General features: G+C 49.7%; 105 protein-coding genes, 3 tRNA genes, 1 rRNA gene and 2 other annotated features (1 of these 111 running past the window's edge). Of the genes, 80 read left to right on the top strand and 29 right to left on the bottom strand.

The genetic code is table 11. The features are described from left to right. The 3 genes in view from KJS57_RS20295 to KJS57_RS20285 are tightly spaced (at most 52 nt apart) and all read right to left on the bottom strand, a layout consistent with a single transcriptional unit that may run on beyond the window. Positions 1 to 700, bottom strand: the 5' portion of a protein-coding gene (locus KJS57_RS20295) for a phosphotransferase (RefSeq protein WP_213656151.1). Its footprint begins 215 nt before the window's first position; 700 of the gene's 915 nt are visible here — the first part of the coding sequence; its start codon is at positions 698 to 700; the stop codon falls past the left edge of the window. Positions 701 to 707: 7 nt separating this feature from the next. After that, positions 708 to 2345, bottom strand: a complete 1638-nt coding sequence (locus KJS57_RS20290; RefSeq protein WP_213656150.1) for a glycosyltransferase — start codon at positions 2343 to 2345, stop codon at positions 708 to 710. A gap of 52 nt (positions 2346 to 2397) precedes the next feature. Then, positions 2398 to 4416 carry a glycosyltransferase gene (locus tag KJS57_RS20285; protein ID WP_213656149.1) on the bottom strand — a complete coding sequence of 673 codons (2019 nt, stop codon included), beginning with the start codon at positions 4414 to 4416 and terminating at the stop codon, positions 2398 to 2400. A 222-nt stretch (positions 4417 to 4638) separates the two neighbouring features. Between KJS57_RS20285 and KJS57_RS20280 the strand changes: the two genes are divergently transcribed. The 4 genes from KJS57_RS20280 to KJS57_RS20265 are packed head-to-tail and all read left to right on the top strand — an operon-like array spanning position 4639 to position 8427. Next, positions 4639 to 5289: an acetyltransferase gene (locus KJS57_RS20280; RefSeq protein WP_213656148.1), complete on the top strand. Its 651-nt coding sequence runs from the start codon at positions 4639 to 4641 to the stop codon at positions 5287 to 5289. Beyond that, positions 5279 to 6406, top strand: a complete 1128-nt coding sequence (locus tag KJS57_RS20275; protein ID WP_213656147.1) for a DegT/DnrJ/EryC1/StrS family aminotransferase — start codon at positions 5279 to 5281, stop codon at positions 6404 to 6406. The genes KJS57_RS20280 and KJS57_RS20275 overlap by 11 nt, the downstream gene beginning before the upstream one ends. Before the next feature lie 37 nt (positions 6407 to 6443). Beyond that, positions 6444 to 7472 (top strand): mannose-1-phosphate guanylyltransferase, encoded by a 1029-nt coding sequence (locus KJS57_RS20270; protein ID WP_213656146.1) that lies wholly within the window; start codon positions 6444 to 6446, stop codon positions 7470 to 7472. Positions 7473 to 7476: 4 nt separating this feature from the next. Continuing rightward, on the top strand, positions 7477 to 8427 hold the full coding sequence (locus KJS57_RS20265; protein WP_213656145.1) for a GDP-mannose 4,6-dehydratase: 951 nt from the start codon (positions 7477 to 7479) through the stop codon (positions 8425 to 8427). A 102-nt stretch (positions 8428 to 8529) separates the two neighbouring features. Here KJS57_RS20265 and KJS57_RS20260 read toward each other — a convergent pair whose 3' ends face one another. Beyond that, complete coding sequence (locus tag KJS57_RS20260) at positions 8530 to 11307, bottom strand: glycosyltransferase (RefSeq protein ID WP_213656144.1); 2778 nt, start codon at positions 11305 to 11307, stop codon at positions 8530 to 8532. 157 nt (positions 11308 to 11464) lie between these two features. On the opposite strand from KJS57_RS20260, the gene KJS57_RS20255 reads away from it, so the two are divergent. Next, positions 11465 to 12592 carry a glycosyltransferase family 2 protein gene (locus tag KJS57_RS20255; RefSeq protein ID WP_244861642.1) on the top strand — a complete coding sequence of 376 codons (1128 nt, stop codon included), beginning with the start codon at positions 11465 to 11467 and terminating at the stop codon, positions 12590 to 12592. Between the two features lie 2 nt (positions 12593 to 12594). Continuing rightward, positions 12595 to 12924 (top strand): alpha-helical endospore appendage domain-containing protein, encoded by a 330-nt coding sequence (locus KJS57_RS20250; protein WP_213656143.1) that lies wholly within the window; start codon positions 12595 to 12597, stop codon positions 12922 to 12924. Positions 12925 to 13011: 87 nt separating this feature from the next. On the opposite strand, the gene KJS57_RS20245 is transcribed toward KJS57_RS20250, so the two are convergent. Both KJS57_RS20245 and KJS57_RS20240 read right to left on the bottom strand, forming a co-directional pair. Continuing rightward, entirely contained in the window at positions 13012 to 14118 is a 1107-nt protein-coding gene (locus tag KJS57_RS20245; RefSeq protein ID WP_306434252.1) for a glycosyltransferase family 4 protein, read from the bottom strand. Positions 14119 to 14184: 66 nt separating this feature from the next. Beyond that, the gene (locus KJS57_RS20240; protein WP_213656141.1) at positions 14185 to 15840 is read right to left on the bottom strand and encodes a glycosyltransferase; all 1656 of its coding nucleotides are present in this window, start codon (positions 15838 to 15840) and stop codon (positions 14185 to 14187) included. Positions 15841 to 16073: 233 nt separating this feature from the next. On the opposite strand from KJS57_RS20240, the gene KJS57_RS20235 reads away from it, so the two are divergent. Then, a complete protein-coding gene (locus tag KJS57_RS20235; protein WP_213656140.1) occupies positions 16074 to 16415 on the top strand; it encodes an alpha-helical endospore appendage domain-containing protein in 342 nt (113 codons plus the stop codon). Between the two features lie 602 nt (positions 16416 to 17017). Here the strand turns inward: KJS57_RS20235 and KJS57_RS20230 are convergent. The 6 genes from KJS57_RS20230 to rfbG all read right to left on the bottom strand — a co-directional run bounded on the left by KJS57_RS20230 (position 17018) and on the right by rfbG (position 21749). Then, entirely contained in the window at positions 17018 to 17332 is a 315-nt protein-coding gene (locus KJS57_RS20230; protein WP_213656139.1) for an alpha-helical endospore appendage domain-containing protein, read from the bottom strand. A gap of 124 nt (positions 17333 to 17456) precedes the next feature. Beyond that, positions 17457 to 18584 carry a DegT/DnrJ/EryC1/StrS family aminotransferase gene (locus KJS57_RS20225; RefSeq protein ID WP_213656138.1) on the bottom strand — a complete coding sequence of 376 codons (1128 nt, stop codon included), beginning with the start codon at positions 18582 to 18584 and terminating at the stop codon, positions 17457 to 17459. Between the two features lie 14 nt (positions 18585 to 18598). Continuing rightward, positions 18599 to 19276, bottom strand: coding sequence for a GNAT family N-acetyltransferase (locus KJS57_RS20220; protein WP_213656137.1), 678 nt, complete (start codon positions 19274 to 19276; stop codon positions 18599 to 18601). Between the two features lie 25 nt (positions 19277 to 19301). After that, positions 19302 to 20069, bottom strand: coding sequence for a glycosyltransferase family 2 protein (locus KJS57_RS20215; RefSeq protein WP_213656136.1), 768 nt, complete (start codon positions 20067 to 20069; stop codon positions 19302 to 19304). A 13-nt stretch (positions 20070 to 20082) separates the two neighbouring features. Further along, positions 20083 to 20637 carry a dTDP-4-dehydrorhamnose 3,5-epimerase gene (gene rfbC, locus KJS57_RS20210; RefSeq protein WP_213656135.1) on the bottom strand — a complete coding sequence of 185 codons (555 nt, stop codon included), beginning with the start codon at positions 20635 to 20637 and terminating at the stop codon, positions 20083 to 20085. Continuing rightward, positions 20634 to 21749: a CDP-glucose 4,6-dehydratase gene (gene rfbG / locus KJS57_RS20205; protein WP_213656134.1), complete on the bottom strand. Its 1116-nt coding sequence runs from the start codon at positions 21747 to 21749 to the stop codon at positions 20634 to 20636. The genes rfbC and rfbG overlap by 4 nt, the downstream gene beginning before the upstream one ends. Before the next feature lie 191 nt (positions 21750 to 21940). Here rfbG and KJS57_RS20200 point away from each other — a divergent pair, with 191 nt between their 5' ends. The 4 genes from KJS57_RS20200 (at position 21941) to KJS57_RS20185 (ending at position 24550) form a co-directional block, all read left to right on the top strand. After that, positions 21941 to 22432, top strand: a complete 492-nt coding sequence (locus tag KJS57_RS20200) for a hypothetical protein (RefSeq protein WP_213656133.1) — start codon at positions 21941 to 21943, stop codon at positions 22430 to 22432. A 217-nt stretch (positions 22433 to 22649) separates the two neighbouring features. After that, positions 22650 to 23063: a hypothetical protein gene (locus tag KJS57_RS20195; RefSeq protein ID WP_213656132.1), complete on the top strand. Its 414-nt coding sequence runs from the start codon at positions 22650 to 22652 to the stop codon at positions 23061 to 23063. Then, positions 23060 to 23263 (top strand): hypothetical protein, encoded by a 204-nt coding sequence (locus KJS57_RS20190; protein WP_213656131.1) that lies wholly within the window; start codon positions 23060 to 23062, stop codon positions 23261 to 23263. The genes KJS57_RS20195 and KJS57_RS20190 overlap by 4 nt, the downstream gene beginning before the upstream one ends. Positions 23264 to 23452: 189 nt before the next feature. After that, entirely contained in the window at positions 23453 to 24550 is a 1098-nt protein-coding gene (locus KJS57_RS20185) for a YhcN/YlaJ family sporulation lipoprotein (RefSeq protein ID WP_213656130.1), read from the top strand. Between the two features lie 94 nt (positions 24551 to 24644). Here KJS57_RS20185 and nagA read toward each other — a convergent pair whose 3' ends face one another. Genes nagA through KJS57_RS20170 form a run of 3 tightly spaced genes read right to left on the bottom strand, consistent with a single transcriptional unit; the run spans position 24645 to position 27419 of the window. Beyond that, positions 24645 to 25826 (bottom strand): N-acetylglucosamine-6-phosphate deacetylase, encoded by a 1182-nt coding sequence (nagA, locus tag KJS57_RS20180; protein ID WP_213656129.1) that lies wholly within the window; start codon positions 25824 to 25826, stop codon positions 24645 to 24647. Continuing rightward, entirely contained in the window at positions 25826 to 26554 is a 729-nt protein-coding gene (gene nagB, locus KJS57_RS20175; protein WP_211023352.1) for a glucosamine-6-phosphate deaminase, read from the bottom strand. Before nagB ends, nagA begins: the two co-directional genes overlap by 1 nt. Next, a complete protein-coding gene (locus KJS57_RS20170; protein ID WP_211023351.1) occupies positions 26547 to 27419 on the bottom strand; it encodes a MurR/RpiR family transcriptional regulator in 873 nt (290 codons plus the stop codon). The genes nagB and KJS57_RS20170 overlap by 8 nt, the downstream gene beginning before the upstream one ends. Before the next feature lie 200 nt (positions 27420 to 27619). On the opposite strand from KJS57_RS20170, the gene KJS57_RS20165 reads away from it, so the two are divergent. Both KJS57_RS20165 and KJS57_RS20160 read left to right on the top strand, forming a co-directional pair. Then, positions 27620 to 28066: a MarR family winged helix-turn-helix transcriptional regulator gene (locus KJS57_RS20165; protein ID WP_211023349.1), complete on the top strand. Its 447-nt coding sequence runs from the start codon at positions 27620 to 27622 to the stop codon at positions 28064 to 28066. A gap of 139 nt (positions 28067 to 28205) precedes the next feature. Further along, a complete protein-coding gene (locus KJS57_RS20160) occupies positions 28206 to 28631 on the top strand; it encodes a DUF1801 domain-containing protein (protein ID WP_213656128.1) in 426 nt (141 codons plus the stop codon). A 60-nt stretch (positions 28632 to 28691) separates the two neighbouring features. Here the strand turns inward: KJS57_RS20160 and KJS57_RS20155 are convergent, their stop codons facing one another. From KJS57_RS20155 to efeO, 3 genes are read right to left on the bottom strand one after another with little or no spacing between them, the layout of a single operon-like run. Then, positions 28692 to 30527 carry an FTR1 family protein gene (locus KJS57_RS20155; RefSeq protein WP_213656127.1) on the bottom strand — a complete coding sequence of 612 codons (1836 nt, stop codon included), beginning with the start codon at positions 30525 to 30527 and terminating at the stop codon, positions 28692 to 28694. A 14-nt stretch (positions 30528 to 30541) separates the two neighbouring features. Further along, positions 30542 to 31828: an iron uptake transporter deferrochelatase/peroxidase subunit gene (efeB, locus tag KJS57_RS20150; protein WP_213656126.1), complete on the bottom strand. Its 1287-nt coding sequence runs from the start codon at positions 31826 to 31828 to the stop codon at positions 30542 to 30544. A 3-nt stretch (positions 31829 to 31831) separates the two neighbouring features. Continuing rightward, positions 31832 to 32734, bottom strand: a complete 903-nt coding sequence (gene efeO, locus KJS57_RS20145; RefSeq protein ID WP_213656125.1) for an iron uptake system protein EfeO — start codon at positions 32732 to 32734, stop codon at positions 31832 to 31834. Between the two features lie 200 nt (positions 32735 to 32934). On the opposite strand from efeO, the gene glpK reads away from it, so the two are divergent. The 8 genes from glpK to rbsB all read left to right on the top strand — a co-directional run bounded on the left by glpK (position 32935) and on the right by rbsB (position 40864). Further along, positions 32935 to 34425: a glycerol kinase GlpK gene (gene glpK / locus KJS57_RS20140; RefSeq protein ID WP_213656124.1), complete on the top strand. Its 1491-nt coding sequence runs from the start codon at positions 32935 to 32937 to the stop codon at positions 34423 to 34425. A gap of 116 nt (positions 34426 to 34541) precedes the next feature. After that, a complete protein-coding gene (locus KJS57_RS20135) occupies positions 34542 to 34766 on the top strand; it encodes a helix-turn-helix domain-containing protein (RefSeq protein WP_009225122.1) in 225 nt (74 codons plus the stop codon). Between the two features lie 438 nt (positions 34767 to 35204). Beyond that, positions 35205 to 36194, top strand: a complete 990-nt coding sequence (locus tag KJS57_RS20130; protein ID WP_213656123.1) for a LacI family DNA-binding transcriptional regulator — start codon at positions 35205 to 35207, stop codon at positions 36192 to 36194. Beyond that, positions 36187 to 37065, top strand: a complete 879-nt coding sequence (gene rbsK, locus KJS57_RS20125) for a ribokinase (protein WP_211023333.1) — start codon at positions 36187 to 36189, stop codon at positions 37063 to 37065. The genes KJS57_RS20130 and rbsK overlap by 8 nt, the downstream gene beginning before the upstream one ends. Beyond that, positions 37066 to 37464, top strand: a complete 399-nt coding sequence (gene rbsD / locus KJS57_RS20120) for a D-ribose pyranase (protein WP_213656122.1) — start codon at positions 37066 to 37068, stop codon at positions 37462 to 37464. It begins immediately after the preceding gene. Between the two features lie 14 nt (positions 37465 to 37478). Beyond that, the gene (locus tag KJS57_RS20115) at positions 37479 to 38960 is read left to right on the top strand and encodes a sugar ABC transporter ATP-binding protein (RefSeq protein ID WP_213656121.1); all 1482 of its coding nucleotides are present in this window, start codon (positions 37479 to 37481) and stop codon (positions 38958 to 38960) included. 1 nt (position 38961) lies between these two features. Next, a complete protein-coding gene (gene rbsC / locus KJS57_RS20110; protein ID WP_211023327.1) occupies positions 38962 to 39930 on the top strand; it encodes an ABC transporter permease subunit in 969 nt (322 codons plus the stop codon). Positions 39931 to 39946: 16 nt separating this feature from the next. After that, the gene (rbsB, locus tag KJS57_RS20105) at positions 39947 to 40864 is read left to right on the top strand and encodes a ribose ABC transporter substrate-binding protein RbsB (RefSeq protein ID WP_211023325.1); all 918 of its coding nucleotides are present in this window, start codon (positions 39947 to 39949) and stop codon (positions 40862 to 40864) included. A 64-nt stretch (positions 40865 to 40928) separates the two neighbouring features. Here the strand turns inward: rbsB and KJS57_RS20100 are convergent, their stop codons facing one another. Then, on the bottom strand, positions 40929 to 42284 hold the full coding sequence (locus tag KJS57_RS20100; RefSeq protein WP_211023323.1) for a dipeptidase: 1356 nt from the start codon (positions 42282 to 42284) through the stop codon (positions 40929 to 40931). A 216-nt stretch (positions 42285 to 42500) separates the two neighbouring features. Here KJS57_RS20100 and KJS57_RS20095 point away from each other — a divergent pair, with 216 nt between their 5' ends. From KJS57_RS20095 to KJS57_RS20085, 3 genes are all read left to right on the top strand, one after another. Then, a complete protein-coding gene (locus KJS57_RS20095) occupies positions 42501 to 43670 on the top strand; it encodes a peptidylprolyl isomerase (RefSeq protein WP_213656120.1) in 1170 nt (389 codons plus the stop codon). A gap of 163 nt (positions 43671 to 43833) precedes the next feature. Then, complete coding sequence (locus KJS57_RS20090) at positions 43834 to 44589, top strand: class I SAM-dependent methyltransferase (RefSeq protein WP_213656119.1); 756 nt, start codon at positions 43834 to 43836, stop codon at positions 44587 to 44589. After that, positions 44586 to 45584 carry an MBL fold metallo-hydrolase gene (locus KJS57_RS20085; RefSeq protein ID WP_213656118.1) on the top strand — a complete coding sequence of 333 codons (999 nt, stop codon included), beginning with the start codon at positions 44586 to 44588 and terminating at the stop codon, positions 45582 to 45584. The genes KJS57_RS20090 and KJS57_RS20085 overlap by 4 nt, the downstream gene beginning before the upstream one ends. Positions 45585 to 45730: 146 nt before the next feature. On the opposite strand, the gene KJS57_RS20080 is transcribed toward KJS57_RS20085, so the two are convergent. After that, positions 45731 to 46303 carry a phosphatidylglycerophosphatase A family protein gene (locus KJS57_RS20080; RefSeq protein ID WP_211023315.1) on the bottom strand — a complete coding sequence of 191 codons (573 nt, stop codon included), beginning with the start codon at positions 46301 to 46303 and terminating at the stop codon, positions 45731 to 45733. Between the two features lie 191 nt (positions 46304 to 46494). On the opposite strand from KJS57_RS20080, the gene KJS57_RS20075 reads away from it, so the two are divergent. From KJS57_RS20075 to KJS57_RS20065, 3 genes are all read left to right on the top strand, one after another. Beyond that, on the top strand, positions 46495 to 47568 hold the full coding sequence (locus KJS57_RS20075; RefSeq protein WP_211023313.1) for a GerMN domain-containing protein: 1074 nt from the start codon (positions 46495 to 46497) through the stop codon (positions 47566 to 47568). Positions 47569 to 47720: 152 nt separating this feature from the next. Continuing rightward, positions 47721 to 48482, top strand: coding sequence for a ribonuclease PH (gene rph / locus KJS57_RS20070; protein ID WP_280520397.1), 762 nt, complete (start codon positions 47721 to 47723; stop codon positions 48480 to 48482). Beyond that, positions 48482 to 49114: an XTP/dITP diphosphatase gene (locus KJS57_RS20065; RefSeq protein WP_213656117.1), complete on the top strand. Its 633-nt coding sequence runs from the start codon at positions 48482 to 48484 to the stop codon at positions 49112 to 49114. The genes rph and KJS57_RS20065 overlap by 1 nt, the downstream gene beginning before the upstream one ends. A 69-nt stretch (positions 49115 to 49183) precedes the next feature. Here KJS57_RS20065 and asnB read toward each other — a convergent pair whose 3' ends face one another. Continuing rightward, entirely contained in the window at positions 49184 to 51028 is a 1845-nt protein-coding gene (gene asnB, locus KJS57_RS20060; RefSeq protein ID WP_213656116.1) for an asparagine synthase (glutamine-hydrolyzing), read from the bottom strand. Positions 51029 to 51181: 153 nt separating this feature from the next. On the opposite strand from asnB, the gene KJS57_RS20055 reads away from it, so the two are divergent. The 3 genes from KJS57_RS20055 (at position 51182) to KJS57_RS20045 (ending at position 53382) form a co-directional block, all read left to right on the top strand. Beyond that, positions 51182 to 51496, top strand: coding sequence for a hypothetical protein (locus tag KJS57_RS20055; protein ID WP_211023305.1), 315 nt, complete (start codon positions 51182 to 51184; stop codon positions 51494 to 51496). A gap of 99 nt (positions 51497 to 51595) precedes the next feature. Next, a complete protein-coding gene (locus KJS57_RS20050; RefSeq protein ID WP_213656115.1) occupies positions 51596 to 51982 on the top strand; it encodes a hypothetical protein in 387 nt (128 codons plus the stop codon). Positions 51983 to 53308: 1326 nt separating this feature from the next. Next, positions 53309 to 53382: transfer RNA gene (locus tag KJS57_RS20045), tRNA-Arg, on the top strand. Positions 53383 to 53779: 397 nt separating this feature from the next. On the opposite strand, the gene KJS57_RS20040 is transcribed toward KJS57_RS20045, so the two are convergent. The 6 genes from KJS57_RS20040 to KJS57_RS20015 all read right to left on the bottom strand — a co-directional run bounded on the left by KJS57_RS20040 (position 53780) and on the right by KJS57_RS20015 (position 57458). After that, a complete protein-coding gene (locus tag KJS57_RS20040) occupies positions 53780 to 54208 on the bottom strand; it encodes an EamA family transporter (protein ID WP_213656114.1) in 429 nt (142 codons plus the stop codon). 75 nt (positions 54209 to 54283) lie between these two features. After that, positions 54284 to 54357 (bottom strand) — tRNA-Gly (locus tag KJS57_RS20035). Positions 54358 to 54436: 79 nt separating this feature from the next. Beyond that, on the bottom strand, positions 54437 to 54814 hold the full coding sequence (locus KJS57_RS20030) for a PilZ domain-containing protein (RefSeq protein ID WP_213656113.1): 378 nt from the start codon (positions 54812 to 54814) through the stop codon (positions 54437 to 54439). Positions 54815 to 54963: 149 nt separating this feature from the next. Next, entirely contained in the window at positions 54964 to 55632 is a 669-nt protein-coding gene (locus KJS57_RS20025) for a TetR/AcrR family transcriptional regulator (RefSeq protein ID WP_213656112.1), read from the bottom strand. Positions 55633 to 55695: 63 nt separating this feature from the next. After that, on the bottom strand, positions 55696 to 56730 hold the full coding sequence (locus KJS57_RS20020) for an ABC transporter permease (RefSeq protein ID WP_213656111.1): 1035 nt from the start codon (positions 56728 to 56730) through the stop codon (positions 55696 to 55698). Then, entirely contained in the window at positions 56727 to 57458 is a 732-nt protein-coding gene (locus tag KJS57_RS20015) for an ABC transporter ATP-binding protein (RefSeq protein ID WP_211023295.1), read from the bottom strand. Before KJS57_RS20015 ends, KJS57_RS20020 begins: the two co-directional genes overlap by 4 nt. A gap of 272 nt (positions 57459 to 57730) precedes the next feature. On the opposite strand from KJS57_RS20015, the gene KJS57_RS20010 reads away from it, so the two are divergent. From KJS57_RS20010 to pstA, 4 genes are all read left to right on the top strand, one after another. After that, a complete protein-coding gene (locus KJS57_RS20010) occupies positions 57731 to 59155 on the top strand; it encodes a stalk domain-containing protein (protein ID WP_213656110.1) in 1425 nt (474 codons plus the stop codon). Positions 59156 to 59180: 25 nt separating this feature from the next. Continuing rightward, complete coding sequence (locus KJS57_RS20005; protein ID WP_213656109.1) at positions 59181 to 60041, top strand: phosphate ABC transporter substrate-binding protein; 861 nt, start codon at positions 59181 to 59183, stop codon at positions 60039 to 60041. 119 nt (positions 60042 to 60160) lie between these two features. Continuing rightward, positions 60161 to 61060: a phosphate ABC transporter permease subunit PstC gene (pstC, locus tag KJS57_RS20000; protein ID WP_244861646.1), complete on the top strand. Its 900-nt coding sequence runs from the start codon at positions 60161 to 60163 to the stop codon at positions 61058 to 61060. Then, a complete protein-coding gene (pstA, locus tag KJS57_RS19995) occupies positions 61057 to 61938 on the top strand; it encodes a phosphate ABC transporter permease PstA (protein WP_211023289.1) in 882 nt (293 codons plus the stop codon). Before pstC ends, pstA begins: the two co-directional genes overlap by 4 nt. Before the next feature lie 126 nt (positions 61939 to 62064). On the opposite strand, the gene KJS57_RS19990 is transcribed toward pstA, so the two are convergent. Beyond that, positions 62065 to 62559 carry a glutathione peroxidase gene (locus KJS57_RS19990; RefSeq protein ID WP_213656108.1) on the bottom strand — a complete coding sequence of 165 codons (495 nt, stop codon included), beginning with the start codon at positions 62557 to 62559 and terminating at the stop codon, positions 62065 to 62067. A 199-nt stretch (positions 62560 to 62758) separates the two neighbouring features. On the opposite strand from KJS57_RS19990, the gene KJS57_RS19985 reads away from it, so the two are divergent. Beyond that, a complete protein-coding gene (locus tag KJS57_RS19985) occupies positions 62759 to 63718 on the top strand; it encodes an L-lactate dehydrogenase (protein ID WP_213656107.1) in 960 nt (319 codons plus the stop codon). Positions 63719 to 64092: 374 nt separating this feature from the next. Here the strand turns inward: KJS57_RS19985 and KJS57_RS19980 are convergent. Next, positions 64093 to 64166 (bottom strand) — tRNA-Arg (locus tag KJS57_RS19980). Positions 64167 to 64429: 263 nt separating this feature from the next. Here KJS57_RS19980 and KJS57_RS19975 point away from each other — a divergent pair. The 45 genes from KJS57_RS19975 to KJS57_RS19755 all read left to right on the top strand — a co-directional run. Then, positions 64430 to 65260 carry a hypothetical protein gene (locus KJS57_RS19975; RefSeq protein WP_244861641.1) on the top strand — a complete coding sequence of 277 codons (831 nt, stop codon included), beginning with the start codon at positions 64430 to 64432 and terminating at the stop codon, positions 65258 to 65260. Positions 65261 to 65461: 201 nt separating this feature from the next. Continuing rightward, a complete protein-coding gene (gene tig / locus KJS57_RS19970) occupies positions 65462 to 66868 on the top strand; it encodes a trigger factor (RefSeq protein WP_211023283.1) in 1407 nt (468 codons plus the stop codon). Positions 66869 to 67136: 268 nt separating this feature from the next. Beyond that, the gene (gene clpP / locus KJS57_RS19965; RefSeq protein WP_211023281.1) at positions 67137 to 67727 is read left to right on the top strand and encodes an ATP-dependent Clp endopeptidase proteolytic subunit ClpP; all 591 of its coding nucleotides are present in this window, start codon (positions 67137 to 67139) and stop codon (positions 67725 to 67727) included. A gap of 12 nt (positions 67728 to 67739) precedes the next feature. After that, entirely contained in the window at positions 67740 to 68996 is a 1257-nt protein-coding gene (clpX, locus tag KJS57_RS19960; protein ID WP_211023279.1) for an ATP-dependent protease ATP-binding subunit ClpX, read from the top strand. A gap of 118 nt (positions 68997 to 69114) precedes the next feature. Then, positions 69115 to 70233 carry a flavodoxin-dependent (E)-4-hydroxy-3-methylbut-2-enyl-diphosphate synthase gene (ispG, locus tag KJS57_RS19955; protein ID WP_213656106.1) on the top strand — a complete coding sequence of 373 codons (1119 nt, stop codon included), beginning with the start codon at positions 69115 to 69117 and terminating at the stop codon, positions 70231 to 70233. A gap of 235 nt (positions 70234 to 70468) precedes the next feature. Further along, positions 70469 to 72187, top strand: a complete 1719-nt coding sequence (gene lonB / locus KJS57_RS19950) for an ATP-dependent protease LonB (protein WP_213656105.1) — start codon at positions 70469 to 70471, stop codon at positions 72185 to 72187. A 117-nt stretch (positions 72188 to 72304) separates the two neighbouring features. Next, positions 72305 to 74641: an endopeptidase La gene (lon, locus tag KJS57_RS19945; RefSeq protein WP_213656104.1), complete on the top strand. Its 2337-nt coding sequence runs from the start codon at positions 72305 to 72307 to the stop codon at positions 74639 to 74641. 14 nt (positions 74642 to 74655) lie between these two features. Next, positions 74656 to 75267 (top strand): ribosome biogenesis GTP-binding protein YihA/YsxC, encoded by a 612-nt coding sequence (gene yihA / locus KJS57_RS19940; protein WP_211023270.1) that lies wholly within the window; start codon positions 74656 to 74658, stop codon positions 75265 to 75267. Positions 75268 to 75480: 213 nt separating this feature from the next. Next, complete coding sequence (locus KJS57_RS19935) at positions 75481 to 76068, top strand: non-ribosomal peptide synthetase module (RefSeq protein ID WP_213656103.1); 588 nt, start codon at positions 75481 to 75483, stop codon at positions 76066 to 76068. 326 nt (positions 76069 to 76394) lie between these two features. Next, positions 76395 to 76793, top strand: a complete 399-nt coding sequence (gene speD, locus KJS57_RS19930) for an adenosylmethionine decarboxylase (RefSeq protein ID WP_211023266.1) — start codon at positions 76395 to 76397, stop codon at positions 76791 to 76793. A 244-nt stretch (positions 76794 to 77037) separates the two neighbouring features. Then, complete coding sequence (gene hemA, locus KJS57_RS19925; protein WP_213656102.1) at positions 77038 to 78429, top strand: glutamyl-tRNA reductase; 1392 nt, start codon at positions 77038 to 77040, stop codon at positions 78427 to 78429. A gap of 241 nt (positions 78430 to 78670) precedes the next feature. Further along, positions 78671 to 79318 (top strand): precorrin-2 dehydrogenase/sirohydrochlorin ferrochelatase family protein, encoded by a 648-nt coding sequence (locus KJS57_RS19920; protein WP_213656101.1) that lies wholly within the window; start codon positions 78671 to 78673, stop codon positions 79316 to 79318. A gap of 3 nt (positions 79319 to 79321) precedes the next feature. Further along, entirely contained in the window at positions 79322 to 80284 is a 963-nt protein-coding gene (gene hemC / locus KJS57_RS19915) for a hydroxymethylbilane synthase (RefSeq protein ID WP_213656100.1), read from the top strand. Positions 80285 to 80289: 5 nt separating this feature from the next. Next, complete coding sequence (gene cobA, locus KJS57_RS19910) at positions 80290 to 81843, top strand: uroporphyrinogen-III C-methyltransferase (RefSeq protein ID WP_213656099.1); 1554 nt, start codon at positions 80290 to 80292, stop codon at positions 81841 to 81843. Positions 81844 to 81926: 83 nt separating this feature from the next. Next, complete coding sequence (gene hemB, locus KJS57_RS19905) at positions 81927 to 82931, top strand: porphobilinogen synthase (protein ID WP_213656098.1); 1005 nt, start codon at positions 81927 to 81929, stop codon at positions 82929 to 82931. 29 nt (positions 82932 to 82960) lie between these two features. After that, positions 82961 to 84262, top strand: coding sequence for a glutamate-1-semialdehyde 2,1-aminomutase (gene hemL, locus KJS57_RS19900; RefSeq protein ID WP_213656097.1), 1302 nt, complete (start codon positions 82961 to 82963; stop codon positions 84260 to 84262). Between the two features lie 8 nt (positions 84263 to 84270). Then, positions 84271 to 85161 carry an RluA family pseudouridine synthase gene (locus tag KJS57_RS19895; protein ID WP_244861640.1) on the top strand — a complete coding sequence of 297 codons (891 nt, stop codon included), beginning with the start codon at positions 84271 to 84273 and terminating at the stop codon, positions 85159 to 85161. A gap of 161 nt (positions 85162 to 85322) precedes the next feature. Then, on the top strand, positions 85323 to 86675 hold the full coding sequence (locus KJS57_RS19890) for a LysM peptidoglycan-binding domain-containing protein (protein ID WP_213656096.1): 1353 nt from the start codon (positions 85323 to 85325) through the stop codon (positions 86673 to 86675). A 173-nt stretch (positions 86676 to 86848) separates the two neighbouring features. Continuing rightward, positions 86849 to 87114, top strand: a binding site (T-box leader). A gap of 318 nt (positions 87115 to 87432) precedes the next feature. After that, positions 87433 to 90105, top strand: a complete 2673-nt coding sequence (locus KJS57_RS19885) for a valine--tRNA ligase (protein ID WP_213656095.1) — start codon at positions 87433 to 87435, stop codon at positions 90103 to 90105. 117 nt (positions 90106 to 90222) lie between these two features. Further along, positions 90223 to 91596 (top strand): bifunctional folylpolyglutamate synthase/dihydrofolate synthase, encoded by a 1374-nt coding sequence (locus KJS57_RS19880; protein WP_213656094.1) that lies wholly within the window; start codon positions 90223 to 90225, stop codon positions 91594 to 91596. Between the two features lie 8 nt (positions 91597 to 91604). Beyond that, the gene (gene murC, locus KJS57_RS19875; RefSeq protein WP_213656093.1) at positions 91605 to 92981 is read left to right on the top strand and encodes a UDP-N-acetylmuramate--L-alanine ligase; all 1377 of its coding nucleotides are present in this window, start codon (positions 91605 to 91607) and stop codon (positions 92979 to 92981) included. 147 nt (positions 92982 to 93128) lie between these two features. Beyond that, positions 93129 to 94373 (top strand): SPOR domain-containing protein, encoded by a 1245-nt coding sequence (locus KJS57_RS19870; RefSeq protein WP_244861638.1) that lies wholly within the window; start codon positions 93129 to 93131, stop codon positions 94371 to 94373. Positions 94374 to 94603: 230 nt separating this feature from the next. Beyond that, positions 94604 to 95206 carry a Maf family protein gene (locus KJS57_RS19865; protein WP_211023244.1) on the top strand — a complete coding sequence of 201 codons (603 nt, stop codon included), beginning with the start codon at positions 94604 to 94606 and terminating at the stop codon, positions 95204 to 95206. 87 nt (positions 95207 to 95293) lie between these two features. Next, a complete protein-coding gene (gene radC, locus KJS57_RS19860; protein WP_211023242.1) occupies positions 95294 to 95986 on the top strand; it encodes a RadC family protein in 693 nt (230 codons plus the stop codon). A gap of 38 nt (positions 95987 to 96024) precedes the next feature. Further along, on the top strand, positions 96025 to 97059 hold the full coding sequence (locus tag KJS57_RS19855) for a rod shape-determining protein (RefSeq protein WP_211023240.1): 1035 nt from the start codon (positions 96025 to 96027) through the stop codon (positions 97057 to 97059). A 138-nt stretch (positions 97060 to 97197) separates the two neighbouring features. Next, a complete protein-coding gene (mreC, locus tag KJS57_RS19850) occupies positions 97198 to 98076 on the top strand; it encodes a rod shape-determining protein MreC (protein ID WP_211023238.1) in 879 nt (292 codons plus the stop codon). Beyond that, positions 98073 to 98603, top strand: coding sequence for a rod shape-determining protein MreD (gene mreD, locus KJS57_RS19845; protein WP_213656092.1), 531 nt, complete (start codon positions 98073 to 98075; stop codon positions 98601 to 98603). Before mreC ends, mreD begins: the two co-directional genes overlap by 4 nt. A gap of 75 nt (positions 98604 to 98678) precedes the next feature. Then, a complete protein-coding gene (gene minC / locus KJS57_RS19840) occupies positions 98679 to 99341 on the top strand; it encodes a septum site-determining protein MinC (protein WP_213656091.1) in 663 nt (220 codons plus the stop codon). Positions 99342 to 99344: 3 nt separating this feature from the next. Further along, positions 99345 to 100139: a septum site-determining protein MinD gene (gene minD, locus KJS57_RS19835; RefSeq protein ID WP_211023231.1), complete on the top strand. Its 795-nt coding sequence runs from the start codon at positions 99345 to 99347 to the stop codon at positions 100137 to 100139. Positions 100140 to 100145: 6 nt separating this feature from the next. After that, positions 100146 to 101294: an FtsW/RodA/SpoVE family cell cycle protein gene (locus KJS57_RS19830; RefSeq protein ID WP_211023229.1), complete on the top strand. Its 1149-nt coding sequence runs from the start codon at positions 100146 to 100148 to the stop codon at positions 101292 to 101294. Positions 101295 to 101393: 99 nt separating this feature from the next. Next, positions 101394 to 102293, top strand: a complete 900-nt coding sequence (locus KJS57_RS19825; protein WP_211023227.1) for a M23 family metallopeptidase — start codon at positions 101394 to 101396, stop codon at positions 102291 to 102293. After that, positions 102286 to 103143, top strand: a complete 858-nt coding sequence (locus KJS57_RS19820; protein WP_213656090.1) for a M50 family metallopeptidase — start codon at positions 102286 to 102288, stop codon at positions 103141 to 103143. Before KJS57_RS19825 ends, KJS57_RS19820 begins: the two co-directional genes overlap by 8 nt. Positions 103144 to 103209: 66 nt before the next feature. Further along, the gene (locus KJS57_RS19815; RefSeq protein WP_213656089.1) at positions 103210 to 104403 is read left to right on the top strand and encodes an Rne/Rng family ribonuclease; all 1194 of its coding nucleotides are present in this window, start codon (positions 103210 to 103212) and stop codon (positions 104401 to 104403) included. A gap of 56 nt (positions 104404 to 104459) precedes the next feature. After that, positions 104460 to 104547 (top strand) — a sequence feature (ribosomal protein L21 leader region). A gap of 13 nt (positions 104548 to 104560) precedes the next feature. Beyond that, positions 104561 to 104872 (top strand): 50S ribosomal protein L21, encoded by a 312-nt coding sequence (gene rplU, locus KJS57_RS19810; RefSeq protein WP_044481735.1) that lies wholly within the window; start codon positions 104561 to 104563, stop codon positions 104870 to 104872. Between the two features lie 13 nt (positions 104873 to 104885). Beyond that, complete coding sequence (locus KJS57_RS19805) at positions 104886 to 105218, top strand: ribosomal-processing cysteine protease Prp (protein WP_211023221.1); 333 nt, start codon at positions 104886 to 104888, stop codon at positions 105216 to 105218. 19 nt (positions 105219 to 105237) lie between these two features. Continuing rightward, positions 105238 to 105549: a 50S ribosomal protein L27 gene (gene rpmA / locus KJS57_RS19800; protein WP_044481732.1), complete on the top strand. Its 312-nt coding sequence runs from the start codon at positions 105238 to 105240 to the stop codon at positions 105547 to 105549. A gap of 215 nt (positions 105550 to 105764) precedes the next feature. Beyond that, entirely contained in the window at positions 105765 to 106508 is a 744-nt protein-coding gene (locus tag KJS57_RS19795) for a Spo0B domain-containing protein (protein ID WP_211023219.1), read from the top strand. A 14-nt stretch (positions 106509 to 106522) separates the two neighbouring features. Continuing rightward, entirely contained in the window at positions 106523 to 107836 is a 1314-nt protein-coding gene (gene obgE, locus KJS57_RS19790) for a GTPase ObgE (RefSeq protein WP_213656088.1), read from the top strand. 172 nt (positions 107837 to 108008) lie between these two features. Then, positions 108009 to 108446, top strand: coding sequence for an ACT domain-containing protein (locus tag KJS57_RS19785; RefSeq protein WP_211023215.1), 438 nt, complete (start codon positions 108009 to 108011; stop codon positions 108444 to 108446). 43 nt (positions 108447 to 108489) lie between these two features. Continuing rightward, entirely contained in the window at positions 108490 to 109776 is a 1287-nt protein-coding gene (locus KJS57_RS19780; protein ID WP_211023213.1) for a homoserine dehydrogenase, read from the top strand. Between the two features lie 111 nt (positions 109777 to 109887). Beyond that, complete coding sequence (gene thrB, locus KJS57_RS19775) at positions 109888 to 110856, top strand: homoserine kinase (RefSeq protein ID WP_213656087.1); 969 nt, start codon at positions 109888 to 109890, stop codon at positions 110854 to 110856. Beyond that, positions 110853 to 111746 carry a prephenate dehydratase gene (pheA, locus tag KJS57_RS19770; protein WP_213656086.1) on the top strand — a complete coding sequence of 298 codons (894 nt, stop codon included), beginning with the start codon at positions 110853 to 110855 and terminating at the stop codon, positions 111744 to 111746. The genes thrB and pheA overlap by 4 nt, the downstream gene beginning before the upstream one ends. After that, entirely contained in the window at positions 111746 to 112624 is an 879-nt protein-coding gene (gene ilvE / locus KJS57_RS19765; RefSeq protein ID WP_213656085.1) for a branched-chain-amino-acid transaminase, read from the top strand. The genes pheA and ilvE overlap by 1 nt, the downstream gene beginning before the upstream one ends. 184 nt (positions 112625 to 112808) lie before the next feature. Next, positions 112809 to 114674 carry a LysM peptidoglycan-binding domain-containing protein gene (locus KJS57_RS26540; protein WP_244861637.1) on the top strand — a complete coding sequence of 622 codons (1866 nt, stop codon included), beginning with the start codon at positions 112809 to 112811 and terminating at the stop codon, positions 114672 to 114674. A 350-nt stretch (positions 114675 to 115024) separates the two neighbouring features. After that, a 16S ribosomal RNA gene (locus KJS57_RS19755) occupies positions 115025 to 115343 on the top strand; the annotation flags it as partial.

The following is a 115343-nucleotide window of genomic DNA, read 5'->3' as shown; positions in this document are numbered from 1 at the left end:
CAACTGCAGGATCTCCAATTTGCAGACGAAAATCAATGATACCCGACAGCCCACCATGAGCTTCATTGCATAGAATATGGTCTCCTTTCAGATCCCCATGAGTTAAACAAGATGGGAACAACCAGTATTTATCATCGGATAAATACTGGTGAAAAAATTGAGATGCCCAATTACGTTCGTTCAAGGTCAGGTAAGGAAAAGCATGCTGTTCAACGAGTTCGAATTTTTCCGTCCACGCTGCTCGAATCATGGACTTCTCTATTTGTTCTGCTGGATAATGCGGTATGAAATCAAATTGGTGGAGTATCTGTAAAGTTATTCCTAATTCTTTGGCAATCTGATCTTTTTGGTTATCGTCAAGCATTATAAAATTCTCAATGGTTAATGGTTTTCCCGGAATATACTGATATACAACATACTGTATTTCATCGCAAGGATCGGACTTGAAGACATAATTGGGAATTGGAATAGGGAGAATGTCTTTAATCAGTTTTAAAATTCGCGATTCTAGTTCCATCTGTTGAATAGCATAAACATTTTCTTTTCTGGGAAAACGAAATACCCACTGTTCATCAGGGTCCTCACCGACCATAACAATGAGATTTGCGGATCCCGATGTATTTATCTTGAGGGGTTTATCAATTACAAGATCGGGGTGTTTTGCCTTTATGAATTCAACTAATTTTGAGGTTTCATCCATGTGCCCCTCACATCCTGTCTGATTTATAGATTACCCGTAAGTTCACGAAATCTGTGTTGACATGACCTGAGAATGTAACGCGCAGCTTTTTCCATGCGGTTATTAGTGATTCGTTAATTTCAACAATTCCTTTATAAATATTGAGACCAGGCAGAGCAGGAAGAAGCCTAATATTCAGAAGTTCCACGTAATCGGGATTCCATGAGCCTATAATGATTTCACCTGCGGGTTCGCTGTATGGTTGTTCAAAATGAAACGAAAAAGTAAACTCATATACTCCCTGGGGCATGAGGTAGATATTCTCATCAATAAGCAAACCCGGAGCATCGATCCCTGTTCTTGCTTGTCGTACATCGGTTTGAAGGCGGGGGTTATAAATCTTTGAACCTGTTGAGCCGTGAAAATTACTGCCGCTCCAAATCCGATATTCTCCCATAAGAGCAGGCATTTCCAGAGAGCTCGTCATACTCTGCTTCTTTATTGGAGAGCCGGGCTCCAGCGAATATACCTCATTGTAAGGAAGTATGCTGCGCCGCGAACCAAGACGATCCCTTAGACCCTTTATGAACTCCTCTGCAGAGGAAAGCGCACGATCTCGACTGAAGACGGGAAGCAAATGCTGCTGCTGTGCTTCCTGCAATTGAACTAGAACAGAGAAATCATCCAGGTATTCGGCTGCTTTCTCTGCCATATTGTAATAATCCTTGCACATGCCCAGTTCTTTAAGTTGATTCGCATGGAGACCGTTCTCCAGTAACTCGCGAGCGAATCCGCTTGTTTCCGCAAATAAGACCGGTACATTAACGGCCAGTGCTTCAATAGGGGTAAAATGTAGATGCGTAGGAATTAGGGCTCCCCCATAACAGAATATTCTTGTATTGCACAGAGTTTGCATCAAGGTTGTGAAATCGACGTTCCCTAGAATCTTATTGTCATGGCATAATGGAGACTTTTTATCATTTCTTCCCAGTACGATATAATCCAAATGATGAAAGGCTTTTTTGAAAATCTCATACTTCTCTTCGTAAAAAGGCGATTTATGAATATAAGAGATTTGTGTAGATATTGTTCTTTCGGAGCCTTCACCCGCCCACTCAAATGGAAGCCTGCTTTTTGAAACAAAAGCCGGCAAATAGAAGGTGCGTTTTGCAATTCTGTCATCCTCATGTTCATTTAAACATTTTAGAATTGGAGACCAGACATAATTGTCTGCGTCTCCAAATGTATTAAGATCAACACCGTTCGTGATGGAAATATTCGTATATGTTTCCGTATCGCCGAATACCCGATAAATAACTACACCTTGGAACCATTGAAGGACGCCTTCCGCTAGCCTGGGAAAGCTGGCAATATAGATGGCGTCGATCCATGAATTCATAAAGTCGGCTTCCTCCGGTGTCGGATGTTCCAAATCGATGGTTCGAATTTTATCAACGATGTTGGCAGGCAATGAACAATGAGATCGCCAATCCGGATACATCCCGTCCGTTTCATTGTCGTATTGAGAGTCAAACTCGATATGATATCGCTCTTTCCCCAAGGAAGGTATAACCTCAGCCCCCGCTTCAATCAACAAGGGAATTTCTTCATATCTAAGAACCAGATGTGAACAGACCCATAGGAGTCTTGGTTTACTTTTATCCATCCTATCAACCCATTTCATATAGTTCAGGTTTATTAAGATCAAATCCCGCTTCTTAATTAAGTTCTCTGAGGGAGAAATTGTTTAGACGAAATACTAATACCCGGCCATCAGGCGGAACATCAACCCTTTGAGCATCGCAGGTGAATTTAATGGTATGAGTTCCCGGTGGAATGGTAAAGGATCTTGCAATTGCTTCACTGAAGCAATTAATTATGAATTGTTCCGACCAAACATCACTTGAAACAAATAATGAAGCATTTTCCGGATAACCTGTTTTAATTCCTGTATTGATCAAAACAGTCTTGGGTCTGGATGAATGATTGGTGAGTTCCAGTTCTCCAGACTCCGAACACCAGCGCCAATTTTCATCGTTAAATGTTTCTAAAGTGGAGAAGCCTCCGGACCAATTTGTGGTTACCGAGCTTTCAGGTAAGTGATTGGAAATTTTCTCGATACGGAAACTTTCAAAATGGATGGAAGATGTCCCTGGCCAGTAAATATTTAATTGTTTGGTTGCTTTAGCGAACGACTTGTCAATGCTAACCTTACCTTTGATTGTAATTAGTCCGGTTTCCTGCAAAACAAGCGGTAGTAACATCAAGTATTGATGATCCGGATTCCATGCACTAAAGTCCAGAAGACCAATTTCTTGAGCTGATGCTTCTTTGGCGTATAGGGTCAGAGTTATTTCGTATTCACCGACCGGCATGTGAACGATCGTCTCGTTTACCAGCAATCCGGGTGCATGAACCCCAGGAATCGCCTGTCGAAGGAAATAATTACTCGATTTGTCTTGTACAACTTCTCCGGTTATTCCATGGGCTTTTTTGCTGTTGATGACCCGATATTCACCGGGTTCGGCAGGCATATCTTTGGATTGGGTAATATTTCTTCTGACCATTGGCGTGCTGGAAGCTGCAATAGTGTAAACATGGTCGTAGGGATTCTTGATACGATGGCGGGCAACTTTTTCGGAAAGACTCTCGATGAATTGCTTTGTAGACTTTAAAGCACGTTCTCTGCTAAAAGCAGGCAGAAGGACTTCGTGTTGTATGCCGCGCAAATGATCCAGATAGTCAAAGTCATCTATAATTTGTTTTACTTTGCCTGCCATCTCATTGTAATCATCACACATTCCGAGTTCCCGCAACTGATTCTTTGTGAGTCCATTCTCTGAGGCTTCTCTAGCAAGTCCGCAAGTTTCCGTGAAAAATATAGGGACATTCATTGTCATTGCCTCAAGAGGAGTGAAATGCATGTGATAGTGGGTTAGAGCACCACCGTAGCAAAAAATGCGACTGTTGCACAGAATACTCATTGATTTCTTGAAATCGACATTACCAACAATGGAAGGATGCTGGCAACGCGGTGATGATTTGTCGTTTCTCCCCAAAACGATAAAATCAAAATCTCGAAATGCTCTCTCAAAAGGAAGGAAAATATTATCGACCCATTTGGATTTGTCAATGTAAGAAATCAAAGTGGAGATTTTCCTTACGGAATTTTTTCTTGCCCATTCAAACGGCAATCGTTCTTTCGAAACAAAATAGTTCATGTAAAGTGTATTCTTTATAAGTCTTGGATCCTCGATTTCATCAAGTGCTTTAAGAATTGGGGACCAGACATAATTATTTGCGTTGGCAAATTTGTTCAGGTCAACGCCTTCTTCAAGACTATAATTCGTGTAGTTCGTCAACTGTGGGATACCAAAACTCCGGAATATTACAGTACCCTGGAACCAATCAAGAACCTTCTCCGCAAGTTTGGGAAAGGTCGCTATGCTGATGATGTCGATCCATTGATTAATAAGAGCGGCTTCTTCATCAGTCGGAGATTCTAATGAAATCCTCCGAATCTTTTCAACAACATTCGTTGGGATTGTACAATAAGCGCGCCATTGCGGGTACATATCGTCCAATTCGTTGTCATAATGCGGATCGTATGGAAGCCAAGGCCCTTCACCAAGAGAAGGGATCACCTCTGCTCCGGCATCAACGAAAAGGGGGATTTCCTCATACCTGAGTACAATATGCGGACACACCCATAGAAGTCTTGGCTTATAAGTTTGCATCAAATGATCTCTCCTCTTCCTGGTATAGATGATAAGGGATTTAGATAATATCTATCCTACATAAGTATGAATAGAATCTTTGAAGGTGTGGACCCTTTCGGTAATTTTAAAAGTAAGGCACTTGCCGTTTCGTTTATCCCCATGCCGTATATGATGTATTGTGTTAGTTTTGGATCTTGCTCTAGCGGTAATAGAGGTCTGGAAGGAGTGTTTGTTGCCGGAATGAAAAAAGTAGTTATTATTGGAGCGGGGGGACACGCCAAAGTTATCATAAATATTTTGCGTAAGGATCCGAACTATGAATTAGTAGGGTGTACGGATCATCAACTTGTCAGCCCTGTATTAAATCTCCCTGTTTTAGGAGACGATTCAATTTTGCCGTATTTATATGAGCAAGGTATTCATCATGCTTTCGTTGCTATCGGTAGTAATCGAATTCGTCAGAAGTTGCACCAAAAGGCTGAATGGATTGGTTTTCAATTTGTAAATGCGATTGCTCCTTTCACTTGTATTTCCGATTCGGTACAGCTTGGAACAGGGGTTGCCATTATGCCGGGCGCAGTAATCAATGTTGAGGCTGTAATAGGGAACCAATCCATAATCAACACCGGTGCTTCCGTCGACCATGATTGCCGGATTGGTGAGTATGCCCACATTGCACCGGGATGCAACTTGGCGGGCAACGTTACGGTAGGAAAAGGGACATTTGTCGGGATTGGTTCCAAAGTGATTGACGGCACGAGGATCGGCGAATTTTCCATGATAGGTGGAGGATCGGCCGTTATTCGCGATATTCCCGATTACTGTACGGCCGTCGGAGTGCCTGCAAAGGTGATTAAGCATCATGAAGAGGAGGGGCACCATGAACGATAAGTTTTACCCCATCGCCGCTCCAATCCTGAATGGTAACGAAAAGAAATATGTGATGGATTGCCTTGATACAACCTGGATTTCCTCCAACGGAAAATATATTCAATTATTCGAAGAGCAGTTTGCCCGCTATTGCCAAACAAAGCACGCCATTGCTATTAGTAACGGAACTACCGCCCTTCATGCCGCCTTATTGGCCCATGGGGTTACCCAAGACTGTGAAGTGATTATCCCATCACTTACGTTCATTGCAACTGCAAACGCAGTAAGCTATTGCGGGGCGAAACCTGTGTTTATCGACTGTGAGGCGGATACCTGGAATATCAACCCTGCCTTGATCGAACAGAAGATTACCCCGCGTACAAAAGGAATCATCGTCGTTCATCTGTATGGTCATCCTGTTGATATGCAGCCAGTTATGGAGCTCGCTGAGAAATACGGGTTATTTGTCATTGAGGATGCTGCCGAGGCGATGGGAGCGCATTACCGGGGGAGCAAGGTTGGGTCGCTTGGTCACAGTGCTACCTTCAGCCTGTTCGGAAATAAAATCATAACGACAGGTGAGGGCGGGATGGTGACCACGAACGACGATTCACTTGCCGAAAAGGTACGGCTGTTGAGGGGACAAGGAATTGATCCAAACCGCAAGTATTGGCACACGATTGTCGGTTATAACTACCGGATGACCAATATTCAGGCGGCCATCGGGCTGGCCCAGCTTGAAAATATTGATTGGCATGTGGATCGGAGACGGTCCGTGGCGGCCCAGTACCACCAGCACCTGAAAGATGAAGAAAGACTTGTTTTACCAATCGAAAAGGAATGGGCGTTCAATGTGTTTTGGATGTACAGCATCGTTTTGAAAAACGGTGGTGAACAGAAACGGGATGAACTTATGTTGACGCTTCGTAAGAAAGGAATCGAGACGCGCCCCTTCTTTTATCCGATGCATGTTTTACCACCCTATGATGACTTGCAGCCCCCTTCGGAATTTCCAGTCTCCAATGAAATAGCGGCTCAGGGGATAAATCTTCCAACACATGGGGGATTGAGTCAAGAAGATATTGCATATATCAGTTCCAGCATATCGGAGGCGATGGACGCGATTCACCAAGTTTAGTATTCTCCGATTGTTCAGAAATGGAGTTGACTATGAATTGAAAATCGTAATCATGGCAGGAGGGAAAGGTACGCGGTTTTGGCCGCGAAGTATAGAAGAAAAACCGAAACAATTTCTATCTTTGACTTCTGAATATACAATGATCCAACAGACGTATTGGCAATTTCGCGAATGGCTTCCGAAAGAGGATATATTTATTTTAACTACCCGATTGTATTCCCCGCTTATTCTTGAACAACTTCCTGAACTAAAGCAAGAACAACTTATTATCGAGCCGGATCAAAGAGATACGGGTCCTTGCATCGCTCTGTCGGCTCTCCACTTTCTGAGTAAGGGGATGGATGACGTCTTGGTGACTACCCCATCCGATCACTATATCCCGGATGGGAAAGCGTTGAAAAGGGCTTTAATCGAAGCGGCTGAAACAGCTGCAACATCCTCGTCCATCCTTACGCTTGGAGTAGTCCCGACTCGACCTGAAACGGGATACGGATATATCGAGACGTCCTCAGAGGCATTGTGCGGTAATGTTTATCCGGTTAAAAGATTTATTGAAAAGCCCTCTCATGACCGAGCCCAGCAATTGTTTAATCAAAAAAACTATTATTGGAACACCGGCATATTTATTTGGAAACCCTCGACCATTGCCGACAATATGAAACAATTTCAGCCCTATATGTGGAATAAATTGTCCGACAATATGGATGATCTGGAGAATGTGTACCCCAAATTAGAAAGGATTTCCGTAGATTACGCCATCTTGGAAAAGGCCGAGCACATCTACAATATCCCGGTTGATTTTGCGTGGGATGATATAGGTTCCTGGACATCCATGGAGCGTGTTCATCCTGCGGATCGGAACGGGAACATTATTCTCGGGAATGTAAGTTCCATTTCCTCCCACAACAACATTATATATTCAGAACAACAAAAAGCAGTTGTGATAGGTCTGGAGGAAATCATCGTCGTATCCACAAAAGATGGACTGCTCGTTTGCCGCAAAGCCGATGAGCAAAAAATCAAGGATGCGCTTAGAACTTTTTCAAAAGATGAAGGAGGAAATTGACCTGATGAAAGCTCTGGTAACAGGTATATCTGGTTTCGTAGGTAGTCATATGGCTGAATATTTACTAAGCAATAATATAGAGGTCTTGGGTACAATACGTCAAAGAAGCCGGATGGACCATATTCAGCATATTTTGAATGATATACATTTGGTGGAGTGTGAGTTAAGGGACCCGTTTTCCGTTGAAACCTTAATTGATCGAGAGAGACCTGATCTTATATTTCATCTTGCGGCTCAAAGCTTTGTCCCAACTTCGTGGAATTCGCCGACAGATACCATTTATAATAATGTCGCCGGACAAATTAATATTTTCGAATCGGTTCGGCGTTTTCAATTGGATTGCAAAATTCAAATTGCATGCTCCAGTGAAGAGTACGGACATGTTGAACAAGATGAGGTGCCGATCAGGGAGACAAATCCCCTTAGACCGCTCAGCCCTTATGCTGTAAGTAAAACAGCACAGGAATACTTGGGGTACCAGTACTTTAAGAGCTACGGTTTGAATGTCGTGCAAACCCGGACATTTAATCATACAGGCCCAAGAAGAGGAGAAAACTTTGTTACTTCCAACTTCTCCAAACAAATCGCAGAGATTGAAGCGGGGAAAAAGCCGCCGGTTATTTATGTGGGCAATTTATTGGCCAAGAGAGATTTTACCGATGTTCGTGACGTAGTTCGAGCTTATTGGCTGGCCTTGGAAAAGGGAGAACCCGGAGAAACATACAATATCGCCTCCAATAAGTGCTATACCATTGGTGAAGTACTTCAATTGCTATTGACGTTAAGCAAAGTTCAAATCGAAATCCAACAGGATCCGGCACGGATGAGACCATCGGATGTTGAAATACTGCTTGGAGATTACTCGAAATTCAATGCAAAGACAGGTTGGAAGCCGGAAATACCATTCCATAAAACAATGGAGGATTTATTGAATTACTGGCGTGCAAGAGTTTAATATCTCTTGATTCTCAGGACTGCCCAAGCCGTAACACCGGCACAACGGGCAGTCTTTTTTTGCATAAAAGAGAAAACCCGTCATTTTCAGACGGATTCTAAGTTATAAACCATAATGATATTTTACCAAATAGTCTAAGCGCTCATATATTTGTTTTGCGGTATATTGGATTGAGAATTTCGGGAATAAGTCGGCTCTGGCTTTTTGCCCTTTCCTTCTTGCTTCATCTCTACGCTCGAACACGCTGCGCATCAAAATTTTGAGATGATCAACGCTAGGTTCCGCCCATCTTTGTCCGTGGTAATAAAACGGAGCAAGATCCGGATTCACAGGGACGACACCTTCAATATCGATTAGATAGCTGTTGTTATCATTCATATATGTTAGTTGTCCGCTCCATCTTGTTCCGATTGTCGGCAATTTCATGGCCATCGCTTCCATATACGGCCTTCCCCAGCCTTCTCCGCGAGAAGGAAGAACAAAGCAGTCGGCAGCCGCATAGGTGGAGATCAACTCTTCCTCGGTCATGGTGGATTCCAACAAGCGAACTGGCGGGGGATTCTTTACGCCGAGCTTTTTACACAAGGCTGCAATTTGGTCTTGAATCTTAGTTCCGGGTTCAAGGAATTTATTCACTTTTAACTCCAGGACAACATCTTCATCCGGACGGAACTCCTCGAAGTAGGCACGCAAAAGTATGTCCCATCCTTTTCTTATACTCCAGTCGAAGACAGATAGAAATCGGAAGGGGCCTCCATTCCGGAGAAGTGATCGTTGGATATTATCAGGGTTATATTTGTTTTCGTCCAGGGAGGCGGGAAGAACGTATATTCGTTCAGGATTCAATCCTGCGGCAGTAAACGACTCGCGATTGAATTCGGAAGGAACCCATACCTCGGTTATTTTCTTTAAATTCTCCACCCAATTTCGGGGTAAAGAATCCGTTTCAAACATCGTTCTGCCGATCGATAAAGGTGCCCGCGGCAGTGATAATGAATGTGCAGGAATCGACTGGTAATGGATAAGGGGAGTAGTAAGCTGCTGCTTCTCTAACTTTAACAAGGAGCTGTACATGTCCGTACCGGGTGTCTCCCGGGTTAAAGGCTCGTCACTGGCCAGTAATTTAATCTTCAATGGGTAAGATTGAAGCCCCATTATAAAGGATCGTGATTCTTCAGCATATCCTGACAAGTTATATACGGGACTTTGCCAGAGAACCTCATAAGTAGTTTGTTGTTCGATATTCTCTTTGGTCCGTTGAATTTGTTCCCGGACCTTCTGTAATCCCTGTTGTAGTTCCGGTTGCCTGGAAGCGTATTGAAGCCCTTCCGTGTACATTTCCTCAGCCCGAAATTCATTGCGCATCTCCAAATAACGGCTACCTAGCACTTCGTACAGTTCCGCCAGCTGTAACTTCGCCGTTTCGATACTTCGATCAAGATACAAAATTTCCCTTGGCCGTACAGAGGGATCTAACAAATTGGCTCTCTTGAATGCTTCGAGAGCCAGTTGATAGGTTTGCATCTGTGAATAACAGACCCCCATCAGGCTCCAAATTTCGGCTTGAAAGGTGTTCGATTCTTTGTCCATGGCTTGCGAAATAAAGCGGAGGTGAGGGAGTGCTTCAAGATACTGATTCTGGTTAATGTAAGTGTTTGCCGTATTGTATCGCGCTTCAAGCGAATCCGGGTATACGGCGAGAACACATAGAAATTTTTCAAGCGCCGCTTCGTATAGGTTTTGATGAATAAGTTGAATTCCCAACCCCAATTCGGTTTGAATAATCTCCCGATCTGTCGGTTTGGGACTGAACTTCCTCTGGGAAAAATCATGTATTCGGTGTGCAATGCGATCAGCACTTTGTTTCCAAGTAAATGACGATAGGACAGTTTGGCTAGCATTCTGTCCCTTTTCAAGAGCCAGCTTCTGATTTGTATAAACGTATCTCATGACTTTCCGCAAATCATGAAGATCAATTTTTAACCACCAGGGATAGTCGACGGTATCTAATCCATCCAATTTTTTTTCCTGTAATGCTTCTTCTGAACTGGATACAAAAAAAGCCGTATTTTCGTTACAAAAGTCTGTGCTCGGCCCCCGGTCAGGAACAATGACAGGAACACCGCAGGCCATCGCCTCAACTATGGGAAGTCCAAACCCTTCTCCGCGGTAGGGATGTACCAGACAATTACATGCTGTATATAAACCGGCTAGTTCTTCTTCCGTAAATTCGTCGTTTATATATACAATTTTGGGATACTCCGTATTTGACTGCATGTTTTTGATCGTGTTTTCGAACGTGGCTCCCTTATAGAATGAATTGGACCCAAAATCTTTGATCACCAAGCAGACATCCTCATCCGCTGAAAACTCAGTAAGGTAAGCTCCTAATAACGTATCTATTCCTTTGCGGCCGATGGTTCCTCCAACAAATAAGAAACGAAAGAAGGAAGCATCATCTAAATCAAGCGTTTTGGAACCTGTGTTAAATACGTTTCCATCAACTCCTAACGGGATGACGTGAATTTTGTTATCCGGGATGCCCGAACGGATATAGCATTCTTTGTTGTATGAACTGTATACCCAGACTTCATCAATCCAATATTTCATCGGAATATACCATTGTTTTGGGATGGCTCCGTATTCCCAAGGTTGCATAACAACCCAATATTTGCTCTCGGGGTCATTCCAATTCGGCGGCCACTGGTGACTAATGGTTAAATCAGCTTGTTCCATGGAGGAGTTATTGTTTTCTGCCTTCACGATCTTTAGGTTCAGTTTAGGGTTTGCTGCGAGCTCCGAACACAATTTTCGGTTTACGTTAGCGATACTGTGGTTCTCAAACTGAGGTCCTTCCCAATGGACTGTTATCGTCAACATTCTACACCTCGTTCTATCTTTGTTGTTTCATTTTACGGTTCATTCGTGAAATTGGTTCTTGGATGATATGCAAATGCTCCTGTCACTTTTAACGGGGAATCAACATAATCTGTTCATGAGCGAAGGGCGGTTGTCATTGGTTAAGGAGGTCAGTTTCTTGATAGAGTTGTCTCGATTGTCGCTTTGTATGATCGTAAAAAACGAAGAGGATTGCATTGGCCGATGTCTGGATAGCGTTAAGGATGTAGTGGATGAAATCATTATCGTGGATACAGGTTCAACGGATCGTACGATTGAGATCTGCAACTCTTATGGCGCTGATGTACTTCAATTTTCCTGGAACGAAAACTTTTCGGATGCAAGAAATTACGGGATTGAACGTGCAACAGGGGATTGGATCCTATGGCTGGATGCGGATGAAGAGGTGGATAAAGCGGAGCGTTACAAGCTTCGGGATTCTTTGTATCAGGACGATTACGATCTTCTGTTTATTCATTTAGTGAATTATTACGGGAACGAAGTTGATCCGGATAAAGTAATAAATGTTGAACATTCCAGGCTATTCCGAAGAGAGAAAGGGTTTCGTTTCGTGAATAAAATTCATGAAACCATAAACGCAAATGAGATATTAAAGACGAAAGAGGAATTAGAGAGAATCGGAAGAATTCCCTTGAAGGTTTATCATTACGGGTACTTAAATAGAGCGGTGGATGAAAAGAAAAAATACGAACGAAACATCACCATGCTAAAAAAAGAATTGGACGAAGACAACCATAGCCCTTGGATTCATTACCACATCGGATCGGAATATTATCGGATCAATGAGTTCGAGATAGCATTCGAGCATGTCAACAAATCGATCGTAGAGTTTATTTTAGCAGGATATACTCCTCCTTCGATGTTGTATAAATTGAAATATTCGATATTGATCAGTCTAGGCAGCTTTGAAGGGGCATGGCCGGGGATCGAGAAGGCGGTGGCCTTGTATCCCGATTATGTTGACTTGCAATTTTACAAGGGTGTCATTCTGTATTATAAGGATATGGTGCAGGAAGCCTTGAAGGTCTTTGATCATTGCATCGAGCTGGGGGAAGAAAATTTAAAGTATCTTATTCTGAGAGGATTAGGCAGTTTCCAAGCATGGTATTATAAAGGTCTTTGCCTCGAGAAAATGGGGGAAATTGAAGAAGCTATTCATGCTTATCAAGAATCCCTCAGCCAGTGTGACACGCTAGATGCTGCAAGGGAAGCGTTAAATAAACTTCTCGACAAAGAGGTGAGATAAGGGTGACTCAGGCTAATATCCCCAATATTATACCAACCATCTCGATTACAATGGGCCAAACGATTCCGCTGCTTCTTTCTTCTATTGCTCTTGAAGAGCTTGCATTAGCGCATATTATGAATGCTGAAGCGGAGAAGATTCAGCTTGTTCTGGGCACATTAAAACAATCCAAGAGCAAATTAAGTACCGAAACAATAAGTTTATCCAATCTATTGCTTATCAATCAAAGTGTGAGAAAAACATTGCAAGAGGTCATAAAAAAAGAAATGCTTCTACAGTTCAAATTTGACAATGTGTTGGATTTGATTCAGATAACCCATGTAAAGAAATAAACTGCAACCTGACTCACAAAGAAAAATGCCGGCTATATTGTCCTTTTCAGGGTTAAAGGGCAACTAAAAGCCGGATTTTTCACGTTTTTAAGTCCAATAATCCAAATATGCAGAGCGAAATGTGGAGATGTACTGTTTTGCGATATCATCCCAGGTTCCTGTCGGATCGTTAATCCCGTCGATGGCAGATTGTTTATATTCTTTGAAATTCGCAACTAAATGTTCAAGAGCATGTGCGATGGAGTCCGGAGATTCCGGGCGAAACCAGGCCACTTTTGCGCTTCTACGGGAGAGATGCTCTCGCATGACTGGAATATCCGAACAAAGTACGGGGACTCCCATACTCAGCGCTTCTTCTATCGGATAGCTTCCCCCTCCTTCAGCAAGGCTAGGCATAATGAGCGCATAGGCATTATTAATTAGCGGAGAAACTTCCTGATCTTTAACCAGGCCGAGTGGAAATAGATCTTTATCGATTCGCAGTCCAATCCGCTTTATCAATGAGACGAGGGTCGGTAAAGATGGATGATCCGGCCAATAGGGAGGTTCACTTCTCAACAACTCGGTTAGATATCCAAACAGTACGAGTGGGATCTGTTCCTTTCTCGAAAACCTTGCATAAGCCAGGAATAGATTATAGTGATTTTTATGAGGAGAAGTATTTGCGGGATAAATGATGTATTTTTCAGGAAGTTTTGCAGCAAGTTCTGGAGTTACGGCTGTAGCTCCAAAGTATTTTGCCGGAGAAATAGCGTGAGGGATGACTGTGGCAGAATTACATATGTTGCCGAAGTGGCTGATTAGCCTCGCTTTTACGTATTGAGATGAGACGATGACTTTTGTGGAGTTTTCGAGCCAACTTTTTGTCTTTATCCAATAATCTCTAATATATTCTCCGGTTACAAACTGAGGAACGTAATCCAGAATGATTGCATCATGAAATGTAATAACAGAGGGCTTATTCACGTCGACAAATTCCGGTCCATGGGGCCAAAAATAATAGACGACATGGCAACTTTCCACAATAGGGTGGTAAATAAAGTGCCGAATATCTCCCTCCAAATACACAATTTCAATATTGGGGTAAAGGGAGGAGTCGATTTTATTTGCAAATTCCGTTTGCGGCGGGACAACAATCCGGACCAATTCGATATCATTTTGCCTTGAAATCGCCGTTGCCAAATTAGCCAGCAATCTCGATCCTCCGCCTATCGAAAATATAGAACTCCATATCAAGATACGCATGAGCTAGGACTCCCTTCAGTTTTTGTAGGCTAACATGGATTTGATGACTTCACAGTATTCTTCGGCTACATTCGACCAAGTTCTCTGGAGAGCAGTGCTGATGGCATGTTTTTGCTTTCCTACCCAAGTCTGATTGTGTTTCCAAAGCTCATGAATCGAAGTAACCATTTCATCCACAGAATAGGGATCAAATGTAATAAACGCATCCATATCCTGAATAACCTCTTTTGCCACCTCGATCCGACTCAGCGCGACCGGGGTGTCCATCAGGAGTGACTCGAAGACGGGGAAGGGACTGCTACCTTCGAACAGGGTCGGCACAATGGTACCTATAGCATATTTATAGAGTGAAGGCACGTCTGACGATGGGATTTTCCCTAAAAATACAATGGAGTTTCGTATGGATTCCTCTCCACAATGATTGAGAAGAGTCTCGATCTCTGACTTGATAGGGCTAAGAGCATAATCGTCGGTCAGTACCAGGCAAAGCTCGGATGATCGGCCTTCCGGAGTTTGCCTGAACTTTAAAAAGGCTTCGATTAGTCGTAAATGGTTCTTATGGAGCCTAATTGCCGAAGGAAAAACAATATAGTTGCCCGGTAGTTTGTAATTGTTCCGGAACGGTTCTTCTTCCCGAACCTCATATAAACTGTACTCCTCCGCAGGGGAAGCCAACCGGATTACATACGTTTTTGCTACGGGCAGCTTTAGAAAAAGCAGCCCCTCGTGATCCCGTGTGAAATTGGAATGAAACACGAATGCGGATGCTTTATTGGCGAATTTATAAATGATGCTATCTATTCGATAGCAATGGTGAGGTTGAAAGTTGTAATACATATCCCGAAAGTGCAGATGAACCAGGTCATGTAAACATACAATGAGCGGTTTGTGTAAATATAACGCTAGTTCAAGGCCTACGAAAGGAATAATCCAGGCTTCTACCGGAATGTTTTGATTGATCCAATCGATATCATTGGATTTATGAATGAAGAAGCGATTAGGATACATCGACATTTGCTCGTTAAACAGATTATTGATGTCTGGGGCGTTATCTTCGGTTGTGGCGACATGAATCATAATCTCTTCATTCTTTGCTAGAATTCCCTCTGCAAGCCTGACACTAAAGCGCCCGATGCCTTCTCCGTCTAGCTTCTCTACGTTGCCGAAACCAAGAAATATCCCTATATGCTGTATTTCCGCTCCTTTAGTATTTTGAAAATGTGCAATTTGTCGTTCAACAGGAGGCTTAGTGGCGGCCAGAAGACTCTGGCATTCTTCGGTCAGGAGAACGCTCATGATGAAAAATATCCGTGGGATCCCTTTGTTGAGGGAATCATAACAGTCATCGACTTCCGAGGCATTTGGATTTCGCAAGAGAAATTCATTGTATAAGGCGTGGATGAATTCCAGATGGTTAAGGAAGGAAAATTGAGTGATGATCCATTGAATGTTGGGGACTGGATTTGATATCGGATCGGAAGGGAGAATTCGATATTTCACTCTGGCCTCTCTGCTTTGAATGAGCTCCGCAATTATTGAAATCTTCGGAGTTCCCCTGGAAAGTTGTTCAACATAGAAGTTATTTCCCGTTTCATCCGGTTCTCTTCCTAACAATTGCATGAATGCCCCTCTGACAAATTCATCGCTTTCTTTATGAATAAGATCATACAATATATGAATTATTCTGAGATCCTTTCTCTGTGACAGCAATTTTCCCGGTGACCTCCTTATAGACTTATATGCTTATGATATAGAAATCAACTGGAAAGGAAACGGCATATATCATGGCTGTCTGATCATTCTGATTGTTTTTATTTTCGAATATTAAAAGGCGAATGCCGTTCCTGATTTAGCCTCTCCCCATATAATGCTGATATCAAGAAAAGAAAGGAAAGTGATATAATTTGTCACAAGCAAATATCCCAAATATTGTCCCTACAATCTCCGTTACCGTTGGGCAAACAGTCCCGCTGTTGTTAGCTTCGATAGCTCTTGAAGAGTTGGCTTTGGCTCATATTTTGAATGCGGAAGCGGAGAAACTTCAACTGGTTGTTGGGACGTTGACGCCAACGAACATAACGTTGACTCCAAACATAATCACAATTTCAAACTTATTGCTTGTAAATCAAAGTGTGAGAAGAACGGTCCAAGATGTGATCAAAAAAGAAATGCTCCTGCAGTTCAAATTTGAAAATGTATTGGACCTTATTCAATTAACCCCCGGAAATCCTGTTATTGGAACCTAAAGAAGAAACCAAAAAAAACAGCAGATTTATTCTGCTGTTTTTTGCTGATTCATTAAGTATTCCAAACTTTGCAGTGCGGGCACATTCGTAACCGTCTGATCAGCAAAGTAAGGCGGTGCCGGGGAATGGGATTGGATGCTTGATATGGAAGTGAGTAATGATATTTTCCTGGCTTGGTAGTTTGTGGCTCTCCGAAGTAAAATATAAAGTCTGTGCCAATGTTCTTGTCTGCAAGGAGGAGTTATCAGCGCTTTGGCAAATATGTCTCGAGACAAGGATTCAGAAATCGCTTGGTGATTCATTATTACTTTCTCTTTAACGTCTCTATCTATCAATTCCCTGTAATATACATATGATTTCCTCACAAGAATATTCTGGACTCTTAAGATGGATTTAACGATCCTTGCCAGATAACATTTGGTATAGTCTTTCAATTTTTCATCCGAACAAATATTCACATGAGTATTGTTGAAAGCCATGTATTGTAAACATAAGGACCTCAATAACCGATCGATTGCAATTTCCGTTTGAGAAATGGCTTCTAACCCTCTTAAGCAAATATCTTGGATTTGGTGAGGACTGTCCATAGTTCTAGACATGACTTATTCCTCGAATTCGTGTTCAATTTCTTCAGATAATTCCATCACGTTTTCAAGTTTTTTTAATAAGAGCCATTCTTTCATTACAATGGTATCCATTAATTTGGTAACCGACTGATTCAATTTTACAATTTGTCCATTTGTGGGTCTTGTGGGAAAATCCAATCTTTTTCCGACAAAAGCCTGTACTTTTTCGGCTTCCGCATTTATCAAATGCGATAACGCTATTTCTTCCAATGCAATGGATTCGAATAAATCAATGACCGCTTCGCTAAACGTCGGTCTGAAATTCTCCTCCGGTATGGTTGGCATGCTCATCAAGGTTGACCTCCAGTTCCTGATTTATATAATCATATGTAGTTTGATATTTGTATGTGACAGTTGCCTATATTTTATTTAAGTCCAGAAAAGGGATTGGTCAGCCCTTTTCTGGACTTTTTCATCATTGATAAGAAGTAATGATTGTCTGAACATACTCCATTTCTTTATCCGTTAAATCGGGGTATAACGGCAGGGTGACTAATTCTCCCCATATAGAGGAAGCATTTGGAGTCGCTGAAGCGTATTGTAGGAACAACGGCTGCATAGGAAGCGGCATATAATGAACACCGATGGCTACGCTGTGTTCCTGCATATGAGCGATGAATTTTTCTCTGTTTTGCACCCTCACGATAAATGCCCAATAAGAAGAAGACTGCAAATGATAAGGCATCGCAGGTTGAATATAGTCCAGTTTTTCAAGGCATTCCAGGTATCTCCCTATAATTTGTTCCCTGCGGAGATTCATACCGTCAAGCTTTTGCAATTGAACGAGACCGATCGAAGCCATCAGGTCGTTCATATTATACTTATAACCGATATTGGAAATTTCGTAATACCAGCTGTTTGTGTCCGGATTACCCGAGACGATTTCCTCATACCTTGCCCAAGTGTCTTTATTGATGCCGATCCACCGGGACTGCCGAAGCGGCTTCAGCAGTTCAACATCGTCGGAGGAGATCATGCCCCCGTCTCCGGTAGTCATGCATTTTTTTTCTTCAAAACTAAAGCATCCGATGTCCCCCCATGTTCCCAGTGCCTTGCCTTTATACTTGCCGCCGGCCGTATGGGCGCAATCTTCAATGACTTTAAGGTTACGTGATTTAGCCCATGCGACCAGATCGTCCATCGGCACCGGATGACCTCCGAAGTGAACGGGCATCACGGCGACACAGTCCTTGTCAACCTTTCGTTCCAGATCCTCGAGACTGATTCCTAAGGTCCTTTCATCGATATCGACGAAGACCGGGATCAGCCGATTGTACAGCACAGCCATAGCCGTCGCGGCAAACGTCAAGGCCGGAACCAGCACTTTTTTACCTTCCGGGAACCGGTAGGCGGATAATGCTAGATGGAGCGCTGCCGTGCAGGAATTGACCCCAACCGATTCTTTCGAACCGATGTAGCCGCTCCATTGCCGTTCGAATTCCGTAACCTTCGGCCCCAACCCAAGCCATGCACTGTTGAACGAGTCCTGAATGCTCTCAAGCTCATCTTTGCCGACGGAAGGTTTAAAGAGTCTGACTTTCATGTCCGTCCCGCCTTTCATTTCGCATGATTGGACCTCAATATTTCCAAAAACGATTCCCGCCGGATTCTCATCGTGACCAGCTCGCGCTCAGGCTCAGCGTTCCCCTCCGCAGGAGCGGGAAGCCAGCGCGTCACGCCGTTCTCTTCCAATTTCACCAGAGGGCTTCGTTCTACTTCTTCAGCTCCTAGGCTTTGATAGATGCGGATCGCCCGGTAGTTGTCCGCAACGACACGGATATAGCCGACCTGGACGTCCAGCACTTCGATCGACCAAATGCCGAGCGTAATCAGGGCGTAACTCATAATATTTCCGAATTTCCCCTTACGTCCGCGAAGAAGATTATCGTATTCGCATTGCTTAGTAATCTCATCGTAATGGAGTAGGCCTACCTGTCCCACAGGTGCACCTTCCTCATCTTCCACAAAAAATAAAATCCGGTCGTCCGCACCCAGTACCTGCTGTTCGATCCATTGCCGGGTCCCTTCTTCAGAGGCGGGGAACTGGGTCGTGAACCAGGCGGAGGAGGCTTCCCTCCATTCGGCAATCAGCTTGATCTCGGCTTCATTGCGGACGGTATCCATCGTTATCGGCCGTAACCTGCCGCGAACGACGCCTCTTGCAATAATCGGGATACAGTGGGAAGAAAGGTCGCCTGCGGGGGGGTGTTTGAAGGTTCGCAATATTTCACTCATGTTGAACGATCCTTTCTATCCTTAATTATTTATAGCCGTGCATCTGGGCGAATCTTTCAAAAACTTTATAATCCATCTTGGCGACTTTTAGGGCGTATTCATTTTGGGATAGTTGATCGGAATGGAAGCGCAGGTAGCTTAGAGGCTGCACCATATAAACGGCATTGCCATGGGTCATCAGATTGAACCAGGACGCCATATCCACGGCAAAGAATACCTGTTTGCCACCCAAAACGCCGAAGGGTTCGGTAAGAGCCCGTCTCCGGAACAGGGCTGTCGTAGGCTCTCCAATATAATTGGTCTGAGTGGACAGCATAAGCCTTGTCAACTTTCTGCCGCCCACGATCGTATCCCGGGGGTAGAGCTGTTTGAATGTCCCGAGAGGCGGTACATAGACGCGGTTGCCTTTCGCATCGATAACTCTTCTTTGGGAGGTAACGAGTACAACGTCCGGACGCGTCAAGAAATAGTACATCATTTTTTCAATCTTTCGGGGATGGAACAAGTCATCGTCGTTCAGATAGTTGATAAATTCCCCTTTGGCGAGATTGAGGCATCTTTGCTGGTTAGCGATAGGACCGATATTGTCCGGATTATGGTAATAGCGGATGACGGATCCCCGCGGTGTGGCCTGGTAGCGTGAGACGACTTGTTCCGTGAGCTTATTGGTGCTATTGTCGCTGACAATGACTTCAATGTTCGGGTAGGTTTGGACCATGGCGCTCCTCAGAGCCTGTTCGAAAAAATCCGGACGGTTATAGGTCGGAATTAAAATACTTACTAATGGCTTCATTAGAATCTCTCCTTTACTTTTGCGCCTGCCGGCGTCTAAACTCTTCGAGCGTAGGAAGACGTGAATCTTTGTCCGAAATGACCGGTTTTAGAATGGGCCAGGTAATACGCAGGCTTTCGTCATTCCAGATAACACCGCCTTCATGCTGCGGGGCGTAAGGACGATCCACCTTGTATATGATCTCGCAATCTTCTTCCAGCGTGCAGAAGCCATGTGCAAAACCTTTTCCGATATAAATCATTTTGTTGTTTTCTTCCGTCAGCAGAATGGAGTCCCAGTGGCCATAGGTGGGGGATCCCGGTCTTAGGTCGACGAATACATCGTAGATCGCCCCTCTGCATACCCGAATGAGCTTCGTTTCTGCGTAAGGCCCGTGCTGCAAATGCATCCCCCGTAACGTCCCTTTTTTTGGGGAAAAAGACCGGTTCTCCTGTACCCAGTCCCAGTCTAGTCCATGATCTTTGAATATCTGTTGATCATAGATACGCGTAAAATGGCCGCGGTGATCGTTATTAGGAAGGAGAGTTATTTCATAAGCCCCCTGCAGTCTGCACGGAGTGATGATCATCCCGTCTGCCCTCCTCCCATATAAGCGTTGATCTGCCGTAAGCTAAACTCTCTCATATCCTGTTTCTGCAGGTAGGCTTTGTACCATTCGATGGTTCGGGACAAGGTCACATCGAGGTTCCATTGAGGTTTCCAGCCCAAAGTTTGTCTGGCCAGGGAGCTATCCAAGCTCAGGTAATGAGCCTCATGGGGATGGTCGGTAATTGGATCCGCAATAAAGGAAGCTCCATCTCCCCATTCTTTGCACAACAGATTCACCAACCGCTGCACGGAGACTGCATTTTCATAATCGGGTCCGAAATTCCACCCCCGGGACAAGGCCGCGCCGGAGTCTGTCATTTTTTGAGCCAGCAACAGGTAACCGTACAAAGGCTCCAGCACATGCTGCCAAGGCCGGATGGCTTCAGGATATCTGATCACAATCGGTTTCTTGTTTCGGATTGCGCGGATACTGTCGGGGACCAGGCGGTCTTTGCTCCAGTCTCCTCCACCGATGACATTGCCGGCTCTGGCCGTTGCTATGGGTACCTTTAAGGCGCCGGAATCAAGAGGATTAAAGAAGGCTCTCCGGTAACTGTTCGTGATGATCTCCGATCCGGCTTTGCTGCCGGAGTAGGGGTCGCTTCCTCCGAGGGGGTCGATTTCCCGGTATCCCCAAGTCCACTCCTGATTGTCGTAACACTTATCGGAGGTGACATTGACAACCGCCGAGATCGAAGAGCCGTTTTGAACGGCTTGCCTGACCGCTTCCAATAAATGAACCGTGCCCATCATGTTGATCTCAAACGTTGCGGCCGGTTCGGCATAGGATTCCCGGACAAGGGGCTGGGCGGCCATATGGATCACGATATCGGGTTCTGTCTTTAGCAAAGCGTCCGCTAATGAGTTGTAATCGCGAATATCGTGAATATAGGAAGAAACAATTTCATTCATACGGCAAATCTCATAAATGCTAGGCTGAGTGGCTGGACGCAGGGAATAACCCGTGACCGAGGCGCCCATCGCATGGAGCCAAAGGCTAATCCAGGTACCTTTAAATCCCGTATGCCCCGTGAGAAACACCTTTTTCCCTCTCCAGAAGTCCGGGTCCAGTCCCAGATTGTCGAGCCTCATTTCATCATCCCCCTCTCCTTTTTGTTCGAATCAATGAAGTTAGTTATTTGTTCATAGGCATCATATGGCTCGGGGGATAGACTTGAAACTGGCAAAAAACTATAGAATTAGTAATTTCAAAAAATATGTATTCATCCAATCACGGCCGAGTTTTCTGCATAATATATCAGCGAGAAGGGAGGGAATACCCAATGAGTGATTTAGAAGTCAGATTGCAGCAAATTATGACATTGCTTCAAGGACAGGTAATGGATGAAAATCATCCGCTGGGCATAATTTTCCGCAAATTGGGCGAGATGCAATCCAACACGGAATCACTTCGAGAAGGCGGTGCCGATCAGGAAACCCTCGATCAGTACAAACAACAAATCGCAGCTCTTGATTTAGATGAAGAAACTCAATCCGAATTGCGTTCCGTCTTTGCCGAGACGGCCAACGGAGGAGGGACTGCTCCTTCTTCCGGCTTGAATGAACAAATCTTGAGTGACTTGATGAAACAATTGAGTCATATTCAATCCCTGATCAGGGATCCGAATGTCGATCCTGCTGCGGCCCTTTCCATGATCCGTCCGTTTTATGAAGAAGCTAGCGCAGTTGTTCAGAACCTTGCAGGTTCTTTTAACTTGAACGGAAGTTCATTTCTAGCTTCCTTGCAAGCCATGCTGAAAAATCAGTCGCGCTGATTTTAGGATTTGGAAGAAGAGGCTTTCCCGAAAGGTGTGAAGCATGGCCTTCGGGGATAGCCTTTTTTTTTGAAAATAAGTGGCCGATGATAGACTCCGGCACAGTTTTCACTTATTCCGCACCTGCTAGTTTCCGTATTCGAATTCTCTGTATATATATGAAAGTGTAAAAGCTCTTAATAGAGCTACACGAATCTGAAATGGAGGTTTTGAGAAGATGGCTACCCAATCAAACTTGGAAGAATTGGTAAATCTGATTGAAAAAGCTTTGCGGCCAGGTCCGCTGGCTCGTTTGCTAGGGGAAGGCTCCGATTCAAAAGAGTTAGTGGATTTGCTTACCGAATTATTCAAATCGGATGCAACTATCCCGTCTGCTTCCATCAGCGGCAAGATCAATACGGTTCTTGAAATTTTAGGAGGGATAGACTCTTCGCCATTTGCGGCAATCGCTCGCAGCAATCTTAATAACCAGGTACTGATAACGACGACGGTGGGGACGATTAAAGGCGTAATTACGGAAGTTGGCAACTGGTATGCGGTATTGACAGAAGACGAGAACATTACCGTTATTGTTAATTTCGCCAATACGCTGGCCATCGAATCTGAAGGACCGGAGGGAGAAGCGAAATGAATAACACCTATGCCAGCAGAGTTGCTACATTAATTGGGCAGAATGTACAGGTAACGACTTCGGTTGATACGATCACCGGCACCCTTGTTTCATCTGACAAGACCTTTATTAAAGTAAACACGGGCGGTGTTGATGGTTCCGAAGGCAGCAAAACCGTATCTATTCTAACCTCCGTCGTCGCTTACATTCGAGTAGTGTGAGGAAACAAGCCGTAAATGGAAAGCGCATGGATGCCTTCTATTTTGCGGCGGGTTTGCGAAAAATTTACGTATAGTTGGAGAGCGAGCGGAAGAATGGCGGGTTGTCAAAACTTTTCAGGATACCGAATCTGCGCAAGGGCCATTCTATAGCTGCAGTCATTATAGCTATGGAAGGGGAATGTTCATTCGATGCGTATGAAAAAGATGATCCAATTATCATTGTCCGCCGCTCTTATCACCGGGATGGTCGGAATTACGGCCTGCGGAACCCGTACGGACAACAACAAAGTTCGGACGCAAAGCTTACGGAACCATGATGGACGGAATTACGACGTGAATTCGCTTCCCGAAGGAAATCGTCTGTTCTCGCGCAGTGCCGGCAACGGACGAACGGAGCGGATTACATCGCTGAAGTACAGCCCTGCCTTGAGCAATAAAGTGGCTGGATTGCGCGATGTTCAAACCGCCCATGTCGTCGTGACTGACAAGGATGCATATGTAGCCTTGACGCTTCACGGAAAGAATAACGGGGCCGGCTCCCGAATATCTGGGAAGTCGACAGGGATGGGAACAGCGATCGACGGTAACCGGGGAACCACCAATTACGGAGGCCCCTATGGCGCGGATTATGGAACCCGCGGCGCAGGAGACAACGGATTGGCCCGCGGTTTAACGGGGCGTTCCGGAACAGCCGGCAGCTTGTTTGACGTAACTCGCGGCGGCAACGGCAGCGGCCTTATGACGGGCCGGGGAACACGTATCGGATTGGATAATAATGGTCTTGGTTTTAATGGGATGAGTGGGATGAACGGGACGAACAACACCTACGGCACGAACGGAAACCGCAATGTGACAGGAATGGGGACAGGTACAGGATACATGGGAACCGGTACGGGGACCATGGGAACAAGAGGAACGGGAACCTTCCATGGCCTCGGGAACGGTACTGAAGCGGGAAGAGTGACTGACAATGTTCCGCAAAAAGTGAAGGATGAGGTCTCTAATATCGTTAAAAAGACGGCCCCTCATATCCGCAACGTGTATGTTTCCGGAAACTCTGACTTCGTGACCCAGGTCGGCAATTATGCGACACAGTCCCGCGGCGGAGCCACCCTTCACGGCTTCATCGCCGATTTCGAGAACACGATTCAACGAGTGTTTCCATCGCGTGCCGGCACGATGACCGGACCGAACGGCTATGCTCCGACAACACCTAATGGAATTAACGGTGGTACGCATGGTTCCGGGATCAACAGAAACGGTTATTCCGGCGGCGTAACGCGCTAAGCGAACCCCGTTGCGGTAAGAACTAATGCAGCTTGGCCCAAAAAAGAAACCGGAGGCTAGGGCCTCCGGTTTCTTATATTTCGTAATATCTGGTTTACCCTTCAAATATACGGCCTTCAACCCAAACCTTTTGCAGATCCAGATTGCCTTTGCCCACCAACAGCAAATCGGCTTGCTTGCCGGTCTCGACCGACCCGGTCAAATGATCGATGCGGATCAGCTTGGCTGGATTGAGGCTCGCCGCTTCCGAAGCTTGTTGTACGCTCAGACCGATTTCCTGAACGAGATGACGGAATCCCCGAATCATGGTCAGCGTGCTTCCTGCCAATGTTCCTTCGCTTTCCTTCAGGGTACATACATTATCCTTTACGACGACAGGGAGATCGCCGAGTTTGTATTCGCCGTTGCCGAGACCGGCAGCGGACATCGCGTCCGTGATCAAAATAAGATTGTGATCCGTCTTCACGCTGGCAAGCAGTTGAATTCCCGCTTTGTGCACGTGAATACCGTCGGCGATGATTTCGCCGCTGATTGCCGGAGAACTTAGGATCGCGCCTGCTGTACCCGGCTTACGGTGATGCAGCGGAGTCATGGCGTTAAAGGTGTGCACGGCATGGTGCAAGCCTACTTCGACGGCAGCCATGATTTCTTCATAAGTCGCATCCGTATGGCCTGCTGCGGCTACGATGCCTTTCTCACGCAGGAACCGGATCAGATCGTGTGCGCCCTCGCGTTCCGGAGCAAAGGTTACTTGTTTGATAAGACCTGGATACTGCTCTTCCCAGGCCTCTACCCAGCTGCGGTTAGGCGGCACAATATGAGCCGGATTTTGAGCGCCGGGCCATTTTGGACTGATGAACGGTCCTTCGAGATGGACGCCCGCCAGCTTTGCATATGGCATTTCACTGTGAATGTACTGATGAACCTCTTCCAGCACTTGTTCAATGACCGCTTTGGGAAGCGTCATCGTGGTGGCCAGCATTGAGGTCGTTCCTTGGCTGCAGTGCAGCTTGGTTATGTCATCGAACGCTTCTTTGCTCGGTTCGGAGAAGTCCTGCATCATCCCGCCGTGCACATGAACATCGATAAATCCCGGAAGCACATAGCTGCCTCCAGCATCGATCGTTTCTTGGGAATCCTTCGGATCGGAAGGAAGACCTGCGGTCGAGCCTACATAAGTAATGACGCCGTCCCGCACCGCAACGGCTCCATCATGAAAAATCCCCCGCGGGGTAACGACTTCCGCATGAATGATTCGGAATGTACCCTTGTTCATTAGACAAGACCTCCTGCGGCTTGATCCAGGACGACTACTACATTCGGATGAGTCTGCAGGAACGAAGCCGGACATTGCGTCGTGATCGGACCTTTAAGGGCCCGGGCGACGATCTCCGCCTTGTCTTCTCCTTTGGCCATCAGCAGAATTTGCTTGGCTTGCAGAATAGAGCCGATTCCCATCGTAATCGCATGGGTAGGCACTTCATCGATGGAAGCAAAGAAACGCGCATTGGCCTGCCGTGTCCGCGCATCCAGCTCCACAATGTGAGTCGGGCCTTGTAACTCCCCGCTTGGTTCGTTAAAGCCGATATGCCCGTTATGACCGAGACCGAGCAGTTGAAGATCGATCTGACCGGCATTCTCCAGCAGGCGATTGTAATCGGCCGCCGCTTTGGCAGGATCCTCGGCAGTTCCGGAAGGAACATGGGTATTCTCCGGTAAAATATCGATATGGTTAAACAGCTTCTCGTTCATGAATCTGCGGTAGCTCTCCGGATGATCTTCAGCCAGGCCGATGTATTCATCCAGATTGTAGCTGCTGGCCTGTTTAAAGCTGACGACGCCTTCACGGTGCAGTTCGATCAGTTTTTGGTACACCCCGACAGGGGTGCTTCCGGTGGCCAGCCCCAAAATAGCACGGGGATTGGATTGAAGAAGACTGGCGATGATGCCGGCTCCTGTTTCGTTAAACAATTGCTCGTCCTTGACCTTGATAATGTTAAGCATTTTTGTTGCCCTCCCTATGTTTTCTGTATATTTGAACATTTTGATATGAGCTTTCCAGCTTCGGAATGTAATCCTCGAATTCCATACTTACCATGCCCGTAAATAAAATATCGATCACATGCAGCTGCGCGATTCGCGAAGCCATATCCCCGCGCCGCATACCTTCCTCCAGAGATGAAGAGAATAAAGATATGTCGGCCAGAGTTGCGAGTCCATTGCTGCCGTATTGGGTCAACGAGATTGTGACGGCTCCGCTGTCCTTGGCGCATCTTAAGGCATCAATGGTTTCCGGAGTTTCTCCGCTGTAGGAGATAGCCAGGGCGGCGTCCCCTTTCCCGAGGGAAGAGGCCGAGGTGATCTGCATGTGAGAATCAGCGAAGGCGGTGCAGTTTTTACCGATTCGGACCAGCTTTTGATAAAAGTCTTGGGCAATGATCGAGGAGGTCGCCACCCCGTACAGATCGATCCGCTTTGCCTGGCACAGCGTGTCGACGGCCCGGCGGAGCTCATCCATGTCGAGCAGTCGCGTGGTATCCGTAATGGATGCCAGGTGATTCGCCTCCATGGCCTGTACGATTTTATGAAGATCGTTGCCCGCGATCACATCCTGGTATTGCGATTCCGAAGGGCTATGGGCGAGTTCGCCGGCCAGCTTCATTTTGAAGTCGGGAAATCCTCTGAAATGAAAGGTTTTGCAAAATCGGGTCACCGTGGACGGACTAATACCGCAAGTGTATGCAAGCTCGGTTATTCCCTGATGAATTACGGATGCAGGAGCTTTTAAAATATATTCCCCCAGCCGTCTCTCTTGTGGCGGAAGTGATTCTAGGTTGTTCGAGAGCGCGTGCAGGATTGGGTTTTGCATAGATTCACCCTCTTTATATTGTACGAAAATAATTTTTAAATTATTGATAAAAATCATGAAAATAATTTTGATTTCATCATAAGACATTCTATCTTTTAAAGCAAGCGGATTTGCCGCGAAACGTAGAGAATCCTTGTCTTTTCGGTAGGTACATACTACACTTAGGGTGAGCATCTATGTTCCGTAGAGGTGGGTTATCGTTGGATTATAATCTGGATGAGTACATCGACCGAATTCTGAACGCTTGGTCCAAGACGTTTCGCAAGATGCAGAGCGAAATCATGCAGCACCGCGAGCTTGGCCTAACCGGCCCTCAATTTCATATGCTTGCGTTAATCGCCAGAAATAACTCCTGTAATGTCAGTTATTTGTCCGACAAACTGGAGGTAAAACCGAGTGCGATTACGGTGATGGCCGATCGCCTGGTTCAAAGCGGTTACATCGAGCGGCGACATGATGAACAGGACCGGCGGGCGGTGCTTTTATCGGTCACCGAGCTTGGGGCGGAAGTTTATAAGGAAGCGGGGAATCGTTCGCGCAAGGTTCTGAGAACTTATTTCTCCGATTTGACGTCGCATGAATTAGAAGTCTTGATCGGGGTCATCGAAAAGTTTGCGCAGAATGATACTCCGAAATCGGAAGAATGACAATGATTCGAGGGAGATGAAAAGAAGCTTGCCTTGCGGCAGGCTTCTTTTCAAATCGAAACACGTTAAATAATAGAAGGTTTAGATTCGAGGTTAAACTCGATCAGTCTGCAGTGTGGAGAAAAGAGGCGGGTCTGTGATGTATCAGTTGAAAACAAAGGAAACCGAAAACAGCGTCATCGAATTTATCGAAAATGTAGAACAACCGAAAAAACGCGAAGATGCCTATCGGCTGTTGGATATTTTCAGCGAAACGACGGGTTATCCGGCTAAAATGTGGGGCCCCAGCATCATCGGGTTCGGCTCCTACCATTATAAGTACGCCACTGGGCATGAAGGCGATGCGCCGCTCGTGGGCTTTTCCCCGAGAAAGGCAAAGATTAGCTTGTATTTTGCAACAGGCGATACGGCGCGGGAAGCGCTGCTGGAGCAACTGGGCAAGCATACGGCCGGAAAAGGCTGCGTCTATATTAATAAAGTGGCGGATATTAATGAAGATATTTTGAAGGAACTAATTCAACAGTCCGTGCAGTTTCTAAAAGAAACCTATCCTGCGGAAGAATAATTGTTTGACGAGAATGCGGAACGCCCCTTGCAACGGTTATGCAGGGGGCGTTTTTTTACTCTAAAGGCTCATATTATCTTGTCGAGGCGATTTCCGCAGATTTGAGGCGAACAGTCGCCAAAGTATGAATGTTAGCACAATGACTTGCGGAATAAAGGTTTCCCATGTAGGGTAAGCGCCGATCCAGCCGACCGAAGGCAGAAGGCGATAGTTGTGGCCGGGAATTACCCCGGCAATCTGCAGGGCATGAATGCCTTCCCCCAGGAAACGGATTACGAGATAGTAAATCAGTACGGTTGCGGTGAGCATGAACATGCGAACCGGCAGTTTCACAGTGAAGCGGATGATACAAAAGCCAAGAAGCGTCAAGGCGGCCAAAGCTCCCAGGATACCGGTAACCAGTTGTTTCGGTTCGATGGAAGGAGCCATTCCTATATAAAAGACGGCGGTCTCGGCCCCTTCCCGAAGAATGGCAAGCCCAGCCAGCGCAAACAGGGACCAGCGGTTTCCACGGGCTAGCGCTCCTCCAACCTGTTCATTCAGGTATTTGTTCCAAGCTTGGGCGTTTGATTTACTGTGAAGCCACTGGCCCACTGTCAACATCATAACGACAGCCAACAAGCCGACGACGCCTTCGATAAGCTCGCGGGTTCCGCCGGAGATGGCCTCGGAAACTACCAGAGTAAGGACAACGGCCAAAATTCCTGACAATACCAGTCCTGTGCCGGCGCCAGCCCAGATGGAGACACGTCCTGACCGATCTCCGGAACGTTTAAGGAAAGCGAGCAGCGCCGCCAGCACCAGTATTGCTTCCAGGCCTTCACGTAGAAGGATTAGTGCCGCATCCCATGCCGAATAAGACCCTCTGTCCGAAATGGGTTCAAGATCGTTGATCATGCCGCTGATGATTTCCACGGCTTTCACGGTATCGGGAGGAGAGGATACAAGGTAACCCTGCGCCTCGGACATCTCATTTTCGGTGGCGGTGTATAAAGTCGCTGAAGAGATTGAAACTTCCCCTTCCACGGACGGCCATAGAACGATAAATTCCTGCATTCGGGATGACGCCGTATCGGCATCCTTAGCCTCGGCTGCCTGCAGGGCTTGCCGGAGCAAAGGCAGGGCATCGCGCAATGTTTTCCTTTCCCGTTCGCCGGCGCTACTATCCTGAACGTCTAATTTTCCGTCGGAATAATCCTGCAGCAATGCTTTTAGCGATTGAAGTTCTGCTATCGCCTGTTCGCTTTTGACCGGCTCGGCTTGCAAAGCGATTCGGATCAGGCTGAGGTGGGTCTCGAGGTCGCTGTATACGGCGAAATTCCCACTGCGGATCGGCCCTTCGAACTTGCTCCATCCTTGAACAATCGTTTTAAAACGCGACTGTGCTTGCTCGATGTCCCCGGATTGTAAGGGGGTCAGTGTCTTTTCGACCATAGACAGCAGTTCCCCGGCGGACTCCTTGCCGACCGACAAATTATTGTCTTCGGTATGGGTATCTACATATTCGTTTACTTTTTTAGCAAGGGCCGAAAGTGCGGCATTGGCGTCTTCTTTGTTTTTATTATCCAGCGCCGTTCGGGCTGCGGCCAAGCGGGTTTGGATCTGCTTGTCAAAATCATCCGCACGGCCGGCACCCATGATTTCGTTCCATAACTTTTCGAATTGCTCCAGCTCCCGGGAAGCTTGTTCCCACTCCTGTGATCCGGCGTCGACAAGCGCGCCGCCAACGAGAGGAAGAAGCGACTCCATGGACTCGGATTCTTCAGCGCCGGCATGCCCGATTTGAGATGCCAGCAGCATAACCGAAATAATTAAGCATCCCAGCAGGCGCGATAACCGCATGGGGAAGTGCCGGAGACGCAAGCCATGTATGATGCGGTTGATTTTGGAACTCATTTTTCTTCCTCTCCTTAAAAAAGCGTCTCACCGATATACCCGCCTGGACGGGTTCCTGGAAAGCAGGCAAATGCCGCGCTGCCGACATGGACAATGTATTCATTAAGCTTGTCACTGGCGGCCAGAATTTGCTGCATGGGGATAAATTGCTTCTGGATATCCCTCTGATAACTAATGAAGAAGAGACCGGCATCCAGTTGCCCCGTTTTGGCATCCATGCCTCCCGTATAGGAATAGGCCCGACGCAATATTTTGGTCGCCCCATCCATGTGCGCAAGCCGGGAGTGGGAATTCATCGGAAGCGCCGGTTCACCCGCGGTATTCTTCGCGTTCAGATCGAGGGGAGCGAACTCGTCCCTCATACCGAGCGGCGCCCCTGTATCGCGGTGGCGACCGAAGGTTCGCTCCTGATCATCCAAGGTGGAGCGGTCCCAGATCTCAATGCGCATCCGGATGCGCCGCGCAACGAGATAGCTCCCGCCCTTCATCCAGGCCGCCCCGTCACCGGAGCCGGCCCAGACGATCTCCTTCATCGCCTGAGCGTCGGCGATGTCCGGATTCCCGGTCCCGTCTTTGAATCCCATTAGATTACGAGGCGTTCCGTTGGATGGGTCAGCCGGTCCTGTACGTTGGAAGCCGTCCTGCATCCAGCGCAGAACGGCCGTGCCGCGGGCGATACGAGCCAGGTTACGGACCGCGTGGAATGCCACTTGCAGGTCGTCGGCGCAGACCTGCACCCCGATGTCGCCGCCGCACCATTCCGTTTGAAGCGCGTCGCCCCGGAATTTTGGAAGTTCTCCAAAAGTAGTCGGCCGCTTCCCGGCCAAACCGAACCGATTGTCAAAGAAGGAGGGGCCGACCCCGAACGTAATGGTCAGCTTGGAGGGGGAAAGACCCGCGGTCTCCCCGGTGTCGGAAGGCGGCAGGTTAAGATTGTTATTGCTGTTTCCGATTAGATCGCCGGAGGTCATGGCAGCTGCCGCCTCCGTCCAGGACTGGAACAGTTGCCGCACATCCGCCAGTGAGCTTGTCGTTAAATCGAAGGAAGCAAAGCTTAAAAAATGCTGGGCAGGCGTAATGATACCTGCCTGATGTTCTCCATAAAATCCGACTCGACTGCCGGATGCATCGCCCTTCGACGGGGCGGAGTTTTTCGCTAGCGTTTCCTTGACGGCAAGAGCACCGTAGGCGCCCCCGCCGCCCAGCAGCAGGCCGATTCCGCCGACTCCGGCGATTTTAAGCATCTCTCTGCGGCTCAGGCGTTTATTCAGCAGGCTGTCTGCCGTGTTTAAATCTTCCATAAGTTACACTCCCAACAATTTGCCCATTTGGGACAATGGCTCGGCCAAAGCGTCAAGGTTCTGGCTTAAATTCCGGACATCGCTGTCCTGGAGTTTATCGTAGGAGACATATCCTTCGCCTTCTTTGAAGGGGGCAAGCTCTGCTTCAAGCGCCGTGAAACGATCGGCGATTTGCTTGTCGAGGTTCTCATCCTTTTCCGCCAAGTTTGGCTGCAAGAGCTCATATATTTTCTTGGCGCCTTCCAAATTTGCGGCAAAATCATATAAATCTGTCCGGGAATAGCGTTCTTCCTCTCCGGTCACTTTGGAAGTGGAGACCTCGTTAAGCAGCTCCACCGCCCCGGTCACCAGAAGAGAAGCATCGATTTCTACCGTCTCAACTTTGGCCCGAAGCAGCTTGGCGTCGCTTAGCAGCCGATCGGCAAACTCCTGCTGCCCTTCGGTTGTTTTATCTTCCCATAGGGCTTTTTCCAGGCGGTGGAATCCGCGCCATTCCGAAGCTTCTACGTCACCGTCGCGGGCGTCGATATTCGGGTCAAGATCCCCTAATGCCTCCGCGATCGGTTCGATTCTTTCATAGTGCATACGAGACGGGGCATAGAGTGATTTAGCCGTTTCAATATCGCCGCCGTTTACCGCATTCACGAATTTTTCGGTTTCCGTTACAAAGGCATCGCATTCTTGAATTACATAAGCCCGGTACTGTTCTACAGCAGCGGTGAACTCAGAATCGTTGGCAGCGGCTGCGTTTCCTTCATTTGCGGCTGCTTCGGTTGTTGTTCCGGCTTCGGCACCGGAGCTATTGTATGTATTGGCCGTTTTATCGCCTGAATTGCAGCCAGATAGCAGAAGAGCGGCGGTTAATACCGCAGCGGCAACAGGCACGTAGTAATGTTGTTTTTTCATCGAATACATCCCCTTAAATGATAATGATTATCAGTATCGTTTAACATCATAATCAGAATCGGTTGCTCCGTCAATAAAAATTATTTCGGCTAACGCACCTGGGAGTGGCGAATTGTTATGGCGGCGAGTTATTATTAAAAAAGCTGCATTGTAAGCGTTATTAAAAAATATCAACTATTTACGGACTGGAGGAATGGTGGTTGGAAAGATATATCCTTGCTTTGGACCAAGGGACAACGAGCTCGCGGGCGATTTTATTCAATCGGGAGGGCGTTATCGTTCATTCCGCACAGCGTGAGTTTCCGCAGTATTTTCCCAAGCCGGGATGGGTGGAACAGCAGCCAAATGAGATTTGGGGCTCCATCCTTGCCGTTATCGCTTCCTGTCTGTCCGAATCCGGTATCAAGCCAAGGCAAATCGCGGGAATCGGCATTACGAACCAGCGCGAGACGACGGTAGTCTGGGAAAAAGAGACCGGTAACCCGATTTATCCGGCAATTGTTTGGCAATCGCGCCAGACGGCGGATATTTGCGAACAATTAAAATCAGCGGGCCTGAACGATACGTTTAGGAAGAAAACGGGATTACTGATTGATCCGTATTTTTCCGGCACCAAAGTGAAGTGGATCCTTGATCATGTGCCGGGTTCCCGGGCGCGGGCGGAGAAGGGAGAGCTACTCTTCGGAACGATCGATACTTGGCTGATCTGGAAGCTCTCGGGCGGTAAGCTCCATGTAACCGATTATTCCAATGCGTCGCGGACGCTCATGTTCAACATTCATGATTTGTGCTGGGACGATGAATTGCTCAAGCTGCTCGACGTACCGAAGGCCATGCTTCCGGAAGTCCGCTCTTCCTCGGAAATTTACGGGACGACAATCCCTTATCATTTCTTCGGGGAACAAGTGCCGATCGCCGGTGCGGCCGGCGACCAACAGGCGGCCTTGTTCGGCCAGACCTGCTTCGAGCAGGGGATGATCAAGACAACCTACGGCACCGGCTGCTTCATGCTGATGAACACAGGCGAGAAGCCCGTGGCCTCGGAACATGGCTTGATTACTTCCATTGCATGGGGGATTGGCGGCAAGGTGGAATATGCGCTGGAAGGCAGTATCTTTGTCTCCGGTTCGGCCATTCAATGGCTCAGAGACGGCCTGCGCATGTTCAGGGATGCGAAGGACAGCGAAGCTTACGCTGCCCGCGTCGATTCGACGGAAGGCGTATACGTGGTACCCGCTTTTGTCGGACTGGGCAGCCCCTATTGGGACAGCGATGTCCGGGGAGCGGTGTTCGGTTTGACGAGAGGAACAACCAAGGAGCATTTTATCCGGGCGACCCTGGAATCGTTGGCTTATCAGACCAAGGACATCCTTGGAGCGATGGAGCAGGATTCCGGATTTACGGTCCGCAAGCTGAGAGTGGATGGAGGCGCCGTCTCGAACGGCTTCTTGATGGAGTTTCAGAGCGACATCGTGAATTTGCCGGTGGAGCGTCCAGTGGTGAGAGAAACGACGGCTCTGGGAGCTGCCTTTTTAGCGGGGCTGGCGGTAGGTTATTGGAGCGACCGGGACGAAATCTGCCGGACCTGGAGTCTTGATCGGCGGTTTGAGCCAACGATGGAGACGGAGGTTCGGGAATCGTTATACGGAGGATGGAAGAAAGCGGTGCATGCCGCGATGGCTTTTAAATAGACCCGCCCATTTTAGACTCTTACGGCACCATTGCCCCTGTTTCTTCATAATATGTGTTGACTGTATCCCTTAACCTTGTTAAACCATAAAACCCGAGCAAGGAGGGGTGACGCATTTTGAAGAGCAGCGATCGTAACAGCAAATTTCTGTTGACACATCGTGAACGGGAAGTTTTCGAACTCCTCGTGCAGGATAAAACGACGCGCGACATTGCGGGCCAGCTGTTTATCAGCGAGAAAACCGTACGCAACCATATCTCCAACGTGATGCAAAAGTTGAATGTCAAAGGTCGTGCGCAGGCGGTTGTCGAGCTGATCAAGCTTGGGGAATTGAAAATCTGACGGTTTCTGAAGGTCAGAAAACCGTGAACCTTCTTTCTTACCCGCTGCGGCGGGAAGGAAAGAAGGTTTTTTGTGCTAGAATAAGCATAAACTTGATGATTGATTATTAGCTATTCATAAAGCCTTTTTAGACTGCAATAATTCCCGAGTAAGTTAAGAAGGAGGAAATAGGTTACTATGGATAATCGCAAATTATTAATGTTAATCGCCTCGCTTCTTGTTGTTATAGTCATACTCTTGGTTATGATTTACGCAGAGATATTAGAAACCAATAGGTTACAGGGCATTATCATTCAAGGTGTGTATTAATATCTTTGTAACATAGAACGGCTGTGCCCACATGGTAACAATCCCCTGCGAATCAAATCTTGCTAAGTCAAATTCAATGTGTTATTTTAAATGTGTAACCGGTTCCACAATGAGGAGAGATAAGTTGAGATGGCTACAATAAGAGATGTGGCAAAACATGCAGGCGTTTCGGTAGCGACCGTTTCGCGGGTCATCAATGAGACAGGCTATGTACATGAGGACACCCGCAAGAAGGTTGAAACCGCTATCAAGGAGCTGCATTATACGCCGAATGAAGTTGCGAGATCCCTTTACAAACGAAAGTCGAGGCTGATCGGCCTGCTGCTGCCCGACATCGCCAACCCGTTCTTTCCCGAGCTTGCTCGCGGGGTGGAGGATGAGATGCAGGAGAATGACTTTCGGATCATATTTGGCAATAGCGATGAGAAATCAAGTAAAGAACAAGAATATATTCAAACTTTTGTGCAAAATAATGTAGTCGGCATGATTGCTTCCACCAACGATCCGGACACCCATGCTTATCGCAAGCTGAACATTCCGGTCGTGTTTTTGGACCGTACGATGGACAATCGTCCCTCCGTTTACTCGGACGGCTATGAGGGCGGGAGATTGGCTGCCCAGGAGATCGCTGCTCGCGGAAGCCGAAATATTGCGGTGATTCAGGGGCCTGAGCGAGTCCGGCCGGCGATGGACCGATTTCGGGGAGCGGCGGAAACACTGAAGGATCTGGATATCGCTTTTCAAGTGATCCAGAGTTCTTCGTTCGGCATCGCGGAAGCGGGCGTTTGGGCGAAGGAAGTGTTTCGCAAGGTTCCCGACACCGACGGAGTCATTGCCAGTAACGATATCGTGGCTGCGGCGGTGCTCCATGAAGCTTTGCGGCTCGGCAAAAAGGTTCCGGAGGACGTGCAGATTATCGGGTTTGACGATATCCCGCTCAGCAGCCTGCTGACACCGCCGCTAACGACGATTCGGCAGCCGGCCTACGAAATGGGAAGAGCAGCGGCTCGTTTGCTCATCCAATTAATTGAGAAAGAAGCATTGGATAACCATACCATTCAGATGCCTGTTACGTTTACGGAGCGGGATACGACCAGAAAGGCGGAGAAAAATGACTAAAATTGTTGTGATAGGGAGTTCATCCATAGATCTTGTAGTAACCTCATCTAAGCGTCCCGGAGCCGGTGAAACGGTACTAGGGGAAAGCTTCAAAACGGTTCCCGGCGGTAAGGGAGCTAACCAGGCGGTAGCTGCGGCACGGCTTGGTGCCGATGTAACGATGATCGGCCGCGTGGGAGACGATCATTTCGCCCAAGACATTTTAAACAACTTTAAACGGAATGCGGTTTCTATCGATTATGTGGAACCGGTTACACACATGGAAAGCGGAACGGCCCACATCATTCTGGCTGAAGGGGACAACAGCATTGTTGTTGTGAAAGCAGCGAATAATGAGGTTACACCGGCTTATGTCGACAAATCGATCCAAGCATTCGAAGATGCCGCTATGGTCATGATTCAACAGGAAATTCCGGTGGAAACCGTAACCCATGTCAGCCGGATTTGCCGAAAGCTCGGCATTCCGCTTTTGCTGAATCCCGCACCGGCCCGGCCGTTAGAGGAGGAAGTCATCGAGAATGCGGCATATATCACGCCGAATGAACATGAAGCCGCTATTTTGTTCCCGGATCTTAGCGTTTCCGAAGCGCTGCGCAAGTATCCGAACAAGCTGTTCATTACCGAGGGCAGCCGGGGTGTTCGTTATTTTGACGGCAGTGAAGAAAAGCTCGTTCCATCCTATAAGGTGGAGGTTGTGGATACGACGGGCGCGGGCGACACCTTTAACGCGGCCTTTGCCGTTGCTTTGGCCGAAGGGCAGCCGCTATATGAGAGCGTTCGCTTTGCCAATCGTGCCGCTTCATTGTCGGTCACGAAATTCGGGGCGCAGGGCGGCATGCCGACCCGCCGGGAAGTGGAGGCGCAATTGTAAATGAAGAAGCAGGGAATCATAAACAGTCATATATCCAAAGTTCTTGCCGACCTAGGCCATACGGATACAATCGTCATCGGGGATGTCGGACTTCCCGTACCGGAGGGCGTGCCAAAGATCGACCTGGCGCTAACACTCGGATCTCCGAGCTTTGAAGACACGGTCAACGCGATTGCAGCCGATATGGAGATCGAAACGGTCGTCATCGCGGAAGAAATGCAGACGGACAATCCGGAAGCTTTCCGTTATATAGATCAGAAGTTTGGGGGCAAACCCATAGAGCAATGTCCTCATGAAAGATTCAAGGAACTGACGCGGAAGTCGAAAGTCGTTATCCGCACGGGAGAAGCCAAACCGTATGCCAACATTATTTTACAATCAGGAGTTTATTTCGGTTAAAAGGAGGACCCGTTATGCAGATTCAAATGAAAGGGATTCACAAGGCGTTCGGTTCCAACCAGGTGTTATCCGGGGTTGATTTTGACCTCCGCGAAGGTGAGGTTCACGCCCTGATGGGGGAGAACGGCGCTGGCAAGTCGACGCTAATGAATATACTGACCGGGCTGCATGCCCGGGATGAGGGCACCATTCTCATCGACGGCGAGGAAACGTATTTTGCAAACCCGAAAGAAGCGGAACGCCGGGGGATAGCTTTTATTCACCAAGAGCTGAACGTTTGGCCGGATATGACCGTGCTGGAGAACATGTTTATCGGCAGGGAAATTTCCTCGCGATGGGGTTTACTGAAGAGCAATGAAATGAAGACGCTTGCAAACGAGCAATTCAAGAAATTGTCCGTCGATATTCCGCTTGGTGTAGAAGCCGGGGAATGCTCGGTTGGCCAGCAGCAAATGATCGAGATTGCGAAAGCGCTACTGACGGATACAAAGGTAATCATCATGGATGAACCGACCTCGGCACTGACGGAAAGGGAGATCCAGAAGCTGTTTGAAGTCATTGCATCGCTGAAAAAGGACGGCGTTTCCATCGTTTATATATCGCATCGGATGGAGGAGATTTTTACGATCTGCGATCGGATCACCGTCATGCGTGACGGCCGGACCGTGGATACGAAGGACATTCCGGAAACCAGCTTTGATGAAGTGGTCAAGAAAATGGTCGGCAGGGAGCTCACCGAGCGGTATCCTGCACGGACGCCATCGCTTGGCAAAACGGTTCTCGAAGTGAAGAACGCCTCACGTAAAGGCATGTTCGAGAATGTGAGCTTCCAGGTGCGGGCTGGCGAGATTGTAGGCTTTTCCGGCTTAATGGGCTCGGGACGCACGGAAATGATGAGAGCCCTCTTTGGCCTCGATCGTCTGGACAGCGGCGAGATTTCCGTCTTCGGCAAGAAAGCCGTTATTCGCAAGCCGGCCGACGCGGTGAAGCTCGGAATCGGATTTATTACAGAGGACCGCAAGGATGAAGGATTGGTTCTGGACTTCTCGGTCCGTGAAAATATGGTGCTGCCAAGCTTGAAAAGCTTTACTTCCAAGGGTCTGCTCTCGGCACAAAGCGAAAAGGCCTTCGTAGACGCGTTAATCAAACGTCTGCAAATCAAAACCCACACTTCCGAAACGTCGGCAGGCAATTTGTCCGGGGGGAACCAGCAGAAGGTGGTTATCGCAAAGTGGGTAGGAATCGGTCCCAAGCTGCTGATTTTGGACGAGCCGACCCGGGGTGTCGACGTAGGGGCCAAACGGGAAATTTATCAGTTAATGAACGAACTGACGGGGCACGGGGTCGCCATCATCATGGTTTCCTCTGAATTGCCGGAGGTGCTCGGCATGAGTGATCGTATCGTCGTGGTTCACGAAGGGCGCATTACAGGGGAATTGAGCAAAGAAGAAGCGACGCAAGAAAAAATAATGACTTTGGCTACAGGGGGACAGTAATATGACAACAAAGAATGAAGCAAGCGCAGCCAAAGGATTCCAGCTTTCGCAAATCACGCAGAAGTTAGGTCCGCTGCTCGGTCTGGCGATATTGATCATCATCGTCTCGATCCTTAATCCAAGCTTTTTGGAACCGCTTAATATATTGAACTTGCTCCGTCAGGTGTCGATCAACGCCTTGATCGCGTTCGGCATGACCTTTGTCATCCTGACCGGAGGCATCGACTTGTCCGTCGGCTCCATCCTGGCGTTATCCAGTGCTTTTGTGGCGAACATGATGGTTTCCGGATTTGATCCGATCTTCGCGATCATTGTCGGCTGTCTGCTCGGCGGTGTGATGGGGATGGTGAACGGTCTCCTGATTACCCAGGGGAAAATGGCGCCGTTTATCGCAACGCTGGCCACGATGACGATTTTTAGAGGCTTGACGCTAGTTTACACAAACGGGAATCCGATTACCGGACTCGGCGACAGCATGACATTCCAATTGTTTGGCCGCGGCTACCAATTCGGTATTCCAGTGCCGGCGATTACGATGATCATTACGTTTGCGATCCTATGGGTCGTGCTGCACAAAACTTCCTTCGGACGCAAAACCTATGCGATCGGCGGCAATGAAAAAGCGGCAATCGTGTCCGGGATTAAAGTATCCCGCGTAAAAATTATGATTTATACCCTGGCGGGTCTGATGTCCGCATTGGCGGGCGCGATTCTGACCTCCCGTCTGAATTCGGCGCAGCCAACCGCCGGTACTTCCTATGAACTCGACGCGATTGCGGCGGTTGTCCTTGGCGGAACAAGCCTTTCCGGCGGCCGCGGCCGTATCGTCGGCACGCTCATCGGCGCACTGATTATCGGTACGCTGAACAACGGTTTGAACATGCTGGGCGTATCATCCTTCTACCAGATGGTAGTCAAAGGGATCGTCATTCTGATCGCCGTCCTCATCGACCGCAAGAAATCCGCATAAGGGGGAAGAATTGACTATGAAAAAGCTAACGATCCTGCTGGCAGCCTTTCTGCTGATCCTGACCACCGGCTGTTCTCTGGAACCGCCGGGCTGGGCCAAGCCCAAAACGGGCGGGGACATTAAAAATATGAAAATCGGTTTGTCCGTCTCCACTTTGAACAATCCGTTCTTTGTTTCCTTAAAAGACGGCGTAGTAAACGAAGCGAATAAGCTCGGCATTGAAACGATCGTTGTCGACGCGCAAAATGATTCGGCTAAACAAAGCAACGATGTGGACGATCTGATGCAAAAAGGCGTCAACGTCTTGCTGATCAATCCGACCGATTCGGCCGCGATCTCGACGGTAGTGCAATCGGCGAATAACTTGGGCATCCCGGTCATCACCTTGGACCGTTCCGCAGATCAAGGGGAAGTTGAAGCGCTGGTCGCTTCGGACAATGCCAAAGGCGGTAAGATGGCTGCGGAATACATCGTGCAACTGCTCGGTAAAGGAGCCAAAGTGGTTGAACTCGAAGGCGTCGCAGGCGCATCGGCCACCCGCGAACGCGGCAAAGGCTTCCATGAAGTGGCGGATCAGGATCTCAAAGTCATCGCCAAGCAAACCGCGGACTTTGACCGCGTTAAAGGTTTGAACGTAATGGAAAACCTGCTGCAAGCAAACCCAGATGTGCAGGCCGTATTTGCTCACAACGATGAAATGGCGCTCGGCGCAATCGAAGCTATCCGAAGCTCCGGCAAGGATATTCCGGTTATCGGCTTTGACGGTAATGAGGATGCGCTGAAGTCGATCCAGGCGGGCCAATTGACCGCCACTGTGGCACAGCAGCCTGAGCTGATCGGACAACTCGCGGTACAGGCCGCCCATGATGTACTTCAAGGCAAAACGGTAGAGAAGTCTATCCCGGCGCCATTGAAGCTGGTAACAAAGGAATAGGCAAAGATAAAAAAAGGCCGCTCCCGGTCATAACGAACTGACGCGGGAACGGCCTTTTTGTGTTTTACAGCGATTTCAGATATTCCACGATGGTGAGCAGGCCCTTATCGAAGTTTTCCAGATTGAAATGTTCATTCGGGGCGTGCAGGTTTTCGTCCGGCAGACCGAAGCCCATCATAACGGCCGGAGCCGACAATACGCGGGACAAGGTTTCCACGATCGGAATGGAGCCGCCGTCCTTCGTAAACAGCGCGCGGGTTCCGTACACCTTTTCGTACGCGTCAGCCGCTTTTTGCAGCATCGGATCTGAAGGGTCGCACGTGAAAGCGCGGGCTTTCTCGGTGGCCTTCACTTGAAGAGTTGCACCTTTCTGAAGGTTCTCATGCAGATGCTTCTCGATTTTGTCGATGATGTCCTGCGGATCTTGGTCGCCTACGAGACGGCAGGTAATTTTGGCATGCGCTTCTTTCGGCAGGACCGTTTTGGTACCTTCTCCTTGGAAACCGCCGTAGACGCCGTTTAGTTCAAGAGTCGGACGCGCGCCGGTTCTTTCAACGAAGGAGTAGCCTTCTTCCCCGTAAAGTTCGGTCAAGGCCAGCGTTTGCTTAAGCTGTTCCTCGTCAAACTGCTGCTTCGCGAATTCTTCACGGATTTCCGGCGTCAGTTCGTGAACTCCCTTGTAGAATCCCTCAACTGCAACACGCCCTTGTTCATCATGCAGGGTTGCAAGCAGGGCAACGAGAGCATGCAGCGCGTTTGGTACGCCTCCGCCAAAGGTACCAGAGTGCAAATCGGTATTGGCGGTGTGTATGGATACCTCAAGCGCACAAAGTCCGCGAAGCCCGATGCAGATCGCCGGTTTTCCCGGTGCCAGCAGCGCCGTATCCGAGATCAGGATGACGTCGGCCGCCAATTGCTCCTGGTGGGATTCCAGGAAGGACGGAAGATTCGGGCTGGTCACCTCTTCTTCGCCTTCGATACAGAATTTGATATTAACGGGCAGCTCTTTTTCCTGGGCCAGAATCGCCTCGACGGCTTTGACATGCAGGAACATTTGGCCTTTATCGTCGGTCGCACCGCGAGCGTACAGCTTGTTGTCGCGGATGGACGGCTCGAACGGAGGCGTTTCCCACAAGTTCAGGGGATCGACCGGCTGAACGTCATAGTGGCCGTATACAAGGACGGTTGGTTTACCCGGAGCATGCAGGTGCTCTGCGGTTACGACGGGATGTCCCGCTGTGGGATGCACCTCTACATTATCCATGCCGGCGCGTCGCAGGGATTCGGCGACCCATTCCGCCGCCTTCAATACGTCGGCTTTATGCTCAGACAGGGCGGAAATGCTCGGAATCGTAAGCAGTTCGCCGAGTTCTTTTAAATGCGCATCTTTTTTACTTTGAAAATAGGCTTGATAATCCATGGTTGTCAGTTCCTCCCGAACATATTCTCCCCATCATTTTACACCTTTTCCCCGCATAACACGAATGACAGGTTTGGATTTAGTATGGATACATTAAAATAAAATTAAAAATAGTCCCGGTTTTTTTATAATTCCTTAAGGTAACGGGGGCATAATTCTGGTAAAGTCATAAGAGAAGAGAAAGCTGTCTTATTAATGAAGGGAGTCAATCGATCAATGGATGAGAAAGAGAATAAGGATTTAGAATCAATAAAAGAACCGGAGGATCAGCCGGAAGTCTCCGAGAGCGTGGCTGAAGAAGGACAAGCCCCTGTTCAGGATCCGGAGGCATCGGTCCAGGAGGATAGCTTTATTCCTCAAGTCCATGAAGGAGAAGCGATGGCTCTGATATCGGAACAGGATTCCGAGGCAGAGGCGGAGTCGGAAGGGGAGGCGGAAGCGCCACAATCCGGCGGCGGAGGCAATGGCAATAAAGTATGGCAAATCGTCTCTCTGGTGCTTGCGGTCTTGTTGATCGCAGCCGTAATCATCCCGCTCGTTTCCGGGAAGAAGGTCGAGGCTGTCGCTACCGTCAACGGTGAAGAAATTACCAAGGATCAGCTTTATGACGAAATGTCTGTAGGCGGTGCCAATGAGCAGGCATTGGATAAACTGATCACTATGAAGCTCATCGACCAAGAAGCGAAAAAGCAAAACATTGTGTATCCTGATACCGAGATCGACAAGGAAATCGAAAAATACGTAGAGAATTTCGGCTCCCAAGAGAACCTGGAACAAGCGTTGGCGTCCAGCGCAATGACCATGGAAGATCTGCGCGAAAATATCAGAATGAATGAGCTTTTGACCCAACTGCTTGAGCCGCAGGTGAAGGTCACCGATGAGCAAATCAAGCAAACTTTTGAAGATAACAAAGCTTCTTTCGATACGCCGGAGCAAGTACGGACATCCGTGATTCTTGTACAGACGGAAGACGAAGCGAAAGAAATTATTAAAGAGCTGAAGGACGGCAAGGATTTTGCCGAACTGGCGAAGAGCAAGTCGCTGGATGAAGCCACGAAGGCTAACGGCGGGGATACCGATTTCTTTGCCCGCGGGCAAGTGGAAGAAGCTGTTGAGAATGCGGCCTTCAAACTGGCAAAAGATGAAATCAGCAGCCCTGTGAAAACGGAAGCCGGTTATCAGGTCATCAAACTGACCGACCGTAAAGAAGCCCATACGGCAACGCTGGAAGAGAAGAAGGAAGAGATCCGCAAGGGGCTTGTTTCTCAACAGGTAGGCCAGTTGACTGGAACTTGGATTGAAGAGATCCGCAGCAAGGCTGACATCAAGAATACGCTGACCGACAAAGCGGAAGCTTCGACAACGGATACAAATACAGCAGAATAATGACTGTTATCTGAACTGCAGGACAAGGGGAGCCATTCGGCTCCCTTCTGTTTTATATACGGGGGAGTATGTTTTTTCGTTTGTCTCGTTATGGTTCAGGAGGTACAATTAAGGCTATGAAAAGATAGACAGAGGAAAGCGTATGAGTCGGGAGGAGACCAGAATGGCGGAATGGTTCGAGGAAAGCTTCGGCGAAGATTACTTGCTCGTCTATAAACACCGCGACGTGCAGGGCGCTAAGCGGGAAGTACATAAGATGATGGAATGGCTGGATCTGCCATCGGGAGCTAAAGTATTGGATTTATGCTGCGGCATGGGCCGCCATTCCATGGCTTTGGATGAATCGGGGTATGAGGTAACCGGCGTGGATTTGTCAGAGGTCCTGCTCAGGGAAGCCCGGAAGAACGATCCCGATGGACGGGTAACCTGGCTTCGGGCGGATATGCGGAATTTGCCGCTTGCGGGAGGCTTTGACGCCGTTGTAAATCTGTTCAGCTCCTTCGGATATTTCGAGAAGGATGAAGAGCATCTCAAAGTGTTAAAAGAAATATACCGGGTCCTGAAGCCGGAAGGAAGGTTCATTATCGACTTTCTCAATCCGGATTATACGGCCGCTCATTTGGTTCCCGCGTCGGAGCGGGTGGATGACGGACAGCTTATTAAGGAGACGCGCGCTATCGAAAACGGATTTGTAAAAAAAAGAATTACCATTACGGACATCCGTGACAATGGTACTGAAATGCATAAAGAACCAAGGAATTACCTGGAACGGATCAAGCTGTATAAGAGCGAGGCATTTGCCTCCATGCTCTCCCAGGCTGGTTTGGTTCTGGATTACATTCATGGGGGCTATGACGAGGAGGTTTATAACGCCGCTACGTCGCCCCGGATGATTATGGTTGGGCGGCGATGCGCATGAGCAGGTCCGAAATTGAAGTGTTCGAGCAGGAAGAACTGGTTCGGGTCCGGATTTCTATGGCCCCGCCGCTGCGCTGGGTCAACAGCTATATCCTCCGTGGCGAAGAAGGCGTCACCATCGTGGATCCCGGTCCAAGGACCGATCTTGCCGAATCGGAATGGGTAACCGCTCTGCGTGAATTGGACATTTCTCCCCGAGAGATCGCCTCGATCGTGGTGACCCACCATCATCCGGACCATTACGGGATGGCTGGTTATTTGCAGTTGTTGACCGGAGCCGAGGTGTTCATGTCAAGGAGGGCTCATGAGGAGACGCAGCGGATGTGGGGAACGGATAGCAACGTGAACGAAGCGCTATTGCAGCTCTACCGTAAGCACGGGATGCCGAGCTCCTGGTATGAGCAGCTGCCGGAACATCTGGAGGGCTTCCTGGCACAGGTTACGCCATCCCCGGAGGTGACTTACTGGGCTGAAGGGGATGCGCTGGTAATGGGCGGCCGGGATTGGGTCGCGGTCGAGAGCGCAGGGCATGCTCCGGGCCATCTGTCGTTTTACGATCCGGAGCGGCGCCTTATACTCTGCGGAGATGCGGTTCTGCCGCAGATATCTCCGAATATCAGCTTGCTTCCGGGCAGTGATCCGCAGCCGCTGCAATCGTTCATGAATTCGCTCTCCAAGCTGGGAGCCTACAAGGTGGTTAAGGCATTTCCCGGCCACCGCAACCCGTTCTCGCATTTTACGGAGCGAACGCAGGACCTCTTAATTCATCACGAGGAGCGATTGGATCTGATTCATTCGCTGCTGACCGAACGGGATCAGACCGGCTTTGAGATTTGTACCGCCCTGTTCGGAATGGAGCTGGGTATTCACCAAATGCGCTTTGCTATGTCGGAGGCGCTGGCCCATCTGGTCGAACTGGTGCGTCAGGGGCGGGCGATTGAAATCCCGGGTTCGGATGGAAGCTGCTTTTATAGGAGATCAGGCCCGGTAGGATGATCGGTCAAAATAAATAGCGCCCTTTTTGTAAAGGGCGCCATCTTTCAGGCTGTCCGAGATTACTCGGCGGCCTTTTGTGCTTATCAAGTTCGCGGTTAATGGCAAATTACAGTTGAATTCGTAGCTGTGCTCTTGCCCTTGGCGGATTAACGAACAATATCTTTGCCGAGCGTCTCTTCGCCGTGCTCCAGCTCCCGTTCCGTTTGCTTGCGATGGGCGATCCGGCTGCTTGCGGAGGCGGCTACAGCTCCTACGATGTCATCCAGGAACGTGTTGCATGGGCCGAGCGTTTTATCGTTCAGCCGTTCCAGAATTCCCGGTTTGAGCTTGTCTACGTATCCATAATTCGTGAAGCCGATGCTGCCGTACACATTGACGATGGAAAAAGCGAGTATTTCGTCGACACCGTATAATCCTTCGTCATTGGAGATCATATCTTGAAGCTCGGGGATCAGCAGTTCCTGTTCGGCGAGAATATCCAATTGAATGCCGGTCAACACGGCGTTTTGCACTTCCCGTTTGCTTAGTACCTGCTCGACATTATGGATGCATTCCTCCATCGTCAGGTTCGGGTAGTATTTTTTCTGAAGCAGCATGACCAGTTCCGCGATCTCTTCGATTTTAACGCCCCGCTTCTGAAGCCAGACTTTCGTAGCATCGGCTACTTTTTTACTGTTCAGGCTGTAAGGCGCTTTCGCTTTTCTTTCTTCTTGTTCCATCTCGTCACCTACTCCTCCCGCTGTTTGAGGTAAACTCGCGTATTTTTAGAAAACATAGCTAAGATGCAGTTTGTCCACCTTGGTGAAAAATATAGTTATTTTTCCAAAAAGGGGCTCGTATACATAGTAATAGAGGTTGTTCAAAAAGTCATCTTTTGGACAATCCCGAGAACATGTTAGGAGGATGTCCGATGATTAGATGGAACCGCCAGTTACGCAATACGGCCGCCGCCGGGATGTTGGCGATCCCGCTTTTGTTGTCAGGCTGCAGTCTGTTCGGAATGGGCTCTTCGGCGCAAATCGATCCGCCTCCGGGCGATGTCGAGGCCCAAATGCTGCAATCGTTGGAGTCCGCGAACGGGACAGGCCGGACAAGCATCGCAACGGAGGAAGCGTTGTCGACCGTCTATCTCAAGAACGAGCAGGGCTGGCTCGCGCCGGTTTCTTTGCACCTGCCGAAGGGCGACGCCACGGATAAGCAGATCCGGATGCTGGAGATGCTCGTTGACGGAGGACCTTATCAAGGTACGGTTCCTACCGGATTCAGCGGGGTGCTGCCGGCAGGCACGGAGGTTCAGGCCGTTACGCTGAAAAAGGACGAGAAGCTGGCGATCGTCGAATTCAACAAGTCGTTCGGTACTTACGCCGCTACGGACGAACGCAAGATTCTGGAGGCCGTTACATGGACATTGCTTGGCGATCCGGATATCGAAAACGTCCAGTTGTGGATGGATGGCGCCAAACTGAATGAAATGCCGGTGAACGGAACTCCCCTGGATCGGCCGCTCAACCGTACGCTGGGCATCAATCTGGAGCTGGGTGACGGCATCAGCTTGTCTCAGACCCGGCCGGTGACGGTCTTCTTCTCGGCATCGACGCCGGATGGGGTCCAGTACTTCGTACCGGTAACCCGGTTCGTATCCTCGGAGAAAAACACCGTCACGGGCGCATTGACCGAGTTGATCAAAGGGCCATCCCGCGGAGACGGCCTGGAACGGGTGCTCACGGACAATACGGTGCTTAAAGCGGTGGAGTTATCGGAGGATGGTGTAATTACTGTCTCCATTGAAGACGATATGTTTGAGGCTGGAGAAAAGCCGCCGGCACAAATGCTGCAGTCGCTGGTGTTGACCGTAACCGAGAATGCCCCGGACAAAAAGGTCCGGATTTGGTTGAACGGACAAAAAGACGTGATCGGCATGGACAACCAGAAGTATGGGGAACCGGTGCTTCGCCCGGAAAGCATCAACGAAATTCCGCTGTAAGAAGTCATTTACAGACCAAGACCTGCTGTAGCGGGTCTTCTTTTTTTGTTCCGGAAGCCCTTGATTGGGGGAGGAATGGAATGATGCTTTTATGCCTACACTTTGGTAGAATAGGGAAAGCATAAAGACAGCATGAAACGTAGGAGGCAGTAATGATGAGAATAAACGGGCGTGAGGCGAACGAACGGCGGCCGATGAAATTGACCGTGGACATAAATAAATATGCGGAAGGCTCCGTATACATCGAGGTCGGCGATACCAAAGTTATGTGTACGGCCACGGTGGAAGAGAAAGTTCCGATGTTCATGAAGGGGCAGGGAAAAGGTTGGGTAACCGCAGAGTATTCCATGCTCCCCCGGGCGACCCAAACCCGTAATCAGAGGGAGTCGGCTCGCGGCAAACTCACCGGCAGAACTATGGAGATTCAGCGTCTTATCGGGCGCGCGCTGCGTTCGGTAGTTGATCTGCAGGCGCTTGGCGAGCGTTCCATTACGATCGATTGCGATGTGCTTCAGGCGGATGGAGGCACCCGGACGACGTCGATTACCGGAGCGTTCGTTGCGCTGGCCATTGCCGTGAACAAGCTTGCCCTGAAGCATTCGCTGCCCGTGTTTCCGATCACGGATTATCTTGCCTCAGTCAGTGTTGGCGTGGTGGGTCAACAGATGCTGCTCGATCTGAACTATGAGGAGGATTCCAAGGCTAAGGTCGATATGAATGTCGTGATGACCGGCCAAAGCCAATTCGTCGAGGTTCAAGGAACCGGAGAAGAAAAACCTTTTTCGAGACAGGAGCTGGACGGATTGCTTGCTCTTGCGGAAAAAGGAATTCAGGAAATGATACAGCAGCAGCGTGAAGTCTTGGGACCGATTGCGCTTAAGATCCGGGGCGGCGAAACGGGGGCTAACGTTTAATGGCTGAGGATTCAGTGATCATTGTCGCTACCCGTAATCAAGGAAAAGTGCGCGAGTTTGCCCATGCGCTTGAATTTCTCGGCAAACCCGTCAAAAGTATGTACGATTACCCGGAGATTCCGGAGATCGTGGAGGATGGCAAGACTTTTGAAGAGAACGCCCGTAAAAAGGCCAAAACCGCCGGCGATCTGCTGGGCCAGCCCGTGCTTGCAGATGATTCCGGTCTGTGCGTTGATAAACTGAACGGAGATCCAGGCGTTTACTCCGCCCGTTATGCGGGAGAGGGAGCCTCGGACGAGGACAACAACCTGAAGCTGCTGAGGGAGCTTGAGAAGCTGCAGCAGGGAGAAGATACGGAACAGCCGCTGCTGAGCACGGCCCGGTTCGTATGCCATCTCGCCCTGTACGATCCTGCGACGGGAGAATTTACCGATGCCACCGGTACGGTTGAAGGCTGGATTACCTCGGAGCCGGCTGGAGGCGGGGGCTTTGGGTACGACCCATTGTTCTATATGCCGGCCTACGAGAAAACGCTCGCCGAGCTGACACTGGAAGAAAAACAGGCGGTCAGCCACCGCGGCGCGGCGCTCCGGGAACTGGCCGACAAGCTGAATGCATCGGCGCGTGAATAAATTTAAAGAACCTTGGCTTTCCTCTCTTTTTGAGGCTAGCCAAGGTTTTTTTGTGTATTTCAGGTCCGGTTATCGGATCGCCACGCGGTAGGTCTTTAGCCAATGATTGACTTGAGCCAGATATGCGAAAAGCTGCGGACCGGACATCAGCTGGCCGAACCAGGGCAGATGTGTCGATGATTCGGGGGATGCCGCAATCTCGCGGACCCGGGCTGCATCGACAAGCGGAAGAATCGGCGAGGAAGGATCGTCGAGAATGGCGAGCACTTGCCCCCTGACCGCATCAAGATAAGCCGGATTGTGGGTTTTGGGGTAGGGGCTCTTTTTGCGGTACAGAACATCGTCCGGCAGGATACCTTCCAATGCTTTACGAAGAATGCCTTTCTCACGGTCTCCGGTCGATTTGATCTCCCAAGGCACATTCCAGACGTATTGGACCAGACGATGGTCGCAGAACGGGACACGGACTTCAAGCCCGGCGGCCATGCTCATCCGGTCCTTCCGGTCAAGCAGGGTCGGCATGAATCTGGTGATATTCAAATACGACATCGTTCTCATCCGGGCCTGCTCCGGCGTTTCTCCTTCCAGATGAGGGACCTCGGCCACCGCTTGGCTGTACCTGTCCGCAACATACCGTTCTGGAGCAATCCAGTCACGGATTTCCGGAGACAGCAAACCGGCCCGGAGGTCGGTAGCCACGGACCAGGGGAACGTGCCGGAGCTCAGCAGCTCTTCGCGGTGAAACCAGGGATAGCCGCCAAATACTTCGTCCGCGGCTTCCCCGGAGATGGCCACGGTCGCGCCCTTTTTGATCTCCCGGCAAAAGAGCAGCAGCGAAGCGTCCACATCCGCCATGCCGGGGAGGTCGCGGGCTAGAGTCGAATCCGGCAATGCGCCGATCAGCTCGGGCGTATCGAAGGAGATCCAGTGATGCTCCGTGCCGAGCTCCTCCACCATGCGCTTGATCCAGGGCGCATCGGCTCCCGGCTGATAGCTGTGAGCCTGAAAATATTTATCGTTATCCACGTAATCCACCGAATACGTATGCACCTGCCCCTGACCGGTCCGCCGGTAATAGTCGACGGCCAATGCAGTCAGTGCGCTGGAATCAAGACCTCCGGACAGCAGCGTGCATACCGGAACATCCGATAACAGCTGACGTTCCATAGTGTCCTGCAGCAAGGTTCGGATATTGGCGGCGGTCTCGTCGACGGAATCCGCGTGGGGTTCCGCCTCAAGCTTCCAATAAGCATAGGATCGGAGTCCGGCGCGGCTGAAGATCATAACATGCCCTGGACGCAGCTCGTGCATGTTTCGATAAATCCCATGCCCGGGTGTCCGCGCAGGACCGACAACGAAAATTTCCGCCAATCCTTCTGGTCCGATCACCGCCTCCATCTTGGGATGCTGAAGGATGGACTTCGGCTCCGAGGCAAAGATCAAGGTTTCGTTGATTTCACTGTAAAAGAGCGGCTTGACTCCCAGCCGGTCCCTCGCAAAAAACACATGCTCCCTCGTGCTGTCCCAAACCGCGAATGCAAATATGCCATTCAACCGATAGACGCAATCCGGTCCCCATTCGATATAAGCCTGAAGCAGTACCTCCGTATCGCAATGGGTCCGGAATGTACGACCCCTTCTGCGAAGTTCATCTTTCAATTCGGGGGCGTTGTAGATCTCTCCGTTATATACAATCGTATATGTCGCCCCCTCCTCCTGAATGATCATGGGCTGGGCCCCGTTTTCGGGATCCATGACGCTCAGGCGGCGGTGTCCGAACGCGCAGGGCCCGGAAATCCAGGTTCCCTGGGCGTCCGGGCCTCTCTTTTCAAGACAGGATGTCATTGACTGCACCAGGTTCGATTCTGTCGTCAAATCTCGATTCCATTCGATAAATCCGGTAATTCCGCACATGCTGGTTTCTCCTCTCTAAGACGGCTTCCATTCTCTTCGTCGTTCCGGTGAAAAGTAATATCAAATTATGCCTGGCAGAGGCATAAAATGTCTGTCCTTTACGGAAAACTATGAGTAAAAAGGGGATTATTCCCCGGGTTAGGAGGGATGGACGTGGAAAAAAACACTTACTATGTATCGCTTCAGGGGCGTTCATTACTGGAGGAACAAGGGGCGGCACCCTATGAATGGGTGATCCGCGCGACACCGGAAGAAGCTGACATGATAAGTCATATGTTGGAGCAAATTGATGAAAAAGAAACGAGCGGCTTTATCGCGTACACCTTTCCTTGGCCCGATACACCGGAGGAAGATGTCAACGCCAACTACCAAAGCAATATTAATGAACTATATCGGCAAATTTACCGGCTTGGAACGGAAGAGACACGCGAGCAATTGCGCAGCTCACTTGGTTTTGATTCGGATTAACACATACAGATAATGATGGTTCCGGAAAAGGAGTAGGAGCAGGAGTAGGGTAGGAGCACGAGCACGAAAAGGAATAGGAGAAGGGAGCCGCCACTGCAAATGTATTACATTAAAGATGCTACATTCAGAAGAACTACGGAGTATGACGGGGTCTCCTGCGCGGAAATCCAGGTGAGGGCGGGGGCCGTCGGAGATCCCGATTTGTTTGTGTACATCGCGCGGTCTTCCGGGGGAGGGGGCGAGGACCGGAGCGGTGGCGGAAAAAACGAATACGAGATCATTCGCATGATCCGGAGCGATGCCGATCTCGAAACCGACTGGTTTGACAACAGCATGCATCAAGCCACCGCTGTGGTTGCCGAAGAGGATTTCTGCGAATCCGGCTGGCCCTCTCCCGAGATCCAGCGGGAGCAATTCCTGAAGCGACTCCTTGCGCACGACGGCATCGCCTCCCGTTTGCAAGAGGAGCTGGATCGCAAGGCGTAATAACCTAACCAATACGTGGAGTGGAGTGGCTTGGGTGGCTCGGAAAGCATGGTACGGTGTGGTATTACATGGCGTGCGTGGCGTGCGTCGCATGGAGGAGTAATCGGCCAGCATCTGTGACCATATCAGAAATCTTAGTTACTTGGCCAGGCAGAACGGGCCGGAAATGTCTAACGGACACCAGAGACCTTAAACTCGGGAAAAAGGCTGGTTTTGCAATCTAACGGACATCAGAGACCTTAATTGGCTCAAAAAGTAACTTGGCATGGAAAATTCTCGGTAATAGCGTCTCCTGTGTCCGTTAGAAATCAAAATGGACCAAATCAGCCGACTTAAGGTCCACCATGTCCGTTAAATCTTCTACTATACGATCGCATCCGAGAGCCGATCTATCTAGCTGCGTGTTACCTCGCATTAACTAACTTAAACTATTACGGGCTGGGTTGGTACACCGTGGTTTTGAGTACTGTGGCATAGTGGGGTGTGTAAGAGTAATCGGCCAGCATGTGTGACCATTTCAGCAATCTTAGTTACTTGGCAGGCAGAACGGGCCGGAAATGTCTAACGGACACCAGAGACCTTAAACTCGGGAAAATGGGCAGTTTAGCAACCTAACGGACATCAGAGACCTTAATTGGCTCAAAAAGTAACTTGGAATGGAGAATTCTCGGTAATAGCGTCTCCTGTGTCCGTTAGAAATCCAAATGCACCAAATCAGCCGATTTAAGGTCTCCCATGTCCGTTAAATCTTCTACTATACGATCGCATCCGAGAGCCGATCTATCTAGCTGCGTGTTACCTCGCATTAACTAACTTAAACTATTACGTGGCTGGGTTGGTACACCGTGGTTTAGAGTACTGTGGCATGGTGCGGCATATAAGAGTAATCGGTCAGCATGTATGACCATATCAGCAAAGTTAGTTACTTGGCAGACAGAACGGACCGGGAATGTCTAACGGACACCAGAGACCTTAAACTCGGGAAAAAGGTTGGTTTTGCAATCTAACGGACATCAGAGGCCTTAATTGGCTTAAAAAGTAACTTGGCATGGAAAATTCCCGATAATAGCGTCTCCTGTGTCCGTTAGAAATCAAAATGGACCAAATCAGCCGATTTAAGGTCCACCATGTCCGTTAAATCTCCTACCATTGATCGCATCTGAATTCCAAACGCCATTTAGCCATATATGCCAGGACACAGTGTTAAACACCAACCTGTTCGTCGCTTTCTTCCAGACGATGTTAAAAATCGTCAAAATAATCCTCTTTGAAAAAACCAAAGGATGCGTTATAATAATTAACGCATCCTTTTTTTACATACTGTATGTCCCAGTAGCTCAGCTGGATAGAGCAACGGCCTTCTAAGCCGTCGGTCGGGGGTTCGAATCCCTCCTGGGACGTAGTCAAGAGCCGGTTCATTGCGAACCGGCTTTTTTCGTCCCTGGGGATAAGAACCCCTACAAGGGGTTCGTCGGAGCGAGGCCAACCGTGCACCACGGAAACGGCTGAGCGGAGTCTCGCGCCGAAGCGCGAGTACACCTCCTGGGACGTAGTCAAGAGCCGGTTCATTGCGAACCGGCTTTTTTCGTCTCTGGGGGTGAGGACCCCTCCAAGGGGTTCGTCGTAGCAAGGCCAACCGTGCACCACGGAAAAGGCTGAGCGGAGTCTCGCGCCGAAGCGCGAGTACACCTCCTGGGACGTAGTCAAGAGCCGGTTCATTGCGAACCGGCTTTTTTCGTCCCTGGGGGTGAGAACCCCTACAAGGGGTTCGCCCAGGCAAGGCCTCCGCCGTACCCGCTATTTAATCGCGACGAGCAGCGCTCCGGCCGCGATCAGGACGACGCCGGCTGCGGCGGTCCAGGAAATCTTCTCGCCGAGGAACACGAAGGCCAGGATCACGGCGATGACTACGCTCAGTTTGTCGATCGGGCCGACCTGGGATACTTTTCCGTACTTCAGCGCGAGAAAATAAAACAACCAGGATAATGCGCCGGCAATACCGCTCAAGAAGATAAACGAGAGCGCCTTTTTCTGCGCCATGATGTCCGCCAGCTGCGTAAACTTGCCCTGCACGGCAACTACGCCAAGCAGGAATAGCGCCATGATGACGGCCCGGATGGCCGTGGCGGCGTTGGCATCGATGTGCTGCAATCCGATTTTACCGAAAATCGCTACCAGTGCGGCGGACACGGCGGATAATAACGCATAAATTAGCCAAAGCGGCATTTGGTTAAACAACTCCTTTCGAGATATAAATATAGAAAAACCCTTTGGAATCCAAAGGGTTGATGTTATGTAATATGGAGCGGGTGAAGGGAATCGAACCCTCGCCTCAAGCTTGGGAAGCTGGCGTTCTACCATTGAACTACACCCGCATAAGCGACTTAAATATTATATCATACGGAGTAAAAAGATCAAGTATTCCGTTCTCCGTCCGAATTCGTCAATCGCCCACTACATGACTACGATTCGCCTTGCGGCAGCTAATGCCCGCAATTCGACATTAATTTTTTCCTTCTCCTCTACCGTCAGCTGCAAGGATAAGCCATAGTGAAACGACTCGGGCCCATGAGGGTTCTGCCAGCGAATTTCTCCGGGAAAAGTGTAGCTCTCTTCACTCAGTTGAAAATGGACCGCGGCACCGATCGAATGCTCGGCGGCATGAAGATTAAGGCCGGTCTGTATCCGGCAGCCGGACTTGCTGATATCAATCAGTTCAGCCTCAGCCAGTTTGCTGTTGACCGGTTTGAGATCGATGGATTTAATCTCGATCCAACAAGTCATAGGCGGGTTGATCGTATAACGAAACGGTTCGTTTCTGCGGGAATTCATGACTGGTTATTGAACCTCCAAAAGGCAAGATATTCCGATTATACGCGAAAAGAGGGGATTTGGACATGAATCTATCGCCCCATTTAATGAACAAAAAGTCAAAAGGCGTGACTGAAGGATAATTTCTTCTCAGGTCACGCCTTTATATATTATTTCGCGGCCATGCCGTTCATGATCAGAGTGATCGTATGACGGATTTCCTGTTCCTCATCCCAAGGAGCTCCCGGCATCACCAGGAAATGGGTAATAAACAAACCGATCATGGCCGTCGAGGCAAAACGAAGCAAGGCAGGGGTAGGCAGGTCGACGACCTCTCCCTTAGCTTTGAAATGTTCAATAATTTCCGTGAAGCGCTTGAATACCCTGGTTCCGATATGCTGCTTGAATTCTTTCTGGAGCATGGGCTGGAACGGAATTTCCTGCAGCATAATTTTGATGATTTTGAGGTGCTTACGGGCAAAATTCATGCGATTGACAGCAACAGCGTACAGGAAGTCCTCCAGCGTAGGGTAGTCGGTCTCCAGCACCTCTTTAAATTCGTTCAAGACAAAGGGGGCAAGCAGCTTGCTCATCATGGGGGAAACGATGGAGATCAGAAGCTCCTTTTTCGTCTTGTAATGCCGGAAAATCGTTCCCTCAGCCACTCCCGCTTTCTGGGCGATTTCACTGGTGGAGGAAGAGGCGTATCCCTTCTCGGCAAATACCTCCACGGCGGCTTGCACGATTCTGAGCTGCTTTTCGGTCATTTTTTCGTCGCTCATTTTAACGATTTCCTGAATCCACTGATCGACGGGCTCCACGGGTTCCTGCTGCGGCATAACTTGATTCCTCCTGCAAATGACTATTGTTACCTCATATTAACATAAGGGGGAGGGATCTATTCAAATCTTGCGGTGTTTGCGCAAGGCGAGCACATTCAGCAGCATGAACACAAGCGAGAAACCGATCAGAACGAATATGTTCCCTGCAATCGTATCCCATCCCTTGCCCCGAATCATTACCTCACTGAGCGCCTCGGTCCCGTAGGTTAGTGGCATAACAATTTTTAGCTGCTGCAGCCATTCCGGAAGAGTTTCCAACGGAAAAAGACCCGATAAGAAGAGCTGAGGAACAATAATGAGCGGAATAAACTGAATCATCTGAAGCTCGTTGTTGGCAAACGCAGACAGCAATGTCCCGAGGGTTAAAGCGGTCATCGACAAAAGCAGTGTCAGCAGCAAGACGAAGGCAAAGGAACCGGCCATGAGGATCCCGAGCACTTGGATACAGAACCATGAGATCAGGAGTGCCTGAAATACCGTGAAGATGCCGAAACCGCCGACATATCCGACCACCAGCTCCCAGCGTTTGATCGGGGTGGAGAGAAGTCTCTCTAGTGTTCCGGTTGTACGTTCGCGCAGGAAGGACACCCCGGCGATAAGAAAGACGAAGAAGAATACGAAAAATCCGATCAAGATCGGTCCGAACTGGTCGATGCTCGTCATATCTTCCGATCCATGAAGATAGGAAACATTCATCTTATCTGCGGCTCCGTTCACATCCGGCTGAAGCTCTCTTGACACCTTTTGCAAAAGCATTAGTACGGATTTGTTTACAGTCGGTTCGCTTCCTTCCAGCTTAACGTCCAGCCCGTTTCCTGACTGGGTGATTATCGCATCTATCTTTCGTTCGTCGAGTGCCTGATCTGCTCTCTCCTTGTCCTCATAAGTAAAAATCGTGGCTCCCTGTTTTTCCAGGCTTGTGACTAAAGGGGCGGGGATCTGGACGATACCCAGGTTCGGTTCATAATCTTTCCCGTTAAATACCAGGTGCATTAAGGTTAATACTACGAGTGGAGCAATGAAAATGAGGGCCAGCGTCCGTTTATCACGGCGAAATTGACGAAGAATGCGTAACATGATTGCCCAAATTTTCATGACTCTCCACCTCCGTAGTAAATAAATGCTTCTTCGATTGTTTGTTTGCCGGCCTGCGAGATGAGGGCGGACGGTGTATCGGCAGCGAGAAGAGCGCCGTTTCGGATCATGCCGAGGCGGTCGCATTTCTCCGCTTCGTCCATTACATGCGTAGTCATGAGAATCGTGGTGCCTTTGGCATTCAAGGCCTTTAACTCGCTCCAGATCGACTGCCGCAGCAGAGGATCGATGCCGACGGTCGGCTCGTCGAGGACGAGCAGCGGAGGCTCATGCAGCAAAGCGATCGCCAGCGACAATCTTCGTTTCATACCTCCTGAATATTGATCCACTCTTTTGTGCAAATCATCGCCAAGGGCGACGATCTCCATGACTTCTCTGATCCTGATTTTGCGCCGAGGACCTTTCATTCCGTAAAGAGCCGCAAAAAACTCGAGATTCTCGAGAGCGCTTAGCTCGGTGTAAAGCGCATCGGATTGCGCCATATATCCGATTTGACGAAGCATGCTCAGCTTGGGCATGACCGTCCCGAATATGCGGACCTCGCCTGAACTGACGGTATCAATCCCTGTCAGCAGCTTGACTAGCGTGGTTTTACCGGACCCCGAAGGGCCAAGCAAACCGAACGTCTCTGCCGGCCGGACTTCGAGCGAAATATCGTTCAAAACCATTTTCTTTCCGAAACGTTTACCGACATGGGTCGCTTGAATAACTGATTCATTATGAGACATTTAGCAGCCTCCTAAGTTGTGTTCATAAAAATGAGTGAGTACTCACTGTTAATATATGCTTAAGCACGCTAAATGTAAATGAAAGAGATGATTTTTTTAAATATTTTACAAAGTATTACAATCCCGGAGAATTGAATTAACAATTCTGTACGACAATCAAGGCATAGCACAATATACCTATTCATCACCCCACAAAGTAACATAAATTCTCGACTGCAGATCTCGTACTTTGCGGGACCCGGACACAAAATCATAAAAAAAGGGTGAACCGAATGAAAAACAGTAAAATGCTCGGTATGGTTCTAACAATGGCTCTATTGGCCTCAGCCACGGCAGTCGGTACCGCGGGAGCCGCCGTCAGTACAAAAGCCGGGAATGCGGGGACCAAAGCAACAGTTGCCCAAAGCAAAACGGTAACCGTTAAACTTACCGTCGATGGTACTCAAGTCTCCGTTAAAGCAGTGACATCCGGGAAAACAACGCTTTACTCGCTACGGGATCTGGCAAACGCTTTGGGCGCCGATATCAAGCTTAGCGGAGGCAGTTTGGTTATCAAGGATGCATCCCAACAGTACGAATTAAGCCTTAAAATCGGCTCCAAGGATTACAGTGTAAACGGAGAAACCGGGCAATTCGGAACGGCCCCGCAACAAATTGGCGGAACGGTTTACGTCGAACTGTCGTCTGTAGTTGAAGCGTTGGGCGGAGAACTGCTGCCTTCAAAGGGACTTCTTAGTGTAGGCCGCTTGTCCGGACAATTTGATCTGCCGTTTTTTGATGCCGCAGGGAACGTGATTGCCGCGAAAGAGGATGGAGAAGTGCCGCAATTGATCAAGCTGGATTCGGGTGGCCGATATGAAGTCTTTTCTTCAAATGAAAATGCGGTCGGAGCGGTAGTATCCCCGGATGGATCCCAGGCTGCCTTTACGAGTGAGAGCGGCGGACTTTATTTGCTGAATACGGTTAGCGGGCTGGTGAAGCAGCTCGGTAAAGATACTTCGGTGAAGACGGACCTGTTCTGGTCCAAGGACGGGAAGAGCATTTATTTTATCCAAGGGGACAAACAGGAGAAGATTGCATACATAAGCGTGGATACAGGCAAAGTGACCGAGGTGCTGGCGGATAAAGTGGAGAACAAATCCGGCGTACAGGTTAGTGAAGATGGAAAAAAAGTGATCTATTTCGTACAAGTGACGGGAAAAGCTGAAACGGATAAAGAAGGCACGGAGGAGTCGCTTAAAATCGACTATTCCAACGCCGGTACTCAAGTGTTCTCGCTGGACCTTGCCACCAAAGATTCCAAGCCTCGTCAGTTGACCAAGGATAGTTACAATAAGCTGTACCTTTCCCTGCTGGCGGACGGCAGAGCCATTTACGTAAGCGCCGATCCGGATGGCGTGATTCAGAACAGCGTGCTGAAGGTCGTTTCTGCGGACGGAAATAACGTAACGGATTTGGCGGCTGATTTGGATGTCGTCTCGGCTGTGGTGTCGGGAGGCAAACTATTCGTGCTGGCAGCGTCGGACAACGGCAGTAAGGTATATGAAGTGGCTTCATCGGGCGCTAAAACCGAACTGTACAGTACGGATAAAGATGTCACCGAATTAACGGTTTCCAAAACTGGGGCCATCGCGTTGATTTCCGAAGGCAAAGTTGTGCTGGTACAGGACGGCAAAGGAATGGAATTAACCAAATAGACCGAAATCGGGAGGAGAATCATCCATGAAATTATTTAAAAAATTATCATTGCTCACAGTAGCGTCTGCTTTATTACTATCATCGGCGATCGCGGGTACGGCCGGAGCCAAAGACACTTTGAAAGGTAAAATCACCATCAATGGTTCGACAGCATTACTGCCGCTCACTTTGCAGGCGGGAAAGGAATTCCAAAAACTCCATCCGAAGGTTAAAATCTCTGCCAGCGGGAAAGGTTCCGTTACCGGCCCGCAGGCCGTAAAGAAAGGAATCGCCGATATCGGAGCATGCGACTGGGATGCCAGCGTTGATGTGCCCGGATTTAAAGCGTTCGACGGTCAAGTGGCCAACAAGGTCGCCGTCATTCCGTTTGCCACGATCGTAAACAAAAGCGTAAAAGTCGACAACTTGACCACCGAGCAGCTTAAGGGCATCTATTCCGGCAAAATTACGAACTGGAAGGACGTTGGCGGAGAAGATGAGGACATTGTGGTAATCACCCGTTCCTTCGGTTCCGGCACGCGCGTCAATTACCAGGCTAAAGCGCTGGGCGGCGGCGACATCGTGAAAAAAGAAAAGAACTACAAAGAAGTCGGATCCAGCGGCGACATGAAGACAGCTGTGGCAACGACTCCGAATTCGATCGGTTACATCGACCTTACGTACATCAGCGGCAGCGACATTAAAGCTGTGAAACATGACGGCGTTGCGGCGACTACCGAAAACGTCATTAACGGCAAATACAAAATCTGGTCCTACGGTTACTACATGACCAAGGGTGAGCCAACCGGGGCGACCAAAGCGTTTATCGAATACGTGCAAAGCAAAAAATTCCAAGAAAGCTCTCTGAAAAAGCTCAAATTCATTCCGATCTCCGCCATGAAATAATCTTGTTATCGTAACCCGGCCAGCCCTGAACTTCGGGGCTGGCCGCTGTATGGGAGGAAACTATCGTGAGCATGCCAGTTCATCAAGCCGGCAACCTGGAGGGCGCAGACTCGGCTCCTATGCCCAATCGCCGTAGGACCAGACGGTTTAACAAGGCGTTTTTTTTAAACAAGCTTTTTAAAAATTACTTTTTGTTCAGCATTTTGACTCTTTGTGCCGTTCTGGCACTGGTTATCTTCTTTATAGGAAGAACAGCGATTCTTGTGTTCGGGGACGTTTCTCCGGCCGAGTTCTTCTTCTCGCTGGACTGGACGCCGGAAGAGGGGCGATTCGGAGCCGCTCTGTTTATTTTAAATACGCTGTCTTTAACTTTGCTGACTTTGATTATGGCTGTTCCCATTTCCGTTGGGCTTGCAATTCTTATGGCGGAGATTGCGCCGAAATGGATGAAAAAGGCCATCCGGCCCGTTCTGGATCTGCTCGTGGGCATACCCTCGATCGTCTACGGTTATCTCGGATTAACCGTCCTGCTTCCATTCCTGCGTGAACTGAGCGGCGAAGGATTAGGGGACGGCTTGTTGGCGGCCGCCATCGTGCTGACGATCATGATTTTGCCGACGATCAGCCGAATTAGCGACGATGCGATCGGAGCCGTCCCGAAAAAATACCGCGAGGCCGCCTATGCGCTTGGGTCAACCCGTCTTCAGGTCATTTTCAGGGTTGTCTTGCCGGCGGCCGGCCGGGGGATCGTGGCCGCGGTGATTCTCGGGATGACTCGGGCCATCGGGGAAACCATGGCCGTAGTTATGGTGATCGGAAATACGCCTCAGTTGGCTAAAACATTATTTACGCCCTCATCAGTGCTGACGAGCAATATCGTGATGCAAATCTCGAACGTCGAGTTTGATTCGGCATGGAATTACGCTCTGCATATGATGGCTTTCCTGCTGCTCCTCATTTCCTTCGCGCTCATTCTGGTTATCCGATACCTTGGAAGAAAGGGAGGGGCTGAATCATGAACCGGTTTAGCGCATCAAGAAAACAGATTCGCGCTCTGCGATTGGACCGGATCGCAACGGCTTGTTTTTACGGGCTCGGCGCGCTGGTACTGCTCCTGATTTTTTGGCTCTTGTTCACGATTTTGGGGAAGGGATTACCGGGAATTACTCTGTCTTTCCTGACCAAGCTCCCCGAAGAAATCGATCCTGGCGGCGGTATCGGCCCCATGCTGTTCAATTCCTTCTACGTGCTGATCTTGTCGTTAATCATTTCTATCCCGATCGGGGTAGGGGCCGGCATTTATATGGCCGAATATGCACCGAAGAATCGGTTTACGGAAGTGCTTCGCATCTGCGTCGAGTCGCTGTCCTCCGTTCCGTCCATCGTCTTCGGCCTATTGGGCTTAGCGATCTTCGCCGAGCTGCTCGGCATCGGTCTGACGATTCTGGGCGGCGCGGTAAGCCTTGCTTTTCTTAATCTGCCGATGCTGGCACGGGTAACGGAGGAAGCCGTCCGGGCGGTTCCGGACGATCTTCGTAACGCTTCGTATGCGCTCGGCGCGACGAAGTTCGAGGTGATCCGGTCCGTCGTTCTGCCTGTGGCGATGGATGGTATTGTCACCGGCATCTGTCTTGTGGCCGGGCGGGCTTTTGGGGAATCGGCTGTCATTATTTTGACAGCAGGCCTTAGTACATCCGGTGAGATGTGGGACTTCAATTTATTCTCGCCGGGCGAGACGTTGGCGGTCCATCTTTGGTATGTCAACTCCGAGGCAATCGTGGAGGATGCCCGTCAGATTGCGGATAAGTCCGCAGCGGTGCTGGTTTTCGTGGTGCTGCTGATCAATCTGTTATTCCGCGTGCCGCTTTGGTTTAACAACCGGAAGTTAAAACGCTAAAAAAAATCGCTGTATTCGCAAGTGGCGGGGGATGGTTACCCTCTCTTGCAATACAGCGGTTTTTTATTTGTTCAGGGTTGTGAGACTTATGGGATCTGTGGGACCACAATGATACTTTCCGGCATGTTATTCTGCTTTTTGCAACTGCTGGCGGATGTCTTTTTCCAATGCTTCCGGCTCGGTGCGGGCACTGTACTGTTTGATGATATTGCCTTGACGGTCGATGAGGAATTTGACGAAGTTCCACTCGATATCGCCTGTACGGTAAGGCTCAGGGGTGTTTTCTACCAAATAGTTGTATAACGGATGAGCGTTTTCGCCCTTCACGTCGATTTTACTGAACATCGGGAAGGTTACCTGATAGTTCAAGTCGCAGAAGTTTTTAATCTCTTCCTCAGTCCCGGGCTCCTGCCCGGCGAACTGGTTGCAGGGAAAACCGAGCACGGTGAAGCCCTGATCCTTATAAGTGCTGTATAGGTGCTGCAGCCCTTTGTAATGCGGGGTCAGTCCGCAGGCGCTGGCCGTGTTGACAATCAGCAGAACCTGACCTTTGTACGGCTCGAGCGTGGTTTCTTTTCCGTCGATGGTATTTACTTGGAAATTATGTATCGATTGACTCATTCTATCGCCTCCATTTTTATGTAATATCTTCAATTTTAACTGATTAGTAGGACGAAACTCAATTTGGCGTGAAATAGACTTAAAAGTGTAAAAAATATGAAAGTAAATCATTGGAGTACGTATGTCGATTCCGGTTATAATTTAGGAAGATATTCTTTTGAAATAGAAATCGGAACCGGTTGAAAATGGAGGCGGGAAGATGGCCAGGAAATCAAGAAAAGTGACTATCGTGGGGTCAGGTCTCGTCGGGGCGGCCTGTGCATATTCGATGATCAATCAGTCCATCTGCGATGAGATCATGATGGTGGATCGGACCTATGACCGCGCGGTGGCCCAGGCGCTGGATTTATCGCATTGCATGGATTTCACTTCCACCCGGACAAAAGTCCATGCCGGTAATCTGGAGGATTGCAGGGATGTCGACGTAGTCGTACTGACCGCCGGCTCCAATCCAAAGCCGGGGCAAACGAGACTGGATGTACTGGAGGACGCGAAAAAAATCACCTCGGACATCGTATCCCGGATCATGAGCAGCGGTTTTGACGGCGTGTTTGTCGTGGCCGCGAATCCGGTGGATATCGTGACTTATATTGTACGTGAGGCTTCCGGACTTCCTCGTCACAAAGTGATCGGCACAGGAACCTCTCTGGACTCGGCGCGATTGAAAACCCTGTTGTCCGACGTTTTCTCCATCGACCCCCGCAGCGTAAACGGGTATGCGCTAGGAGAGCATGGCGAGTCGCAATTTGTGGCCTGGTCCCACGTTACGATCGGCGGGAAGCCGATATTGCAAATCCTTGACCAGCATAAGGAACGTTTCAAAGATGTGGATCTTAACGAGATCGCGCGCAAAACGAAGGATGCGGGATGGGAGATTTTCACGCGGAAGGGCAACACTCAGTTTGGAATAGGGAATGCGCTCGCCTACATCGTACGTTCCATTCTGAATGATGAACATAAGATTATCGCCATTTCCGCCATTCTCGAAGGCGAGTACGGACAAAGCGGCGTTTGCGCCGGCGTCCCGGCTATCATCGGAGAAGGCGGCATCCAGGAAGTGGTGGAGCTCAATTTGACAGATGAGGAGCAACAGAAATTCGACGATTCCTGTTCCATATTGCGAAGCGCCATTCAGGATCTTCCCCGGAAGGGTGAATAACTGCCGGTTGTGCTGATAAATACAGTTAGTAGCTGGTGGCGGTTAGAAGCTGTCAATTGGATATTTCCAATGGGGCAGCTTCTTTTTTAGACTTGTAAGGACCTTCATTGGATATTTCCAATGAATTCTGCGGAGAATCACAGTTTATATATTTAATCTGAGCTTGTCATTGGATAATTCCAATTAACGGTGAAAAATAGGCTGAAAGTACCCATCTTCATTGGAAATATCCAATAGGGCGATTTCGCCCCAGCGCGAGCCTCCGCTCGGCCCATCCTGCTAAACGCGGATAGCCTCGCTCCGACGAACCCCTGAGGGGTTCTCACCCCCAGGGACGAAAAAAAGCCGGTTCGCAATGAACCGGCTCTTATTTACGTCCCAGGAGGGATTCGAACCCCCGACCGACGGCTTAGAAGGCCGTTGCTCTATCCAGCTGAGCTACTGGGACATGACATATAAAACAAAAAACAGAAGCAAAAAATATATTATCACAGTCAGATAGTATATGCAATAGGTTAATTGCTATCTTGGACGGAGAAGTACAATTGAAGACTGATTTTTGTCTTCTATATTCTCTATGCTATAATCTCAAATGAATTAGACCGGACGAAGGGAGGCCCCATTATTAGCGGTAATCATCAGAGCGAGAATGACAACAACGTTGTTTTATTTCCAAAAACTTTGGATTTTTATCAAATAGAGCTAACTAGGATGCTGGAGACGGAGCGTTATTCTGAAGCTTCGGAGCTCCTTCAATTTTTGCTGCAATGCCAGGGACAGGACCCGAGGCTTTACGAAGAATGGCAGGCTTTGCTGGACTGGCTGACCGATGCTTTTCCCATGCTGCAGGGGAGTGAATCCGGCGGTTACGAGGACGATGAAGAAGGCGAGGAATCCATGGCCAGGCAGCATGTTGAAGCAAAGCTTGCGGAAGATGTAAATTACGCCGACAAGCTTCTTCATACGGTTATGGAGAAACCGATGTCCGAGCACACGTTTCTGGCCTTGGAGCAATTGTCCTATCTGGACAAGCCGGAAGTTGACGAGGCGCTCATCGGCTGGCTGCAAAGCACAGAATTGCATCCTCTGCTGCAATACCGGGTTTTGCAAACGCTGCGACGCAGGGGGACTCAAGGCTTGATACGGTTTTTTCGTTCCGGCGAGCATGTAGAGATCGAGATTGAAACGGTGCCGATCAGGCCGGAAGAATTTCCGCAGCCGGTTCAGACTGTTTTGGAGCGGGTTGGGGACCAGACGCAGGTGCATGATCCGACTCTGTTTTATTTTGCACAGGAGCTGTGGACTCAATTTGTAATGGCAATCTATGGAACGATGGATTACAAATCGCTGCTGGTCGAAGAGGAAGCCATGATCGACATCTGGGCGGCGGCGCTGCATCAAACGGTGGCCGACAGCCTGCCCGGCGGAATCGGTGACGAGGAGCTGCGCAATCTATATGGAATTACGGACAGCCTGCGTCTTCGTTACGAGCAGGCGTACCGCTCCATGCGCCAATTCGTGGCGGCCGGCGCCAACGGTTAAACTATTTTTTTGAAAAATATCCTATAATGCGGCTGCGATGCCATGGAACGGGCCTTGTAAAAAGCTGTATTGTTGTTTATAATGTAGTGGTTATTCTGAACGTGGACTAAGACAGCTATACTGAAACCAAGGTAGCTGCTTTATCGCGCGATTCGGTTTCAGTATTTTAAGTATAGTGAAATTTGGAGGGGAAGGCATAAAATGAAAGCAACTTGGGAAAAAATAGAGAAGAACCTCGGCGTACTCGAGGTCGAAGTGGAAGCGGAACGTGTTACCGCTGCACTGGATAAAGCTTTTCAAAAAGTAGTAAAGAAAGTAAACGTACCTGGATTCCGTAAGGGTAAAGTACCTCGGGCTATTTTTGAGTCCCGCTTCGGCGTGGAAAGCTTGTACCAAGACGCCATCGATATTTTGCTTCCTGAAGTTTATACTGAAGCGGTTGATCAAACTGATATTTTCCCGGTAGACCGCCCGGAAGTGGACGTAGAACAATTCGCAAAAGGACAAGCTTTCAAATTTAAAGCCAAAGTAACTGTTAAACCTGAAGTGAAGCTTGGCGATTACAAAGGAATCGAAGTTCCTGCAACTGACGTTGAAGTCAGCGAAGAAGAACTGAGCGAAGAGCTTACTCGTATGCAAGAGCGTCATGCTGAACTCGTTGTCATCGACGAAGAAGCTGCACAAAACGGAGATACTGTCGTAATTGACTTCGACGGTTCCGTAGACGGCGTTCCATTTGAAGGCGGCAAAGCTGAGCGTTACTCGCTCGAACTTGGCAGCAACACTTTCATTCCTGGGTTTGAAGAGCAAGTTGTGGGTCTTGCAACAGGCGACTTCAAGGACGTAACCGTTACTTTCCCGGAAACTTACCATGCTGAAGAATTGGCAGGTAAAGAAGCGGTATTTAAAGTAAAAGTTCACGAAATCAAGCGCAAACAGCTTCCTGAACTGGACGATGAGTTTGCTAAAGATGTTAGTGAATTCGACACTTTGGACGAGTATAAAGAAGACCTGAAGAAACAATTGCAATCCCGTAAGGAAAAAGAAGGCGAAGCAGAACGCGAGCGCGTACTCGTCGACAAAATCGGCGAAAACGCAGAAGTTGAAATTCCGCAAGCTATGATCGATAGCGAAGTTCAAAACATGGTTCGCGATTTCGACAACCGTCTTCGTGCTCAAGGCATGAACCTGGATATGTTCCTTGGTTTCTCCGGCCAAACGATTGAAGACCTGCAAGGTCAGATGACGAACGATGCCGAGAAACGCGTACGCAACAACCTGGTTCTGGAGCAAATCGCCAAAGCCGAGAAGATCGAAGCTACGGAAGAAGAAATCAACAAAGAGCTTCAGGATATGGCCGATGCTTACAAACGCAGCCCTGAAGAAATCCGTAACATTCTTGCCGCTAACGGTTCCCTGGGCAGCTTGAATGAGGATGTGCTTCTTCGCAAAACGATTCAATTCCTGATCGAGAACGCGAAAGAAGTTCCAGCAGAAAAAGCTGAGAAATCGGAAGAATCCGAAAAACCAGCCAAGAAAACAACAAAAAAAGCAGCAGCTAAAGCCGAGCCAAAAGCAGAGGAAGAAACTGCAGCTGAAGATAAGTAAGACGTAGAAAAATTGTCATTCCGTGCTCGAGCAACTCGCGGAGTAATAACACAAGCAAATGTTAAGGCACGTATATATAAAATGCGTGCCTTAATTTTTCACTTTTCGACATACAATTATTTCCAAGTGGTTATCCGGACAAACCTCCGGTTACATATTGTATTCCCAAGGACATAAACTGTAATGTGTGAAAAATGACATGCGCCTTTGAACGTGATAAAATATGTTTGGGCATAAGAAATTTCAAAAAAGAAAAGAGGTTGGTCACATGAGTCTGGTACCTATGGTCGTAGAACAAACTAACCGGGGAGAACGGTCTTACGATATATATTCGAGACTGCTCAAGGATCGCATTATTTTTCTCAGCAACGCGATTGACGATGACGTAGCCAATCTCGTGATTGCCCAATTGTTGTTTTTGGCCGCGGAAGATCCGGAAAAAGACATTCATCTGTACATTAACTCTCCAGGTGGTTCTGTTACTGCCGGGATGGGTATATATGATACGATGCAATATATCAAACCTGATGTGTCGACCATCTGCATGGGTATGGCTGCCAGCATGGGTTCGCTTTTGCTTACGGCAGGCGCTCCCGGCAAGCGTTACGCGCTTCCAAACAGCGAAGTGATGATTCATCAGCCGCTCGGAGGAATTCAAGGTCAAGCGGCGGATATCAAAATTCATGCCGATTGGATTATCAAGACACGTGAGAAGCTGAATCAGATCTATGTGGACCGGACGGGTCAACCCCTTGAAAAAATTCAGCGCGATACGGATCGCGATTTCTTTATGAGCGCGGAAGAGGCTAAGGCCTACGGGATCATCGACCAGGTCATCAACAAGCCCATTAAATCTTAAAGGGGTGTTTACATGTTTAAGTTCAACGACGAAAAAGGACAGTTGAAATGCTCGTTCTGCGGCAAATCGCAGGAACAAGTCCGGAAACTCGTTGCCGGACCGGGCGTTTATATATGCGACGAATGTATCGAATTGTGCACGGAAATCGTGGAAGAGGAACTCGGCCATGAAGAGGAGCTCGATCTGAAAGAGATTCCGAAGCCGAAGGAAATCCGCGACATTCTGGATCAATACGTAATCGGGCAGGAACAGGCGAAAAAGTCTCTTTCCGTTGCCGTTTACAACCATTACAAGCGCGTAAATACACAAAGCAAAATCGAAGACGTCGAGCTGCAAAAGAGTAACATTCTCTTGCTTGGACCTACGGGTTCCGGTAAGACGCTGTTAGCGCAGACGATGGCTAAAATTTTGAATGTGCCGTTTGCGATTGCCGATGCGACTTCCCTTACGGAAGCCGGTTATGTCGGTGAAGACGTAGAGAACATCCTGCTGAAGCTGATTCAAGCTGCCGATTATGATGTGGAGAAGGCGGAACGCGGCATTATTTATATCGATGAAATCGATAAAGTGGCGCGCAAGTCGGAAAATCCATCCATCACCCGCGACGTTTCCGGGGAAGGCGTACAACAGGCTCTCCTGAAGATTCTGGAAGGTACAGTTGCTTCCGTTCCTCCGCAAGGCGGACGCAAGCACCCTCACCAGGAATTTATTCAAATCGATACGACGAACATTTTGTTTATTTGTGGCGGTGCCTTTGACGGCCTGGAGCAGATGATCAAACGCCGGATCGGTAAAAAGGTCATCGGCTTCAACGCCGTCAGCGATGGACAAAAGGATTTGAAACCAGGCGAATACTTGTCGATGGTATTGCCGGAAGACTTGCTGAAATTCGGTTTGATTCCCGAATTCGTCGGTCGTTTGCCGGTTATCTCGACATTGGAGCCATTGGACGAGAAGACTTTGGTCCGCATTCTGGCCGAGCCGAAGAATGCTTTGGTGAAGCAGTATCAAAAGCTTCTTGAGCTGGACAACGTGAATCTCCAGTTCGAACCGAAAGCGCTGGAAGCGATCGCCCGCGAAGCGATCAAACGTAACACCGGCGCCCGCGGACTTCGGGCCATCATCGAAGGCATTATGCTGGATGTGATGTATGAGGTGCCTTCCCGCGACGACATTACGGATTGCGTTATTACCGAAAAGGTCGTTCAAGAGAAAACGGTGCCTGAGCTAGAGGACAAAAAAGACAAGAAACAAGAAGAGAGCGCGTAAGGCTTAGCCGAATCCGCGACAAAATAAATGCCGAAATCTCCATCTTTGCAACAAAGAGGTTCTTTTTTCGACCTCTTTATGCAGGGGTGGAGCTTTGGCGTTATGGGGGAGACCTGAAATGTTCCTGAGACAAGATACGCGGCCGGTCAAGGTCGGGAATCTGACGATCGGCGGAAGTAATGAAGTGATCATCCAGAGTATGTGTACGACCAAAACGGCGGATGTTGCCGCTACGGTGGCGGAAATTCACCGTTTAGAGGAAGCCGGCTGCCAGGTGGTACGTGTGACGGTAAATAATGAGGAAGCGGCGGCAGCAATCAAAGAGATCAAGAAGCAGATCCATATTCCACTCGTCGCTGATATTCATTTTAACTATAAATTGGCCTTAATGGCCATTGAGAACGGAATCGACAAGGTCCGGATCAATCCGGGTAACATCGGTCGCCGTGAAAAGGTTGAAGCTGTAGTAAAAGCTTGCAAGGAGCGCGGGATTCCGATCCGAATCGGCGTTAATGCAGGTTCTCTGGAGAATCACCTGTTGGAGAAATACGGTTATCCGACTCCTGAAGCGATGGTGGAGAGCGCTCTTTTCCATATCGGTATTTTGGAGGAATTGGATTTCCATGACATCATCGTCTCGCTGAAGGCTTCGGATGTGCCGATGGCCATCGCCGCTTACAGCAAGGCTGCTGAGGTCATTCCATATCCGCTGCACCTTGGGATTACGGAAGCCGGAACGCTGTTCTCCGGTACTGTTAAGAGCGCAGCAGGAATCGGAGCGCTGCTGTCCATGGGGATCGGTTCTACGCTGCGCATTTCGCTCAGTGCGGATCCGGTGGAGGAAGTGAAGGTAGCTCGCGAGCTGTTAAAGACATTCGGATTGATTACGAATGCGGCTACCCTGGTTTCCTGTCCTACTTGCGGGCGTCTTGATATCGATTTGTTCTCTATCGCCAACGAGGTGGAAGATTATATCTCGAATCTGAAGGTGCCGATTAAAGTGTCGGTGCTGGGCTGCGCCGTAAATGGTCCCGGCGAGGCTCGCGAAGCCGACATCGGTATCGCGGGTGCACGGGGAGAAGGCCTTCTGTTCCGTTACGGAGAGATGATCCGTAAAGTACCGGAAGCGGATTTGCTCTCCGAGCTGAAAAAGGAAATCGATCATATCGTCGAGGTTTACGAAGCGACGGGAGAGATTCCCGGCCGCAAAGAGCATCGGGCGGTACCGAGTAACTAATATGGATGGATTCGCATATTAATATGCGTGAAATGGAACTGCAGGCTGTATTCTATATACGGCCTGCAGTTTTTTTGTATTTATGGCAAGGGCGATGGTTTCTTAGGGTAGGCGACGGACTCAACGAAGCAGAAAATTTGTGACATACCCCGTTCACTTTCAAACTCCCCGTTTTATGATGGAGCGAAAAGGCTATACTACCAAGTATCAGTTAAAGTGGGGAGGCTCTGTGACAATGGAATTGAGTGTTATTCTGATGTCCGTTCAATTATTTTTTGGCGTAGTGATCGGGATGTATTTCTGGAATCAACTGCGCAGCCAAAAAGGGAACCGTACGGCGGTAGACCGAGAATCGCGCAAGGAAATGGAGAAACTGCGCAAGCTGAGGGCGATATCGCTTACCAAGCCGCTTGCGGAGCGAACGCGTCCCGCTTCATTGACCGATATCGTTGGTCAAAAGGACGGGCTTCGCGCGTTAAAGGCCGCACTCTGCAGTGCCAATCCGCAGCATGTCATCATTTACGGCCCCCCTGGGGTCGGTAAAACCGCCGCGGCCAGGGTAGTCATGGAAGAAGCCAAGAAGAACCCGGCTTCTCCGTTCAAAGCCGAGGCGAAGTTCATGGAGATCGATGCTACGATCGCCAGGTTTGATGAGCGCGGCATTGCGGATCCGCTTATCGGGTCCGTGCATGACCCGATTTATCAGGGAGCCGGGGCCATGGGCGTGGCGGGGATCCCGCAGCCGAAGCCAGGGGCCGTTACAAAGGCTCATGGCGGGATTTTGTTCATCGATGAAATCGGTGAACTGCATTCCATTCAGATGAATAAGCTGCTGAAGGTGCTGGAAGACCGTAAAGTGTACCTGGAAAGCGCCTATTACAATTCGGAAGATACCGGCACACCGGCGTATATTCATGATATTTTCCAGAACGGGCTGCCTGCGGATTTCAGATTAGTCGGTGCGACAACCCGGTCGCCGCAGGAAATTCCGCCCGCGCTTCGTTCGCGCTGCATGGAGATCTACTTTAGGCCGTTGCTGCCAGAGGAAATCTCGCAAATTGCTGAAGACGCCGTGAAGCGAATCGGATTTCAGCCTTGTCCGGAAGCCGTTGACGTTATTAAGAAATATGCGACGAATGGCCGCGAAGCGGTCAATATGGTTCAATTGGCTGCCGGTCTTGCACTGACGGAAAAACGGGATCATCTGCTTGCAGCCGATCTCGAATGGGTAGCGACCAGCAGTCAGCTGACTCCGCGTCCGGACCGTAAAATTCCGACACAGCCTGAAATCGGGGTAGTGAACGGGCTGGCGGTGTACGGCGCCAATATGGGGACGCTGCTTGAGATCGAGGCTACGGCGGTCCCAGTAGAGAAAGGAAAAGGAATCTACAACATCACCGGCGTGGTCGATGAGGAAGAAATCGGCGGCGGCAGCCGCACGCTGCGGCGCAAGAGCATGGCCAAAGGCTCTGTTGAAAATGTGCTGACCGTTTTGAAGCGAATCGGACTCGACCCGTCAGGGTATGACATCCATATCAACTTTCCCGGAGGGACGCCGATCGACGGACCGTCCGCCGGGCTGGCCATTGCGACGGCAATCGCCTCGGCGATCAAACGGATTCCGGTCGATCACCGCGTCGCAATGACCGGAGAAATCGGAATCCACGGCAAAGTGAAGCCGGTCGGCGGGGTTGTCGCCAAAGTGGAAGCTGCCTTTCAGGCTGGAGCCACGACGGTGCTGATTCCGAAGGATAATTGGCAAAGCCTATTCGAAGGGCTGGAAGGACTGCGGGTCATTCCGGTCGAATCCGTGGGAGAAGTGTTCCTGCACGTATTTGGAGAAGAAGCGGAGAAGGACTTTGGATTAATCGCAGGCGGAGAGCTGTTTGCGCCCGCTCCGGCCCCGGCTTCCTTCCTCCATGCGGAATCTCCCCCATCGGGCGGAGTGATGTAACGTCGTGTTTTACTTGGGCGGCTGCCACTTGAGCAGCCGCTCTTCATTGGTGTTTTCATGTAACATTTGCTAAAATAGGAATGATATCTAACGAGAACGTTTGGAGGTGCGAAAGCGATGGGAGCCCATAAATCCAAAGGCCGTCGTTTTCCTTTGCTGCCCTTGCGCGGCCTTCTCGTCTACCCTAGTATGGTGCTGCATTTAGACGTAGGCCGGGAAAAGTCTGTGAAGGCGCTGGAAAAGGCGATGGTCGATGACAATCTGATTCTCCTCTGTTCTCAATCCGAAGTGAACATTGAAGAGCCGACCCAGGAAGATATTTTTCGTATCGGTACCGTAGCGAAGGTCCGGCAGATGCTAAAGCTTCCGAACGGCACGATTCGAGTGCTGGTGGAAGGCATGGAGCGCGCCGAAATCGTGGAATATTTGGTCAATGAAGAATATTACGAGGTAATCGCGGAGGAGCGGCCGGAGGAAGATTCTCTCGATCCGGAAGTGGATGCTCTGATGCGCACGGTGCTTACCCAATTCGAACATTATATCAATTTATCCAAGAAAGTGACTCCGGAGACGCTTGCTGCGGTATCGGACATCGAAGAGGCAGGCCGGCTGGCGGATGTGATCACCAGTCATTTATCTCTCAAGATCAAGGATAAGCAGGAGATTCTGGAGACGATTGATGTCAGAATGCGGCTTGAGAAGCTGCTTGATATTTTGAATAATGAGCGTGAAGTGCTTGAGCTTGAGCGGAAAATCAGCCAGCGCGTCAAGAAGCAGATGGAGAAGACGCAGAAGGAATATTACCTTCGCGAACAGATGAAGGCGATCCAGAAGGAACTTGGCGAGAAGGAAGGGCGCGCCGGCGAGGTAGAGGAACTTCGGGCCCAGCTCGAAGAAAAAAATCTGCCTGAGAAAGTGCGCGAGAAGACGCAAAAGGAAATTGACCGGCTGGAGAAAATGCCGGCAAGTTCCGCCGAGGGCGGAGTCATCCGGAACTATGTGGATTGGTTGCTCAGCTTGCCTTGGGACAATAAGACCGAGGATGACCTCGATCTGGCTAAAGCCGAGCAGGTGTTGAATGAAGACCACTACGGACTTGATAAGCCTAAGGAACGCGTTCTTGAGTATTTGGCCGTTCAGAAGCTGGTCAAGAAGCTGAAGGGTCCGATTCTTTGCCTGGTTGGTCCTCCGGGGGTAGGTAAAACCTCGCTGGCTCGTTCCATCGCCCGTTCGCTGGGCCGGGAATTCGTCCGGATTTCCCTGGGCGGCGTAAGGGATGAGGCCGAAATTCGCGGACACCGCCGCACCTATGTCGGTGCGATGCCGGGCCGCATTATTCAGGGAATGAAGACGGCGGGCACCTTGAATCCGGTCTTCCTGCTGGATGAGATCGACAAGATGGCCTCCGATTTCCGCGGCGACCCTTCGTCGGCCTTGCTTGAAGTGCTCGATCCCGAACAGAACAACACGTTCAGCGATCACTTTATTGAAGTGCCGTTTGATTTGTCGAACGTCATGTTCGTTACGACCGCCAATGCGGTGCATAACATTCCGCGTCCATTGCTCGACCGGATGGAGATGCTTTATATCCCGGGTTACACGGAGCTGGAGAAGCTGCAAATCGCAACCCGTTATCTGCTTCCGAAGCAAAAACGGGAGCATGGGTTGGAGTCGGAACAGCTAGTAATCGGCGAGGATGCCCTTCTGCGAACGATCCGGGAATACACCCGTGAATCCGGGGTGCGGAATCTGGAGCAGCAGGTCGCCGCGCTTTGCCGTAAGGCTGCGAAGAAGGTTGTCTCCGAAGGTTTGGAGCGGATAGAGATCGGTCCCGAAGATATCAAGGATTATTTGGGAGTACCGAAATTCCGCTACGGCATAGCCGAACTGGAAGATCAGATCGGTACGGTAACCGGGCTGGCCTGGACCGAGGTCGGCGGAGAAACGCTGGTGATCGAGGTCACCGTCGTTCCGGGCAGCGGCAAGCTGATTTTGACCGGGAAGCTCGGAGATGTCATGAAGGAATCCGCGCAGGCGGCGTTCAGCTATACACGCTCCAAGGCGTCGGAGCTTGGCATATCTACGGACTTTTACGAAAAAAATGACATCCATATTCATATCCCCGAAGGCGCAATTCCGAAGGACGGCCCATCGGCCGGCATTACGATTGCGACGGCCCTCATCTCGGCATTGACGGGCCGGCATGTATCGAAGGACATTGCGATGACCGGCGAAATTACGTTACGCGGCCGGGTGCTGCCAATCGGCGGATTGAAGGAGAAATCGCTCGCCGCTCACCGGGCGGGCTACAAAAAAATACTGCTGCCGAAAGACAATGAGCGCGATTTGCGCGACATTCCGGACAGTGTGAAGGAAGACGTGGTTTTTGTACCGGTATCCCATATGGATCAGGTGCTGGAGCATGCGCTTGTGGAACAATCCGGACTGCAATAGAGAGGATCGTAACGATGAAAATAACCAACGCAGAGTTTGTGATCAGTGCGGTTGGACCCAGTCAATATCCTGAGGACGCCTTGCCGGAAGTTGCTCTGGCAGGGCGTTCCAACGTGGGGAAATCCTCACTGATCAACCGCATGATCAACCGCAAAAATTTGGCCCGGACAAGCTCGACCCCCGGGAAAACCCAGCATTTGAACTATTACCGCATTAATGATGAGGTCTACTTTGTCGATTTTCCGGGGTACGGCTATGCCAAGGTATCCAAAACACAGCGCGAGGTATGGGGCAAGATGATCGAGAAGTACTTGCTGGAGCGCGAGACGCTTCGGCTTGTCCTGCTCGTGATCGATTTACGGCATCCGCCTTCAAAGGACGACGAATTGATGTACGATTGGCTAAAGCACTATGATCTTCCTGTATGCGTAGTCGCTACAAAAGCCGATAAAATTCCGAAATCCCGGTGGCAAAAGCATTTGAAAGTCATCAGGGAGGCGCTAGTCCTGCGCGCAGGTGATCAAATCATTATGTTTTCGTCCGAGGAAGGCATGGGTCGGGATGAACTTTGGTCCGCGATTTCCTCGTTTGCTTTCCCGGATAGTCTGGACGAGACATTGGAATAAACAGGAGGAAATAGCCTGAATCGATGGATCGAGAAGGGATTTGAAGAATGATCGGCAGGAAAGTGAGCATGCAAGGGGATTTTTACAGCTAAAAACGGATTAATCCGGTTTATTCTGAAAAATGGCAGGATTTCACGTTTTAACCGCTGAGCAAATGATTTAATGAGTAGTGTATAATTATTTAAAAGGATTAAAAGAATTGAGGAGATTTTTATGGCTCAGCGGTTAGCCACAGAGTATGTTAATGCCAGTTTGCGTTTGTCGGAAGTCCAGATGTCGCAGTTTATTCACAAAGTGTATGATCCTCATGTCCGCCAGCGAGTGAAGGTGCTGGAGAACGGCAGTCAAGAGGTGGTGCTGGAGGATGACGGCGGGGAAGAAGTCCATCTGCCTTTTGACCGCAGGGACGGTTATTATGTCTGTGAATTGTCTTTCCGCTTGGAAAAACCCCATTTAACAAATGTCATGAGACTTTTGTTCGCCGCTTTCAAGGGCTCCGGAATGGTTACGAGAATTTATAACGGATTCATGATGATGTATTATTATCAGGATGGCCGGGTCCGCAAAATCGTGGAGTACTCCAAGGATTCGTACAAATTGGTGTTTGAGTTAAAGGATAGTTTAGGGGAATTGCAAAGGATCTATCGGAATAATGATGTGGAACGGGAGATTGAATACATTCACGGCAGCATCAATACCCTGCTCGACAAACGCATTATCGCTAATGACCCCGATGCCGTGAACCGGATTGACGACGAGCTTCGCGGACATACCCGCCGATTATTCGCCTTGGAAGCATAACGCCAATCACACAATTGAATAACAATTCAGGCCCGTCGAACAGAGTCCACTTTTCGGCGGGTTTTTTCATGCCGAAAGTCTGAAAAACAGCGTGTTTACGCACAATCCGGCAGGAAGAAGAATAATATTTACCTGGGGCCAAAAAAGTGTTGCATTTGTCCCCGATAGATGTTATTTTTAATCTCGTTGAAAAGAATATAGGAACCAGGATTCACTCAGGACATGGAGATGTTGCGAGAGATATTTCCCTCGGGAAGTGAATGACGTAGGTCCTAGCGGATGAAATTTTTTCAAACATTTTATTCCTAGGAAGGGGGAACCGGAAGATGGAATATTCAACTTTCGGAAGACACGTTGCTGTTGATACTTGGGGAGTCGATTTTGAGGTTCTGAACAACGCGGATCTGCTGCAAGCTCATATGGTGGAAGCAGCCGAAGCTTGCGGAGCCACGGTGATGTCGGTGCAAGCCAGACAGTTTGAACCACAAGGTGCCACGGTGCTTGTTTTGCTGTCGGAGAGCCATCTCTCGATTCATACGTATCCTGAGAGAGGTTTTGCTGCGATTGATTGTTACACTTGCGGAGAAACCGTAGACCCGCAATTGGCGATCGATTACCTGGTGACCGTCTTGCAACCGGAGAAGTATTTTGCTAAGAAATTAATTCGCGGTTTGGGTGAACTCGAAGTGGTCACGCCTGTAGTGAATCAAGTAGAGCTTGTTTAAAGAGCGATTTTATAACATAAGAAAAATGGGTAAACTAAGATATAACCATGGAAAATTTCCATGGTTATTTATTTTACTTGCTAAGCATTGCTTATTAATTTAAGTCTGTTTGGAACATAGTTCATAAATAATTCATAAAAAAATCATAGAAACAGCGGGGTAACGGACTACCCCCTGTGATATAATTAACATAGTTTGTTTACACATGATGCTTTGACATCTCTTAGAGGCAGGTGAACTTGCAATGCACATTGTCGTAGTCGGGTTGAATTATCGGACGGCGCCTGTGGAAGTCAGAGAACGTTTTTCGTTTGCAGAAAAAGATATGCCACAAGCGCTGCAGGAGCTCTTACGCACCAAAAGTGTATTGGAAGGCGTCATTATTGCTACCTGTAACCGGACGGAAATATATGTAGTCGTGGATCGGCTGCACATGTGCGGGTATTTTATTCGTAGTTTTATGGAAAAATGGTTTGGGATTTCACGTGAGGAATTCACCAAACATTTATATATGTATGAGGACGAGCAGGCAATACGTCATCTTTTCCGGGTTGCTTGCGGCCTGGATTCCATGGTGCTCGGCGAAACGCAAATCCTGGGTCAGGTCCGCAGCGCCTTTCTTTTATCTCAGAGTGAGAAGGCGACAGGAACATGGTTTAATATGCTGTTCAAACAGGCGGTTACACTCAGTAAACGCGCGCACTCGGAAACGGCGATCGGAGAAAGCGCGGTTTCCGTCAGCTATGCAGCGGTAGAGCTGGGAAAACGCGTTTTTGGAAGCTTCAGCGGCAAGCGAGTTCTGATCCTGGGTGCCGGAAAGATGAGTGAGCTAACGGCCAAGCATTTAAGCGGCGCGGGGGCCGAAGAGGTGATCGTCGCCAATCGAACCTTTGCGCGGGCTCAGGAGCTGGCCTCTAAATTCAGCGGTACTCCTTGTTCCATGCAGGAGGCGATGCAGCGGTTGGAAGAAGTGGATATTCTGATCAGCTCTACAGGAGCTGAAGGCTATGTCATTACTTCCGCTCAAGTCGCTCAAAGCATGAAACAGCGGCCGGACCGTCCGTTGTTTATGATCGACATCGCGGTTCCGAGAGATATCGATCCGGCGATCAGTGAATTGCAGAATGTATTTTTGTACGATATTGACGATCTTGAAGGCATTGTGGAGAGCAATATGGAGATGCGCAGGGGCGAAGCCCTGAAAATTGAGAACATGATCGAGGAAGAGATCTCCTCCTTTGCAAATTGGCTTCAGACGTTGGGCGTAAAACCTGTTATACGCGCTTTGCAGGAGAAGTCCTCGTCCATCCATGAAAGCACGCTCGAGAGTTTGTTCAATAAGCTTCCGGAGCTTGACGAACGCCAACGGAAGGTTATCCGGAGATTAACCAAAAGTATTATTAATCAAATGATGCATGATCCGATTAACCGCATCAAGGAATTGGCGGGCGAAGAGAACGGTGCCGAGGCGCTGAACATGTTCACCCAGATCTTCTCTTTGGAAGAGCAGATGGAAAGACTGGCGGAATCGGAGATGGCAAGCGGTGCTTCGCAAGAAGTATTCGAAGCTGCCAAGGAAGAGAAGGTATCGCAGCAGGAAAAACCGGCGCTGTCCTTGGTACAGGCATCGGTATAATTTACACGCCCTGGGCTTACGTTATATTCCCGGTTATGCAGAGGATGCAGCCGGGGGAGAACGACTGGCACGGGGCTTATTTCTATTCGAAGAGCAGTTTGGGAATCCGCCTTCCGGTCGAAATAAGACCTGCTGGAAAAAAGGTGCAGCGTACAGTATGCTATACACATTGCACAATGATTGGCTCGTCCTGAACTTGGCCGTAGCCTGATTCTGATTAGCCGTCCCGGGAGGTAAACCGATGACACATTATGTTCCTGTTATGTTGAAGCTGGAAGGGCGCAGGTGCGTCATAATTGGAGGCGGTCCGGTAGCGGAGCGCAAAGCGGCTTCCTTAATAGAAGCGGGGGCGGTGGTGGTTGTAGTTGCTCCTGATGCAACAAATCGGCTGCAAAGCGATCAGTCCGCCGGACGGTTGATTTGGGAGATGCGGAACTACAGGAAGGGCGATCTTGACGGAGCTTTTTTGGCATATGCCGCGACGGATCAACCGGATATTAACGATGCGGTCGTACGGGAAGCCGAACGGCTCGGCATTCCGGTGAACCATACGGGTGACGGAAGCAAAGGATCTTTTATTACGCCAAGCATCGTGCGCCGCGGAGGATTGATTCTGGCTGTTTCTACATCCGGGGCTGGACCGGGTGCTTCGAGGATGCTGAGCCGGGAGATTGACGAACGATACGGAAGTGAGTATGAAATTTACGTGGATTTTCTGAGTTTTGCCAGATCTGTGGTCAAAGGCCGGGTACAAGATGCAGGTTTGCGGGCCAAACTATATAAATCGCTGACAGAAATGGACATATTGGCATCCATTCGGGAAGGCCGTTTCCATCCTTGGAGCAAGGAAGAACTGGATGCATGGATAGATCAACAACGGGAGGAATGAAGGATGAGACGCACCATTATAGTAGGAACCAGACAGAGTCAATTGGCTTTGACGCAAACGGGCCACGTGATCGATGCTCTGAAGGCGATTTGCGAAGAACACCGGCTGCCGTATGATTTTGAGATCAAGAAGATCGTAACCAAAGGGGACCGGATTCTGGACGTTACTTTGTCCAAAGTCGGAGGAAAGGGGTTATTCGTCAAGGAAATCGAGCAGGCGATGCTGGACGGGGAAATCGATCTGGCGGTACATAGCATGAAAGATATGCCTTCCAAACTGCCGGAAGGATTAGTAAATGGGGCCGTGCCGAAACGGGTTGATCCCCGCGATGCATTTATCTCCAGGGAGGGGATAAGTTTGGACGAACTCCCTCAAGGAGCCAAGGTAGGCACAAGCAGCTTGAGACGTTCCAGTCAGCTTAGCGCCTATCGTCCCGATCTCGTCATCGAGCCGATCCGGGGAAATATTGATTCCCGTCTTCGCAAACTGGAGACGGAGGGTTTTGATGCCATTATTTTGGCTACTGCCGGATTGTTCCGAATGGGATGGGAGGACAAAATCACCTCCTATTTGCCTGTAGATATTTGTTTGCCAGCGGTAGGCCAAGGGGCGCTCGGTATCGAATGCCGGGAAAACGATGAGGAAGTCCGTCACCTGCTTTCACTTTACAATGATCCGGAAACCGCATTGACGGTTGCGGCCGAACGCACCTTCCTTAGTGTGCTGGGAGGAAGCTGTCAGGTTCCGATCGGAGCCTATGCGGTTTTGGGTAAAAATAAACAAGAGGATAGCGAAGACGGCCTCTCCGGTGAAATGGTACTGACCGGGATGGTTGGAACGCCGGATGGGCGCCTGGTTTTAAAGGAGAGCATGGCCGGGAATGATCCGGTACTGCTGGGGCAAAGCGTTGCGGATAAATTGGTATCCAGAGGAGCGGGCGAAATTTTGGCGGCAGCTGAGGAGTGATGGTAATGGGGAAGACGGGGAGAGTTTACTTGGTCGGGGCAGGTCCCGGCGATGCAAGGCTGATTACTTTAAAAGGGCTTGATTGTTTGATGAAAGGGGACGTGGTCGTTTATGACCGCCTCGCCAATCCGAGCCTGCTCGGGAAAATGAAGCGGGGAGCCGAGAAAATCTACGTCGGCAAACGAACCGATCGTCACACGATGAAGCAGGAGGATATCAATCAGCTGCTGGTTGATCTGGCCTTGACCGGCAAAACGGTAGTTCGCCTGAAAGGCGGAGATCCGACGATTTTTGGTCGCGTGGGAGAAGAGGCGGAGTTGCTTCGCAAACATGGAATTCCCTATGAAATCGTCCCGGGAATTACCGCAGCAATTTCGGTCCCGGCTTATGCCGGAATTCCCGTAACGCACCGGGATATGGCGTCTTCGCTTTCGATTATTACAGGGCATGAGAGCCCCGATAAATTGGATTTGTCGATCAATTGGGAAAAGGTAACTAACGCAACGGGCACGCTAGTCTTTATGATGGGCGTATCAAAAATCGGGTACATCAGCAAGCAGCTTATCTCTTACGGCCGATCGCCGGAGACACCGGTTGCTCTTGTGCGCTGGGGAACCCGGGCGGAACAGGAAACACTGACGGGTACGCTTGCCGACATTGAGCAGAAAGTACTCGAGGCCGACTTCAAGCCCCCTGCCGTTATCGTTGTAGGGGAAGTCGTTCTTCAGCGCGAGCAGTTGAAATGGGCGGAATTCATGCCGTTGTTCGGCAAACGGATTCTGGTCACTCGTTCCCGTGCCCAGGCTAGCGAATTGGTCCGGCAAATCGAGGATCTCGGGGGAGAATCTTATGAATTCCCAGTTATTGACTTTGAGATGCCGACAGGGACAGCTATGAAAGAAACCGACGAGGCTCTGAGTTCTCTGGAAGAGTATGACTGGACTTTTTTCACCAGCGTCAACGGGGTTGAATTTTTCTTCAAACACCTGGAGAGGCTGGGAAAAGACATTCGTTCGCTGCATAAGTCCCGTATTGCCGCCGTTGGTCCCGCAACGAAGGAAGCGCTGCGGAGATACGGAATAGCTGCGGAGGAGCTGCCGGGCCGGTATCAGGCCGAGGGATTGATGGAAGCCTTCGCTGGAGCGCTGCAAGCAGGCCAAAAGGTTCTGCTGCCTCGCGGCGACTTGGCGCGCACTTGGCTGCCGGAGACGCTCCGCGAGCAAGGACTCGCTGTGACTGAAGCCGTTATGTACGCCACGGTTCCTACCGGGGAAGAAGATGATGAACTGGTCAAGCTGCTCCGGGAAGGCCGGATTCATGCCGTCACTTTTACGAGTTCATCTACCGTTACCAACTTTCTCGGTGCCATGAAACGAATGGGATTCGAAAACCCGGCAGAGACTTTGCAGGGAACGGAAATCGCCTGCATTGGCCCCGTTACCGCCAAGACGGCCGAGGAGGCTGGCTTGCACATTGGCACACTTGCGGAAGAGGCGACGATCGATAGTTTGGTGACCGCCCTCTGCGAATGGAAAAGGAAAGAAGAAAACATAGATTAGGCCGACAGGCTTAAAATGTGTGTTCAAAAAGTCGACTTGAACAACCTTGTAAAATTATAAGTAAATCCGGGAGGGATTCCATCATGAGTTTTCCTATAGTAAGACATCGCCGTTTACGGCAATCCGCCGGAATCCGGGGAATGGTGCGCGAAACGGTATTGACGGTGGATGATTTCATCCAGCCGATCTTTGTTACTTACGGTAGCGGCGTTAAGAATGAAATTTCATCCATGCCGGGGGTCTATCATTTTTCGCTGGACACGCTGGAGGAAGAAGTAAAAGAGATCGTGGACCTCGGCATTCCGGCCGTGCTGCTCTTTGGGATTCCGGAGAGCAAAGACGACGTTGGATCCTCGGCCTTTGCCGAAGACGGCATTGTCCAGCAAGCGACTCGTAAGATCAAATCTCTTTATCCCGACCTGCTCGTAGTAGCCGACACCTGCTTATGCGAATTTACCGATCACGGCCACTGCGGGATGGTGCATACTTTCGAACGGGACGGGCACGTCTGCGGAGATGTCCTGAATGACGAATCGCTCGACCTGCTCGTTCGAACCGCAGTTTCCCAGGCCCAGGCGGGAGCGGACATCATCGCTCCTTCCAACATGATGGACGGGTTCGTACAGGCCATCCGCGCGGGACTGGATGAAGCCGGGTTCAGCAACGTGCCGATCATGTCTTATTCGGTAAAATACGCATCCGCATTCTATGGTCCGTTTCGCGAAGCGGCGGATTCCGCTCCTCAATTCGGCGACCGCAAAACCTATCAAATGGACCCGGCCAATGCCCGGGAAGCGCTCAGAGAAGCGGAAACCGATGTTCTGGAAGGCGCGGACATGTTGATGGTGAAACCTGCGCTGGCCTTTATGGACGTGCTGCGGATGCTGCGCGACCAGTTTGATCTCCCGCTCGTCGCTTATAATGTCAGCGGAGAGTACTCGATGGTCAAGGCCGCGGCCGAGAAAGGCTGGATCAATGAGCGGGCTATCGTAACGGAAATGCTGCTGGGCATGAAACGCGCCGGAGCGGATATCATCATTACGTATTTCGCCAAAGATGCGGCCCGCTGGCTGCGTGAAGGCAAATAATAAAATGACCGTGACAAGGAGAGGGAACCATGAGTGAAAAGATCGGGCGCCGCAGTGAAGAACTATCGCGGCAGGCTTTTGAGGAAGCGAAGCAGGTATTGCCAGGCGGGGTCAACAGCCCGGTTAGAGCTTTTAAATCCGTCGGCTTAACGCCGGTCTACATGGACCGGGGCGCAGGTGCGCGAATTTATGATATCGACGGTAATGAATATATCGACTACGTAGGATCCTGGGGACCGCTCATCATGGGGCATGCCCATCCTAAGGTAGTATCGGCATTGCAGGAGACGACAGTCAAAGGTACCAGCTTTGGCGCTCCTACGCTGCTTGAGACGGAGATGGCCAAGCTGGTTGCCGAGCGTGTACCGTCGATTGATATTGTCCGGATGGTTAATTCCGGGACGGAAGCGACCATGAGTGCGATCCGATTGGCGCGCGGCTATACAGGCCGCAACAAGATTCTGAAATTCGAAGGGTCTTATCACGGCCATGCGGACAGCCTTCTGATCAAAGCCGGCTCCGGCGTGGCTACCCTCGGTCTACCCGATAGCCCGGGCGTACCGGAAGGCGTGGCCGCCAATACGATCACGGTGCCTTATAACGACCTGGAATCGGCGGAGCTAGCATTCCAGCGCTTCGGATCGGAAATCGCAGGCGTTATTGTGGAGCCGGTGGCCGGAAATATGGGAGTCGTACCGCCGCAGCCTGGATTTTTGGAAGGCTTGCGCCGCTTGACGACGGAACATGGAAGCTTGTTGATTTTTGATGAGGTGATGACCGGATTCCGCGTACATATCCATTGTGCTCAAGGCCGCTTCGGAGTCACCCCTGACTTGACCTGTCTAGGTAAAGTGATCGGCGGCGGGCTTCCGGTTGGGGCTTACGGCGGCAAACGTGAAATTATGGAACAGATCGCGCCGAGCGGGCCGATTTATCAAGCTGGTACGCTGAGCGGGAACCCGCTGGCCATGACGGCAGGATTCTCCACCTTGTCGCTTTTGACACCGGAAGTATACGATCGTCTTGAGTTTCTTTCGGCGAGACTGGAAGCCGGATTTACGGCGAACGCGAAAGAGCGGGGCATCCCTTGTACCATTAATCGCGTGGGCTCGATGGTTTGCCCGTTCTTTACGGACGGGGAGGTTATCAATTTCGATACGGCCAAGAGCAGCGACCTGGATCTCTTCCGCCGCTATTTTGCCGCGATGATTGAGGAAGGCATCAACATTGCGCCTTCCCAGTTTGAAGGCATGTTCGTCTCCGGCGTTCATACCGAGGCCGATATCGATCTCACGATCGAAGCGCACCGCCGTGCGCTGCAAAAGCTGTGAGCAAGGGGATGGCCGGGCAGAGACGCGGCGAATGGCTGGAACTGATGCCGGGCAAATTGAATCCGCCGGAACACGGGGGCCGCTATGAAGCGGCCCTCGTTTGGCTTGAGCGGGAACTCGGATGCCCGGCCAAACTGCTCCGGTCGCTGGATGCCGAAGGCGGGATTAAGCTGGCTGGGGACCGGCTCCGCGTGAGGTTGTTCCCGCCGAAGATTTCACAGTACGAACCCGTGGAGCAGCCGGTCCGGATTTTATATGAGGATGATTTCTGCCTCGTCGTGCATAAATCGGCCGGCATTAAGGTGCATCCAGACGGGGAGAGCCGTGAGCCGTCGCTAGCGAATTTCGTCTCCGGAATCTATTCGCTGCGGGACGAACCGGTCGCCCCTGCGCATATTCATCGGCTGGATGAGTATACGACCGGTCCCGTTCTGTATGCCAAGAACATCTTCGCCCAGCTTAAACTGGATGCCGCCATGGCGCGGAAAGAGATCGAGAGGGTTTATGTGGCGTTGGTGGAAGGCGTCGTCAATCCGGCTCTTATCCGGATTAATGAGCCTATAGGCCGGGATCGTCACCACCCTTCCCGGCGCCGCGTGTCCAAGGCCGGCAAAGAGGCCGTGACCCGGGTAGAGGTTTTGGAGACATTCCCGAAGGCTAGCCTTGTCCGCTTGAGGCTCGAAACGGGGCGGACGCATCAAATTCGCGTGCATATGAGTCATGCGGGACATCCGCTGATCGGCGACGCGCTATATGGAGGGAGCACGAAACTTCTGCCCCATCAAGCGCTTCATGGGGAGAGTCTGGCGTTTCCGCATCCTTTAACCGGAGAAACTGTTGAAGTCCCGGACTCTTGGCCGGAGGAGTGGGATAAGGTTCGCGCTTGGCTGCATAGCTGAATTAAGCTTGGCGGCCGGAGCGAATCTCTAGCCGCAGAACCGCGAAAAAGCAGGCATGCACTCTTTTTTTAAGCATATAGATAAAAACGAGCGATGATTTGGACCATGCAGTTTACTGGATACAAAATCATGTTTGGATATGCTGAAAGGAGGCAATATTTTTGGCGGATCAATCCTACGGTCTGAGGTTCGATATTTATGAACGCGTGCATCTATCGGAAAATGTAGTAGGCATCGACGAACTGGAAGAAATTGAACTCTATCCGAAAATTCAGGTCATTCCCGGGGAAGAGTATGCTTCGCTGCGCGGCCATTTACTGCTGTCGGGACTTTATCGCGGCGAGGGAAACACTCAGGAACTGGAGCATTGGATTCCGGTGGAGATCACGATTCCGCTTAGCCGGGTCGGTAAGCTGGAGGAAATCGCGGTCGAAATTGAAAATTTCGACGTAGACCTGCTCAGTGCCCGCAGTCTTAATATTACGGGCGTGTTATCCTTGCAGGGCATCGAAACTTCATCGTTGGCTGTGGAACCGGAGGAGTGGAAGGACCGGGAACTCGTGGTTGCTCATGAGCCGGCTTCCGACTTGCGCGGGGACGTGCAAAGAGATCCTGACCACATTTCGGGGCGTGAAGCGGGATTGGATTCAGCTACGCGCAGCTATACCGAGAATTTCCGGATGTGGGAGCAGGAATCTCTGCCTGAATTGAACGATACGGACGAGCAGCAAAACATACTTACATGGAATGACCACGCTTCGCCGCTCTATGCCCAGTCCGTTGTGGAGGACAAGGAGGCGGAAGCGGAGGCTCCGGAAGAATTGACTTCGCGTGATCCTCAATTAGAGGAAGAGTACGCAGCAGAGAGCCCGGATCAAGAGCGTTCTTTCCAATCCGAGCAGCAGGAAGTTTGGTTTAAGGAGGCGGCTCGTCCGTCCGTGACGGTAACCGAGATCGATTTGGATGAACCTCCCGGCGAATATGCTTCCGCTGAAAGGGAAGAGGGAGCCTTACCTGTTTCGCAAGAGGAAGAGCTTTCGTTTGAAGAGGCTGTCCCGGTTACCGCCGATTTCGAAACGGAGGACGATGCCTTTTCCGCGGAATCCGCGCAGGATGCCGAAATTCGGCCGGAACCGGAGGAAAAGAAAGAGCTGAAAATTGCCCTCGGGAGCAAAAAGAACGGCGATGTTGCTCAGGAGAGCAGTTACGGAATCAGCAAGCTGCTATCCTCGTATCGGCCGGACTCCGAATCCGGTCAGAGTTTGCAAGAGACGGAAGAAGCATTGCCGGCGGTAGAACAAAACGACGCAGAGGAAGTACGCTGGAAGAGCTTGTTCATACGCAATGCCGAAGAGCAGACTCCTTTCCGTAAAGTCAGGCTTGTAATTGTCCAACGTGAAGAGACATTGGACGCAATCGCGGAGCGTTATCAGCTTAGTTCGCGAGAACTGCAGCTTTACAACAGACTGTCCGAACAACATTTGTCTGAGGGACAGGTGCTGTACATCCCTTGATGAAAAGCCCTCCATCTTAAAAGCTGCACACTATGTGCGGCTTTTTTCATGTATTCATGTATGCTTAAGTTTGTCCTCTCTTGGTGGACTGTTGTCCATTTTTGCCCCTTTTGTTGACTCGTGAAGGTATTCAAGCTATGATGATAAAGATAAACTCTAAGCAAAATCTAATTGTAAAGACTTGGAATGGGAATAGTAGGCAGTAAACCCTTCAGAGAGCGGAATTGGAAGTGCTGGGAAGTTCCGCAGGATGCAGCTGACCGAAGTCGCCCGGGAGTCGCCCGTTTGATCCGTAAACTGTTTATGCTAGAACGGGCCGGCAGCAGCCGTTATCTGTATGAGTGTCGCAAGCTGGATTCCGGTTTTATTTGAATTCCGGGGTTGGTGTAGCCTGCGAAACAAAGGTGGTACCGCGAAAGTAAAGCCTTTCGTCCTTTGAGGCGAGGGGCTTTTTGTGTTTTCTAGCTTTAAAAGGTAGTTCAAAAAATCATCTTTCCATGACGAAGCAGATCATGAAGCGGATTCGATGTCGAATCTTGAATTCAGCCGGGCCTTCCGTTGCTCACGTACCTTATGAGCAAATGCTTACGAAGTCGTTTTCTACGAAAACGTTTAGCTCCGCTACTCAGTCCCTAGCTTCATCCGACCTAAAGCGTTTTGTAAAAACGCACTTCGGAAGCATACGCTTTGGTCCTGAAAACCTGACTTTTTGAACTAATATTTTAAGTCAATTATTTGTAATGGAGGTTTGGTACAAATGACAGAAAACCATGGACAATCCCTGTCGGCGGAAATGCCGACTACGTACGATCCGAAAGCGGCGGAGCAAAAATGGTACCGCTATTGGATGGAAGGCGGCTTTTTCAAAGCTGGACAAAGACCGGAAGCCGAGCCCTTCACAATCGTAATCCCGCCGCCTAACGTAACCGGTATGCTGCATATCGGACACGCGCTGGACTGCACCCTTCAGGATATACTGATCCGCACCAAGCGGATGCAAGGTTATGATGCGCTCTGGCTGCCGGGGTCCGACCATGCCGGGATCGCGACTCAAACCAAAGTCGAGCAAAATCTTCGCGCAGAAGGGCAAACACGCTACGACCTTGGACGTGAGAAGTTTCTGGAGAAGGTATGGGAATGGAAAGATAAATATGCTGCCTCCATTCATGAGCAATGGGCAAAAATGGGCTTCTCTCTCGATTATTCACGGGAGCGTTTTACGTTGGACGAAGGTCTGTCGTTGGCCGTTCGTGAAGTATTCGTTAAGCTCTTTGAAAAGGGCTTGATTTACCGCGGCAAATACATTATCAACTGGGACCCGGTTGCCCGCACGGCCCTATCCGACATTGAGGTTGAATACAAAGAAGTTAATGGTCATTTGTATCATTTGCAATATCCGCTTAAAGACGGCAGCGGGTTTATTACTGTCGCAACGACGCGGCCTGAGACGATGCTTGGAGATACCGCCGTGGCGGTGCATCCGAAGGATGAGCGCTACAAGAATCTGATCGGAAAAATGCTTGTTCTGCCGATTACCGGCCGTGAAATTCCGATCATTGCGGACGATTATGTGGATAAGGAATTCGGCAGCGGCGCGGTTAAGATTACGCCGGCTCACGATCCGAATGACTTTGAAGTGGGTCTTCGCCATAATCTGCCGCAAATTACCGTCATGGACGAAAGCGGAACGATGAATAACGAAGCGGGCCAATACCAAGGATTGGACCGCAGCGAATGCCGCAAACAAATCGTTAAGGATTTGCAGGACCAGGGTGTTCTGATCAAAATCGAAGATCATGTTCACCAAGTTGGACACAGCGAACGGACGGGAGCGGTCATTGAGCCGTATCTGTCGACGCAATGGTTTGTAAAAATGAAGCCGTTGGCGGAAGCTGCGATCGCCGCCCAGAAATCCGGAGAAGGCGTCCAGTTCGTACCGGACCGGTTCGAAAAGACGTATCTTCACTGGATCGAAAATGTCCGCGATTGGTGCATTTCCCGCCAATTATGGTGGGGACACCGTATTCCGGCCTGGTATTGTGAAGCGACCGGTGAAATGGTCGTCGCACGGGATGAAGCGGAAGCCCGGGCCAAGCTCGGACGGGATGATCTGGTGCAGGACGAAGATGTCCTCGATACCTGGTTCAGCTCGGCTTTGTGGCCTTTCTCGACTTTAGGCTGGCCTAATGAGAACAGCGAGGACTACAAACGCTTCTTCCCTACGAGCGTGCTCGTTACCGGATACGATATTATTCCGTTCTGGGTATCGCGCATGATCTTTACCGGTTTGGAATTTACGAAGTCCGTTCCGTTCAAAAACGCGCTGATCCATGGATTGGTTCGTGACAGCGAAGGGCGTAAAATGTCCAAATCGCTTGGCAACGGGGTTGACCCGCTGGAAGTCATCGAGAAGTACGGGGCCGATGCGATGCGCTATATGCTCTCGACAAGCAGCACGCCTGGTCAGGATCTTCGTTTCCATTGGGAACGGGTAGAGCAGGCTCGTAACTTTGCCAATAAAATCTGGAACGCATCCCGGTTCGCCTTGATGAACCTGGAAGGCGTAACGATCGAAGATATAGATATCAGCGGAGACCTGTCTACCGCGGATCGGTGGATCCTTCACCGTTACAATGAAACGGCCCGTGAAATTACCCGTTTGATCGATGCCTATGAATTTGGGGAAACAGGTCGTCAGTTATACAACTTTATTTGGGATGATCTCTGCGATTGGTACATCGAGTTTGCCAAATTGTCCCTGTACGGGGAAGATGCTGCGGCGAAGCGCAAAACGCAGTCCGTACTCGCCTACGTGCTTGATCGTACGCTGCGCTTGATTCATCCGTTCATGCCGTTTATTTCCGAGGAAATATGGCAGCATTTGCCGCATCATGGCGAATCGATTACATTGGCCGAATGGCCTAAATATGATCCTTCGCTTGAAGCGCCGGATGCCTTGGAGGAAATGAATCTGCTCGTTGACGTGATTCGTTCGGTTCGTAATATTCGTTCGGAAGTGAATGTTCCGATGAGCAAAAAAGTCGAGTTGCTTGTAAAACCGGCTTCGGCAGAATTGCTGGATATTCTGAATCGGAACGGTCACTATATCAGCCGGTTCTGCAATACGTCCCAGTATGAAGCTTCCTTGCAGGCGGCGGTCCCGGATAAGGCGATGACAGCGGTCGTTACCGGAGCGGAGTTATATTTGCCGCTTGCTGGACTGATCGATATCAGCCAGGAAATCGCGCGCCTTGAAAAAGAGGTTGAACATTTGAACAAAGAAGTGGAGCGAGTTGAGAAAAAACTGGCTAACGAAGGTTTCGTCGCTAAGGCTCCGGCTAAGGTGATTGAGGAAGAACGCGCCAAGATGGCGGACTATTCCGATAAACGCGATAAAGTTCTGGCCCGGATCGGCGAATTGAAGGGCTAGTCAATTTCGTCAACATCTGCGGCTGCGTCATTTGTCCGTTTTACGGGAAATGTACGCAGCCAAAGCTGTTATTTCTTCGAGCTTTTATATACCAACAATTAAATGAAGGTGAACGTGATGGGGGCTCATCAAGGACAGAGTGAAGAAGCACTGCAAAGCTATAGCGAAGCTGTGGATTGGATCAACGGGCTGATTCCTTTCGGAATCCGTCCGGGGTTGGAACGGATCTATCTCTTGATGGAACGGCTCGGCAACCCGCAGCGCAGACTGAAGTTTATACATGTAGCCGGTACGAACGGCAAAGGATCGTCCTGCGCCTTTTTAACCCGTACATTGATGGAATGCGGTTATAATGTAGGGACGTTTACCTCACCGTACATTACCAAATTCACGAACCGGTTTCAGTGCAATGGGCAAGACATTCCCGAGGAGACGCTGGTGTCCCTGGCCAATCGGGTGATGCCACTAGTACGCGAAATTGCGGAGACCGAGCTCGGATCGCCTACCATGTTCGAGGTCAGCACGGCGATCGCGATTCTTTATTTTGCCGAGGAATGCTACCCTGATGTCGTGGTATGGGAGACGGGCCTTGGGGGAAGGATGGATGTTACTAACATAGTAACTCCGATCGTTTCTTTGATTACGAATATCGGATATGATCATACCGATGTTCTTGGAGATACGATCGAACAGATCGCCCGCGAAAAAGCCGGGATTATAAAACCCGGTGTTCCGATAGTGAGTTGCGTCGAACAGCCGGAGGCTATTAACGTCATGAAAGAGACGGCGTCGAAGCAGCGGAGCAGTCTATATTTATTGGGTGAAGAGTTCTCGTTCGACCGCCTCAAGGTCAGCGAGAAAGGACAGGCAATGCTGTTTCGCGGACCTTTCCGCGAATTCGAGCTGGAAATGTCCATGCTGGGCGAGCATCAGTGCAAAAATGCAGCAGGTGTCATGATGGTACTCGAAATACTGCGGCAATATATGGCTTTTGTTCTTGAAGATGAACCGGTACAACGCGGTTTTGAGGCTACCTTCTGGGCAGGTCGGCTGGAACGGATATCGACTGAACCGCGCATTGTATTGGATGGGGCGCACAATCCAGAGGGAGCGGAAACGCTTGCCAAGAGCATCCGTGAAACATTCAGCTACCGTAAGCTTAATTTGATGATGGGGATGCTGGCTAATAAGCATCATCACGCCTACTTGGAGCATATATTACCTATAGTGGATACGCTTATTCTGACCGAGCCCGATTTTCGCCGTAAGCTGGATGCGGAGGCGTTGTATGAACTTGTCCAAGAGCTGAAAGCTGCGAAGGCAAAACCGGAATTGGAAATCATTGTGGAACGTGACTGGAGAAAGGCACTTTCTCTTTTGGAGTCACGGACGGAACGGGAAGATCTTGGGGTGGTCACCGGCACACTGTATATGATTTCGGATGTGCGGGCAGCTCTTTTGCATCAAACCGATTCTGAAAAAGGCTGGTGAACTATAAATTGTTAAATACGACTGAACAACATGTGCATTTTATCGGTATCGGGGGATATGGCATGAGCGCCATCGCCCGTGTAATGCTTGAAATGGGTTATACCGTAACTGGATCGGATGTGGCGGCCCAGGAACTGACTGAAAAACTGGCGGCTAAGGGAGCCAAAATTTATATCGGCCACACCGCGGAGCAAGTACATGGAGCGGACTTGGTGGTATATTCCACCGCGCTTCCGAAAGATAACGTAGAACGGGTAGAAGCTGAGGAGCGGGGGATTCCGATTTTGCACCGTTCCCAGATGCTCGCACGCCTGCTTAATGAACGACAGGGAGTTGCGGTTGCGGGAGCCCACGGCAAGACGACGACCTCTTCGATGATCGCACTCGTCATGGAACAATGCGGAACCGATCCGACCTATATTATCGGCGGAGAGATCATGGACATCGGAACGAACGCTAAAGCCGGACAAGGGAAATTTGTGGTGGCCGAAGCGGACGAAAGTGACGGATCCTTCTTGCAGTATCATCCCTCACTGGGAGTCGTTACGAATATAGAAGCGGATCATCTTGAAAATTACGGCGGCGACTTCGGTCGCTTGAAAGAAGCTTATGTCCAGTTTTTGAATCAGATCAAAGCGGACGGCAAGGCCGTGATCTGCGGGGATGATTCCAATATCATAGAGCTGCTGCCAAGTTTAAAATGCCAAACGATAACTTATGGCATCGATTCGGCCTGCGATTATACAGCCGAGCAAATTAAGCTTGGCGATCGTCAAGTCTCGTTTATAATGAAGCACGGCGAGCGGGAACTCGGAAAGGTCGAGCTCTCGGTTCCGGGGAAACATAACGTATACAATGCGATGGCAACGATCATTGTTTGTCTGGAGGCCGGCATTCCTTTTGCCGAAATCACCGCTGCCATCATCAGGTTCCACGGAGCAAAACGGCGGTTTCAGGTGCTTGGAGAAAGTGGCGGGATTCTGGTAATCGACGACTATGCGCACCATCCGACGGAGATTGAAGCAACGATTGCCGCCGCGAAGGCAACGGGCAAGCGGATCATCGCCGTATTCCAACCGCAGCGTTATACGCGCACTTTCTTTTTGCTTGATGCATTCAGCCGTGCGTTCAGCGGAGCGGATGAAGTAATCATCACAGACATTTACTCGCCTGCAGGCGAGAAACAAATTGAAGGGGTGAGCTCTTCCAAACTGGTGGAACTCATTAAGCAAAACAGCAATGCGGGAGCCAGATACCTGTCGACCAAGCAGGATGTGATCGCGGATCTTGAGGGTCGGCTTCAACCGGGAGATTTGGTATTGACGATGGGGGCCGGCGATATTTGGAAAGTTGGATATGAACTCGCCCAAAAATTGTCCGACTGAACGGTGGAAACATAGCCGGTAATAATCAGAAACGAAACTTAAGCAACCCCGATACTATCGGGGTTGCTCTTTTATTTTTGGCTGGTATATAAGCTCCTCTCCATTCATATTGTATTTTTAGAAGAATGGACAAGGAGCGTGCGGAACGTGAATAACGCTAAAATGACTTTCCGATTTGACGATCAAGGGCGGGAAACCTCGCAGAATCGCCAAATCTCACAGGATCGCCAATCCCCGGAGGAACAACAAATCCCGCAGGAACGGCATGTTTCAGTGGAACGGCAATCTCAGCAAAAGCGCACTTTAGAAGTCGTACCCACAACGCCACCGTCACCGTCATCGTCACATACACTGGAAGCCGAGCCTGAATACTCAAGGAAACCTGTCTCCGAGGATGATACCGGTTTTGTTTATAACGAGCGGAGTGATCGGGACCCAACCACCTATCGCGCCGTTGAACTGGCGGAGGATTGGGGAGACCCGTTTACGGATTATACCGGGACTCACGGAATGGTCGTTCCGTCTTACGGTAATCACGCCCCGCGCCGTACGTCATGGTGGAAGGTTGCCGGGTCACTGACAGGCGCCATCGTTACCGGGGCGTTGTTCGGATTTGTAGTCCTCTCCATGTTCAATGGCGAAGTGACCGTTCCCATCCCGGGGATTTCCGTCCCTAATCAAACGGCGGCAGGAGAAGCCGTTACGGATATCCCTGTCTTCGGTCAGATTATTGAAGAGGATAACGCAGGCTCGGTAAACTCCGTACCGGTAAACATTGCTTTGCCGGAGCAAACTTACCATTTTCTTCAGTATGGGGTATTTAGCACGGCTGAAGGAGTGGTGCTCGCGCAGAAGGAATTGCAGGAATCCGGGATTGCCGCGGCCAGGGACACCGTTGACGAAAAGCGGGTTTACGCCGGTGTTTCCCCTGATCGTGAACAAGCCAAATTACTCAGCAGCCAGCTCAAGACGGCCGGAGTCAATCTCATCCTGCATGAAATCGCGCTGCCTACTTCGGCCGAGGTGGTATTCAACGGGGACGTGGTATCGCTGGAACGGTATTTTGCCCAAAGTGCCGAATTGATAGAATTGCTTAGTTCCTTATCGGCATCGCGTCTGGTCGAAGTTTCCCCTCAAATGCTAACGGCCGAGGAGCTGGGGGAGCTTGGGCAGAGTCATCAATTGTGGACAGAAAGCGCAGCCGCAATCCGCGGCCAGCAGCCGGAGACCTTTGCGGCGGAGGTCAGTGAGATGGAAAAGGCGATGAACAGTGCTGTAGAAGCTATGGCTGAATATAACAAAAAAGGGGCCAAAACATTGCTTTGGGAAGTCCAGGACGAGATTATGAGCTTTATTCTGGCTGAGCAAAAACTAGTGGGTTCCGGAAGCTGACCGCTGAAATTCGGTAAAAAACGGTAAGGGATTGGTAATACTTCCCCTTACCGTTTTTGTGTTTGTATTGCCGCTGAATAAACCTTATAATAATGGGGTGTCAAAAAATGGCGAGGATGACAGTGAAATCGTTGTCGAATCTTTCCGCCATCTAAGCCCTGTGAGAGACGGAACCGAAGGAAGAGAGGCTTTCTTTGGAAATCCGAACCGTTAAAGGAGAGTAGTGCCCCTTGGAATCCTCAGCAGCACGCCGCATCATTCTTGCATCTACATCCCCGCGCCGACGCGAACTGTTATCTTCTTTACATATTCCGTTTGAAGTTGTGCCGAGTCATGCCGATGAAACGACACCGGAGGACTGGTCGCCGGAAATCATCGTGACAGAGCTTGCCAAACGGAAGGCGGACGCCGTATACCTGAGCTTGAATCCTCAGGATCGTCAAGGCGTCATCGTCGGTAGCGATACGGTTGTTGTCAGGGATCATGTTGTGCTGGGCAAGCCGAAGGACAAGCAGGAGGCCGCCTCTATGATTTCTTCGTTGCAGGGGAGGAGCCACCAGGTTTATACCGGCGTTGCCTGTATAGACAGCCTTACCGGCGAGACCCGGGTGGATTACAGAATGACAGTAGTGACGATGAAGGCGCTGACCGAGGAGCAGATCGAAGCATACGCTGCCAGCGGAGAAGGACTGGACAAAGCCGGAGCTTACGGCATTCAAGGACTTGGGTCGACGATCGTGACCGGGATCGAAGGCTGTTATTTTAATGTCGTCGGATTACCGTTGTCATTGCTGGCCGAGATGCTGGCTTCATTCGGAATTGCCGTGTTTTAGAATCAGGAAGAGATAAAGCATATCCTTCCGGAATGTATTTTGCCCGCAAAGCGTTGCTTTGCCAAAACCATTCGGAAGCGAGGGATCATGTTGGAAATTGCAACTTATATGCTGCGTGATATTCCTAATGAAGAACGGCCCAGAGAACGGATGCTGCAATATGGGGCAGGCGCGCTAAGTCAGGCGGAACTGCTTGCTATTTTGCTGCGGACGGGGACGCGTCAGGAGTCCGCGATTCACATGGCTCAGCGGATACTGGCGGAAAATGGAGGGATCCGGGGCATCTTGGATCTCAGTCTAGATGAATTGACGAAAATGAAAGGAATCGGACCGGCTAAAGCGGTGCAGATCAAGGCTGGTATAGAGCTTGGTCAACGGTTAGCCAGAACGCGCCTGCCGGAAGCGCAGACGATTCGCAGCCCGCATGATGCGGCGGATTTATTGATGGAACAACTCCGGTATTTGCATAAGGAACATTTTGTTTGTCTGTTTTTAAATACGAAAAATCATATCATTGCTCAGGAGACCCTGTCGATCGGAAGTTTAAATGCTTCTATCGTTCATCCGCGGGAAGTGTTTCGCGCCGCAATCAAGTGCAGCAGCGCATCCGTCGTCTGCGCCCATAATCATCCCAGCGGGGACCCGACGCCTAGTCCGGAGGATATCCGGATGACGGAACGGCTGTGCCGGGCGGGAGATATTGTTGGGATCGACGTGTTGGACCACATTGTCATCGGGGACGGAAAATTCGTCAGTTTGAAGGAGCAAGGCTTGATGTAATATAATAGATAAGATACAGAAGGAAAGGGAGATACAGCATGTTAGGTGGCTTTACGAAAGATTTGGGAATCGATTTGGGGACGGCAAATACCCTGGTTTATATCCGTGGAAAAGGAATTATCGTGAGAGAACCTTCGGTAGTCGCCATTCATACCGATACTAAAAATATTGTGGCGGTCGGCGAGTCGGCCAAAAAAATGATCGGGAGAACTCCGGGCAATATCCGGGCCATTCGTCCAATGAAGGACGGGGTTATCGCCGATTTTGATACGACGGCAACAATGATCAAATATTTCATTCGCCAGGCACAGAAGCAGCGTTCGCTGTTCCAGCGCCATCCTAACGTGATGGTTTGCGTTCCGTCCGGCATCACGGCCGTTGAACAACGCGCGGTAGAAGATGCGACCAAACAAGCCGGAGCTCGTGAAGCTTATACGATCGAGGAGCCTTTCGCAGCGGCAATCGGCGCTGACTTGCCGGTCTGGGAACCGACAGGAAGCATGGTTGTTGATATCGGCGGCGGTACGACAGAGGTTGCGGTTATCTCTCTGGGAGGCATCGTAACGAGTAAATCGGTACGGGTTGCCGGCGACGAAATGGATGAATCGATCATCCAGTACATTAAACGGCAGTATAATTTAATGGTGGGCGAAAGAACGTCCGAACAATTGAAAATGGATATCGGTTCCGCGCTTGCTTTGGAAAAGGTCGAAACGATGGAAATTCGGGGCCGCGATCTTGTTTCGGGACTGCCGAAAACGATCACCATCACTTCTGACGAAATTTCCGAAGCGCTTAGCGATACGGTTAATGCTATTGTGGATGCCGTTAAAGTCACCTTGGAGAAATGTCCTCCGGAGCTGGCCGCGGATATTATGGACCGCGGAATCGTATTGACCGGCGGCGGAGCCCTGCTTCGCAATCTGGACAAATTGCTTGCAGGCGAGACGGGAATGCCCGTTATCGTTGCGGAGAACCCGCTGGATTGCGTAGCGATCGGCACGGGCAGAGCCTTGGATAACATTCACTTGTTTAAGTCAAAGAGCAGCTCCGCGCTTCGTTCCAAGCGTTAAGATTGAAGAATGCTTCACACATTGGATAACGGCCCCGTCCGGCAGCGGACGGACAGCCGTTTTTCTCGGTTTTTAACATTCTGATCATTCGGGAGAATCCCCGCTAAGGGGATAGGGAGAAATATGTAAGGTTGGAGGGTGCTTAAACTGTTTAAGCTGCTTGGCAATAAAAGACTGTTTATTTTGCTGATGGGACTCATCCTTTTCATTGCGGTCATGGGTTTCACCCTCGGATCGAGAACCAAATTGTCCTGGCCGGAAAAGTTTGTCAAGGACACGGTTGGCTTTGTGCAATACGTGTTTTACAAGCCCGCTGGCTACGTAGCGGGCTTGTTTGAAGATATCTCGGAACTGCATGCGCTCCAGGAGGAGAATGAGCAGCTTAAAATCGCCCTGTCCCACTATACGCGGGATAAGGCTTACTATAACTGGATTGAGCAGGAGAACGAGCGCCTGAAGAACGACCTGAAATTTACGAATGCTCAAAAGGAAATGTACGATTACACCTGGAAGATCGCACATGTCATTAGCGTGAATGATGATCCTGTCAATCGGACGATCGTGCTCAACATCGGTGGACGGGAAGGCGTCAAAGAAGGCATGGCCGTCTCTTCCGCTGAAGGTTTGGTTGGGATCGTCAGCCATGTCAGCAATTTTACCGCCACGGTGAAACTGGTAACGACCATGGATGCTAGAGATCCGAATTCAAACGGGATTGCCGTAACGGCCCAAGGTAAGGAGAATCAGATTTTCGGGGTGATCGAGTCCTTTGACAAAACCAGCGGTAATTTCCTGATGAGCCGAATTGATGACAAGAAGACTCTTGCCGAGGGTGACCTTATCGTATCCTCGGGAATCGGCGGGGTATTTCCGCGCGGGATGATTATCGGCAAGGTCACGGATATCCAGGTAGGCGAATTTGGATTGACCTATACGGCTACGGTTAAACCGGCGGCGAGCTTTACGGATTGGAAAGAGCTGTTCGTAGTCTTTGCACCGGAGGCTGAAAAAGAGTGAGGAAACGCAAATATATTCTGATTCTGCTGCTGTTTCTTCTGTTCATTGTGGAGGGGACCATCGTCCCCTGGCTGATTCCGCCTTCCTGGGAGACCCGCATCGTCCCGCATCTGGTTTATATCGCTATTTTATTTTTCTCCGTATATGAGAATCGCCATACCGGACTGGTGCTCGGACTGTGCTTCGGCTTGCTGCAGGATATTGTATACTATGGTTCCATGATCGGCGCTTATTCGTTCGCGATGGGATTCTCCTGCTACCTACTGGGGCTTCTGTCCAAGACGCGTCAAGCTCCGCTTCCATTAATGATGATTATCGTTTTGACCGGAAGTATACTGCTTGATTCGATATTGTTCGGTACTTATTCCTTGTTCGGACTTGTTCACGAGCCGTATGCCTGGGCTTTGATGAATCATATTATTCCGAATGTGTTCGTGCAGTTTGTGTTCGCGTTGATCATTTATGTACCGCTTCGCCGACAGCTAGAAATCATTACCAGGCGTCGTTCAGTCGAAGACAAGGCTTGATTTCCGACTTTTGCCCGGGAGAAGCAGGAACTTTCCGCCTTCTGCTCGAATTGATTAGGGAGGAGGGACAGGCTTATGACAGTAAAACCCAATCACGTTACAATCAAAGGCATCAAGGATGGCCTGGTTTTCCTGCTGGACGACAAGTGTGAACTCGGAACTTTGCTGGAAGAGTTGCGTTATAAATTGGAACATAGCCATCAAAATATTTTAACCGGTCCGATCATACATGTTGACGTAAAGCTGGGGACGCGGATCGTAAGCGACGACCAGAAAGAGTCGATCCTGGATATCCTGAGGCAAAAGGGAAACCTGCTGATTCGCTCCGTGGAAATGCCGGATTCGGAGCCTGCTGCCGATCCTCTCAAATCATTGACTACGATGTGCGGAATCGTCCGCTCCGGGCAAGTGCTCCATCATGAAGGGAACCTGATGTTCCTGGGAGACGTGAATCCGGGCGGAACGATCGCCTGTACGGGAGATATTTTTATTCTCGGATCATTGAGAGGAATGGCGCATGCCGGCTTGGAGGGCAATGAAGAGGCGGTAATTGCGGCCTCTTATTTGGCGCCTACCCAGCTTAGAATTGCCGAGGTTATCAGCCGGCCTCCGGATGAATGGGAGAACCGGGAGACTAGTATGGAATTTGCTTTTTTAAGTGACGGGAAGATGCAGATAGACAAAATTAGCAATATCCTCCGGATGAGACCGGATTTTATCGCGTTTAAAGGGGTGTAATCTATGGGAGAAGCTATCGTTGTCACATCCGGTAAGGGCGGTGTGGGCAAAACGACCACTTCGGCCAATATCGGTACAGCGCTTGCGCTGCTTGGCAAAAAGGTGTGTCTGGTGGATACGGATATCGGACTGCGCAATCTGGACGTAGTTATGGGACTGGAGAACCGGATCATTTATGATTTGATCGATGTGGCTGAAGGACGCTGTCGTTTAAACCAGGCTCTGGTGAAGGACAAGCGATTCGATGAGCTTTACATGCTGCCCGCTGCGCAAACTAAGGACAAACACGCGGTGACCGCTGAACAGGTCAAGGACATCATTCTTGAATTGAAAAAAGATCATGAATACGTGATTATCGACTGCCCTGCCGGGATTGAACAGGGCTTCAAAAACGCTATTGCCGGTGCCGATCAGGCTATCGTCGTGACTACGCCGGAGCATGCGGCCGTGCGGGACGCGGACCGGATTATCGGGCTGCTTGAGAGCTCCCATATCTCTTCGCCAAAATTGATCGTAAACCGGATCAGGGCAAATATGGTCAAATCCGGCGACATGCTCGAAATTGAGGATATCCTTCAGGTGCTGAATATCGACTTGATCGGTATCGTGCCGGATGACGAGTCTGTAATCAAAGCGGCCAATTCCGGTGAGCCGACGGTAATGAACCCCGATTCGAGAGCGGCAATCGCTTACCGCAACATTGCCCGCCGGATTTTGGGCGATACGGTTCCCCTGATGCTGCTGGATCAGAAAAAGGGCATGTTTACGCGCTTCAAAAAGTTTTTCGGAATGGGTTGATATTACTTGTTTTTCAAACTGAAAAAAGTGGACTGGCCAATGGTGGGCATCCTCCTTGTATTTATGGTGTTCAGCACGCTGCTGGTCCGAAGCGCCATTGCTCCGTATGAAACCCAATTCAGGGCTTACGATTTGAAAACGCTGGGATTCTATATCGTGGGATTTATCGTGGTATTCGCTATGGCCTTGGTTGATTACAGGACACTTTTGAAATATAGCTGGTATATTTACGGGGGAGGCTGCTTCCTGCTTGTCCTGGTGTTCTTGTTTGCCCCGGAAATTAATGGAGCGCGCAGTTGGTTCATGATTCCGGGTGGACTGCAGTTTCAACCTGCCGAACTCGTCAAGATCATACTGATTCTGACTACGGCTTACTTGCTGGGTCAGCGAAACGGACAGCAACTGCGCTTTCGCCGGGACATTATCCCCATCTCGGCAGTGACGTTGCTTCCGTTTATTTTGGTGCTTATTCAACCCGATTTGGGCAACGCCATTATTTATCTGGTCGTCCTGGTTGCGATGCTGTGGATCGGCAATACAAAGTATAGTCATGTGCTCATCGGACTAACCGTAGTAATAGCTGCCTTAATTGCTTTTGTTACTATTTTCAACACTTACAATGTGCAGATTCACGATTATTTGGAACAGCATAAGAAGCTGCACTGGTACCAGCGAATAAATACGTTCATTAATCCGGACCAGGCTTCAAGCGATGATAAGCATCAGTCCAGTTACGCCAAAATTGCAATCGGCTCCGGGGGGCTGACGGGAGACGGCTATTTGCAAGGTGAACTGAAAAATAAAAAGTTCGTCCCGTATCCTTATTCGGATTCCATCTTTGTGGTGGTCGGTGAAGAATTCGGCTTTCTCGGCTCCGCCTTGCTGCTGCTCATCTACTTCTTGTTTATTTACAGGATGATTCTCATTGCCTTGCATTGCATCGACAAGCGAGGCGCCTATATGATCGTCGGGATTGCCGCGATGTTTTTGTTCCAGATTTTCGAGAACGTCGGAATGATGATCGGATTAATGCCAATCACGGGGATTACGCTGCCGTTTATTAGTTATGGCGGGACCTCGCTGCTGATCAATATGCTTTGTATTGGATTGGTATTCAGCATTAAGCTGCATCAGGAAAAGTATAAAGTGGATTAAAGAACCGGTGCCGAAGGGCATCGGTTTTTTTGCGGTTCATATTTCGGTCAAGCCCCTCATACATATAAATCACGAGATGTGACCGGGAGGGTGCGAGAAATGGATGTGAAATCGAATGTGCGAAAGCGCCGCGAAGAACGCATCAGACAGTTGACTGCCGGAGATTTGGCGGGAGCGGGAGCGGGACATGCCCCCGCGGCGGACGGAATGCCCGGAAATACGGAAGTGGTCAGAGGAGACAAGCAAGCGCCGAAGCCTCTATTTTCAAGAGAAGTGGATGAGCCAGATCCCGAGCTCCTGTGGAAACGGGGGCAAGGCCGATGGAATGATAGCGATGTGCCTGGTTCGGGAGACGGCGGTTATTCCGGAGGCAACAAGACCTCATTTTGGAGTATGTTGTTCCTGAGAATGATCATCAGCGCTCTTTTGTTTGCTGCATTATGGGGAATTGAACGGTATGAGCCCGCCTGGTCTCTTCCGGTCCGTGCCTTCGTGGCCCAATCGCTTACGCAGGAAATGGATTTTGGCGCCGCAGAGGCTTGGTATGAGCGTACTTTTGGGGGGCCGCCTTCCTTTATTCCAATCTTTAAACACAATGAAGAGAAAGGTTTAAAGGTAGGGACGGTCACCGGATTTGTGACTCCGATCGAAGGGACATTGGCATCTCCTTTTGCCCTTAACCTGAAAGGGGTGGAGATTATCCCGACGGGAGATTCGGGCGGCGGAGATCAGGTTAAAAGCGTAGAAACGGGACGTATTCTCAGCGTAGCCCGTGACGCCATAACCGGAATGACGGTAACGGTTCAACATGCGAACGGGTATGTATCGGTCTATGGACATCTGGAACAGCCCTCGGTAGCCAAAGGCGATTGGGTGGAGGGGGGCGACGTCCTTGGAAAAATCGTAGCCCCGAGCGAGAACGAATTTCCAACCCTGTATTTTGCGATGAAAAAAAATGATCGGTATATTGATCCGGCGGATGTGATTCCTTTTGATTAAGTGGGGCGGCATCAATATCTCTTTTCATCCCTTTTTTATACTAATTATGCTGGCTTCCATTTTTACCGGTCATTTTTTGGAGCTTCTCGCCTTGTTTGCCATCGTGTTCGTTCACGAGCTCGGCCATGTGGCTTGCGCCCGGCTATTCGGCATTCACGTATCGTCCATACAAATGCTCCCTTTTGGCGGCGTTGCGGTCATGGAGGATACCGGACATTTGACTGCCGGACGTGAGGTGGCCATTGCGCTGGCCGGACCGGCGCAAAACCTGCTGATGATTGGAATCTCCTGGCTTCTTCATGCCACCGGCATTTGGGAGGGGCCGTTTTTTTCTTATTTTGTAGAAAGCAACTTGTTAATCGCCTTGTTTAATTTGCTCCCGATTTTGCCGCTGGACGGAGGAAAGGTTTGCCAGGCCTTATGCAGTAAGGGGCTTCCGTTTCATTCCACGCTGGTTTGGTCGCTTCGCATCAGCATCCTGTTCAGTTTGTTTGTGACGGTGTATTCTGTTGCTCCGCTGGTGCTGGGTTATGGGGCGCTGCAAATGAACCTGTTATTGGTAGGCGTGTTTTTGCTTTATTCCAATATAACGGATTATCGAAATATCCCGTACCGGTTCTTGCGGTTTCTCGTTAACCGTGAGAATGAATTTGCCCGCCATCTATTGGCCGGGAGTCTGGCACAGCCGATTGTTGCCGACAAAGCGAAACCTTTGGACGGACTTTTGCGTCTCTTTAAAAGGGAAAAGTATCATTTCATATATATTATGAATGCTCAAGGGAATATTGTAGCTGTGGTGCCGGAGCAACGGGTAATTTCCTCTTATTTGCGGGGAGATCCCGGCGCTTGATTATGGGAGGCCATGTTATAATGAAGAAGACGGCTTGGATAGAACGTAAGAGTGAGGGTGAGGTCAATGAAACAGTTGATTGTTCACTGCGGCCCTGATTCCACCCAGATGGCGCTGCTTGAAGAAGGAAAATTGGTGGAATATGCAGCGGAGCGTTCTCAAAAAAGAGGACTGGTAGGCAGTTTTTTTAAAGGAAAAGTCATGAATGTGATACCCGGTATGCAGGCTGCTTTCGTTGATATCGGCCAGAAGAAGAATGCATTCCTATATATCGATGATTTATTGCATCCTCATTTGGAGAAACAGCCTAAGCAAAAGCCTCCGATTTCGGACTTGCTTAAGCCGGGACAGGAATTAATTCTGCAGGTAGTTAAAGAAGCAATCGGAAACAAAGGGGCGCGCGTAACGACGCACTATTCGCTACCCGGTCGTTGGCTTGTTTATATGCCGTCAGCCGGGTATGTTGCCGTATCCAAGAAAATCGGGCAAGAGGAAGAACGTTCCCGTCTCAGAGAGATCGGGGAGGAGCTGCGTACGCCTGAAGAAGGGCTTATCCTGCGGACGGTTGCCGAATATGCGGAGAAAGAAGCGGTCGCGGAGGATCTTGCCCAGTTAAGAGAGCAATGGGGAACGATTTTGCTTAAAGGTGAACAAGCTTCCGCCCCTGCCGCTTTACATCATGATCTTAGCATGGTTCAACGGCTGATGCGGGATGTGTATAGCCCGGCAACGGATGAGCTGATCATGGATTGCCCGGAACAAGCCGGAGAGGCGACTGCTTTTTTGGCGGCAATGCTGCAAGGTAAACAACCGAATGTCCGAATTTACAAGGCCGATATTCCTCTATTTGATTACTACGGAATCAAGCAGCAACTGGATAAGGATTTTCAGCGCAAAGTGTGGCTGCCCGGAGGCGGGTATCTGGTTTGGGACACGACGGAAGCTTTGACGGTGATCGATGTGAATACCGGGAAATTTACCGGCGGAGACAATTTGGAAGATACCGTATTTCGGACGAATGTGGAGGCGGCCCGGGAAATTGCGAGGCTGGTCCGGCTCCGGGATACCGGCGGAATTATCATTGTCGATTTCATTGATATGAGCAGCGAGCATCATCGTACGGCCGTGTGCGATACGTTGGAAGCTTCGCTGAACGGGGATCGGACACAGCATCATATATTAGGCTGGACCAAGCTTGGATTGCTGGAAATGACCCGGAAAAGAATGAGGGAGCAACCTATTTTTTTAGGTGATGATTGATTTCTTAATGAACCCATGGTAGTATATTAAGGTATGTGTTATGAGTTAGCCTTGTACACATGCTGTAACCGCTCCGATCGGGTTAGAAAGTCCGTTTGTTCTTAAGGACAACGGCACCTAAATCAGGCGAGTCTGAGACATGAGGAGGTGCAAGCAAATGTACGCAATTATCGAAACTGGCGGTAAACAATACCGTGTTCAAGAAGGCGATGTTCTTTACATCGAGAAATTGAACGCTGAAGATGGCGCAAGCGTGACGTTCGATCGCGTGTTGGCAGTATCTAAAGGTGAAGGTTTGGTAACGGGAGCTCCATTGGTATCCGGCGCAAGTGTAACGGCGAAAGTCGAAAAACACGGCAAAGGCCAAAAAGTTGTCGTTTACAAATACAAGCCTAAGAAGAACTACCACAAAAAACAAGGTCATCGTCAACCTTACACGAAAGTGACCATCGAGAAAATCCAAGCGTAAGTAGGTGCGGTAGATGATTATCGTCTCCATTCTGCGCGGCAGGGATAACGACATAACAGGGTTTGAAGTGTCAGGTCATGCTGGCTACGCCGAATCAGGACAGGATATCGTATGTGCCGGTGTATCCGCCGTTACTGTTGGTACGGTGAATTCTATCGAGGCACTGACGGGAACCGTGATGGATGCCGAAATGAAAAACGGCTTTCTAAACGCAAAACTTCCCGGAGATGTTGCTCCGAAAGCGGCTGAACAGGTGCAATTGCTGCTCTTATCCATGGTCGTTATGCTTCAGAGTATCGAAGGCTCATACGGATCGTATATTAAAATAAAAGACGTTATTATTTGAAAAAGGAGGTAGATGGACAATGTTGAAATTGGATCTTCAGTTGTTCGCTTCGAAGAAGGGCGTAGGCTCCACGAAGAACGGACGTGACAGTATTGCGAAACGCCTTGGCGTTAAACGTGCAGACGGTCAAACCGTTACCGGCGGAAGCATTCTTGTTCGCCAACGCGGCACGAAAATTCATCCGGGTACCAACGTGGGAATCGGTAAAGACGACACGCTGTTTGCAAAAGTGGATGGCGTCGTGAAATTCGAACGTTGGGGTCGCGACCGTAAAAAAGTGAGCGTCTACCCAGTGGAAACCGCTCCTGTAGCGGCTGCAGTAGAAGCTTAAGAGCTTCGCTTCGGTTATAACTTTCGAAAGCCCTCGGCATGTGAATGCCGGGGGCTTTCTTTTTGACATGATGGAATGATAAGCCGAAATTGTTTCGCAGGGTGAAGCAGAAAGTATATATTTTGGAACGTTATTCGGACAAGGTTTGTGATATACTGGGTAATGATGTCAGGGTGGAAGGTTCGCCCAATCTGTTTAGAGGAACGGGGTAACTCATGAAACATCGGTTCACGGCGTCGGCGATCGTGGCTGCGCTATCCATTGCTTGTCTGGTTCTTATGTATTATTTTCATTCACCGGCTGGCTATACTCTTATCGGCTTATGCCTGTTGTTCCTATTTTTCGGGTATGTAAAGTATGTAAACAGACAGGCGGAAAACGAGCGAAAGCAACTGCTCGAATCCGTTCAACGGACGGCTGCAGCGACCCTTGGCCATCATCGCCATGACTGGATGAACGATCTGCAAATTTTATACGGATATATCCAGCTGGGCAAGTATGATAAACTGGCGGGCTGTGTGGAAAGAATAAAGGAACGGATGGCAGCGGACAGTAAAATTTCCAGGTTAGGTATTCCTTCGCTTGTTTTTTACCTCCACTCGTTTCGGGAAATGAACGGTTCGGTCCAGCTTGAAGTTTGCATACAGGACGACCTCCAACTCGGTGACCTGTTGACTGCAGAGGATGCGGAACAATTCACGGAAGCGATTATTTCGACGATCCGGGCATATCAGTTTACGGGACGTTCCTCCTGGGGAGAGGTCTTGCAGCTTAAATTGTCCATTTGCCGGGAAGGCGGCGAAGTGCTGGCCATGTTTGAACGGCAAGATCATACGTTGGACAATATAGAGATATTAAAACGCCACCTGAATGAATGGAATACCGGCAAAAGAGTGCTGGCGGAGCAGATCGATTCGAGACCCGAATCCTTAAGACTCCGCGTAGCTTGCGCAAACTAGAATGAGGTGAATGCATGTTTGTAGATAAAGCAAAGATATATGTTAAAGGCGGAGATGGCGGAGACGGAATCGTTGCTTTCCGCAGAGAGAAGTATGTGCCTGATGGCGGACCGGCCGGCGGCGACGGGGGCAAAGGCGGCGACGTCATATTCCGGGTCGACGAGGGCCTCAGAACGTTGATGGATTTCCGGTACCAACGTCACTTCAAGGCGGAACGCGGGGAAAAGGGACGCAACAAGAGCCAGCACGGCGCTAATGCGGAAAGTATGGTAGTACGCATTCCTCCGGGTACGGTCCTTATTGATGACGACACGCAGGAAGTGTTGGCGGATATGACGCATCACGGCCAGCAAATCGTCGTGGCAAGAGGAGGACGCGGAGGACGCGGAAACATTCGCTTCGCTACGCCGAACAATCCGGCCCCTGAATTGGCCGAGCATGGCGAGGAAGGTCAGGAACGCTGGATTGTGCTTGAGCTGAAGGTGATGGCGGATGTCGGGCTGGTCGGTTTCCCGAGCGTCGGCAAATCGACGCTGCTGTCCGTCGTATCGGCAGCCAAACCGAAAATCGGAGCCTATCATTTTACAACAATTACGCCGAATCTCGGTGTCGTAGATGTCAGTGAAGGCCGCAGTTTCGTCATGGCCGACCTCCCGGGGCTTATTGAAGGAGCTCATGAAGGTGTTGGGCTTGGACATGAATTTTTGCGTCATGTGGAGCGCACCCGGATCATTATTCATGTCGTTGATATGGCCGGTTCCGAAGGGCGGGATCCTTTTGACGACTGGATGAAGATCAATGATGAGCTTAAGCTCTATAATGCCGATTTAGAGAGCCGTCCACAAATCGTGGCCGCCAATAAAATGGATATGCCCGAAGCGGAGGAGAATCTGGAGAAGTTCCGCGAACAAGTGAAGGAAATCCGTCCGGACCTGGAGATTCTCCCTATTTCTTCGTTGACCCGCCAAGGCGTGCAAGAACTGCTTTACCGGGCTGCCGATATGTTGGATGAAATTCCGGAAGCACCAGCTATCGAAGAGGTTACGGAGCTCAGCGAACGGAAAATTTACAAACTGGATAAAACGGAAGACAACAGCTTCACGATCCGGAGAGAGAACGAGATGTTTATCGTCGAGAGTCCTAAGATCGAGCGGATGATGAAGCGTATGCAGCTTCATACCCATGACGCGATCTTAAAATTGGCCCGGACTATGCGCCATATGGGTGTGGACGAGGAGCTGCGGAACCGGGGCGCTAAAGACGGAACCTTGGTCCGCATCGGCGATTTTGAATTTGAATTTGTTGAAGGCAGCAGCTACTATTATTAAGATGCAATGCAGGTCCATGTACACCATGAAACGGATACTATCCTAGAGCAGGATATAGTATCCGTTTTTCTTATAAATAGCGCCTATTACACAAATGTGGATTGCCTCATGGGAAGCTTTCCGTTATAATGTCCACTATACGAAAACATAAGTCTCTAAGGGGAGGACGTTTGTGAAGGAACGTTATTATCTGGTCCGCGAGGATATTTTGCCTGAGGCTGTCATCAAGACGTTGCAAGTTAAGCAGCTTCTTGCTGTCGGAGATGTAAAAACCGTGCATGAAGCGGTCGCCCAGGTAGGATTGAGCCGAAGTGCCTTTTATAAATACAAAGATGGCATTCATCTATTAAATGAGATTGAGCGGGACAGCATTGTTACTATCTCCTTTGACCTGGAGCACACTTCGGGTATTTTGTCTAAAGTGCTGTCGTTAATTGCCGGCTCGGGAGGAAATGTTCTGACGATCAATCAGAGCATACCGCTTCAAGGCAGAGCCAATGTGGTTATTTCCGTGGAAACCTCCAGATTGACGGAAGAATTGGATGCCTTGATGGAATTGCTTCAAACCACCCCCGGCGTCAGAAAAACGCAGATCGTCGGTCAGGGATAAGTCATTCGTTCTTTACCACTTATTACAAGGGAGGGGTCAGAAAGTGAAACCCGTTAAAGTAGGATTGCTTGGATTGGGCACGGTGGGAACCGGTGTCGTACGGATTGTTGAAGGACATCAGGAGGACTTGAGCAGTCAAGTCGGGTCCCCGATCGTCATTGAGAAAATAGCGGTTAAGAGTCTGGATAAGAAGCGGAACATTGAAATAGAGCGAAGCAAGTTGACGGAAGATCCTTGGGAGGTCATCCGCGATCCCGAAATCGACGTTATTGTGGAAGTAATGGGCGGCATTGCCGGCACTAAAGAATACATTCTGGAAGCCCTTGACCGGGGAAAGCACATCGTTACGGCCAATAAGGATCTGATGGCGTTGTACGGATCTGAAATTTTGGCCAAAGCGCTGGAGAAGCAATGCGATGTGTTCTATGAAGCGAGCGTGGCAGGCGGCATCCCGATCATACGTACTTTGATTGAAGGTTTCTCTTCGGATCGGATCATGAAAATCATGGGTATTGTCAACGGGACGACGAATTATATCCTGTCCAAGATGAGCCAGGAAGGTGCTTCCTATGAAGACGTCCTTGCTGAAGCCCAGGAGCTTGGCTATGCTGAGGCGGATCCTACTTCCGATGTCGAAGGACTTGATGCGGCCCGCAAAATGGCCATTCTCGGAACGCTCGGGTTCCGGACCAATGTTGAATTGCAGGACGTACAGGTTCGCGGAATTTCGTCCGTTAGCAAAGAAGACATCCAGTATGCAAAACGTCTCGGTTATGAGATGAAATTGCTCGGGATCGCGGATCGTCAGGATGACGAGTTCAGTATCGCCGTACAGCCGACCATGGTGAAGAAGAGCCATCCGATTGCGGCGGTGAACGGAGTGTTTAATGCGGTATACGTATATGGCGAAGCGGTAGGCGAGACGATGTTCTACGGAGCCGGGGCCGGCGAAATGCCGACGGCCACTTCCGTCGTTGCCGATCTGGTCGCGGTCGTTAAGAACCTGAAGCTGGGCGTTAACGGTCTGAAAGCTATTGTGCCTTACAAACCAAAAAAATTGAAAAATGACGATCAGATCTCATTTAAAAACTTCCTTCTGCTTCAGGTATCTGATAAAGCCGGGGTGTTGGCTCAGATTACACAGGTGTTCGCTGAATACGAAGTAAGTCTGGAATCGGTAGTCCAGTCGCCTAATGTGGATACTCCTGACGCTGAAATTATGATTGTTACCCATAACGCCAGCAAGGCTAGTATGGATCAAGTACTGAACCATTTCGAAACCCTGGATGTGATTCGTCGGGTTAAGAGCGTATATCGCGTAGAAGGCTAGTAAACCTGAATTTTATATAAATAAGTATCCCATATTCATAAAAGGAGTTTCATCTTATGAACGGCATGTGCATGACACAAACTTGTATAGAATATGGAGGGGAGGTGCGCTATGATCCGGAATGAAGGGGTCCGGGTAAAAGTCCCGGCAAGCACGGCCAATTTGGGGCCGGGTTTCGATACTCTCGGCATGGCGCTCACCCTCTATGCATGGATCGAAATGAAACCGGCGGAAGCCACCGTTTTTCACCTGCATGGCGAGAATCTGGATGGACTGCCGACGGACAAGAGCAATTTGCTTTATAAAGTAGCCCAATCCGTGTTTGATGAAGCGGGAGTATCGCTTCCTGAGCTTGAAATTACGATGTATTCCGATATTCCTTTGACCCGCGGGCTTGGAAGCAGCGCTTCGGCTATCGTGGGCGCCCTGTATGCCGCCAATTTGCTGATCGGTTCGCCGCTGAGCCTTGGCCGACTATTCAATATGGCTACGGCACTTGAACATCATCCGGACAATGTGGGGGCTTCGCTATACGGAGGAATCATCACGGCTGTTTGGGACGGGGCGCACGCAGAAGCGTTGCGGATTGAACCACCGGAACAGCTTGATGTGCTGGTAGCCATTCCGGATTTTCAGCTGTCCACTTCGAAAGCCAGAGAGGTATTACCCAAGCAAATTGGCATGAGCGACGCCGTCTATAACATAAGCCGCGCTTCCTTGCTGACCGCCGCTTTAACCATGGGCCGGTTGGATTTGATCAAGGATGCGATGCGGGATCGGCTGCATCAGCCTTATCGGGCCTCGCTCGTCCCGGGAATGGGACGCATTCTGGAGGAAGCGACCGAGCATGGAGCGCTTGGAACAGCCCTCAGCGGCGCCGGCCCTACGTTGCTGGCACTGGTTGACCGGACGGATAATCAGGGTGAAGAGCTTAGAAGCTTTTTGTTGGGTGTGCTAGGGAACGAAGGGATTACGGCAAGGACGCTTTGGTTAAAACCTTGCACACATGGCGTTACCGAGCTTACTATTATTAAAGGCTCTTCATTACTGGATATGATTAAAGGGGAAGTAAAAGCATGAAACGAATAGCATTGCTACCGGCAGGATCGGTATCCCACGAGGCGGTGCTTCACTTGTTCGGAGACGAACCGGTGGAACTGCTACATTATAAGCAAATTTCGGATGTTTTCTTGGCTGCCGCAAACGGCATCAGCGATTACAGCGTGATTCCGATGGAAAATACGATTGAAGGCTCGGTCAGTTTGCATATGGACTGGCTTGTCCATGAGGTCGACATTCCGATGCAGGTCGAATGGGTATATCCGTCGATTCAAAATCTGGTCGGCAATCGCAACGAATTTGAAGCTTCTTCGGGTGAAGGCATCGACTTTTTGAAAGTTAAGAAGGTTCTCTCTCATCCGGTGGCCATGGCGCAGTGCCTGCAGTTTATCCGGTCCCGCATGCCTCATGCGGAGCTGGAGCATGTAGGAAGTACCTCCGAGGCCGTGGAGCTGGTAAAGCAGCATCCCGGATCCGGCTGGACGGCGGTAGGGACCACCTTAGGAGCCAAACATCACGGACTTGATATTCTTGCGGAAAAGGTTACGGACCACGACAATAACTATACCCGGTTTGCGTTGATCGGGCCGTCGCCTTTGCAAATCGGTTCTAGGCCTTCCGAGGCCAAGACCAGCATTCTCGTTACCTTGCCCGAGGATTTTCCGGGCGCGCTTCATCAGGTTCTCTCGGCGTTTGCCTGGCGGAAACTGAACTTGTCGCGAATCGAATCCCGGCCTACCAAAAAACGGCTGGGTAATTATTACTTTTATATGGATGTGCTTGCTCCGATGGATTCGGTGCTTCTTCCGTCCGCGATCGGGGAAATTGAGGCTTTGGGCTGCCAGGTACGGATTCTGGGCAGTTATCCCAGTTACACTTATGAAGGATTAAAATCGGAGGTGCAGAAATAATGGCAGAACAATGGATCTATTTAGACGGACAATTCGTAACCAAGGAAAATGCAAAAGTTTCGGTATTCGACCACGGTTTTTTATACGGTGACGGGATATTTGAAGGTATCCGTATCTACAACGGCAATATTTTCAAATGCAAAGAACACTTGGACCGTCTGTATGACTCGGCAAAATCGATCATGCTCAACATTCCGCTGACCTTTCAGGAAATGGAGGAGGCTCTTGTTGAAACGCTGCGCCGCAACGAACTGCGCGATGGATATATCCGCCTGGTCGTATCGCGCGGGATGGGTAATTTGGGACTCGACCCGAACCGTTGTCCGAAGGCTTCGGTCGTTATTATTGTGGAGCAACTCGCGATTTACTCGGAGGAAGCTTACAAAACCGGGCTTAAGACCGTATCCGTCTCCACTAAACGGAATCTCCCGGATGCCTTGAATCCGAAGATCAAATCCCTGAACTATTTGAACAATATTCTTGTGAAAATCCAGTCGAATCTGTCGGGAGCGGGCGAGGCGATCATGCTGAATGCTCAAGGCTACGTTACTGAGGGTTCCGGGGATAATATTTTTGTCATAAAAAACGGTGTGATCACTACGCCTCCTTGCTACTTGGGAGCTCTTGACGGGATTACTCGCCAGGCGATCATCGAAATTTGCAACAATAAAGGCCTCAAAATCAAAGAGGAGCCATTCACGCTTCATGATGTCTATGTAGCGGATGAAGTTTTCCTGACGGGCACGGCGGCCGAAGTAATTGCGGTACGCGAGGTAGACGGCCGGATTATCGGCGAAGGCCATGCAGGCCCGATCACGTTGAAGCTGCTTGAAGAGTTCCGTAGCATCGTTGACAAAGACGGCTTAAAAGTGTGGTAATTGCATAGCAAGGCGCGTATTCTTAGAATTTTGAATCAAAATCCTGTTCGTTTCGGAAGAGACGGATAGGATTTTTTTATTGTGCGGGGATGTCAAAAACATGGGCTCCTGCATAGGATGTATTAATTGGGCCCCGGGCGGGAGAGTCGCGTACCGGAGAAGAATTCTAGGAGGTCTTTAACGCGTGAAAATCCACATTGTTAAAAAGGGCGACACTTTATTTGATCTCTCAAAAAAGTATCAGGTGCCTTTGCAAAAGCTGATTGAGGCCAATCCGCAAATCGTTAATCCGGATCAACTCAATCTAGGCGACAAGGTAAAGATTCCGTCGTCCGCTGTTCCGGTTGATGGCGAAGGAGCCAATGTTTACAAGCATACAGTCAAACAGGGAGATTCTTTATGGAAGCTGGCTAAAGCCTGGGGGCTTCCGCTGCAGTCCCTGATTCAAGCCAACCCTCAATTGAGCGATCCCAATGTGCTTAAGGTTGGAGAAGTCGTCAATATTCCGACCCAAGGACAGAACGCGCCGTCGGATCCTCCCGCAAATGAAAACAATGCCAATCAGGCGCCGATTGTGTCCGGGCCAACCGGAAAGAAAAATACGGCGCCTATAGCGGGAGGGCAGAAACCTGAACAAACTAAGCCGATTCCTGCTCCTGCTCCGGCCCCGGTGCCATTACCGGCCCCGGCACCTGAGAATGTGGAGCCGCCGAAGCCAGCACCCGTTCCTGTTCCGATCCAAGTAGAAATCGATGTAGAGCATATTACTTATGAACCGATTCAATATGAGAACATTAAGATCGAGCATATTAAAGCAGAAGAGCCTTGCCCGCCTAAACAAGAATATCCGGTCCTCCCTTCTCCTTATCATTATCAGGTAGAACAACCCGTTTATATTGCTCCTGCTCATACTTCCTCTCCATGCGGGTGTTCGGATAAGGGGCCAAAAATGGAGAACGAAAATTTGTTTTATCAGTATCCAATGCATGCCGAGATGGTGTCCTCATATTATGATTTTCCACAAATGCCTCAGGAGCAGGTAATGGGGATGCAAATGCAACACTCCTTTGGAGGCGAGTATCCGGGAATTTCAAACGCTCCGTTCCATCAAGCGCCTGTAACGGGATATTCCATGGAGCCATGCCCGGAGCATCTAATGGATAACAAACATTACGAATCACCGTGGCAGCATCCGTTAATGGGCGAGAATTATCCGCATCATTCCGTACATCCAAATGAGATGTATGGCGGTATGCATCATCAGCAGGGCTACGGCTGGCCGATTCCATACGGACCATCCACCTGTTGCGGACCGCAAGCAATGCCTATACAGGATTATCATCATGAAATGATGTATCCTAATGCAATGCACCCTAACGCCATGCACCCTAATGCTATGCATCCTAATGCTATGCATCCTAACGCTATGCACCCTAATGCTATGCATCCTAACGCTATGCATCCAAATGCTATGCATCCTAACGCTATGCATCCAAATGCTATGCATCCAAACGCTATGCATCCAAATGCCATGAACCCCTATGGATATGCGCCTGCTTATCAGGAACCGTATGGAGTTATGGGAGAGCAAGTTGCTCCCGGAATGCCAGGAATGTCCGGAATGCAGGGGATGTCTGGGATGCCAGGGATGTTTGAAATGCCGGGAATGTCTGAAATGCCAGGAATGGCCGGAATGTCTGGAATGCCGGGAGTAGCGGGTATTCCGGTTCAACCGAATGTACCTATGGCTCCTCTGGGCGGCTTCGGCGTTCCTGAACCAGTATTGTTTGACCGGAATACCGTAGCCACTGAGTTGACGGGAACGGTTGATCAACAGAGCTTAGAAGGCTCGGAGAATGTTGCCGAAGTCCAATCTAAGGTTAAAACAAAAGGGAAAAAAGATGTAAAAGTATCGGGGAGTGCCGTTTCGGGGAAAACAAACAAGAAGAGATCAGGATCTTCCTCAGGGAGCTCGGAAAAAAAAGAACGCCAAGCAACAGGGCGAGCTAGAAACAGCTCTGAAAATCGGAACCCGTGGATTAAGGAATAGTTAGTGAAAAAAGCGGAGTTTTGCGACTCCGCTTTTTTTATGTTGTTCTTCCATTAATTTCAGCTATTAAATTGCTTGAGGCGTTAAAAGATTTATGATATAGTAAGTATCCCGGTGAGAGCCTAACTCTTTTACCGGAAAAGAAAGCTAGCTTAAAAATTGATAGAGTGAAAAACTTCTCCAAAAAAGTGCTTGCTTTCTTCGCTAGAACATGATATATTATTTAAGTCGCCGCTGAAACGCAGCGACGAACGAAAGCGAAGTTGATCTTTGAAAACTGAACAACGAGTGAGTATTAAATAGAGAAATTAGTTTTTCTCGTCAGTTTCAAAATTAGCAAGTCAAACACTTTATTGGAGAGTTTGATCCTGGCTCAGGACGAACGCTGGCGGCGTGCCTAATACATGCAAGTCGAGCGGACTTGATGGAGTGCTTGCACTCCTGATAGTTAGCGGCGGACGGGTGAGTAACACGTAGGCAACCTGCCCGTAAGACTGGGATAACTACCGGAAACGGTAGCTAATACCGGATAATTTATTTCATCGCATGGTGGAATAATGAAAGACGGAGCAATCTGTCACTTACGGATGGGCCTGCGGCGCATTAGCTAGTTGGTGGGGTAACGGCTCACCAAGGCGACGATGCGTAGCCGACCTGAGAGGGTGAACG

The sequence above is a fragment of the Paenibacillus vini genome, from assembly GCF_018403325.1.
Taxonomy (GTDB): Bacteria; Bacillota; Bacilli; order Paenibacillales; family Paenibacillaceae; genus Fontibacillus; species Fontibacillus vini.
The sequence above is the reverse complement of the archived record's forward strand: the minus strand, read 5'-3'. Positions and strand labels throughout refer to the sequence as shown.

What these genes read in the sequence shown, in the direction of transcription:
- ilvE (WP_213656085.1), top strand. Translation starts at nt 111,746, where the DNA reads ATGGCAGAACAATGGATCTATTTAGACGGACAATTCGTAACCAAGGAA.
- nagA (WP_213656129.1), bottom strand. Translation starts at nt 25,826, where the DNA reads ATGAACAAGGGTACATTCCGAATCATTCATGCGGAAGTCGTTACCCCG.
- KJS57_RS20050 (WP_213656115.1), top strand. Translation starts at nt 51,596, where the DNA reads ATGTATTACATTAAAGATGCTACATTCAGAAGAACTACGGAGTATGAC.
- pstC (WP_244861646.1), top strand. Translation starts at nt 60,161, where the DNA reads ATGCCCAATCGCCGTAGGACCAGACGGTTTAACAAGGCGTTTTTTTTA.
- ispG (WP_213656106.1), top strand. Translation starts at nt 69,115, where the DNA reads ATGTTCCTGAGACAAGATACGCGGCCGGTCAAGGTCGGGAATCTGACG.
- rfbG (WP_213656134.1), bottom strand. Translation starts at nt 21,749, where the DNA reads ATGAGGCTCGACAATCTGGGACTGGACCCGGACTTCTGGAGAGGGAAA.
- KJS57_RS20095 (WP_213656120.1), top strand. Translation starts at nt 42,501, where the DNA reads ATGGATGAGAAAGAGAATAAGGATTTAGAATCAATAAAAGAACCGGAG.
- KJS57_RS19935 (WP_213656103.1), top strand. Translation starts at nt 75,481, where the DNA reads ATGGCTCAGCGGTTAGCCACAGAGTATGTTAATGCCAGTTTGCGTTTG.
- KJS57_RS19990 (WP_213656108.1), bottom strand. Translation starts at nt 62,559, where the DNA reads ATGAGTCAATCGATACATAATTTCCAAGTAAATACCATCGACGGAAAA.
- cobA (WP_213656099.1), top strand. Translation starts at nt 80,290, where the DNA reads ATGGGGAAGACGGGGAGAGTTTACTTGGTCGGGGCAGGTCCCGGCGAT.
- KJS57_RS20275 (WP_213656147.1), top strand. Translation starts at nt 5,279, where the DNA reads ATGAACGATAAGTTTTACCCCATCGCCGCTCCAATCCTGAATGGTAAC.
- KJS57_RS20170 (WP_211023351.1), bottom strand. Translation starts at nt 27,419, where the DNA reads ATGCAAAACCCAATCCTGCACGCGCTCTCGAACAACCTAGAATCACTT.
- KJS57_RS19985 (WP_213656107.1), top strand. Translation starts at nt 62,759, where the DNA reads ATGGCCAGGAAATCAAGAAAAGTGACTATCGTGGGGTCAGGTCTCGTC.
- KJS57_RS20260 (WP_213656144.1), bottom strand. Translation starts at nt 11,307, where the DNA reads ATGTTGACGATAACAGTCCATTGGGAAGGACCTCAGTTTGAGAACCAC.
- KJS57_RS20115 (WP_213656121.1), top strand. Translation starts at nt 37,479, where the DNA reads ATGCAGATTCAAATGAAAGGGATTCACAAGGCGTTCGGTTCCAACCAG.
- radC (WP_211023242.1), top strand. Translation starts at nt 95,294, where the DNA reads ATGTTGGAAATTGCAACTTATATGCTGCGTGATATTCCTAATGAAGAA.
- nagB (WP_211023352.1), bottom strand. Translation starts at nt 26,554, where the DNA reads ATGCTTAACATTATCAAGGTCAAGGACGAGCAATTGTTTAACGAAACA.
- KJS57_RS20160 (WP_213656128.1), top strand. Translation starts at nt 28,206, where the DNA reads ATGTATCAGTTGAAAACAAAGGAAACCGAAAACAGCGTCATCGAATTT.
- hemC (WP_213656100.1), top strand. Translation starts at nt 79,322, where the DNA reads ATGAGACGCACCATTATAGTAGGAACCAGACAGAGTCAATTGGCTTTG.
- KJS57_RS20285 (WP_213656149.1), bottom strand. Translation starts at nt 4,416, where the DNA reads ATGCAAACTTATAAGCCAAGACTTCTATGGGTGTGTCCGCATATTGTA.
- KJS57_RS20230 (WP_213656139.1), bottom strand. Translation starts at nt 17,332, where the DNA reads ATGAGCATGCCAACCATACCGGAGGAGAATTTCAGACCGACGTTTAGC.
- KJS57_RS19895 (WP_244861640.1), top strand. Translation starts at nt 84,271, where the DNA reads ATGGCCGGGCAGAGACGCGGCGAATGGCTGGAACTGATGCCGGGCAAA.
- KJS57_RS20005 (WP_213656109.1), top strand. Translation starts at nt 59,181, where the DNA reads ATGAAATTATTTAAAAAATTATCATTGCTCACAGTAGCGTCTGCTTTA.
- KJS57_RS19805 (WP_211023221.1), top strand. Translation starts at nt 104,886, where the DNA reads ATGATTATCGTCTCCATTCTGCGCGGCAGGGATAACGACATAACAGGG.
- KJS57_RS19815 (WP_213656089.1), top strand. Translation starts at nt 103,210, where the DNA reads ATGAAACAGTTGATTGTTCACTGCGGCCCTGATTCCACCCAGATGGCG.
- KJS57_RS19825 (WP_211023227.1), top strand. Translation starts at nt 101,394, where the DNA reads ATGGATGTGAAATCGAATGTGCGAAAGCGCCGCGAAGAACGCATCAGA.
- clpP (WP_211023281.1), top strand. Translation starts at nt 67,137, where the DNA reads ATGAGTCTGGTACCTATGGTCGTAGAACAAACTAACCGGGGAGAACGG.
- lonB (WP_213656105.1), top strand. Translation starts at nt 70,469, where the DNA reads ATGGAATTGAGTGTTATTCTGATGTCCGTTCAATTATTTTTTGGCGTA.
- KJS57_RS19795 (WP_211023219.1), top strand. Translation starts at nt 105,765, where the DNA reads ATGAAACATCGGTTCACGGCGTCGGCGATCGTGGCTGCGCTATCCATT.
- KJS57_RS20020 (WP_213656111.1), bottom strand. Translation starts at nt 56,730, where the DNA reads ATGAAAATTTGGGCAATCATGTTACGCATTCTTCGTCAATTTCGCCGT.
- minD (WP_211023231.1), top strand. Translation starts at nt 99,345, where the DNA reads ATGGGAGAAGCTATCGTTGTCACATCCGGTAAGGGCGGTGTGGGCAAA.
- efeO (WP_213656125.1), bottom strand. Translation starts at nt 32,734, where the DNA reads ATGAAAAAACAACATTACTACGTGCCTGTTGCCGCTGCGGTATTAACC.
- KJS57_RS20195 (WP_213656132.1), top strand. Translation starts at nt 22,650, where the DNA reads ATGGCTACCCAATCAAACTTGGAAGAATTGGTAAATCTGATTGAAAAA.
- KJS57_RS20080 (WP_211023315.1), bottom strand. Translation starts at nt 46,303, where the DNA reads ATGGAACAAGAAGAAAGAAAAGCGAAAGCGCCTTACAGCCTGAACAGT.
- KJS57_RS20065 (WP_213656117.1), top strand. Translation starts at nt 48,482, where the DNA reads ATGGCTGAGGATTCAGTGATCATTGTCGCTACCCGTAATCAAGGAAAA.
- KJS57_RS20090 (WP_213656119.1), top strand. Translation starts at nt 43,834, where the DNA reads ATGGCGGAATGGTTCGAGGAAAGCTTCGGCGAAGATTACTTGCTCGTC.
- KJS57_RS19885 (WP_213656095.1), top strand. Translation starts at nt 87,433, where the DNA reads ATGACAGAAAACCATGGACAATCCCTGTCGGCGGAAATGCCGACTACG.
- rbsC (WP_211023327.1), top strand. Translation starts at nt 38,962, where the DNA reads ATGACAACAAAGAATGAAGCAAGCGCAGCCAAAGGATTCCAGCTTTCG.
- rpmA (WP_044481732.1), top strand. Translation starts at nt 105,238, where the DNA reads ATGTTGAAATTGGATCTTCAGTTGTTCGCTTCGAAGAAGGGCGTAGGC.
- KJS57_RS19920 (WP_213656101.1), top strand. Translation starts at nt 78,671, where the DNA reads ATGACACATTATGTTCCTGTTATGTTGAAGCTGGAAGGGCGCAGGTGC.
- KJS57_RS20265 (WP_213656145.1), top strand. Translation starts at nt 7,477, where the DNA reads ATGAAAGCTCTGGTAACAGGTATATCTGGTTTCGTAGGTAGTCATATG.
- obgE (WP_213656088.1), top strand. Translation starts at nt 106,523, where the DNA reads ATGTTTGTAGATAAAGCAAAGATATATGTTAAAGGCGGAGATGGCGGA.
- tig (WP_211023283.1), top strand. Translation starts at nt 65,462, where the DNA reads ATGAAAGCAACTTGGGAAAAAATAGAGAAGAACCTCGGCGTACTCGAG.
- KJS57_RS20015 (WP_211023295.1), bottom strand. Translation starts at nt 57,458, where the DNA reads ATGTCTCATAATGAATCAGTTATTCAAGCGACCCATGTCGGTAAACGT.
- KJS57_RS20215 (WP_213656136.1), bottom strand. Translation starts at nt 20,069, where the DNA reads ATGAAGCCATTAGTAAGTATTTTAATTCCGACCTATAACCGTCCGGAT.
- KJS57_RS20075 (WP_211023313.1), top strand. Translation starts at nt 46,495, where the DNA reads ATGATTAGATGGAACCGCCAGTTACGCAATACGGCCGCCGCCGGGATG.
- minC (WP_213656091.1), top strand. Translation starts at nt 98,679, where the DNA reads ATGACAGTAAAACCCAATCACGTTACAATCAAAGGCATCAAGGATGGC.
- rplU (WP_044481735.1), top strand. Translation starts at nt 104,561, where the DNA reads ATGTACGCAATTATCGAAACTGGCGGTAAACAATACCGTGTTCAAGAA.
- thrB (WP_213656087.1), top strand. Translation starts at nt 109,888, where the DNA reads ATGATCCGGAATGAAGGGGTCCGGGTAAAAGTCCCGGCAAGCACGGCC.
- KJS57_RS20290 (WP_213656150.1), bottom strand. Translation starts at nt 2,345, where the DNA reads ATGGATAAAAGTAAACCAAGACTCCTATGGGTCTGTTCACATCTGGTT.
- KJS57_RS20040 (WP_213656114.1), bottom strand. Translation starts at nt 54,208, where the DNA reads ATGCCGCTTTGGCTAATTTATGCGTTATTATCCGCCGTGTCCGCCGCA.
- efeB (WP_213656126.1), bottom strand. Translation starts at nt 31,828, where the DNA reads ATGGAAGATTTAAACACGGCAGACAGCCTGCTGAATAAACGCCTGAGC.
- rph (WP_280520397.1), top strand. Translation starts at nt 47,721, where the DNA reads ATGATGAGAATAAACGGGCGTGAGGCGAACGAACGGCGGCCGATGAAA.
- KJS57_RS20130 (WP_213656123.1), top strand. Translation starts at nt 35,205, where the DNA reads ATGGCTACAATAAGAGATGTGGCAAAACATGCAGGCGTTTCGGTAGCG.
- rbsD (WP_213656122.1), top strand. Translation starts at nt 37,066, where the DNA reads ATGAAGAAGCAGGGAATCATAAACAGTCATATATCCAAAGTTCTTGCC.
- rfbC (WP_213656135.1), bottom strand. Translation starts at nt 20,637, where the DNA reads ATGATCATCACTCCGTGCAGACTGCAGGGGGCTTATGAAATAACTCTC.
- pstA (WP_211023289.1), top strand. Translation starts at nt 61,057, where the DNA reads ATGAACCGGTTTAGCGCATCAAGAAAACAGATTCGCGCTCTGCGATTG.
- pheA (WP_213656086.1), top strand. Translation starts at nt 110,853, where the DNA reads ATGAAACGAATAGCATTGCTACCGGCAGGATCGGTATCCCACGAGGCG.
- asnB (WP_213656116.1), bottom strand. Translation starts at nt 51,028, where the DNA reads ATGTGCGGAATTACCGGATTTATCGAATGGAATCGAGATTTGACGACA.
- speD (WP_211023266.1), top strand. Translation starts at nt 76,395, where the DNA reads ATGGAATATTCAACTTTCGGAAGACACGTTGCTGTTGATACTTGGGGA.
- hemL (WP_213656097.1), top strand. Translation starts at nt 82,961, where the DNA reads ATGAGTGAAAAGATCGGGCGCCGCAGTGAAGAACTATCGCGGCAGGCT.
- KJS57_RS20200 (WP_213656133.1), top strand. Translation starts at nt 21,941, where the DNA reads ATGAGTGATTTAGAAGTCAGATTGCAGCAAATTATGACATTGCTTCAA.
- hemB (WP_213656098.1), top strand. Translation starts at nt 81,927, where the DNA reads ATGAGTTTTCCTATAGTAAGACATCGCCGTTTACGGCAATCCGCCGGA.
- KJS57_RS19880 (WP_213656094.1), top strand. Translation starts at nt 90,223, where the DNA reads ATGGGGGCTCATCAAGGACAGAGTGAAGAAGCACTGCAAAGCTATAGC.
- KJS57_RS20030 (WP_213656113.1), bottom strand. Translation starts at nt 54,814, where the DNA reads ATGAATTCCCGCAGAAACGAACCGTTTCGTTATACGATCAACCCGCCT.
- KJS57_RS20190 (WP_213656131.1), top strand. Translation starts at nt 23,060, where the DNA reads ATGAATAACACCTATGCCAGCAGAGTTGCTACATTAATTGGGCAGAAT.
- KJS57_RS19975 (WP_244861641.1), top strand. Translation starts at nt 64,430, where the DNA reads ATGCTGGAGACGGAGCGTTATTCTGAAGCTTCGGAGCTCCTTCAATTT.
- lon (WP_213656104.1), top strand. Translation starts at nt 72,305, where the DNA reads ATGGGAGCCCATAAATCCAAAGGCCGTCGTTTTCCTTTGCTGCCCTTG.
- rbsK (WP_211023333.1), top strand. Translation starts at nt 36,187, where the DNA reads ATGACTAAAATTGTTGTGATAGGGAGTTCATCCATAGATCTTGTAGTA.
- KJS57_RS20220 (WP_213656137.1), bottom strand. Translation starts at nt 19,276, where the DNA reads ATGAGTGAAATATTGCGAACCTTCAAACACCCCCCCGCAGGCGACCTT.
- hemA (WP_213656102.1), top strand. Translation starts at nt 77,038, where the DNA reads ATGCACATTGTCGTAGTCGGGTTGAATTATCGGACGGCGCCTGTGGAA.
- KJS57_RS20155 (WP_213656127.1), bottom strand. Translation starts at nt 30,527, where the DNA reads ATGAGTTCCAAAATCAACCGCATCATACATGGCTTGCGTCTCCGGCAC.
- KJS57_RS20100 (WP_211023323.1), bottom strand. Translation starts at nt 42,284, where the DNA reads ATGGATTATCAAGCCTATTTTCAAAGTAAAAAAGATGCGCATTTAAAA.
- KJS57_RS20010 (WP_213656110.1), top strand. Translation starts at nt 57,731, where the DNA reads ATGAAAAACAGTAAAATGCTCGGTATGGTTCTAACAATGGCTCTATTG.
- yihA (WP_211023270.1), top strand. Translation starts at nt 74,656, where the DNA reads ATGAAAATAACCAACGCAGAGTTTGTGATCAGTGCGGTTGGACCCAGT.
- KJS57_RS20025 (WP_213656112.1), bottom strand. Translation starts at nt 55,632, where the DNA reads ATGCCGCAGCAGGAACCCGTGGAGCCCGTCGATCAGTGGATTCAGGAA.
- KJS57_RS20280 (WP_213656148.1), top strand. Translation starts at nt 4,639, where the DNA reads ATGAAAAAAGTAGTTATTATTGGAGCGGGGGGACACGCCAAAGTTATC.
- rbsB (WP_211023325.1), top strand. Translation starts at nt 39,947, where the DNA reads ATGAAAAAGCTAACGATCCTGCTGGCAGCCTTTCTGCTGATCCTGACC.
- KJS57_RS20085 (WP_213656118.1), top strand. Translation starts at nt 44,586, where the DNA reads ATGAGCAGGTCCGAAATTGAAGTGTTCGAGCAGGAAGAACTGGTTCGG.
- KJS57_RS20185 (WP_213656130.1), top strand. Translation starts at nt 23,453, where the DNA reads ATGCGTATGAAAAAGATGATCCAATTATCATTGTCCGCCGCTCTTATC.
- clpX (WP_211023279.1), top strand. Translation starts at nt 67,740, where the DNA reads ATGTTTAAGTTCAACGACGAAAAAGGACAGTTGAAATGCTCGTTCTGC.
- KJS57_RS19855 (WP_211023240.1), top strand. Translation starts at nt 96,025, where the DNA reads ATGTTAGGTGGCTTTACGAAAGATTTGGGAATCGATTTGGGGACGGCA.
- KJS57_RS20225 (WP_213656138.1), bottom strand. Translation starts at nt 18,584, where the DNA reads ATGAAAGTCAGACTCTTTAAACCTTCCGTCGGCAAAGATGAGCTTGAG.